Source organism: Nocardia sp. PE-7 (assembly GCF_030486425.1).
Taxonomy (GTDB): Bacteria; Actinomycetota; Actinomycetes; order Mycobacteriales; family Mycobacteriaceae; genus Nocardia; species Nocardia salmonicida_A.
Genome location: NZ_CP129614.1, coordinates 6529026 through 6644368, shown reverse-complemented (window position 1 = coordinate 6644368; position 115343 = coordinate 6529026). Strand labels below are relative to the sequence as shown.

Annotated in this window: 108 protein-coding genes and 1 tRNA gene (2 of these 109 cut by a window edge); 62 read left to right on the top strand and 47 right to left on the bottom strand. The window is 67.5% G+C overall.

Annotated features, from left to right (window positions below):
- The 4 genes from QX204_RS31125 to QX204_RS31110 form a co-directional block, all read right to left on the bottom strand.
- Positions 1 to 1761 carry the beginning of an alpha-(1->3)-arabinofuranosyltransferase gene (locus QX204_RS31125; protein WP_301908164.1) on the bottom strand. Its footprint begins 2457 nt before the window's first position, so the window shows 1761 of its 4218 coding nt (coding positions 1–1761); the start codon lies at positions 1759 to 1761; its stop codon lies beyond the left edge, outside the window.
- 52 nt (positions 1762 to 1813) lie between these two features.
- The gene (locus QX204_RS31120) at positions 1814 to 1984 is read right to left on the bottom strand and encodes a DUF2613 domain-containing protein (protein ID WP_022566695.1); all 171 of its coding nucleotides are present in this window, start codon (positions 1982 to 1984) and stop codon (positions 1814 to 1816) included.
- A 67-nt stretch (positions 1985 to 2051) separates the two neighbouring features.
- A complete protein-coding gene (locus QX204_RS31115) occupies positions 2052 to 3149 on the bottom strand; it encodes an isochorismate synthase (RefSeq protein ID WP_301904030.1) in 1098 nt (365 codons plus the stop codon).
- A gap of 57 nt (positions 3150 to 3206) precedes the next feature.
- On the bottom strand, positions 3207 to 3674 hold the full coding sequence (locus QX204_RS31110) for a universal stress protein (protein WP_301904029.1): 468 nt from the start codon (positions 3672 to 3674) through the stop codon (positions 3207 to 3209).
- A gap of 115 nt (positions 3675 to 3789) precedes the next feature.
- On the opposite strand from QX204_RS31110, the gene QX204_RS31105 reads away from it, so the two are divergent.
- The 3 genes from QX204_RS31105 to QX204_RS31095 all read left to right on the top strand — a co-directional run bounded on the left by QX204_RS31105 (position 3790) and on the right by QX204_RS31095 (position 6881).
- On the top strand, positions 3790 to 4968 hold the full coding sequence (locus QX204_RS31105) for a glycoside hydrolase family 3 N-terminal domain-containing protein (RefSeq protein ID WP_301904028.1): 1179 nt from the start codon (positions 3790 to 3792) through the stop codon (positions 4966 to 4968).
- Positions 4969 to 5054: 86 nt separating this feature from the next.
- Positions 5055 to 5654 (top strand): TetR/AcrR family transcriptional regulator, encoded by a 600-nt coding sequence (locus QX204_RS31100; RefSeq protein WP_056823668.1) that lies wholly within the window; start codon positions 5055 to 5057, stop codon positions 5652 to 5654.
- Positions 5655 to 5714: 60 nt separating this feature from the next.
- On the top strand, positions 5715 to 6881 hold the full coding sequence (locus tag QX204_RS31095; RefSeq protein WP_301904027.1) for a DUF5685 family protein: 1167 nt from the start codon (positions 5715 to 5717) through the stop codon (positions 6879 to 6881).
- Between the two features lie 60 nt (positions 6882 to 6941).
- Here QX204_RS31095 and QX204_RS31090 read toward each other — a convergent pair whose 3' ends face one another.
- The gene (locus tag QX204_RS31090) at positions 6942 to 8804 is read right to left on the bottom strand and encodes a VanW family protein (protein ID WP_301904026.1); all 1863 of its coding nucleotides are present in this window, start codon (positions 8802 to 8804) and stop codon (positions 6942 to 6944) included.
- Positions 8805 to 9111: 307 nt separating this feature from the next.
- On the opposite strand from QX204_RS31090, the gene gnd reads away from it, so the two are divergent.
- The 4 genes from gnd (at position 9112) to QX204_RS31070 (ending at position 12613) form a co-directional block, all read left to right on the top strand.
- Complete coding sequence (gene gnd, locus QX204_RS31085) at positions 9112 to 10143, top strand: phosphogluconate dehydrogenase (NAD(+)-dependent, decarboxylating) (RefSeq protein WP_301904025.1); 1032 nt, start codon at positions 9112 to 9114, stop codon at positions 10141 to 10143.
- Positions 10144 to 10461: 318 nt separating this feature from the next.
- On the top strand, positions 10462 to 11163 hold the full coding sequence (locus QX204_RS31080) for a hypothetical protein (RefSeq protein WP_301904024.1): 702 nt from the start codon (positions 10462 to 10464) through the stop codon (positions 11161 to 11163).
- Positions 11164 to 11270: 107 nt separating this feature from the next.
- Positions 11271 to 12248 carry an alpha/beta hydrolase gene (locus tag QX204_RS31075; protein ID WP_301904022.1) on the top strand — a complete coding sequence of 326 codons (978 nt, stop codon included), beginning with the start codon at positions 11271 to 11273 and terminating at the stop codon, positions 12246 to 12248.
- A 149-nt stretch (positions 12249 to 12397) separates the two neighbouring features.
- A complete protein-coding gene (locus tag QX204_RS31070) occupies positions 12398 to 12613 on the top strand; it encodes a hypothetical protein (RefSeq protein ID WP_301904021.1) in 216 nt (71 codons plus the stop codon).
- A 76-nt stretch (positions 12614 to 12689) separates the two neighbouring features.
- Here the strand turns inward: QX204_RS31070 and QX204_RS31065 are convergent, their stop codons facing one another.
- Positions 12690 to 14036, bottom strand: a complete 1347-nt coding sequence (locus tag QX204_RS31065; RefSeq protein ID WP_301904020.1) for an acetyl-CoA C-acetyltransferase — start codon at positions 14034 to 14036, stop codon at positions 12690 to 12692.
- 205 nt (positions 14037 to 14241) lie between these two features.
- Here QX204_RS31065 and QX204_RS31060 point away from each other — a divergent pair, with 205 nt between their 5' ends.
- The 6 genes from QX204_RS31060 to QX204_RS31035 all read left to right on the top strand — a co-directional run bounded on the left by QX204_RS31060 (position 14242) and on the right by QX204_RS31035 (position 20969).
- Positions 14242 to 15597 carry a 3-oxoacyl-ACP reductase gene (locus QX204_RS31060; protein ID WP_301904019.1) on the top strand — a complete coding sequence of 452 codons (1356 nt, stop codon included), beginning with the start codon at positions 14242 to 14244 and terminating at the stop codon, positions 15595 to 15597.
- On the top strand, positions 15597 to 16466 hold the full coding sequence (locus QX204_RS31055; protein ID WP_301904018.1) for a MaoC family dehydratase: 870 nt from the start codon (positions 15597 to 15599) through the stop codon (positions 16464 to 16466). Before QX204_RS31060 ends, QX204_RS31055 begins: the two co-directional genes overlap by 1 nt.
- A gap of 481 nt (positions 16467 to 16947) precedes the next feature.
- Entirely contained in the window at positions 16948 to 17475 is a 528-nt protein-coding gene (locus QX204_RS31050) for a hypothetical protein (protein WP_301904017.1), read from the top strand.
- 216 nt (positions 17476 to 17691) lie between these two features.
- Positions 17692 to 19239: a hypothetical protein gene (locus tag QX204_RS31045; RefSeq protein WP_301904016.1), complete on the top strand. Its 1548-nt coding sequence runs from the start codon at positions 17692 to 17694 to the stop codon at positions 19237 to 19239.
- Between the two features lie 453 nt (positions 19240 to 19692).
- Positions 19693 to 20100, top strand: a complete 408-nt coding sequence (locus QX204_RS31040; protein ID WP_301904015.1) for a hypothetical protein — start codon at positions 19693 to 19695, stop codon at positions 20098 to 20100.
- Between the two features lie 392 nt (positions 20101 to 20492).
- A complete protein-coding gene (locus QX204_RS31035) occupies positions 20493 to 20969 on the top strand; it encodes a hypothetical protein (RefSeq protein ID WP_301904014.1) in 477 nt (158 codons plus the stop codon).
- 41 nt (positions 20970 to 21010) lie between these two features.
- Here QX204_RS31035 and QX204_RS31030 read toward each other — a convergent pair whose 3' ends face one another.
- Entirely contained in the window at positions 21011 to 21592 is a 582-nt protein-coding gene (locus tag QX204_RS31030) for a cysteine hydrolase family protein (protein ID WP_301904013.1), read from the bottom strand.
- Positions 21593 to 21666: 74 nt separating this feature from the next.
- Between QX204_RS31030 and QX204_RS31025 the strand changes: the two genes are divergently transcribed.
- Positions 21667 to 22641 carry a GlxA family transcriptional regulator gene (locus QX204_RS31025; RefSeq protein ID WP_301904011.1) on the top strand — a complete coding sequence of 325 codons (975 nt, stop codon included), beginning with the start codon at positions 21667 to 21669 and terminating at the stop codon, positions 22639 to 22641.
- 55 nt (positions 22642 to 22696) lie between these two features.
- Here the strand turns inward: QX204_RS31025 and QX204_RS31020 are convergent, their stop codons facing one another.
- From QX204_RS31020 to QX204_RS31010, 3 genes are all read right to left on the bottom strand, one after another.
- The gene (locus tag QX204_RS31020; RefSeq protein WP_301904010.1) at positions 22697 to 22831 is read right to left on the bottom strand and encodes a hypothetical protein; all 135 of its coding nucleotides are present in this window, start codon (positions 22829 to 22831) and stop codon (positions 22697 to 22699) included.
- A 110-nt stretch (positions 22832 to 22941) separates the two neighbouring features.
- Positions 22942 to 23655 carry an MmyB family transcriptional regulator gene (locus QX204_RS31015; RefSeq protein WP_301904009.1) on the bottom strand — a complete coding sequence of 238 codons (714 nt, stop codon included), beginning with the start codon at positions 23653 to 23655 and terminating at the stop codon, positions 22942 to 22944.
- A 464-nt stretch (positions 23656 to 24119) separates the two neighbouring features.
- Positions 24120 to 25955 (bottom strand): acyl-CoA dehydrogenase, encoded by a 1836-nt coding sequence (locus QX204_RS31010; protein ID WP_301908163.1) that lies wholly within the window; start codon positions 25953 to 25955, stop codon positions 24120 to 24122.
- Between the two features lie 211 nt (positions 25956 to 26166).
- Here QX204_RS31010 and QX204_RS31005 point away from each other — a divergent pair, with 211 nt between their 5' ends.
- Positions 26167 to 26769, top strand: coding sequence for an alpha/beta hydrolase family protein (locus tag QX204_RS31005; RefSeq protein ID WP_301904008.1), 603 nt, complete (start codon positions 26167 to 26169; stop codon positions 26767 to 26769).
- A gap of 63 nt (positions 26770 to 26832) precedes the next feature.
- On the opposite strand, the gene QX204_RS31000 is transcribed toward QX204_RS31005, so the two are convergent.
- The 3 genes from QX204_RS31000 to QX204_RS30990 form a co-directional block, all read right to left on the bottom strand.
- On the bottom strand, positions 26833 to 27504 hold the full coding sequence (locus QX204_RS31000; RefSeq protein WP_301904007.1) for a class I SAM-dependent methyltransferase: 672 nt from the start codon (positions 27502 to 27504) through the stop codon (positions 26833 to 26835).
- Positions 27505 to 27532: 28 nt separating this feature from the next.
- Positions 27533 to 28639: a glycoside hydrolase family 183 protein gene (locus QX204_RS30995; protein WP_301904006.1), complete on the bottom strand. Its 1107-nt coding sequence runs from the start codon at positions 28637 to 28639 to the stop codon at positions 27533 to 27535.
- 167 nt (positions 28640 to 28806) lie between these two features.
- The gene (locus tag QX204_RS30990; RefSeq protein WP_301904005.1) at positions 28807 to 29556 is read right to left on the bottom strand and encodes a crotonase/enoyl-CoA hydratase family protein; all 750 of its coding nucleotides are present in this window, start codon (positions 29554 to 29556) and stop codon (positions 28807 to 28809) included.
- Between the two features lie 114 nt (positions 29557 to 29670).
- On the opposite strand from QX204_RS30990, the gene QX204_RS30985 reads away from it, so the two are divergent.
- From QX204_RS30985 to QX204_RS30965, 5 genes are all read left to right on the top strand, one after another.
- Entirely contained in the window at positions 29671 to 29988 is a 318-nt protein-coding gene (locus QX204_RS30985; RefSeq protein ID WP_301904004.1) for a hypothetical protein, read from the top strand.
- 93 nt (positions 29989 to 30081) lie between these two features.
- Positions 30082 to 31197, top strand: coding sequence for a dimethylsulfone monooxygenase SfnG (sfnG, locus tag QX204_RS30980; protein ID WP_301904003.1), 1116 nt, complete (start codon positions 30082 to 30084; stop codon positions 31195 to 31197).
- Positions 31197 to 32453, top strand: coding sequence for an SfnB family sulfur acquisition oxidoreductase (locus tag QX204_RS30975; protein WP_301904002.1), 1257 nt, complete (start codon positions 31197 to 31199; stop codon positions 32451 to 32453). The genes sfnG and QX204_RS30975 overlap by 1 nt, the downstream gene beginning before the upstream one ends.
- A gap of 27 nt (positions 32454 to 32480) precedes the next feature.
- On the top strand, positions 32481 to 33008 hold the full coding sequence (locus QX204_RS30970) for an NADPH-dependent FMN reductase (protein ID WP_301904001.1): 528 nt from the start codon (positions 32481 to 32483) through the stop codon (positions 33006 to 33008).
- On the top strand, positions 33001 to 33498 hold the full coding sequence (locus QX204_RS30965) for a flavin reductase family protein (protein ID WP_056823586.1): 498 nt from the start codon (positions 33001 to 33003) through the stop codon (positions 33496 to 33498). Before QX204_RS30970 ends, QX204_RS30965 begins: the two co-directional genes overlap by 8 nt.
- Positions 33499 to 33553: 55 nt before the next feature.
- On the opposite strand, the gene QX204_RS30960 is transcribed toward QX204_RS30965, so the two are convergent.
- Together QX204_RS30960 and QX204_RS30955 are read right to left on the bottom strand one after the other, a co-directional pair.
- On the bottom strand, positions 33554 to 34399 hold the full coding sequence (locus QX204_RS30960) for a CPBP family intramembrane glutamic endopeptidase (protein ID WP_301904000.1): 846 nt from the start codon (positions 34397 to 34399) through the stop codon (positions 33554 to 33556).
- A gap of 160 nt (positions 34400 to 34559) precedes the next feature.
- Positions 34560 to 34630, bottom strand: a tRNA-Gly gene (locus QX204_RS30955).
- Between the two features lie 162 nt (positions 34631 to 34792).
- Between QX204_RS30955 and dcd the strand changes: the two genes are divergently transcribed.
- The gene (gene dcd / locus QX204_RS30950; protein ID WP_056823535.1) at positions 34793 to 35392 is read left to right on the top strand and encodes a dCTP deaminase; all 600 of its coding nucleotides are present in this window, start codon (positions 34793 to 34795) and stop codon (positions 35390 to 35392) included.
- Here dcd and QX204_RS30945 read toward each other — a convergent pair.
- The gene (locus QX204_RS30945; RefSeq protein ID WP_301903999.1) at positions 35311 to 35820 is read right to left on the bottom strand and encodes a hypothetical protein; all 510 of its coding nucleotides are present in this window, start codon (positions 35818 to 35820) and stop codon (positions 35311 to 35313) included. The genes dcd and QX204_RS30945 overlap by 82 nt on opposite strands.
- Positions 35821 to 36022: 202 nt before the next feature.
- On the opposite strand from QX204_RS30945, the gene QX204_RS30940 reads away from it, so the two are divergent.
- The 3 genes from QX204_RS30940 (at position 36023) to QX204_RS30930 (ending at position 40298) form a co-directional block, all read left to right on the top strand.
- Positions 36023 to 37282 carry a helix-turn-helix domain-containing protein gene (locus QX204_RS30940; RefSeq protein ID WP_301903998.1) on the top strand — a complete coding sequence of 420 codons (1260 nt, stop codon included), beginning with the start codon at positions 36023 to 36025 and terminating at the stop codon, positions 37280 to 37282.
- A gap of 60 nt (positions 37283 to 37342) precedes the next feature.
- A complete protein-coding gene (locus tag QX204_RS30935; protein WP_301903997.1) occupies positions 37343 to 38596 on the top strand; it encodes a pyridoxal phosphate-dependent aminotransferase in 1254 nt (417 codons plus the stop codon).
- A gap of 430 nt (positions 38597 to 39026) precedes the next feature.
- Entirely contained in the window at positions 39027 to 40298 is a 1272-nt protein-coding gene (locus tag QX204_RS30930; protein ID WP_301903996.1) for a YibE/F family protein, read from the top strand.
- Between the two features lie 67 nt (positions 40299 to 40365).
- Here QX204_RS30930 and QX204_RS30925 read toward each other — a convergent pair whose 3' ends face one another.
- On the bottom strand, positions 40366 to 41724 hold the full coding sequence (locus QX204_RS30925) for a DUF7159 family protein (RefSeq protein WP_301903995.1): 1359 nt from the start codon (positions 41722 to 41724) through the stop codon (positions 40366 to 40368).
- 90 nt (positions 41725 to 41814) lie between these two features.
- Positions 41815 to 43137, bottom strand: coding sequence for a UDP-glucose dehydrogenase family protein (locus tag QX204_RS30920; protein WP_301903994.1), 1323 nt, complete (start codon positions 43135 to 43137; stop codon positions 41815 to 41817).
- Between the two features lie 252 nt (positions 43138 to 43389).
- Here QX204_RS30920 and QX204_RS30915 point away from each other — a divergent pair, with 252 nt between their 5' ends.
- Both QX204_RS30915 and QX204_RS30910 read left to right on the top strand, forming a co-directional pair.
- Positions 43390 to 43914 carry a YdcF family protein gene (locus QX204_RS30915; protein ID WP_301903993.1) on the top strand — a complete coding sequence of 175 codons (525 nt, stop codon included), beginning with the start codon at positions 43390 to 43392 and terminating at the stop codon, positions 43912 to 43914.
- Positions 43915 to 44096: 182 nt separating this feature from the next.
- Positions 44097 to 44576, top strand: a complete 480-nt coding sequence (locus QX204_RS30910; protein WP_301903992.1) for a hypothetical protein — start codon at positions 44097 to 44099, stop codon at positions 44574 to 44576.
- Between the two features lie 116 nt (positions 44577 to 44692).
- On the opposite strand, the gene QX204_RS30905 is transcribed toward QX204_RS30910, so the two are convergent.
- Positions 44693 to 47914, bottom strand: a complete 3222-nt coding sequence (locus QX204_RS30905; RefSeq protein ID WP_301903991.1) for a (Fe-S)-binding protein — start codon at positions 47912 to 47914, stop codon at positions 44693 to 44695.
- Between the two features lie 457 nt (positions 47915 to 48371).
- On the opposite strand from QX204_RS30905, the gene QX204_RS30900 reads away from it, so the two are divergent.
- Positions 48372 to 49082 (top strand): DUF8020 domain-containing protein, encoded by a 711-nt coding sequence (locus QX204_RS30900; RefSeq protein WP_301903990.1) that lies wholly within the window; start codon positions 48372 to 48374, stop codon positions 49080 to 49082.
- 465 nt (positions 49083 to 49547) lie between these two features.
- On the opposite strand, the gene QX204_RS30895 is transcribed toward QX204_RS30900, so the two are convergent.
- From QX204_RS30895 to QX204_RS30875, 5 genes are all read right to left on the bottom strand, one after another.
- Positions 49548 to 50807 (bottom strand): S1 family peptidase, encoded by a 1260-nt coding sequence (locus QX204_RS30895; RefSeq protein ID WP_301903989.1) that lies wholly within the window; start codon positions 50805 to 50807, stop codon positions 49548 to 49550.
- 154 nt (positions 50808 to 50961) lie between these two features.
- On the bottom strand, positions 50962 to 52323 hold the full coding sequence (locus QX204_RS30890) for a S1 family peptidase (protein WP_301903988.1): 1362 nt from the start codon (positions 52321 to 52323) through the stop codon (positions 50962 to 50964).
- Positions 52324 to 52441: 118 nt separating this feature from the next.
- Complete coding sequence (locus tag QX204_RS30885) at positions 52442 to 53539, bottom strand: hypothetical protein (RefSeq protein WP_301903987.1); 1098 nt, start codon at positions 53537 to 53539, stop codon at positions 52442 to 52444.
- 42 nt (positions 53540 to 53581) lie between these two features.
- Positions 53582 to 56098 (bottom strand): LuxR C-terminal-related transcriptional regulator, encoded by a 2517-nt coding sequence (locus QX204_RS30880; protein ID WP_301903986.1) that lies wholly within the window; start codon positions 56096 to 56098, stop codon positions 53582 to 53584.
- Positions 56088 to 57908 carry an Hsp70 family protein gene (locus QX204_RS30875; protein ID WP_301903985.1) on the bottom strand — a complete coding sequence of 607 codons (1821 nt, stop codon included), beginning with the start codon at positions 57906 to 57908 and terminating at the stop codon, positions 56088 to 56090. Before QX204_RS30875 ends, QX204_RS30880 begins: the two co-directional genes overlap by 11 nt.
- Positions 57909 to 58201: 293 nt before the next feature.
- On the opposite strand from QX204_RS30875, the gene QX204_RS30870 reads away from it, so the two are divergent.
- The 4 genes from QX204_RS30870 (at position 58202) to QX204_RS30855 (ending at position 64415) form a co-directional block, all read left to right on the top strand.
- Positions 58202 to 60724: an IniB N-terminal domain-containing protein gene (locus QX204_RS30870; protein WP_301903984.1), complete on the top strand. Its 2523-nt coding sequence runs from the start codon at positions 58202 to 58204 to the stop codon at positions 60722 to 60724.
- Between the two features lie 17 nt (positions 60725 to 60741).
- Entirely contained in the window at positions 60742 to 62580 is a 1839-nt protein-coding gene (locus QX204_RS30865) for a dynamin family protein (RefSeq protein WP_301903983.1), read from the top strand.
- Positions 62577 to 64139: a dynamin family protein gene (locus QX204_RS30860; protein ID WP_301903982.1), complete on the top strand. Its 1563-nt coding sequence runs from the start codon at positions 62577 to 62579 to the stop codon at positions 64137 to 64139. The genes QX204_RS30865 and QX204_RS30860 overlap by 4 nt, the downstream gene beginning before the upstream one ends.
- A 75-nt stretch (positions 64140 to 64214) precedes the next feature.
- Positions 64215 to 64415 carry a hypothetical protein gene (locus QX204_RS30855; protein ID WP_301903981.1) on the top strand — a complete coding sequence of 67 codons (201 nt, stop codon included), beginning with the start codon at positions 64215 to 64217 and terminating at the stop codon, positions 64413 to 64415.
- A gap of 118 nt (positions 64416 to 64533) precedes the next feature.
- On the opposite strand, the gene QX204_RS30850 is transcribed toward QX204_RS30855, so the two are convergent.
- On the bottom strand, positions 64534 to 64836 hold the full coding sequence (locus QX204_RS30850; RefSeq protein ID WP_301903980.1) for a hypothetical protein: 303 nt from the start codon (positions 64834 to 64836) through the stop codon (positions 64534 to 64536).
- A 20-nt stretch (positions 64837 to 64856) separates the two neighbouring features.
- Entirely contained in the window at positions 64857 to 66548 is a 1692-nt protein-coding gene (locus tag QX204_RS30845) for an MFS transporter (protein WP_301903978.1), read from the bottom strand.
- 111 nt (positions 66549 to 66659) lie between these two features.
- Between QX204_RS30845 and QX204_RS30840 the strand changes: the two genes are divergently transcribed.
- The 6 genes from QX204_RS30840 (at position 66660) to QX204_RS30815 (ending at position 73293) form a co-directional block, all read left to right on the top strand.
- Entirely contained in the window at positions 66660 to 67124 is a 465-nt protein-coding gene (locus QX204_RS30840) for a MarR family winged helix-turn-helix transcriptional regulator (RefSeq protein WP_301903977.1), read from the top strand.
- 251 nt (positions 67125 to 67375) lie between these two features.
- Complete coding sequence (gene dnaK / locus QX204_RS30835) at positions 67376 to 69241, top strand: molecular chaperone DnaK (protein ID WP_301903976.1); 1866 nt, start codon at positions 67376 to 67378, stop codon at positions 69239 to 69241.
- Positions 69238 to 69810, top strand: a complete 573-nt coding sequence (gene grpE / locus QX204_RS30830; protein ID WP_301903975.1) for a nucleotide exchange factor GrpE — start codon at positions 69238 to 69240, stop codon at positions 69808 to 69810. The genes dnaK and grpE overlap by 4 nt, the downstream gene beginning before the upstream one ends.
- Positions 69811 to 69834: 24 nt before the next feature.
- Complete coding sequence (gene dnaJ / locus QX204_RS30825; protein ID WP_056823483.1) at positions 69835 to 71031, top strand: molecular chaperone DnaJ; 1197 nt, start codon at positions 69835 to 69837, stop codon at positions 71029 to 71031.
- A gap of 128 nt (positions 71032 to 71159) precedes the next feature.
- Positions 71160 to 71507, top strand: a complete 348-nt coding sequence (locus QX204_RS30820; protein ID WP_062991685.1) for a heat shock protein transcriptional repressor HspR — start codon at positions 71160 to 71162, stop codon at positions 71505 to 71507.
- Between the two features lie 616 nt (positions 71508 to 72123).
- Positions 72124 to 73293, top strand: coding sequence for a globin domain-containing protein (locus QX204_RS30815; RefSeq protein ID WP_301903974.1), 1170 nt, complete (start codon positions 72124 to 72126; stop codon positions 73291 to 73293).
- Between the two features lie 70 nt (positions 73294 to 73363).
- Here QX204_RS30815 and QX204_RS30810 read toward each other — a convergent pair whose 3' ends face one another.
- Together QX204_RS30810 and QX204_RS30805 are read right to left on the bottom strand one after the other, a co-directional pair.
- Positions 73364 to 74122 carry an FAD-binding oxidoreductase gene (locus QX204_RS30810; RefSeq protein WP_301903973.1) on the bottom strand — a complete coding sequence of 253 codons (759 nt, stop codon included), beginning with the start codon at positions 74120 to 74122 and terminating at the stop codon, positions 73364 to 73366.
- Positions 74123 to 74151: 29 nt separating this feature from the next.
- On the bottom strand, positions 74152 to 75309 hold the full coding sequence (locus QX204_RS30805) for a globin domain-containing protein (RefSeq protein WP_056823460.1): 1158 nt from the start codon (positions 75307 to 75309) through the stop codon (positions 74152 to 74154).
- Between the two features lie 227 nt (positions 75310 to 75536).
- Here QX204_RS30805 and QX204_RS30800 point away from each other — a divergent pair, with 227 nt between their 5' ends.
- Positions 75537 to 76115 carry a DapH/DapD/GlmU-related protein gene (locus tag QX204_RS30800; protein ID WP_301903972.1) on the top strand — a complete coding sequence of 193 codons (579 nt, stop codon included), beginning with the start codon at positions 75537 to 75539 and terminating at the stop codon, positions 76113 to 76115.
- A gap of 51 nt (positions 76116 to 76166) precedes the next feature.
- Here the strand turns inward: QX204_RS30800 and QX204_RS30795 are convergent, their stop codons facing one another.
- Complete coding sequence (locus QX204_RS30795; RefSeq protein ID WP_301908162.1) at positions 76167 to 76550, bottom strand: MarR family winged helix-turn-helix transcriptional regulator; 384 nt, start codon at positions 76548 to 76550, stop codon at positions 76167 to 76169.
- A 122-nt stretch (positions 76551 to 76672) separates the two neighbouring features.
- On the opposite strand from QX204_RS30795, the gene QX204_RS30790 reads away from it, so the two are divergent.
- Positions 76673 to 77302 carry a maleylpyruvate isomerase family mycothiol-dependent enzyme gene (locus QX204_RS30790; protein ID WP_301903971.1) on the top strand — a complete coding sequence of 210 codons (630 nt, stop codon included), beginning with the start codon at positions 76673 to 76675 and terminating at the stop codon, positions 77300 to 77302.
- Positions 77303 to 77309: 7 nt separating this feature from the next.
- On the opposite strand, the gene QX204_RS30785 is transcribed toward QX204_RS30790, so the two are convergent.
- Positions 77310 to 77675, bottom strand: coding sequence for a hypothetical protein (locus QX204_RS30785; RefSeq protein ID WP_301903969.1), 366 nt, complete (start codon positions 77673 to 77675; stop codon positions 77310 to 77312).
- A gap of 86 nt (positions 77676 to 77761) precedes the next feature.
- Between QX204_RS30785 and QX204_RS30780 the strand changes: the two genes are divergently transcribed.
- From QX204_RS30780 to QX204_RS30765, 4 genes are read left to right on the top strand one after another with little or no spacing between them, the layout of a single operon-like run.
- Positions 77762 to 78289: a DUF3558 domain-containing protein gene (locus QX204_RS30780; protein ID WP_301903968.1), complete on the top strand. Its 528-nt coding sequence runs from the start codon at positions 77762 to 77764 to the stop codon at positions 78287 to 78289.
- A gap of 9 nt (positions 78290 to 78298) precedes the next feature.
- Positions 78299 to 78676 (top strand): hypothetical protein, encoded by a 378-nt coding sequence (locus tag QX204_RS30775; protein ID WP_301903967.1) that lies wholly within the window; start codon positions 78299 to 78301, stop codon positions 78674 to 78676.
- A 1-nt stretch (position 78677) separates the two neighbouring features.
- Positions 78678 to 79985 (top strand): hypothetical protein, encoded by a 1308-nt coding sequence (locus QX204_RS30770; protein ID WP_301903966.1) that lies wholly within the window; start codon positions 78678 to 78680, stop codon positions 79983 to 79985.
- A 33-nt stretch (positions 79986 to 80018) separates the two neighbouring features.
- Entirely contained in the window at positions 80019 to 80777 is a 759-nt protein-coding gene (locus QX204_RS30765; protein WP_301903965.1) for an ESX secretion-associated protein EspG, read from the top strand.
- Between the two features lie 82 nt (positions 80778 to 80859).
- Here the strand turns inward: QX204_RS30765 and QX204_RS30760 are convergent, their stop codons facing one another.
- Both QX204_RS30760 and QX204_RS30755 read right to left on the bottom strand, forming a co-directional pair.
- Entirely contained in the window at positions 80860 to 81573 is a 714-nt protein-coding gene (locus QX204_RS30760; protein WP_301903963.1) for a DUF6882 domain-containing protein, read from the bottom strand.
- A 23-nt stretch (positions 81574 to 81596) separates the two neighbouring features.
- A complete protein-coding gene (locus QX204_RS30755; RefSeq protein ID WP_301903962.1) occupies positions 81597 to 82625 on the bottom strand; it encodes an NADP-dependent oxidoreductase in 1029 nt (342 codons plus the stop codon).
- A 175-nt stretch (positions 82626 to 82800) separates the two neighbouring features.
- On the opposite strand from QX204_RS30755, the gene clpB reads away from it, so the two are divergent.
- The 8 genes from clpB to QX204_RS30715 all read left to right on the top strand — a co-directional run bounded on the left by clpB (position 82801) and on the right by QX204_RS30715 (position 91866).
- Positions 82801 to 85377, top strand: coding sequence for an ATP-dependent chaperone ClpB (clpB, locus tag QX204_RS30750; RefSeq protein WP_301903961.1), 2577 nt, complete (start codon positions 82801 to 82803; stop codon positions 85375 to 85377).
- A gap of 63 nt (positions 85378 to 85440) precedes the next feature.
- The gene (locus QX204_RS30745; protein ID WP_301903960.1) at positions 85441 to 86256 is read left to right on the top strand and encodes a DUF5666 domain-containing protein; all 816 of its coding nucleotides are present in this window, start codon (positions 85441 to 85443) and stop codon (positions 86254 to 86256) included.
- Between the two features lie 107 nt (positions 86257 to 86363).
- Positions 86364 to 87530: a TtfA family protein gene (locus QX204_RS30740; RefSeq protein WP_301903959.1), complete on the top strand. Its 1167-nt coding sequence runs from the start codon at positions 86364 to 86366 to the stop codon at positions 87528 to 87530.
- Between the two features lie 54 nt (positions 87531 to 87584).
- Positions 87585 to 88391, top strand: a complete 807-nt coding sequence (locus tag QX204_RS30735; RefSeq protein ID WP_301903958.1) for an SDR family NAD(P)-dependent oxidoreductase — start codon at positions 87585 to 87587, stop codon at positions 88389 to 88391.
- Positions 88392 to 88396: 5 nt separating this feature from the next.
- Complete coding sequence (pyrE, locus tag QX204_RS30730) at positions 88397 to 88960, top strand: orotate phosphoribosyltransferase (protein WP_301903957.1); 564 nt, start codon at positions 88397 to 88399, stop codon at positions 88958 to 88960.
- A gap of 69 nt (positions 88961 to 89029) precedes the next feature.
- Positions 89030 to 90088 (top strand): beta-ketoacyl-ACP synthase 3, encoded by a 1059-nt coding sequence (locus QX204_RS30725; RefSeq protein ID WP_056823401.1) that lies wholly within the window; start codon positions 89030 to 89032, stop codon positions 90086 to 90088.
- A 1-nt stretch (position 90089) separates the two neighbouring features.
- Positions 90090 to 90776: a lysoplasmalogenase family protein gene (locus tag QX204_RS30720; RefSeq protein WP_301903955.1), complete on the top strand. Its 687-nt coding sequence runs from the start codon at positions 90090 to 90092 to the stop codon at positions 90774 to 90776.
- A 76-nt stretch (positions 90777 to 90852) separates the two neighbouring features.
- On the top strand, positions 90853 to 91866 hold the full coding sequence (locus tag QX204_RS30715) for an alpha/beta fold hydrolase (protein WP_301903954.1): 1014 nt from the start codon (positions 90853 to 90855) through the stop codon (positions 91864 to 91866).
- Here QX204_RS30715 and QX204_RS30710 read toward each other — a convergent pair.
- Positions 91850 to 92296: a hypothetical protein gene (locus QX204_RS30710; protein WP_301908161.1), complete on the bottom strand. Its 447-nt coding sequence runs from the start codon at positions 92294 to 92296 to the stop codon at positions 91850 to 91852. The two genes, QX204_RS30715 and QX204_RS30710, sit on opposite strands and share 17 nt — an antisense overlap.
- A gap of 71 nt (positions 92297 to 92367) precedes the next feature.
- Between QX204_RS30710 and QX204_RS30705 the strand changes: the two genes are divergently transcribed.
- From QX204_RS30705 to QX204_RS30695, 3 genes are all read left to right on the top strand, one after another.
- The gene (locus QX204_RS30705) at positions 92368 to 92670 is read left to right on the top strand and encodes a DUF4190 domain-containing protein (protein ID WP_301903953.1); all 303 of its coding nucleotides are present in this window, start codon (positions 92368 to 92370) and stop codon (positions 92668 to 92670) included.
- 21 nt (positions 92671 to 92691) lie between these two features.
- Positions 92692 to 93357, top strand: a complete 666-nt coding sequence (locus QX204_RS30700; protein ID WP_301903952.1) for a TrmH family RNA methyltransferase — start codon at positions 92692 to 92694, stop codon at positions 93355 to 93357.
- A gap of 131 nt (positions 93358 to 93488) precedes the next feature.
- Positions 93489 to 94580, top strand: a complete 1092-nt coding sequence (locus QX204_RS30695; protein ID WP_301908160.1) for a glycoside hydrolase family 76 protein — start codon at positions 93489 to 93491, stop codon at positions 94578 to 94580.
- Position 94581: 1 nt separating this feature from the next.
- On the opposite strand, the gene QX204_RS30690 is transcribed toward QX204_RS30695, so the two are convergent.
- The gene (locus QX204_RS30690) at positions 94582 to 95274 is read right to left on the bottom strand and encodes a DedA family protein (protein ID WP_301903951.1); all 693 of its coding nucleotides are present in this window, start codon (positions 95272 to 95274) and stop codon (positions 94582 to 94584) included.
- A 5-nt stretch (positions 95275 to 95279) separates the two neighbouring features.
- On the bottom strand, positions 95280 to 95936 hold the full coding sequence (locus QX204_RS30685) for a DedA family protein (protein ID WP_301908159.1): 657 nt from the start codon (positions 95934 to 95936) through the stop codon (positions 95280 to 95282).
- A 212-nt stretch (positions 95937 to 96148) separates the two neighbouring features.
- Between QX204_RS30685 and fbaA the strand changes: the two genes are divergently transcribed.
- Both fbaA and QX204_RS30675 read left to right on the top strand, forming a co-directional pair.
- Positions 96149 to 97186: a class II fructose-bisphosphate aldolase gene (gene fbaA / locus QX204_RS30680; protein WP_301903950.1), complete on the top strand. Its 1038-nt coding sequence runs from the start codon at positions 96149 to 96151 to the stop codon at positions 97184 to 97186.
- 30 nt (positions 97187 to 97216) lie between these two features.
- Entirely contained in the window at positions 97217 to 98335 is a 1119-nt protein-coding gene (locus tag QX204_RS30675; protein ID WP_101465335.1) for a BTAD domain-containing putative transcriptional regulator, read from the top strand.
- 58 nt (positions 98336 to 98393) lie between these two features.
- On the opposite strand, the gene QX204_RS30670 is transcribed toward QX204_RS30675, so the two are convergent.
- Entirely contained in the window at positions 98394 to 99452 is a 1059-nt protein-coding gene (locus tag QX204_RS30670) for a fused (3R)-hydroxyacyl-ACP dehydratase subunits HadA/HadB (RefSeq protein ID WP_301903949.1), read from the bottom strand.
- 97 nt (positions 99453 to 99549) lie between these two features.
- Positions 99550 to 101346, bottom strand: a complete 1797-nt coding sequence (locus QX204_RS30665) for an Rv0361 family membrane protein (RefSeq protein ID WP_301903948.1) — start codon at positions 101344 to 101346, stop codon at positions 99550 to 99552.
- A gap of 1110 nt (positions 101347 to 102456) precedes the next feature.
- Here QX204_RS30665 and QX204_RS30660 point away from each other — a divergent pair.
- Together QX204_RS30660 and QX204_RS30655 are read left to right on the top strand one after the other, a co-directional pair.
- Positions 102457 to 102891: a DUF3151 domain-containing protein gene (locus QX204_RS30660; protein ID WP_301903947.1), complete on the top strand. Its 435-nt coding sequence runs from the start codon at positions 102457 to 102459 to the stop codon at positions 102889 to 102891.
- Positions 102892 to 102916: 25 nt separating this feature from the next.
- A complete protein-coding gene (locus QX204_RS30655) occupies positions 102917 to 104083 on the top strand; it encodes an FUSC family protein (protein WP_301903946.1) in 1167 nt (388 codons plus the stop codon).
- A 1-nt stretch (position 104084) separates the two neighbouring features.
- On the opposite strand, the gene QX204_RS30650 is transcribed toward QX204_RS30655, so the two are convergent.
- From QX204_RS30650 to QX204_RS30640, 3 genes are read right to left on the bottom strand one after another with little or no spacing between them, the layout of a single operon-like run.
- Complete coding sequence (locus QX204_RS30650) at positions 104085 to 104939, bottom strand: glycosyltransferase family 2 protein (protein ID WP_301903945.1); 855 nt, start codon at positions 104937 to 104939, stop codon at positions 104085 to 104087.
- A 40-nt stretch (positions 104940 to 104979) separates the two neighbouring features.
- Positions 104980 to 105768, bottom strand: a complete 789-nt coding sequence (locus tag QX204_RS30645) for a site-2 protease family protein (RefSeq protein ID WP_301903944.1) — start codon at positions 105766 to 105768, stop codon at positions 104980 to 104982.
- Positions 105765 to 106394: a hypothetical protein gene (locus QX204_RS30640; protein WP_301903943.1), complete on the bottom strand. Its 630-nt coding sequence runs from the start codon at positions 106392 to 106394 to the stop codon at positions 105765 to 105767. Before QX204_RS30640 ends, QX204_RS30645 begins: the two co-directional genes overlap by 4 nt.
- A 265-nt stretch (positions 106395 to 106659) precedes the next feature.
- On the opposite strand from QX204_RS30640, the gene QX204_RS30635 reads away from it, so the two are divergent.
- Together QX204_RS30635 and QX204_RS30630 are read left to right on the top strand one after the other, a co-directional pair.
- On the top strand, positions 106660 to 107949 hold the full coding sequence (locus tag QX204_RS30635) for an adenylosuccinate synthase (RefSeq protein ID WP_301903942.1): 1290 nt from the start codon (positions 106660 to 106662) through the stop codon (positions 107947 to 107949).
- 219 nt (positions 107950 to 108168) lie between these two features.
- Complete coding sequence (locus tag QX204_RS30630; RefSeq protein WP_301903941.1) at positions 108169 to 108462, top strand: hypothetical protein; 294 nt, start codon at positions 108169 to 108171, stop codon at positions 108460 to 108462.
- On the opposite strand, the gene QX204_RS30625 is transcribed toward QX204_RS30630, so the two are convergent.
- The 3 genes from QX204_RS30625 to QX204_RS30615 all read right to left on the bottom strand — a co-directional run bounded on the left by QX204_RS30625 (position 108463) and on the right by QX204_RS30615 (position 110319).
- Positions 108463 to 109281, bottom strand: coding sequence for an alpha/beta fold hydrolase (locus QX204_RS30625; RefSeq protein WP_301903940.1), 819 nt, complete (start codon positions 109279 to 109281; stop codon positions 108463 to 108465). It lies immediately after the preceding gene.
- Positions 109282 to 109454: 173 nt separating this feature from the next.
- Positions 109455 to 110018: a methylated-DNA--[protein]-cysteine S-methyltransferase gene (locus QX204_RS30620; protein WP_301903939.1), complete on the bottom strand. Its 564-nt coding sequence runs from the start codon at positions 110016 to 110018 to the stop codon at positions 109455 to 109457.
- 37 nt (positions 110019 to 110055) lie between these two features.
- Positions 110056 to 110319: a hypothetical protein gene (locus QX204_RS30615; protein WP_301903938.1), complete on the bottom strand. Its 264-nt coding sequence runs from the start codon at positions 110317 to 110319 to the stop codon at positions 110056 to 110058.
- A 62-nt stretch (positions 110320 to 110381) separates the two neighbouring features.
- Here QX204_RS30615 and QX204_RS30610 point away from each other — a divergent pair, with 62 nt between their 5' ends.
- On the top strand, positions 110382 to 111881 hold the full coding sequence (locus QX204_RS30610; RefSeq protein ID WP_301903937.1) for a MocR-like transcription factor YczR: 1500 nt from the start codon (positions 110382 to 110384) through the stop codon (positions 111879 to 111881).
- Here the strand turns inward: QX204_RS30610 and QX204_RS30605 are convergent.
- Positions 111868 to 112239, bottom strand: coding sequence for a hypothetical protein (locus tag QX204_RS30605; protein ID WP_301903936.1), 372 nt, complete (start codon positions 112237 to 112239; stop codon positions 111868 to 111870). The two genes, QX204_RS30610 and QX204_RS30605, sit on opposite strands and share 14 nt — an antisense overlap.
- 78 nt (positions 112240 to 112317) lie before the next feature.
- Complete coding sequence (locus QX204_RS30600) at positions 112318 to 113415, bottom strand: CaiB/BaiF CoA transferase family protein (protein WP_301903935.1); 1098 nt, start codon at positions 113413 to 113415, stop codon at positions 112318 to 112320.
- Positions 113416 to 113543: 128 nt separating this feature from the next.
- Here QX204_RS30600 and QX204_RS30595 point away from each other — a divergent pair, with 128 nt between their 5' ends.
- A complete protein-coding gene (locus QX204_RS30595) occupies positions 113544 to 114026 on the top strand; it encodes a DUF456 domain-containing protein (protein ID WP_301908158.1) in 483 nt (160 codons plus the stop codon).
- Between the two features lies 1 nt (position 114027).
- Here the strand turns inward: QX204_RS30595 and QX204_RS30590 are convergent, their stop codons facing one another.
- Entirely contained in the window at positions 114028 to 114876 is an 849-nt protein-coding gene (locus tag QX204_RS30590) for an amidohydrolase family protein (RefSeq protein ID WP_062991754.1), read from the bottom strand.
- 36 nt (positions 114877 to 114912) lie between these two features.
- Positions 114913 to 115343, bottom strand: the end of a protein-coding gene (locus QX204_RS30585) for an FAD-dependent oxidoreductase (RefSeq protein ID WP_301903934.1). Its footprint extends 958 nt past the window's final position; the window shows 431 of its 1389 coding nt (coding positions 959–1389); its start codon lies beyond the right edge, outside the window; the stop codon is at positions 114913 to 114915.

Below are 115343 nucleotides of genomic sequence, written 5' to 3'. Positions count from 1 at the left end.
GATCTCGACCGCCGGGTAGGCGGGCAGCAGATCGTTGTCGACCACCAGTCCCGCATCCGCCGCACGCGGTCCGATATTCGCGCCGAACGAGGCCACCTTGGTCAACCCCGGTGAGCCCTCGATCGCGCGGTGCGCCAGGATCGGCCGCGTGGAACGCGACGTCTCGGGGTCGAGGTCGTTGCGCAACACCAGGATTCCGATGCCCTGGTCGGCGAGGGTCGCGGCGAGACCGGTCGATGGCCTGCCGTCGGCGATCAGCCGCTGCACCGAATCCATCGCGCGAATCGTGCCCGGCGGATTCAGCGGAACCGAATCACGCACGGCCCAGGGGGTACTCGCCAGGGCTTGCAGCGGTTCGTCGCGGGTGAGTCCCCAGATCTGACTGCCGAACGGCGCGCCGGGCACCACCAGCGCGCGAGTGTCGGCGGCATTGTCGGCCAGCCAGTCGGCGGTATCGGTCCAGTAGGCGGGCACCCGGTCGTAGGCGCCGCGCGGGGCGAGTCGACCGGTCCACGCCAGCGAGGTCGCGAGGGTGAGCGCGGCCAGCACCAGCGCGGCGACCGCGACGAGCCGATCGCGCTCGGGATGGGCGAAAGAGCTGCGCCACACCGGCATCGGCACGGAGGCGGGCAGGGCGACGCGACCGAGCAGGTGTGCCAACCCCATGACGAGTGGCAGCCGGATCAGCGGCTCGAGTTTGTGCACATTCCGCAGCGGCGCACCGCCGGAGTCCAGGAAGATCCGCACCGATTCGGCGAACGGCCCACCGAGCGTCCCGACATATCCGGCACAGATTCCCGCCAGCCCCACACACAGGATCAGCGCGAACCTGCCCCGAAACGGCATCGACGACCGGGCGAGTCCGGCCATGCCCGCCGCCGCCAGCAGGCCGGTCGCCAGCACCGCGGCAGGCTGGGTCACCAGCACCGCACCGGCGATCCGCTCCGGCGAAACGAACGGCGTCCAACTATCGGTCCCGCGCAGCACCTCGCTCAGCGCGGCCCACTGCGTCGTCACCCCCGAGGACTCGATGAAATCGAGGAACGGCGGACTCACCTTGCCGAGCAGCAGCAGCGGCACCACCCACCACAAAGTGGCAAGGACCAGCAGCGGAATCCACGCCCGCGTAAACCGCCACCACTGCCGATTCGGCCGATAGGAAGCCCACCACAGCGCCGCGGGCAGGAACGCGGCCACGGTCGCCACGGCATTGACCGATCCCATCAGCGCCAACGCCAACGCGCTGCCCGCAGGAGAGAGCGGGCCGCCGCGTCGTCGGGCGATCGCCGTGCCGAGTGCCGCGGGCGCGAGCAGAACCCACGGTGCCAGCATCATGGGCAGGGTTTCCGAGGAGATCGAGCCGAGCGTGGTGAGCACCCGTGGCGACAACGCGAAGGCGATGCCCGCGATCACGCGTGACCCGCGCGAGCCGATGCCCAGGGTTTCGCACAGCTTGACGATGCCCCAGAACCCGGCGAGCAGGAGCAGCGCCCACCAGACGCGCTGGGTGACCCACGCGGGCAGGTGCAGCAGGTGCCCTGCGGAGAAGAACGCGCCGTGCGGGAAGAAGTAGCCGTAGGCCTGGTTCTGGACCTGGCCCATCGGGGCCTGGCTGCTCCACAGGTGCGAGGCCCGCGCGAGGAAGCCGAGCGGGTTCTGCGCGAGGTCGTATTTGGTGTCGGCGACGGTGAGGCCGGGCGCCTGCGCGAAGGTCAGTACGAAGGCGGCTACTACCGAGCCGACGAGCCAGCGCCAACCCAGTGGCGCCTTGTCCGGTTGCCCCGATCCGGGGCGCGACGCGCGGGCGTCAGCCTCAGCGGCTGCCGTATTCAGGTGCGTTGAGCAGCGAGGAGTCTTTGTCACCGCTGCGGTCGATCGAGGGCGCCGTGTTCTGCTGCACCGCCGCCGTGATGGCGAAGACGGCGATCGCGCTCAGCAAGGCGCCGCCGACCGCGCTGGCAACAGCCGGAACAGCAAACTTCATCGCGCACTCCAATACGCTCGGCGTCGGGGCCTGTCTCCGGCAAACCTAGCAGGTCTATCGGGCTCGGTCAGTCGTTGGGCAGCTCGCAACGCAGGGCGCCGAGCAGGGTGCGAAGTTTGGCGGTCGTCTCGGCCAGCTCCGCCACGGGGTCGGAGGCCGCCACGATCCCGCCGCCCGCACTGGCTCGCAGGACGCGCTGATCGGCGGATAGTTCGCCGCCGCGAATCGCCACGACCCATTCACCGTCGCCGTCGTCGTCACACCAGCCCACCGCCCCGCCGTAGAACCCGCGCCACGGTTCGTCGGAGGTGATGGCGTCGAGCGCGGCGGCGAAGGGCGTGCCGTTCACGGCGGGGGTCGGGTGCAGCAACAGCGCCAGGTCGAGTGCGGTGGTCGACGAATCGCGCAGCACGCCGTGGATGGGCGTGGCGAGATGCCAGACCTGTTCGGTGCCGAGGAGTTCGGGCGCGTCGGGGATGTGGAGCTCCGCGCAGACCGGCGCCAGTCGCTCGCGGATCCAATCGATCACGAAGGCGTGCTCATCGTGATTCTTGGCGCTGGACAACAGCGCTTCGGCCTGCTTCGCGTCATCGGCGGGGTCGGCGAGGCGCGGGAGGGTGCCCGCCAGCGGATGCAGGCTCACGCGATCGCCGCTGCGTGCCACCAGTACTTCGGGCGTCGCGCCGATCAGCGTCTCACCCGCTCGCCCCGCCGCGGACAGATCCACCGCGTACACCGCGGCATTCGGATGCCTGGTGAGCAGGTGGCCGGCCAGCACCTCCGGTTCCAGCGGCGCGTCGGCCGCCAGCACCATCGACCGCGCGGCCACCACCTTGCGCAGCTCGTTCGCGGGGTCGCCTAGTTGCTCGACCAGCTTCGTCACCCGGGCCACATGCTCTGGTGCGCTGGGTATCTCGGCCACCACCTGGACGCCGGGCAACGCGGGCAGCGCGGCGGGCCGCCACGGACCCGCGGTGTGCAGCACGCTCTCGGGCTCCCAGAGCGCGGCCGCCGCGCGCGGATCGAACGGCAGCGCACCGACGATCAACCTCGGCGCCGTCGTCCGACGCAAGGCCGCGACCGCTTGCCGGGGATCGGAATAGGTCGCGCGCACGCCCGAAGTCCGCAACACCGCGTCGGGTCGAGCGAGCAGGAATTCGTTCATGGTGTCTCGACCATAGCTTCGAGACCGTGGCATCGATCCGGGAGAGCGATCGAACTCTCACTGGTCGGGCGGCACCAGGAAGACCGGCCGGTGGCCGTGCTTGAGCACCGCCTCGGCGACGCTGCTGTGCAACAGCGCGCGCAACCCCGTGGAACCGCGCGTACCGGCGACGATGATGTCGACGTCGAGCTCATCGGCGCAGGCCACGATGGCGTTCCAGATCGTGGTCGTGCACTCGGCGGTGCGCGGTTCGGCGTCGATCCCGGCCAGTTTCGCCAGGTGCACGCCCTCGGCGTTGATCTTGCGGGCGTCGGAGTAGGCGATGTCCTCCATCTCCTCGTCGGGCACCCAGTCCGGCTGCATCACCCCGGAGATCCCGGAGATGCGCGCGGCTTGGCGGACCATCGGTTCCCATGCGGTGAGCAGAATCGCGCGTTCGGCGGTGAGGAACCGCCCGGCGTACTCGATGGCTCGTTTGGCGTGTTCGGAACCGTCGTAGGCGATGAGCATCCGATCGCATGCCATGACGACCTCCTGCGCTGGTCGGAGCGGCTTTTTCCTCAGATTACCCCCGTGTGGAGGGGATCGATCCGAACCAGCGTTGTGGGGTTCGCGTGCCAGGCGAGCTAACGTGGAGCGCATGCGGAAATCGCCTGTGGTCGTGTTCGCAGTTCTCGCCGCCGTTGCCACCGCTTGCTCGGGAGGTTCGTCGAACGAGACGACGCCCGCGGCGAGTAGCAGCGGAGTGGCCGCACCGTCCGCCGCCGGGGAGCCGAGTTCGCCCGCGTCGGCGACGCCGATCCAAAGCAATTGCGGCGCAGACTATCTCGCCAAACTCTCCCAGCGAGAGAAGCTCGCCCAGCTGCTGACCGTCGGCATCACCGGTTCGGCGGATGCCTCGAATGTGGTCAGTTCGGAGCAGGTGGGCGGCATCTTCGTCGGCAGCTGGACTGATCCGGGCCTGCTCGACCGCGCCGCGCTCGACGCGGTGAAGGCTCAGGCCAAGGTGCCGCTGATGGTGACGATCGACGAAGAGGGCGGGCGTGTCTCGCGCGCGAAGAACGTGATCGGCGCCGTGCCGTCGGCCCGCGAGATCGCGCAGACCCAGACCCCTGAGCAGTTCTACCAGCTCACTCTGACCAGGTCGAAGGCGCTGAAGGACGTCGGCATCACGGTCGATTTCGCGCCCGATGTCGATGTCAGCAGCCAGCCCGACGACAGCGTGATCGGCGACCGCTCGTTCAGCGACGATCCGAAGGTCGTCTCCGAATTCGCGGGCGCCTACATCCGCGCGTCGAACGAGGTGGGCCTCGGTTCGGTGATCAAGCACTTCCCCGGCCACGGCTCGGGCTCGGGCGACTCGCATACCGGCGCGGTGACCACCCCGCCGCTGGATCAGTTGCAGACCACCGACCTGGTGCCCTTCCGCGACCTGGTGAACTCCGGCGCGGCGGTCATGGTCGGTCACCTCGACGTCCCCGGCCTGACCGACCCCGGCGTGCCCGCCAGCATCAGCCCGGCCGCCATGACGCTGCTGCGTGAGGGCACCGGCTACGGCGCTCCGCCGTTCAACGGCCCGATCTTCACCGACGATCTCAGTGGCATGGCCGCCATCACCGCCCGCATGTCCATCGTCGACGCGGTCGAGGCCACCCTCGTCGCGGGCGCCGACAACGCACTGTGGATCAGTAGCGACGCGGTGCCGCAGGTACTCGACCGTTTGGAACAGTCGGTCTCTAGTGGCAAACTGCCCGCCGACCGGGTCGACACTTCCGTACTGCGGATGGCGCGCTACAAGGGCGTAGCGCTGGGCTGCTGATCGTGCCCGGCGACTGTGCGGCAAATGAGCGCGGGTGAACTTACCTTGAAGTAAGATAGGTGGTTCACCCTGCGGTAGGAGAGTGGATGGCAGGCGGGACCAAGCGACTTCCCCGGGCGGTTCGTGAGCAGCAGATGCTCGATGCCGCCGTAGAGGTGTTCGCGCGCAAAGGCTTCCACGACACGTCGATGGATGCCATCGCCGCCGAGGCGAAGATCTCCAAACCGATGCTCTACCTGTACTACGGCTCCAAGGACGAACTGTTCCGTGCCTGCATCCAGCGCGAGGGACTACGTTTCATCGAAGCCGTCGCGCCCGCGGGCAACCCGCAACTGACCCCCCACGAACAGGTCCGCACCGCGCTGGAGGGCTTCCTCGATTTCGTCGACCGCAATCGACAGTCCTGGCAGGTTCTCTACCGGCAGGCTATCGGTCAGCAAACTTTCGCCTCCGAAATCGACAATGCCCGTGAGCGCGTCATCGAGCTCACCGCGAAACTGCTGGAATCCAGCGCCAAGAACGCCGATCCCGGCACCAATTTCGAGGTCGTCGCGGCGGCGGTGATCGGCGCGGGCGAGGCCATCGCCGACCGGGTCGCCAGCGGGCGGATCGAAGTGGCCGAGGCGGTCGACCTGCTCGACGATCTCGCCTGGCGCGGTCTGGCCGGTCGCAAGAAGACCGACTAGCGGTTGCGCCCCGCCCCGTCGGCTGCGATCGTGCACGGTTGACGTTTCAGGAAAGACGGGGTGGCAGTGTTCGGTGTGTTGAAGCCGTGTGCGCACGGCGCGGCGAAATATGGCATCGATCCGGGGCAGTGGCAGGCACACATGTGCGGGCTGTGTCTGGGTCTGCGTGACGGGCACGGTCAGTTGGCCCGTGCGGCGACCAATACCGATGCGATCGTGCTCAGTGTGCTCACCGAGGCGCAGTCGGATGCCGGTGCGCGGACGACCGCGGGACCGTGTCCGCTGCGTGGGATGAAGCGCGCCTCGGTGGTCGCCGCGAGCGCGCCGGGCGTGCGTTTGGCGGCCACCGCGTCACTGCTGTTGGGTGCGGCCAAGATTCGCGATCACGTCGACGACGGTGATGCCTCCGCTGTCGCCCGTGGTCCGATGCGCAGGGTGTCGAATACCTGGGCGGCACGCGCCGAGCAGCAGGCGGACCTGATCGGGCTCGATGTGCGGCCGATGCTGAACGCGATCGCCACCCAGTCCGCGCTGGAGTCCCGCGCCGCGGCCCTCTCTCTCGACGAACTCACCGGGCCGACTCAACTCTGTGCCGCCACCCTCTTCGGGCATACCGCCACGCTGGCAGGTCGCCCGGAAAACGTTGCGGCTCTGCAGGAGATCGGTCGGCACGTCGGTCGTATCGCGCATCTGGCCGACGCCATCGAAGACCTCGAACGCGACCGTGCCCGCGGCCGTTTCAATCCTCTGGAGGCCACCGGCACGGATATGCCCCGCGCCTACGATCTGCTGCGCGAGAGCGAATCCCGCATCCGCCGGGCCGCGGCCGAGGCCGAACTCGATCAGCTGCCGACCGTGCGCTGGGCGCTGCTCGATCCGCTGGCGAGCCTGCTGCGCAGCCTCGGCCGTGGGCTCGGCATCGCGGTCGGGCATGCCTGTCGTACTTCGGTTACGGCTCAACAGCATTCGCCGTACGAGTTCCCGTCGCCGCCGAGTCGCCGCCCTGGCCGGCCTGGTCCCTTCAAGGCCGGCGGGCTGATCCTGGGCGTCTACTGCACCGGCATGGCCTGCTGTATCGACCACACCAGCCCGTGCACCGGCGAACAGAAGGACGCCTGGGCCAAGAACTGTGACTGCGGCAGTTGCTGCGATTGCGGTGAGTGCTGCGGTAACTGCTGCGGCGAGGACTGCTGCTGCGGCGACTGCAGTTGCGATTGCGGCTGCTGACGAAAAAGGCTCGCGCGGTGGCGAATCCGCCTACCGCGCGAGCCTCTTACCGTCGAACCCCTACTCCTCGCACTTCACGATCGGGATCGGGTCGTACTTCACGGTCCGCGTATGCCGCGACACCTGGGCACCGGACTTCGCGTCGGTGATCACCCTGGTGTCGGAGATGGTGAAGCCGGGCGCGCCCTCGGAGGCGATGCAGTCCTTGCCCTTGGGCAGGACGACCTCGGTGGGCTCGGTCGGCTTCGACTTCTCACCCGTAATCGATTCCACGTTCACGGTTTTGGTGCCCCACAACCGCACGGTGATATCGGATCCGGTGGCGATCGCCTGGATGTAGACACCGGTCGTGCCGGTATTGCGGAACGCCAGGTCGATCGCACCGTCGAACACGGTCGCCTCGCGCGCGGCCGGGTAGCGCGAGATGTAGTAGCTGTGCTCGGTGTGTCCGCCGTCTTCCATCCCGGCGAAGTAGGCCGCGTTGTAGAGCGTGGTGGCGAACTGGCTGATGCCGCCGCCGACCGCGGTGCTCGGCCTGCCCTTGTCGATGATGCCGGACTCCACATAACCCTGCGCGGCGGTGCGCGGACCGGTGAACTCGTTGAGCGAGAACGTATCTCCGGGCTTGATCACCGCTCCGTCGACCTTCGCGGCGACCGTGCGGATGTTCACTCCGGAGGGTCCGCTGAAGCCGCCGGTGGTGAACTGGCCGATCGTCTCGTTCACCCCGAGCGCGTTCGCGGCCTCGGTGGTGAGCTTGGGCTCGACGCGCTGATACACCACCGGGGTGGTGCGCGGACCCGACTGCGTGAGCAGGGCGGGCAGCTTCTCCAGCGTCTTGGGCCAATCGACCTTCTCGCCGACTACCGCGGGCACGACCGTCGGCTTACCCGTGCCGACAGTGAAGGTGGCGTCCTTGGGTTCCACCTCGGACTTCGCCAATTGCGGTGCGAGCAAAGCGATTACGGCGTCGTTGTTGATCTGGGGCGCCAGGCCGCCGTTGCCGTCGGGGACGAAACCGAGCACGTCGGCGATCTGAGCGGTGGTCAGCGACGCTTGAACATCCTTGCCGGACACAGTGATCGGTGACGCGACAGCAGGCGTCGCGATCTCGCGCAACGCCGCCTGCACCGCATCGCTGCGCACGGCCACGGGTGCGGCCACCACGGGCAGATCCAGTTGGCTGCTCGCGGCCCAGCGGTCGGTGATGGTGGTGCGCGCGGCCTCGGTGTCGAGCACCCGGCCGGGGACCGGCGCGACCGCGACGGGTCTGCCGTTCTCGAACCGCACCGTGCCTTCGACGGTCGGATTGTCGTGGACGCGGAATTCAGCGAGCTGTGCGTCGAGAGCCGCGGTGTCGACAGCGCTCGACACCGGGACCTCGCGGGTGCCGAACAGGGAGATCAGTCGGCTCACCGGGTTCAACGGCTGGCCGCCGACGGCGTCCCAGGTGCGGTCGTAGTCCACCGACAGACCGGCCGCGGCGGGCACCATGCTCGCCTGCACGTCACCGATGCGTACGGGGAGCGGTCGTTCGGCCTTGGGTCCGAGCTCGGTGTGCAGCAGCGCGTCGGCTTCGGCCTGGTCCATCCCGCCGATGTCGATACCGGCGACGACGACGCCGCGCGCCACCTCGCCCGTGCTCAACGCGAGGTCGGCCAGGTAGGCGGCGGTTCCGACGGCCAGCACGGCGCCGACCGCGATGCCGATTCGCTTGACCAGCTGCTGGTTGCCCGGCGGGGTCGGCGGCTGGTTGCCCGCCGGGCCGGGAGTGGGTGACCAGCGATCGCGGGTCACGGTGTTCAGGGGCTGGGTGAGGGCGGTGGTGTCCGGATCGAAAGTGCGATTTGATTCGAGCAGCTTGCGTAATCCGACCTCGCCCCTTCGGTCGGCCGGTTGTCCGGCGGTCGACTCGCTGGGCACGGAGGTCCTTCCGTTAGGTTGGCCCCGAATGTTTGCGGGGTCCGACCCGAGGGTAACGCGCTTCGGCGCGCTCGGCAGCTCGGCACCGGGTCGGGGGCAGCAGAAAGGCTCCGTGTAGTTGCCGGGTCGGGGGTCTGGCAACTACACGGAGCCGATCTGTTTATCGTGGCCCGGAGCGGGGCGTTACAGCCCATTCGGAAGATTTTCGGGCGCGCGGGGCGACGCCGCCACGCCCAGGTCGCGGCCGCGCGAGACAATCGAGGTGAGAAGTGTCTCGACACCACGGACCGGACAACGAGGAGAACTGATGCAGCTGGGAATGATCGGCCTCGGCCGGATGGGTGCCAACATCGTGCGTCGTATCGTGCGCGACGGGCACACCGCCGTGGGGTACGAGCGCCACCCAGGGACTCTCGCCGACCTGGAATCCGAGCTCGGTGACAAGTTCAGCGGCACGACCGACCTGGCCGAGTTCATCGGCAGGCTCGAGGTTCCCCGCGTGGTGTGGGTGATGATCCCCGCAGGGGCCACCGGTGCGGTGATCGAGAACGTCGCCGAGCTGCTCGAGCCGGGCGACATCATCATCGACGGCGGTAACAGTCGCTACCACGAGGACATCAAACGCGCGAAGGCGCTGGAGCCCAAAGGCATTCACTATCTGGACATCGGCACCTCGGGCGGCGTTTTCGGCCTACAGCGCGGCTACTGCCTGATGATCGGCGGGAACCAGGCCCAGGTCGACTACCTGGAGCCGCTGCTGAAGACGATCGCTCCGGGCTACGAGTCGGCCCCGCGCACCCCCGGCCGCACCGGTGAGCCGTCGCAGGCGGAGAAGGGCTATCTGCTGTGCGGTCCGCACGGTGCGGGCCACTTCGTGAAGATGGTGCACAACGGCATCGAGTACGGCGCGATGGGGGCCTACGCCGAGGGGCTCAACATTCTGAAGCACGCCAACGCGGGCTCGGAGTACCTGCACGGTGAGCACTCCGCCGAGGAGACGCCGATGGAGCACCCCGAGTACTACATGTACGACCTGGACATTCCGGCCATCACCGAGGTGTGGCGTCGCGGTTCGGTCGTCGCCTCCTGGCTCCTCGATCTCACCGCGTCGGCCCTGGTCGCCGACCCCGACCTGGACTCCTACGGTGGTCGAGTCTCCGACTCCGGTGAAGGCCGCTGGACCGTCGACGCCGCCATCGACACCGCGGTCCCCGTCCCGATCCTCTCCGCCGCCCTCTACCAGCGCTTCTCCTCCCGCGGCCAGGCCCTCTACGCCGACAAGATGCTCTCGGCCATGCGAAAGGCGTTCGGCGGCCACAACGAGCTGCCGCAGAAGTAGCCAGACGCGCATATTCCGAAAGGCGTTCGGCGGCCATAACGAGCTGCCGCAGAAGTAGCGCCCCCACGCGCACGCAACCGGCTTTCGTTGCCAGACGGAGGCCGGTTGTCGCGTTTCGGACGGATCCGGGTGGATCGAAATCCTTGGATGTTACCCGCCCCGCAGAGTAAAACGATGATGTTCCACAAAAATAGGAACACGTTCTTGTTTTCCAGGACAATCGTCCAGTCCGCCCTATACCTTCTGGTCAGAGGGGGAAAGCCCACCCGATGAGGATTCGTCCCCGGCCAACCATGCCGGGGGCTATGGAGGAAAACAATGTTCCGGACTTCGCGTATCGCCGCGGGCGTCGCCACCACCGCTCTGGTTGTCGCCGGTGTCGGTGTCGGCCTTGGATCCGGCGTCGCCGCCGCCGACGCCGCCTGCGCGGTGAGCAGTCACGCGCAGAAGAAGGATGCGAGCACCGTCGGCGTCACCCATGTCTACGACAAGGTCGCCAGCGCCGAGCAGATCGGCGTCGGCACCTCGGTCACCTACAAGGTGATCGTCGGGACCACCGGGATCGGCAACCCGTACGTCAACACCATCACCGACTTCCCGCCGGTCGGCTTCGGTGCGCCGACCAAGACCACCATCACCGCCTACCACGCGGTCGGTGGCCAGGTCACCGAGGACGTCACCGCCGTGCCCAACGCGGGCGGCTGGAAGGTGACGAGCACGGGCTGGTTCGTCAACTCCGGCAACCCGGTGACCCTGACCATCACCTACCCGGTGCCGAGCAGCGTCAAAGCGGGCCAGATGGTCACCAGCGGTGGCGTCGGCGTCGCGGGCACAGTGGGCGTCGGCACCGAACTGCCCGGCCTCACCGCCTGTTTCACCGCGCGCGGCGCCAACGCGGGCGAGACGGTGATCGGCAGCCTCGGCGACAACGGGCTGGGTTCCGATGATGGCCAGCTGAGCTCCACCGGCTCGCTGAGCGACATCATCTCCGACGTGCTGGGCGATCTGATCGGTAGCTGATCGCCTGGCACTTGGTCGCCGGGACGGAAACGCGCTGCCGTCCCGGCGAACCATTCTCGGTGTGGCGCGATTCGATTCGAACTCTGTGAGGACCCTTGTTCACCTGTATGCGGACCGCGCTGACCGCGCTCGCTGTCGCCGCGCTGTCGGTCGCGTCGATCGGGACCGCCGATGCGGACGGATCGAGGCTGGATCGGATCGAACGGCCAGGCCAGCGGCAACAGATGCTGCACGTGTACTCCGCGTCGATGGACCGGGTGATCCCGCTGCAGGTCATCACCCCACACGACACCAGCGCGCCACGGCCGACGCTGTATCTGCTCAACGGCGCGGGCGGCGGGGAGGACCGCGCGAACTGGTACAACCAGACCGACATCGTGCAGTTCTTCGCCGACAAGAACGTCAACGTGGTCACGCCGGCGGCAGGCGCGTTCTCGTACTACACCGACTGGCAGCGCGACGATCCCAAGCTCGGTCGCAACAAGTGGCAGACCTTCCTCACCGAGGAACTCCCGCCGATCATCGACGCCACCTTGAACACCACCGGCGTGAATGCCATCGCGGGCCTGTCGATGTCGGCCACGGCGGTGCTCAACCTGGCCATCGCCGCCCCCGACCGTTATCGCGCGGTCGGCGCCTACAGCGGCTGCGCCTCGGTGGACGACCCGGTGAGTCGGGCCTACATCGATTTCGTCCTGGCCCGTGGCGGAGCCGACCCGGCCAACATGTGGGGCCCGCCCGGCGATCCGGCCTGGCGCGCGAACGACGCCTACCTCAACGCGGAACGCCTGCGCGGCAAGGCGATCTACCTCTCCAGCGCGAACGGCCTGCCCGGCGTCGCCGAGACTCTCCCGCCCGGCGCCACGCCAGGAAAGGTCATCGGCATGACCGACCAGATCCTGCTCGGCGGCGCCATCGAGGCCGCCGCCAACCTGTGCACCCAGCGCCTCGCCGCCCGCCTCGCGGAACTGAATATTCCCGCCCACGCCGAATTCCGCCCCGCGGGCACCCACACCTGGCAGTACTGGGAACAAGACCTGCACAAATCCTGGCCACTTCTCGCCGCTGCTATCGACGCGAACTGACACTGGTGTGCAACGTGAATGGCTTGTAGCACTGGGCAATTCGAGGGTCAAGCCCCTGGAAGTTATGGATAACGGTCGTGTCGAAGCACCCGATGTGGTTATTAGCTTCGCTCAGTTTGTCCCTTGAAAGGCTTGTCATGCATCGTCGAATGATCCGAGTCCTTGTCGCCACCGCGGCTGTCGCCGGAATCGCCGCGGGCGCGCCCGCCGCCCTCGCCGCCCCCGCGCAACCGGCGGTGGTGGCCGAATCGGGTTCCGCCGGAACCGGTTCCGCCGCCATCGATATTCCACTCGGCTTCATCAAGCTCCTGCTCTGCGGACCCTGGGGGTCCTCCGAGCCGCACCCGAACCCGTCGTGCCGCTGAGGTCTGACAACGAAACGGCGGGTGGTCTCCGAAGAATCGGAGGCCACCCGCCGTCGTTGTGTGTGATCGGCGCGGACTAACGCTCGATGATCGCCACCACGCCCTGGCCGCCCGCGGCGCAGATGGAAACCAGCGCGCGGCCGGATCCCTTCTCCGCCAGCAGCTTCGCGGTGGAGGCGACGATGCGGCCGCCGGTCGCGGCGAACGGGTGGCCCGCGGCGAGCGAGGAACCGTTCACGTTGAGCTTGCTGCGGTCGATGGAGCCGAGCGCGCCGTCGAGGCCGAGGCGCTCCTTGCAGTAGGCGTCGGACTCCCACGCGGCCAGGGTGGCCAGCACCACGGAGGCGAAGGCCTCGTGGATCTCGTAGTAGTCGAAGTCCTGCAGGGTCAGGCCGTTGCGGGCCAGCAGACGCGCCACCGCGTAGGTGGGCGCCATCAACAGGCCGTCGGGGCCGTGGATGTAGTCCACCGCGGCGACCTCGGAGTCCACCAGGTGCGCGAGCACCGGCAGCTTGTGCTCGGCGGCCCACTCGTCGGTGGACAGCAGCACCGCCGACGCGCCGTCGGTGAGCGGAGTCGAGTTGCCCGCGGTCATGGTGGCGTCGCCCGCCTTGACGCCGAATACCGGCTTCAGGGTGGACAGCTTCTCCACGGTCGAGCCGGGGCGCAGGTTGTCGTCGCGGGTCAGGCCGAGGAACGGGGTGACCAGGTCGTCGAAGAAGCCACGGTCGTAGGCGGCCGCCATGTTCTTGTGCGAGAGGTAGGCCAGTTCGTCCTGCGCCTCGCGGGCCACGCCGAATTCCTTGGCGGTGATGGCGGCGTGTTCACCCATCGACAGCCCGGTGCGCGGCTCGGCGTTCTTGGGGATCTCGATGCCGAGCATCGAGGGGCGCAGCTGGCCCACCAGCTTGAGCTTGTCCTTGTTGGTCCTGGCGCGGTTGGCGGTGAGCATCCACTCGCGCATGTCCTCGCTCACGCCGATGGGCGCGTCGGAGGTGGTGTCGGCGCCGCCGCCGATGCCGGACTCGATACGGCCGAGGGCGATTGCGTCACCGACGGTCACGATCGACTGCAGACCGGTGCCGCAGGCGAGCTGCAGGTCGTGGGCCGGGGTGTAGGGCGAGAGCTTCGAGCCGAGCACGCTCTCGCGGATCAGGCTGTGCTCACCGACCTTCTTGAGCACAGCGCCGCCGACGACCATGCCGAGGCGCTCGCCCTGCAGCCCGAACCGGCTGACCAGCCCGTCGAGAGCGGCGGTGAACATGTCCTGGTTGGACGCCTTGGCGTAGGCCTTGTCCGAGCGAGCGAAGGGGATTCGGTTGCCGCCAACGATGGCGACCGGGCGCTGGGTCTTCGCGGCCTTGGCACTGCTGGTCTTGGCAGTGCTGTCCTTGGCCGTCGCCGAGCGGGCTTTGCTTGTCACTCGAGTTCTCCATGGTCTCGTCGGTTCCGGGTAACGCCGGCCGGTGGAATAGGCACCCGTGCGGTCGCGGCGTCGTATCGGTTTACATTAAACTTACTCCGGAGTAAGTTCGTTGTCGACACCGTACCCGCAAGTGTGCGCTCACACGGGGGACACTGGGCGGAGCACGGTCACACACTCGTCGAGCACAGAGAAGGTAGGAACAGTGGCAGCCAAGAGCAAGGGTGCACCGAACCTCTACGGATCTTTCATCCACTCCGCCCCCGGCGCGTTCCTCGCGAGCAAGCTGGGCCTCCCGCAGCCGGCTGAGCTGCGCCGATACAAGGCGGGCGAGCCCGCCCTGCCCGGCCCGGTGCTGCTCGGCGGCAAGGGCCGCCTGGCCGAGCCGGTCCGCGCGCTGCTGTCGGACTACACCGTCGCGGACTCGCTCGACTCGGGCACCAAGTACGGCGCGCTGGTCTTCGACGCCACCGGCATCGACTCGATCGACAAGCTCGCGCAGCTGTTCGAATTCTTCCAGCCAGCCATGCGCAACCTCGCGCCTTCGGGCCGTGTCGTGGTTCTCGGCACCACCCCCGAACTGGTCGGCTCGGTCGACGAGCAGATCGCCCAGCGCGCGCTCGAGGGCTTCACCCGTTCGGTCGCCAAGGAGCTGCTGCGCGGCGCCACCGGCCAGCTCGTCTACGTGCACCCCGAAGCGGGCGCCGCCGCGACCGGCCTCGAGTCGACCCTGCGCTTCCTGCTCTCGGGCAAGTCGGCCTTCGTCGACGGTCAGGTCATCCGCGTCGGCTCCGCCGACTCGGTCGCCCCGGCCTCGTGGGACTCCCCGCTCGCGGGCAAGGTCGCTGTCGTGACCGGTGCCGCGCGCGGTATCGGCGCCACCATCGCCGAGGTGTTCGCCCGTGACGGCGCCACCGTGATCGTCGCCGACATCCCCGCCGCGGGCGAGGCCCTGTCCGACACCGCGAACAAGATCGGCGCCACCGCGCTGGCCCTCGACGTCACCGCGCCCGACGCCGCCGAGCGTCTGGCCGACTTCGCCACCGAGCGTTTCGGCGGCATCGACATCGTCGTCCACAACGCGGGCATCACTCGTGACAAGCTGCTCGCCAACATGGACGAGGGTCGCTGGAGCTCGGTGATCAACGTCAATCTCGCTGCCCCGCACCGCATCACCTCCGGCCTCGTCGCCAAGGGCGTGCTCAAGGAAGGCGGCCGCGTGATCGACGTGTCCTCCATCGCGGGCATCGCGGGCAACCGCGGTCAGACCAACTACGGCGCGTCCAAGGCCGGCGTCATCGGCATGGTCGACGCCGAGTCCCCGCTGCTGGCGGAGAAGGGCATCACCATCAACGCGGTGGCGCCCGGCTTCATCGAGACCGCGATGACCGCCGCCATCCCCGTCGGCACCAGGGAGGCCGGTCGCCTGATGAGCTCGCTGCTGCAGGGCGGCCAGACCGTCGACGTCGCCGAGACCATCGCCTACTTCGCGAGCCCCGCGTCGAACGCGGTGAGCGGCAACGTGGTTCGCGTCTGCGGTCAGAGCCTGATCGGCGCCTGATGACCCAGACGATCACCCTCACCGAGGTTCCCAAGAACGGCGGCCTGTACGCGAAGGCGGCGCTGGGCGCCATCCCGCTGCCCGCCGCGCTGTCGGGTCGCAAGCCGACCCTGCCCGACCGTCGCGTCGTCGTCGACGGCGTGCGGGTCGACTCCGACCACTTGGCCGCCTACTGCCACGCCACCGGCCTGCGTTTCAGTGACACCCTGCCGCTGACGTACCCCTTCATCCTCGCGTTTCCGTTGATGATGGAACTGATGGTGGCGCGGGACTTCCCGTTCACGGCGGTCGGCTCGGTGCACTTCGAGAACGTCATCGAGCGCACCCGGGAGATCTCCGCCGCCGAGCCCCTGGACTTCTCCGCTTACATCGAGAACCTTCGCGAACACCCGAAAGGTCTTCTGGTAGACGCGATCACGGAGATCCGGGTAGGCCGCGAACTCGTCTGGCGTCAGGTATCGACCCTCCTGCACCAGCAGCGCACCTCCCTGTCCGGCGGTCCCAAGTCGGAACCGCCGGCCGACGAGGTGCCGCCGCCTCCGCTGCGCGTGCAGCGCGTCGATCAGAAGATCATCAACCGCTACGCCGCGGCCTCGGGCGACCGCAATCCGATCCATGTCTCCGGAATCGGCGCCAAGGCAATGGGTTTCCCGCAGACCATCGCCCACGGCATGTGGTCCGCCGCCGCGATCCTCAGCACCATCGAGGGCCGCGTTCCCGAAAAGGCCACCTACGCGGTCAAATTCGGCAAGCCGATCTTCCTTCCGTCCTCGGTGAACATCTACGCCGACCAGGTCGGATCCGGCTGGGATCTCTCCATCCTGCACCCCAAGAAGGGCTACCCCCACCTCACCGCCACCGTGCGCTGAGTCTCCAGCCGCAAGGGCCGCACACTCCAGGGGGGTGTGCGGCCCTTGTGGTATTCGGGCGCGGTGGAGAGGCCCCACTGCGGAATATGTTCGGGGCCTTGCGCTTCGGGCGATCGTCATCACGATGGGCGTCGTTACCGGTAATTGCTGTGACTTTACTCATCGCCCTGAATTGATTCGCTGCGCAGTTGCCATTCGGCAGTGAAATACCCATTCTGGTCTACCGTCCGGTGTTTTCTTCTGCGTGCTAAGAAATTGCTCGAGGCGCGGTGGGCTGCGTTCGCAGTGTTGCCCGATTGCCAATATCGAGTGCTCTTCTACCGGGCAACTATTCGGCATCTGAACACGACGATGGCCGAATTTCGAGCACTCCAGATCCTCTGAAACGCGTGTAGAACTTCTCTTGCCCAGCGATCGTTCGGTCGCGCGGTGGCTTCACCTGATCCAGATCCGTGGCGAGAAGTGTTGTGGAGGAAGCGTTATGAACAAGATCAGTCTTTCGAATCGGGGGATTCTTCGGACGGTGGCCGTAGTGGGAGCGGCACTGTCGCTTGTCGCCGGAGCCGGAGCGGCCGGCGCGGACACCGGCAGCGGCGAGACCGGCAGCGGAGTGATCGACACGGGCAGTGGGATTCTGGGGGACCTGCTCGATACCGGTAGCGGAATCCTCGGCGGTAGCTCGAGCGGCGGATCCTCCGAGACCGTGCAGCAGTGCAACCGCTCGACCAAGTCGGGTGGGGCGGGCGTCACCAACACCACGCACCAGCTCGGCGTCACCGGACCCACCTCGTTCGTCCTGACCTACGAGACCCTCAACATTCCCGACCGGATTCAGGTCTTCTACGAAGGTGGACAGGTGCTCGACACCGGCTACGTCGGCGATAATGCCAACCAGGGCACCGGATCTCGGGTCGTCTCGCTGCCCGCGGGGTCGTCATCGACGGTGAGCGTTCGGGTCACGGGCCCGAACGACACCCAGTGGGAGTACACGGTCAACTGCCCGTCGTAGCGTTCCGGCCCACCCGAAGCTGAAATCGGACGCGTGGGGCCGCATGCTCGAAAAGGTTTGCGGCCCTGTGCAACAGCTATTCAACAGGCAACCGGACCTCACCGCTACCGTGCGCTGAGTCCCCTGTCTCCGTGGTTCGGCGCGGTGTCGCCGGGGCCCTCACTAGGATCGCTTGCTATGGGTCGGTAGGCCTTGTTCGAGCTATCGCGGTGTGGTGTGACGAAAACTGATCAGCTGATTGTCGATCCGGTGATATCGGTCGGAGATGAAGTACGCGCCACGGTGCAGCCGACGGCCTCCCGTGGCATCGCTGTTTTCATCGTGGCTTGGCTCGCTTATGCGTCGGCCCTGCTCGCCAGCAGTCGTGACCTGTTCACCCGGGTGGTGTTCGAGGAGGGCGACGCGGCGACCGTGTCGATTCAGGTGCTCGCGGCGAAGGATTTCGAGCTCCTCGTCGGCAACTATTCCAGGGTGGGTTTTCATCATCCTGGTCCCGCGCTCATCTATGTGCAAGCGTTCGGTGAATGGCTCTTCTACGACGTGTTGAGTCTGGTGCCGTCACCGTGGAACGGTCAGGCGATCGCCATCCTGCTGTTCAACGCCGCGATGATGGCCGTGGTTCTGAGCATTGTCTACAGCTGGTATCCGTCGTGCACGCTCGTCGCCGGGCTCGGTGGTGCGAGTCTGCTGTTCGTGACGGTATATCGCGAACTGCTCAGCCAGCTCTGGTTTCCGTTCGTATACTTCGCACCGTTCCTGGTCTTTCTGGTCGCGGTGTCCTCGGTACTGGCCGGACGCACCAAACACCTCTGGCTCGTGGCGCTGGCCGGCGGGTTACTGATCCACGGCCACGCTGAGTTCTTGTACTTCGTGATATTGCTCGGCGGCGCGGCGCTCTACCTCGTGCGGCGCTGGGAACTGCCTGTCGCGGTGCGGGATTGGTGGCGATTCGGCGCGATCGTCGTAGTGTTCGCCTTCCCGATTCGGCTGAACACGATGGTGAACTACCCCGGCGAACTCCCGAAGTACTTCGTCTACGGCGGTGGTCACGGAATCCACATGCCGTGGGCCGCGGCGTCCTACACAGTGCAGTTCTGGGGGCCCAACCGCATACTCGGCCTCATCATCTTCGTCGCGCTGTTCGCCCTGGTCGCAGCGGTGGCGCGTGGGCAGATGTTCTTGCAACGCGGCCTGGCTGTGTGCGCGGCGACGGTGCCCTTGATGTCGATCTACGCGATGATCGGCATCGATCAGATCAACGAGGCCTATATCGGCTATTTCTCGTACGCCGTCCCACTGTTCATGTTCTTCCTCCTCCTGATCGGCCTCACCCAGCGGGTCGACCAGCTGAAATATGTCGGTGTCGGCCTGCTCGCCGTCGGGATCGCGGTCGTCGCGATGACACACTCGCTGGCCAATCGGCGCCCCGAGATGGTGGGCATCCCCGCCGCTCTCGACGCAATGGCCGACGTCGCCGGCGGCCGGCCGATCGTCCTGGAGCGCCGACCGCACGAAGCATGGGCCGAGGTGGTCCCCCTCGTGCTGAGCGGAGCGCGCGCCGGTCTTCGGGTGTGCGCCGATGATGCGAGCCACATGAGGCTGTTGGTGACCGATGGATTCGTCTGCACACCAGAAGAATTGGCTGCCGGCGCCCATTTCGCAGTCGTGCGAAAAGAGGATGCCGGTGCGCAGGCAGGGGAGGTCATCGGCGAGGTCGGCCCGCTACTCGGCAGGCCACCGAGTCGGGTGATAGTGGTCGGCTAATCAGCGGTGACCTGTCAGCAAGCACTGCCGAAGCCGATGTCGGAGTGCGCGACTCGCTGTATTCGGTTGGCCGGCAATCGGATACGAGTGGAAGTTCGTTACAGTTCTCTGGCGTGAGATCTATCATGGTCTAAGCCGAGTGTTAACTGGGTATTAAACAAGGTTCGGCACAAGCATGCTGTTTCGCCTCGGCGCTTCGTCGTAGTGCGGCTCTGTGCGGCACGCTCGATTGATCGATCGGCCAGCGGTAACGATCTTGTTCGAGTCAGCGCCTTCGGCGCCGAGACGGCACCTTCGGGCAATCGATATGAAACCCCCGAAACGGGGACTGCTGCATCCCTCATCAAGGGCAACCGCACAGCAACTGCATCGCGAATGTCTCTAATATCGCGGAATAGGGAAGCGTCCCCGGTGCATGTTAGAAATTTTCAGTCGGCAACAAAGTCGGCAATCATGTTTCGTACCAAGGGGTTTCACTTCATGAAGAAGATTCGCACGCTCAGCTTCGGCATCGTCATCGCAGCCGGGATGGCCATGTTCGGATCGGGCATCGCCGCTGCGGAGGAGACCCCGCCGGCAACCACCCCGCCGGCGGCCGGTGGCACCGAGGAGGAGGCCACCACCGGTTCGGCCGCGGGCCTTGCCGCCCTGATCAAGGCGCTGACCACCGGTTCGGCCGCTGCTGAGGACCCGGCCGACACCGACGTCGAGGCGGTCGCGGACGAAGCTACGCCGGAGACCGGCGGCGCCGAGGAGGCCACCACCGGTTCGGCCGCTAGCTTGGCCGCCATCCTGAAGGCGCTGACCAGCGGTTCGGCAGAGGCCGAGGAGACGCCGGCGGACACCACCCCGGCTTCCTGACGCATCACCCGAACGACGAATGCCCCGCCATGAGCGGTAGCGGCTATCCGCCGATCCGCGTCTGATGGCATCTCGATCGTTTCGCGACGGAACTGTCTTGCACTGGAACACAAGTGCTCGGCCCGCACCCCTGAGCAGGGCGCGGGCCGTTTGTCGTATCTGGGGGTTGGGCACTGAACATGTTGTCCAGCAGAAACATTCGAGCTGGATTTCGAGGATCTGCGTTACGATTCCTTGTTGTCCGTTCGCGTGCGGTGCGGGCTCTCATGAGGTTCGGAGGTTAAGTGGCTGCGCCTCGGGGATCAGAGTCTCTTCCGCTGCTTTGGACAGTGGCGATGGTAGCGACGACGACCTTGGTGTTCGGGACCTGCTCATGGGTTGTGTGGGCGGACGTGACAGCTTTCGAGGATCTCCAAACCCAGTTCTCGGCGGGCATAGCGGGCGCGATGCCTCTCGTGGCATGGTCGGTGTCGGCGCTGGTCGGCCACATGCGATATCCAGGGTGGTGGCGGTTGGGGCTGCTGGTGCCCTTGTTCATCGCGATTACGTTGGTATCGACCTGGTTCGATGTCCCGGGTCGGGTCGGGTGGGTCATGTCGCGAGGAGAGATGGAACGGGCGGCCGCCGATTGCCGGACTCGTATTACTTCGTCGTCGAGCTATCACAGCGAAAAGGTCGGCGCTTACCAGTTCTATGACATCGACCGGCAACCCGACGGGGGATGCCTTTTCCGCTTGGCTCGGGATTATCCGGTGGTCCGCAGTGGGTTCCTCTACCTTCCGAACGGTGAACGCCGAAACGGCGTGCATGGACACACGTATTACGTGCCGCTCGGGGGTGGCTGGTATTACCACCGGTTCGATGAGTAACCGACTGCCGCACTTGGCCGACTGTGTGAGCAACCTGTGGATCAGTCGCTGAGGTCGGCAGCGGTGGGGACGACGACGCCGTAGAGGTCGGAGATTGTGGCCAGGGCGCTGGAGTGGAGTTGGGCTGCGGGGACTTCGCCGAGGGGGCGGGTGGCGCAGGCGTTGGCGACGATGGTGGGGGTGGTGCCTCGGAGGAAGGCTCCTTCGGTGGTGAAGGTGACGCACATGTGGGTCATGAAGCCGGCGATGATGAGGTTGGTGTTGCCTGCGGCGTCGACCAATTCGGCGAGGTCGGTGTTCACGAAGGCGTTGGGGACGGTTTTGACGACGGTGGGTTCGTCGGGGGTTGGGGATAGTTGGGGATGGATTCGGCCGATGTCGGTGGTGATGTCGTAGGGGGTGTCTTTGCCGCCGTCGTTGATGACGTGGATGACGGGGGTGCCCGCTGCCCTGGCTGCGGTGAGGAGTTCGGTGGCTGCTTCGAGGGCGGGTTTCCAGTCGGTCAGCTCCATGACGCCCTGGGTGTAGGTGTTCTGGTAGTCGATCAGGACGAGGGTGGAGTTGGTCAGGGAGGCGGGGGTTTCGTCGAAGCCGTTGAGTTCGCGCAGGGTCGTGGAGGTCATGGGATCCACGGTATGGACGGCGCGTTATGTCGGCAATGTCATGTAACCTGCAGATTCGGACATGGAGGTTGTGGGTGACTGAGCGGCTCGTGGTGATCGTGTTGTTCGATCGGGTGGATCTGCTGGATGTCACGGGGCCGCCGGAGGTGTTCTCGCTGTTGCAGCGGGAAATGAATGAGCCGACGGGGTATCGGGTCGTGTTGGCTGCCGAGTCGATGGAGCCGGTGACCACCTCGGCGGGGGTGCGGATTCTGCCGGATGTGACGTTCGCCGAGGTGGGGCGGGTGGACACGGTGGTGGTGCCGGGGGCGGTGGAGACGGACAGTCATCGGCGGGTCAGCGCGGTGGTCGATCCGGGGGTGGTCGCGGCGGTGGCGCGGTTGGCCGAGGGGGCTCGGCGGGTGGCTTCGGTGTGTGTCGGTGCGCATATTCTGGCGGCCGCGGGGCTGCTCGACGGGAAGCGGGCGACCACGCATTGGTCGACGGCGCAGCAGTTGGCCGCCGAACATCCGAAGGTCATCGTCGATGCGGATCCGATCTATATTCGCGATGAAAACATTTGGACGGGTGCGGGACTCACGGCTTGCCTGGATCTCACGCTGGCCCTGGTGGCCGACGATTTCGGGGACGAATTGGCGTTGCGGGTAGCTCGCCAGTTGGTGATGTATCTGAAACGACCGAGTGGGCAGAGCCAGTTCAGTGTGTCGCTCGAGCCGGTGTCGACCACGCGGCGGATCGAGGATCTCCGGCACTACATCGCGGGCAATATCGCGAACTCCCTCACTGTGACCGACCTCGCCGAGCAGGTCCATGTCAGTGAACGCCAGCTCACACGCATCTTTCGTACCGAACTCGGGATGACGCCCGCGGCCTATATCGAGTCGGCGCGGGTGGAGGTGGCGCGGCATCGGCTCGAGACGAGCGACGAAACACTCCAACGGATCGCTGCCACTTGCGGTTTCAACACCATCGATACGCTCGCGCGTGCCTTCCGCCGCCAGCTCGATACCACCCCCAACGAGTACCGCCGACGTTTTCGTATCGGGTGACTCACTATGATGTCGGTCGGGACATTGTCGGTGATAATTTGAGCTACAAGGGGTTTCACATGGGAACGGGTATCGCCGAGGAATGGCCGACGGGGTCGGCGACGACGACGCTCTGGACGCTGACTTCGCTCTTGCAGCTGTTGGTGAGCGGCTCGGGGTCCTGAAGAAATCCACCGATAGTTCTTGCCACTGTCCGTCTCGTTCGGGTGGCCGAGTGCGACGAGTACGAGGTGCACGATCCCGCCGCCAGATGAGTCGCGAGCGACCGCATCGTCGCGGCGACAGGGGCTTCGCTGTGTGTCATCGAACGGGGATCAGGCGGTACAGCCACCATGGGCGACTGGGGAACGCGGGGTCGTAGACGCGCAGCATCATGCGTCGCTCGAGGCCGGTGCTGCGTTCGCGTAGACGCAGGTGTCGGCGCGCGATGTCCTGCGGGCGAACTTCGCTGGTCCACACCGGATCCCAGTCGGGAGAGTCGCTGCACGCCGTGGTGATGGCGGTGATGCGCTGGGCGGGGGCGAGCGGGGCGAGCATGCGGAAGGCGTGGACCAGGAGCTGGGCTTCGGTGGTCCAGTCGAGGTAGACCTTCTTCGCCACGGGGTTGAGGAACATCCACTCGAGCATGTTCACGCCGGCGCCGAGGCCGGGGAAAAGGCGCTGGTAGTCGGAGTTGGCGGCGAGCATGTCCATGGTGGGGAACCGGGCGAAGCAGGCGGGGTGGGTGAGGCTGGCCAAGTCGGCGAGGTCTTCGGCCGAGGGGGTTGTGGGTGCGGTGCCGGATTCGATGGCGGGCAGGCCGCGGACCAGGATGTGTTTGCGATACCACTGGGGCACGTCGAGGCAATCGAAAAGTCGTTGCAGCATCGGAGGATTCGGGACGAGTGCCCCGGATTCGATCTGGCTGATGAGAAGTGGCGCGAGCTGGGTGCGGATGGCGAGTTCGCCCCGCGCGAGCCCCGCGGCCAGTCGCCGTTCGCGCAGATACACACTGAGCGCAGTGCTTTCAGCCATCCCAACCCCCGAGCCTCACCCCGACCGACGGTAGATCCCAGGGTACGCCGGGTGGGTAGCCGGATGGCGAGGAACCGCGACCGCCGAGCCCGTCAGCGCACTGGTTTCAGGTGCTCACCGCGTCGAAGGAAGGCTGAGCGGGCATGTTCGCTCGGCGTTCATCTCGGCAAGGTTGTAGGTAACCATTCCGTGATAGGAATGGCCCGACCCACTTCGAAGGAGATTTTCATGGATGGCCTGATGTACTTCCTCACGACGCTCGCTGCACTCTCCAGCGGCTCCGCGTAGAGGCAGAGACAGAAAAACGGGCCGGAGCTGAATGCTCCGGCCCGTTCTGCTGATCACGCATGAACATGGGTAACTCACCGGGAACCGGCTAACTCCCCACGCACCTTCCCGCCGGCCGCGTACTCAACCAGACAATCACCTGAGTCCGGCTTGAATACGCGGAGGGGCGGAACAGCTCAGAAGGCGGCTTCGTCCAGGTCCATGATGTCGTTGTCCAGGTTGGCGAGGATCGCGCGGGTGGCGGTCAGCTCGGGCAGGACGTTGCGGGCGAAGAACTGCGCCGAGGCGACCTTGCCGGTGTAGAAGGCGACGTCGGCGCCGGTGGCACCGTTGTCCAGCGCGGTCAGCGCGACCTCGGCCTGGTTCAGCAGCATCCAGCCGATGAACAGGTCGCCGACGGCCATCAGGAAACGCACCGAACCCAGGCCGACCTTGTACAGCTCGGTCGGCTGCTCCTGGGCGCCCATCAGGTGGCCGGTCAGGGTGGCGGCCATGGTCTGCACGTCCTCGAGCGCGGTGGCGAGCAGCTTGCGCTCGCCCTTGAGACGCTCGTTGGCCGAGTCGGACTCCAGGAACTTCTGGATCTGGCCCGCCACGTGGGCCAGGGCCACACCGCGGTCACGCGCGATCTTGCGGAAGAAGAAGTCCTGCGCCTGGATGGCGGTGGTGCCCTCGTAGAGGGAGTCGATCTTCGCGTCGCGGATGTACTGCTCGATCGGGTAGTCCTGCAGGAAGCCCGAGCCACCGAAGGTCTGCAGCGAATCGGTCAGGTACTGGTAGGCGCGCTCGGAGCCGACACCCTTGACGATCGGGAGCAGCAGGTCGTTCACGCGGAACGCGACGTCCTTGTCGGCACCCGAGACGACCTCGGCGATTTCCGGGTTCTGGTGCGCGGCGGTGTAGAGGTAGATCGCGCGCAGGCCCTCGGCGTATGCCTTCTGGGTGGCCAGCGAACGACGCACGTCCGGGTGGTGGGTAATGGTCACGCGAGGCGCGGCCTTGTCGGTCATCTGGGTCAGGTCGGCACCCTGGACGCGGGTCTTGGCGTACTCCAGCGCGTTCAGGTAACCGGTCGACAGGGTCGCGATGGCCTTGGTGCCCACCATCATGCGAGCGTTCTCGATGACGTCGAACATCTGCGCGATGCCGTTGTGCACCTCGCCGACGAGCCAGCCCTTGGCCGGAACGCCGTGGCCGCCGAAGGTGACCTCACAGGTGGCCGAGGCCTTGATGCCCATCTTGTGCTCGACGTTGGTGACGAAGACGCCGTTGCGGTCGCCGTAGGTCTCGGTGTCGAAGTCGAAGTGGGTCTTGGGTACGTAGAACAGCGACAGGCCCTTGGTGCCCGGTCCGGCGCCCTCGGGGCGAGCCAGCACCAGGTGCATGATGTTCTCGAACATGTCGTCGGAGTCACCCGAGGTGATGAAGCGCTTGACACCCTCGATGTGCCAGGTGCCGTCTTCCTGCTTGATCGCCTTGGCGCGGCCCGCGCCGACGTCGGAACCGGCGTCGGGCTCGGTCAGCACCATGGTGGCGCCCCAGTTGCGGTCGGCGATCTTGGCCGCCCACTTCTTCTGCTCGTCGGTGCCGTTGTTGAAGAACACCTGCGCGAAGCCCGCGCCCGCGGCGTACATCTGGATGGGCGGGTTGGCGCCGAGCACCATCTCCGACAGGGCCCACGCCACGGCGGACGGGGCGCCGAGGCCACCGAGCTCCTCGTTCAGCGGGACCTTGGCCCACTCGCCGTCTTCGAGCGCCTTGTAGGACTTCTTGAAGGACTCGGGGATGGCGACGGTGTGGGTGTTCGGGTCGAACACGGGCGGGTTGCGGTCCGCGTCGGCGAAGGACTCGGCCAGCGGGCCTTCGGCCAGGCGGCGGACCTCGGAGAGCATTTCCTTGACGGTGTCGGTGTCCAGGTCGCCGAAGGCGCCTGCGTCGAGCACCTTGTCGATGCCGAGGACCTCGAAGAGGTTGAACTCGAGGTCGCGAACGTTTGCCTTGTAGTGGCCCATGTGAGTACTCACTCTCCATTGAGTTCTGGTGCGGTCGGTGGTGTGCCGTTCCCGCCCGTCGCCGGTTTTCCGCATGCTACTCGCGGGTAACTTATCCGCCATATTACCGGTGGGTAATGGTCTCGGCAAAGGGGTAGGCGGCAATGTGATGTGAAAAACACGCGCGGCTGCGGAATCGTTGCTCGCCGCGACCTCGGGGCTACCGTGAGATGTGCGCATCGAGACGACTGTGGGACCGGCCGAGATCGAGCTCGACGAGGTGCGTGATCCGACGTTCCTGCTGGTGATCACGCATGGATCCGGCGGTGGCGTGGATGCGAAAGATATTCTGGCCGTGCGCGACTCGGCCGTCGCAGCGGGCGGGGCGGTAGCCCGGGTGGTGCAGCCGTATCGGGTTGCCGGGCGGCGGGCGCCGGGAAACGCGGAGAAGCAGGACGAGGCCTGGCTCGAGGTCGTGGCGGCCTTGAGGGCCCGGTTCCCCGAGGTGCCGGTTGTTCAGGGGGGTCGCAGCAACGGGGCGCGGGTGGCGTGCCGGACGGCCGCGGAGGTCGGGGCGAAGGGGGTGATCGCGCTCTCGTTCCCGCTACATCCGCCGGGCAAGCCCGAGAAGAGCAGGCGCGAGGAACTGCTGGCGCCGGGAGACATCGATGTGGTGGTGATCAACGGGGGAAGTGACCCGTTCGGAGTGCCCGACGCCGCCGACGCCGCCGAAGTGCGCGTGATCCCCAAACAGGCGCACTCGTTCCGCACCGGATTCGACGTCATCGGGGCGACCGTGGCTCCCTGGTTCGCCCGCTGGAAGCTGGACGACTGATCACCAGGCCTTCGCGTACACATCGCCCGAGTGGAGAAATCCGCCAGGGCCTGATGATCTTGATCAGTCGGCGGGTTCGGGGAGGGGGCGTTCGGCGATGAGCAAGGAATCTATGGCGTCGGGGCCTTCGGTGGGGCGGAAGACCTCGTGGGCGACGGTGACGGTCAGGGCGTCGCGGGGCAGGTCGGTGCGGAGGTCTTCGGGGGAGAAGAGGATTTCGGGTTCCTGCGGGCCGCCGTAGCCGTCGGTGATGTTGCGGGTGGCGTGACCGAGGATCAGGAGCATGCCGCCGGGGGCGAGCATGTCGGACAGTTGGTGCAGCAGGGTGCGGCGCTCGTCGGCGGGGAGGTGGACGAAGACCATCAGGATCAGTTCGAAGGGGCCGGTGATGTCGGCGGCTGCGAGCTCGGTGATGTCGGCTGTCTGCCACTGCACCCGGGAGCGGACCGAGCGCGACAGGCGAGCGGCGACGGTTCTGCCCTTGTCGATCCCCACCTGGGAGAAGTCGACGGCGGTCACCTGCCAGCCATGGGTAGCGAGCCAGAGCGCGTGGCGGCCTTCGCCGCAGGCCAGGTCGAGAGCCCGTGGCAGCGAAGGCGCCACCCCTGATTCGTCGGGGAGCAGGGGGATTCTGCGGTCGAGGCCGTACACATGTTCGACGACGGTGCTGTTCGGCGGTGCGCCCCAAACCAATTCGCTGCGCGCATACCGCGCATCCCAATCCGCCGCGTCCATGAGTCGAGTGTAGGACCGGCGAACGATGTCAGAGGGTGGTGCGCATCAATACGACGTTGTATTGGGTGTGGATGGTCGTCATGAAGTACAGGTCGCGGCCGGTTTGGTACGGGAAGATCGACGGGGCGTACGCGGTGGGGAGTTCACGGGCGTCGATCAGGACTTCGGGAGCGCTCCACGGGCCCGCGGGAGACGCCGCGCGGCGCATCACGATGGAGTTGAACGGGTCGGTGGTGAGGGAGATGAACTGGCCGAGGTACTCGTTGTACATCACCGAGAGTTCGCCGACGCCGCCCATGATGGGGGCCGCCGCGTTCACGTCGTTGAGCTTCCAGTCGTGGCCGTCCCAGTACTCGTAGGCGGCGAGGTTCTCGATCTGGGCTTCGGGGACGCGGGCGATGAATGCCTCGTTGTTGCGGCCGGCGCGGGTGCCGTACTCGTAGACGAAGCCGCCGTCCTTCACGAAGCTGTTCATCTGGAAGTTGGCGTTGCCACCCTCGTCGGGACGGCGGGTGTGGCCGAGATCGGCCCAGGTCTCGCCGTTGTCGGCCGAGGCGGCGAGGCCGGAGAAGCTCGTGGTCCATTCACCGGGGGCGTCCCAGGTCTTCACCGACATCAGCGACATGTACTGCACGCCGTTGGCCGAGATGCCCGCGGTGGGGATGCGGCTGATCTCGAGGAAGGGGATCTTGGGGCTGGGGATCAGGTCGCGCGCCTGGCCGATGACATCGCGCACGACACTGTCGAACATCACCCCGTCGGCCGGGTTCTGATCGTGGCTGCGGACCAGGATGTTGGACCGCCACGCCCAGGTGCTGCCCGCGAGCAGGTTGGGGAAGCCGATGCCCGCGGTGTCGCCGAAGGCGGTGAGCATCTCGCCGCGCCCGTTGTCCCACATGATGCCAAGGTCGGTGCCGAGGACGTTGTAGTTCTGGGTGTTGTTGGGGCTGGCCATGCCCGTGACTTGGAAGACCGCCTGGGTGCGTCCGTGCAGGACGGGCAGGCCGTGGGTGCCGTTGAGGACGGGAATCGGGTTGATGGCGTTCGGGTTCGCCACGGCGGGAGGCGCGGCGCTCACGAGCAAGGCCGTGGTACCTGCGAGTGCGGACAGCAGGAGGGATCCGGTCTTGTTCACAGGTGTTCGAGCCTCCGGGTCAGGCCGAAATCCGGGAACGTCGCGGCTTTTCCGTCACGTACCACTCTTCGGCTGGTCAGCGAATCGAAGCGATGCTAACAGCCGCTAACAGTGATGTGCGGTACATACCTTGGGTAGCCGACATGAATTTGCAGGTGGATTGCTTGTCAGTCGCTACTACTCATGGCCTTGTGCAGGAGCAATGGCAGTTGGGCGAGCCGCTCGGCGGCGAAGGTCGCACGGGAACCGCGGTGCCACGAGCGGTCGATCAGGTGCTTGGCGGCGGCCACAGCGGAGCGGTCGCGGGCGGTGACGCGGTCGGCGAGGGCCTGCGCGGCCTCGAGCGGGTCGTCGGCGACGTCGGTGATCAGGCCGATTCGCAGCGCGTAGTCGGCGTCGATCGAGTCGGCTGTCATCGCCAACAGCTTGGCCTGGTCGATGCCGATGAGCTGTGACAATGCGGCCGGGCCCGTCATGTCGGGAATCAGGCCGTGGGCGACTTCCATGACCGAGAATTCGGCTGTGGGGGCGGCGATCCGGAAGTCGGCGGCCAGTGCGATCTGGAGGCCGCCGCCGAAGCAGCGTCCGTGGATCGCGGCGATCACCGGGACGTCGAGTCGGCGCCAGGCCCAACAGGCTTCCTGGAAGGTATTGGTGCCGCGCAGTGGCCGCGGGAGGAATTCTTTGACGATAGCCACCGGATTGCGAGTGGCGGCGGCGATATCGAGTCCGCTACTGAAACTCGGACCGTTTCCGGAGAGGATAACGGCGCGGGTTGTCTTGTGGTCGGCCACTTTTCGTGCCGCCTCGACAAGATCGCGAAGCATTTCCAGGGTGAGTCCGTTGTGTTTGCCGGGCCTGTTCAATTCGACATAGGCGCGGTCGTTGTCGAAGCGGACGGTGATGTGGTCTCCCATATCGCTATCTTACTCGTGAGTCAGTTCGAGTGGGTGGCCCCGCGGACGACGGTGCGGCATGATCCGAACGCATCGCGCGTCATTCGATGCGCGACGATCGAAAGGACTCACCGAATGCGGATCTGTCTGATGGCTGCGGCGCTGCTCGCGCTGCCGGTGCTGGCGGCCTGCGGCAGCGGCGACGAAGCACCGGCGGTTACTCAGGCCGAGCTGTCGAAGTCGTTGCAGGACAAGGGGTTGAGTAACCCCGCGCTGGCCGACTGCGCCGCACAGGTGTTCCTCGATTCGGGGATGTCGCAGGAGGGGCTGCGGGTGATGGTGTCGAACGCGAAGTCCGACGATCCGGCCAAGCTGCTCAGCGAGGGCGACGCGGCCAAGGTGAGCTCGGCGCAGTCGAAGATCGCCGCGGATTGCGTACGCGTGGGGAGCTGATCGGAGCCCGTATCGATCGCGTCGATTCAAACCCTCGTCGGGGTCGGCTGCCGGTGTTGCACTGGAACAGCCGACGACGAGGAGGAACTGCCCGTGACCACGGAGAGAATCGCCGACCAGGTCTCGTTCGCCTACTGGGTGCCCAACGTCAGTGGCGGGCTGGTGACCAGCGATATCGAGCAACGCACCAGCTGGGATTTCGACTACAACAAGAAGCTCGCCCAGACCGCGGAGCGCAACGGTTTCGACTACGCGCTCACCCAGGTGCGCTACACCGCGTCCTACGGCGCCGAGTTCCAGCACGAGTCGACCTCGTTCAGCCTCGCGCTGCTGGCCGCCACCGAGCGGCTCAAGGTCATCGCCGCCATCCATCCTGGACTGTGGCATCCCGCGGTGCTGGCCAAGTTCGGCGCCACGGCCGACCACCTGTCCGGGGGCCGGTTCGCGATCAATGTGGTGTCGGGCTGGTTCGCCGGTGAGTTCAAGGCGCTGGGCGAGCCGTGGCTCGAACACGACGAGCGGTACCGGCGCAGCGCCGAGTTCCTCGAGGTGATCCGCAAGATCTGGACCGAGGACGCGGTGAACTACGGCGGCGACTTCTACCGGATCCGCGACTTCACCCTGAAGCCGAAGCCGCTCAATACCCCCGAACGGCCCAATCCCGAACTGTTCCAAGGTGGTAACTCCACGGCGGCGCGGCGCAACGGTGGCCGCCACGCGGACTGGTACTTCTCCAACGGCAAGGACTTCGACGGCGTCACAGAGCAATTGGACGATCTGCGCGAGGTCGCCAGGGAAAACGATCGTGAGGTGAAGTTCGGGCTCAACGGGTTCATCATCGCCCGCGACACCGAGAAGGAAGCGCGCGACACCTTGCGCGAGATCGTCGAGAAGGCGAACAAGCCTGCGGTGCAAGGGTTCCGCGACGCGGTACAGCAGGCGGGCGCGTCCACCGGTGATCGCAAGGGCATGTGGGCCGATTCCACGTTCGAGGATCTGGTTCAGTACAACGACGGCTTCCGGACGGGGCTCATCGGCACGCCCGAGCAGATCGCCGAGCGGATCGTGGCCTACCGGGCGCTCGGCGTCGACCTGATTCTGGCCGGGTTCCTGCACTTCCAGGAAGAGGTCGAATATTTCGGCGCCAAGGTGCTGCCGCTGGTGCGTGAACTGGAGGCCGCCGCGACGCCGGTCGCGGCGGGACGCTGATGACGGTGGTGACCGCTGAGCGGATCGCCACGGCCGACCAGGCGGTGCGGATCGCGGCCGAGTTGGCCGAGGTGTTCGCCGCTGGTGCCGCCGAGCGCGATCTCTCGCGTCGGCTGCCGCACGAGGAGCTGGATCAGCTCTCGGCCAGTGGCTTGCTCGCGATCACCGTGCCCGCCGAATTCGGTGGCGCCGACCTACCGCCCAGCGTGGTCGCCGAAGTAGTGCGGATCCTGGCCGCGGCCGATCCGAATATCGCGCAGGTGCCGCACAGTCACTTCGTGTATCTGAATCTGTTGCGGCTGGCGGGAACTCGGGCGCAGCAGCGCGACTACTTCGGCAAGGTGCTCGCGGGGGCGCGGATCGCCAACGCGCAGTCCGAACGCAGTGGGACGACGGTTGCCGAGATCGCGACAGTGCTGCGGCCGGTCGATGGTGCGGCCGGGCGGTTCGTCGTCGAGGGGACGAAGTTCTATTGCACCGGGTCGCTGTTCGCCGATGTGCTCGCGGTGTTGACCAGACTCGATGATCCACAGGGCATTTCGGGGCTCGAGGCCGGGGAGTACGTGGCCTTCGTGCCCGCGCTCGAGCCCGGCGTGCGGATCGTCGACGACTGGGATGCGCTGGGGCAGCGGACAACCGGCAGCGGGACGGTCGAGTTCGACGCGGTGGAGGTCGGGCACGAGCAACTGGTCTCGCGGGCGTCCGCGGTCAACGCGCCGACCGGGTACGGCGCGTTCGCCCAGCTCCTGCACGCCGCCATCGACGCGGGTATCGCGCACGGCGCTTTGCAGGCGGCGGCGGAATTCGTCCGGACGCGTAGCAGGCCCTGGTTCGAGGCCCAGGTAGCGAACGCGTCAGACGACCCGCTCGTGGTGCAGCGGTTCGGCGAACTGGCTGTTGCCGTCGCGGCCGCCGAATCGACGCTGATCGTCGCGGGTGCGGCGGTCGACGCGGCGGTGCGGCCCGGGGTGATCGCGGACGGCGAGGATCCGGGGGCGCACCTCGAGAGCGCGGGCGCGCGGGCATCCATCGCCGTCGCGACGGCCAAGATCCTCGCCGACCGTGCTGCGAACGAGGTGTCCGCGGCGATATTCGAAGTGGGCGGCACCCGCAGCGCCGCGTCCGAGCACCGGCTCGACCATTTCTGGCGCAACGCGCGCACCCACACACTGCACGACCCGGTTCGCTGGAAATACCAGCACATCGGACGGGCCGTTCTGCACAACCGACCGCCGCCACTGCACGGCGTCATCTAGAACCACCACGCGAGACAAGGACAGCCCATGACAGTGACGGTCGTCGTCGGAAACCCGAAACCCGCTTCGCGCACCCTCGCCGCGGCGGTGCAGGTCGCGCGGGCACTTCGCCCCGATGCCGAGCCGCAGGTGATCGACCTGGTCACCCTCGGGCCCGGCCTGCTCGGCTGGGGTGACCCGGCGGTGACGGCGGCCGCGAAAACCGTCGCGACCTCCGAACTCGTCGTGTTCGCCAGTCCGACCTTCAAGGCCACCTACACCGGGCTGCTGAAGCTGTTCCTCGAACAGTTCGACGGCGGTACCGGCCTGGCCGGTGTGGTGACCGTGCCGGTGATGCTCGGCGCGGGTCCGACCCACGCGTTGGCACCCGATCTGCTGCTCAAGCCCGTGCTGGTGGAGATCGGTGGCACCGCCGCGCTGCCCGGGCTCTATCTGTCCGACCGGACTTTCGGTGAGGACGGCGTCATCGAGGAATACGCCCGGCGATGGGGACCCGTCGCCGCGGCACTGACAGACCCGGCCGTGCGGCCGGTGGAGGCAACGAATCATGCATGAGCTCTTGGAATTTCCCGCCGACGGCAACGGCTTACGCCGCGCCTTCGCCAACTTCCCCAGTGGCGTGGTGGCCGTGTGCGCCGAGATCGACGGCGTCCCACACGGTTTGGCGGTGAGCACCTTCGTGCCCGTCTCCCTCGATCCGCCGCTCGTGTCGTTCTGCGTGCAGAACTCGTCGTCGACCTGGCCCAAGCTGGCAGGCGCGGGCCACCTCGGCCTGAGTCTGCTCGGCACCGACCAGCAGGCCGCGGCCAAGGCGCTCGGCGCCCGCAACGGCGACCGTTTCCGCGAGACCGCCCTGCACCGGGGTACCGGCGAGGCGGTGTTCATCGACGGCGCGACAGCCTGGATCGAAGGGGTGCCGGAAACGCAGGTCAGCGCGGGCGATCATCTCGTGGTGATCCTGCGCGTGAATCGTGTCGCCGCACGGGAGGACATCGATCCACTGGTGTTCCACGGCAGCAAGTTCCGGACTCTGCACACGGGCTGAACCCCGTCGCGACGACGAAGGCTCCGGATCACTCGATCCGGAGCCTTCGTCGGGTTCAGGACGGGCGTTGATCGGTTACCCGGCCGCGGACGAAGAGCACCAACAGGTAACCGCTGATGATGACGATCATCGTGAACAGGCCCGCGGCTTGCAGGAAGCCGCCCGAGGAGGCGTCGGTGGCGACCTCGTCGACGCCGCCGGTGGCGAGCATCGTGGTCGGGTCGGTCAGGCCGTGCATCACCATCGCACCCAGCAGGAATCCGGTCACTCGCATCGTCAGGTACATCAGTACGCCGAACGAGAAGGTGTAGAGGATGGTGGGGCCGACTACCTTGATCGACTGTCCGCCGAGCAGGTTGGTGCTGTGCGACAGCGCGAAGGCGAGCGAGGTCAGGGCCGCTACCACCAACTCGCCGTGGCCCGCCTCACGCAGCATCTTGACCCCGAACCCGCGGTAGGTCAGTTCCTCGACGAAGCCGACCAGCAATCCGGTGACGAGCATGAGCGCGACGATGTCGGCCTGATGCCTGCCCCAGTCGATCCCGAGCACGCGCAGCACGATCGGTATCCCGACGATCACCGGCGCGATCCACATCCACTTCGAACGGTAGATCGGCTGTCGTCCGTACAACTCCCGATTCCAGCCCAGATAAGCGGAGAACGCAGCCAGGACAATGGCTCCGACGATCAGTGCCGCGGTGACCTGGACGAACACACTGCCCAGGCTGCTCAGCAGATCATCATCGACGTAGTGCCCGCCGACGCGACCGATCACGAAGCCCGCGGCGAGGTAGATCGCGAGATAGACGACGACAAAGGCGAGAAAACGCCAGAATCCGCCGCGATTCATGAACCCTCGTAGGCCGCGTTGTTCCTGCGACACAGGCACCGTATCGGTCATTTCGACTCCATGCTCTAAGGGAGAAGGCCGAGCAGGACCACGGTATGTGATGCGTCTTCCGACAGTGGGGATTTCACCAGCGAGTCAGGACGGGCCGTCACGTCGCCGGCGAACCATTGAAACAACGAAAGACCCCAGGCGACTGAGGTCTTTCGTGTTGAGCCGATGACGGGAATCGAACCCGCGCCATCTGCTTGGGAAGCAGAAGTTCTACCATTGAACTACATCGGCAGTGCGCTGTTGGGCGCGTTCGCGACTCTATCAGACCTCTCGCCGGGTGAGGCAAGTGTTGGTGCGTCTGCGCTGCCGGCCGGTGGGCCGGCGGGGTCGCTCGCTGGGCGGAGCCGCAGGGGTGGGGGTTCTACCTGGGGTGCAGCTGCCTACACTGGGCCGGTGCTGCTCTCCGATCGTGACATCAGGGCCGAGATCGCCGCGGGGCGGCTCGGCGTCGAGCCGATGCTCGAGTCGATGGTTCAGCCGTCGAGTATCGACGTGCGCCTCGACGGGCTGTTCCGGGTGTTCGACAACAGTCGCTACACCCATATCGATCCAGCGCAGCAGCAGGACGAGCTGACCAGCCTGGTGGAGCCGAAGCCGGGGGAGCCGTTCGTGCTGCATCCGGGGGAGTTCGTGCTCGGGTCGACGCTCGAGGTGTGCTCGCTGCCCGACGATCTGGCGGGGCGGCTGGAGGGTAAGTCGAGTCTGGGGCGGCTCGGGCTGCTCACGCATTCGACGGCGGGGTTCATCGATCCGGGGTTCAGTGGGCACATCACCCTGGAGCTGTCGAACGTGGCGAATCTGCCGATCACGCTGTGGCCGGGGATGAAGATCGGGCAGCTGTGCCTGATCCGGCTGTCGAGCCCGGCCGAGCACCCGTACGGCAGTGCGAAAGCCGGGTCGAAGTATCAGAATCAGCGGGGGCCGACGCCGTCGCGATCGTACCTCAACTTTCCCCTCTCGCCCGATTCCTTGAGCGCGGTCGAGACGCGCTGAGGGCCTGCCGCTACCGCGGTACGCAGCACCAGTGACAGGGCGGGCAGGGTGTCGCCGCCACCCGACGGCGGGCGCACCCAGTGGCAACCCTCGCGGCTCCAGCGACCCAGATTGGTCGGCAGCATCACGGCGCTGCCGATGCCGGGGATATCGATATCGAGCCCCGCGAGCTCGGCGGCCTCTTCCTCGGAGGGCCGGGCGTCGGGTGTGGCGAGCACGCTCCAGCGGATCTGGCGTGCCAGCACCGGACCCTCACAGCGTTGCTCGCGCAGCGCCGTGAGCACCTTCTCGGCGCGCGTGGTAGGCAGATGCACCACACAGAGCCGATCGGTGATCGGCAGCATCACAAAGCCGCCGCGCTCGCGGACGGGTAGCCGGAATTCGCGCTGGTAACACTGCACCCAGTCGTCGACAGTTCTGGCTTCCACGTTTCCAGAATCCCCCATATAGGAGGGCGTGACCACTGCCCCGCACCGCCCTTTCACTGCCTCTGACAACCGATTCCGCGAACTTGTGGTGTGTCTCACTGTCACGCTCGTACTCTGGAGGGAGTTGTTCGTCGGATGAGGTGACGCCGTGGTCGGAGAGTGGACAGGGAGAGAGGCCAGAGCTCTTCGCGATGCCAAACGAATGAGCATCCGGGAGTTCGCGGCCCATCTCGGTGTGCACGAACGACTGGTGTCGAAATGGGAAGCCGGTGGGGTGCGGGTGCGCCCACGTCCGGTGAACCAGGCGGCGCTCGATACGTCACTGGCTCGCTCCGATGACGTTGTGCGCGCGCGATTCTCGACCCTGCTGGCGCCCGCGGGTGATGCCGACCTGCTCGCGTTCGTCGATGCGGGAACTGTCAAAGGTGCTGTCCCCGAGGTGTTGTCGGAGAGGGAGTTGATCATGGCGGCTGCGCACGAGGCCAGCGAACACGCGGCCGCCGCGGAGGGCACGAATGTGGGGGCGACGACGTTGGCCCAGCTCGACGCCGATGTCCGGCGCATCGCCAACGAATACGTTCATGCCGCACCGGCGCCGATGATGGTGGAGATGCTGCGGGTGCGCAGGCGGGTGTACCGACTACTCGACGGGCAGCAGAAGCCGGTCGACACCAGCCACCTATATCTGTTGGCCGGTACGTTGTCGGGGCTGTTGGCCAACGCGAGTACCGACCTGGGCTATCTCGATGCCGCGGGCGAACAGATCAGGGCCGCTTGGGCTTACGCGGAACTGAGCGGGCACAACGGGTTACGCGCGTGGACCCGTGGCATGCACGCCCTGATCGAGAACTGGTCCGACCGGCCGCGCAACGCCGTCCAATTAGCCCGCAGTGGACAGGAATTCGCGGGTCCGGGGTTGGGGCGGGTGCGGTTGCTCAATATCGAGGCGAGGGTGTGGGCGCGGCTCGGCAGCGATGCCGAGACCGACCGGTGCCTGCGCGCGGCCGAAGTGGCGGCCGGTGACCGCCGCGACGAGCTGCACGACGAGATCGGCGGGGTGTTCGGGTTCGGTCCGCCCAAGGCCGCCTACTACGCGGGCGCCACCTGCATTCAGCTCGGCCGCGCCGAACAGGCACTGGCCGCCACCGAACGCGCCATCACCCTCTACTCGAGCGGCCCGCCGCTACAACGTTCCTACGGCGCCGAATCGCTGGCCCGCGTCGACAACGCGGCCGCCCACCTCATCAACGGCAGCATCGACGGCGCCGCCGACGCCCTGCGACCGGTCCTCGACCTTCCCGAGGACAAACGCATCGCCCAGCTGAGCGAGCGCCTCGTGGGCCTGCGCCGCCGCATCGCCGCCCCGACCTATCGCGACGCGGTGGAAGCGCGCGGACTCGACGAACGCATCGAGGAATTCTGTGTCGCGACCGCCGCGCTGGCCGGTCACCCGCGACCGTAGAGGGCTGTCACCAGGCACAAGGCGACCGTGCGACCAAATGAGGTTGCGCAGGATGGCAACATGGGACCGGTGAGTCCTCAATCGCCGCATGTGTCCCCGCGCGTTCTCGAGCAGTCGACGAAACTGCAGAACGTGGTCTACGAGATCCGTGGGCCGGTACACGCACAGGCAGCACGCCTGGAGGCCGAGGGCCACCGCATTCTCAAGCTCAACATCGGCAACCCGGCCCCCTTCGGGTTCGAGGCGCCCGATGTGATCATGCGCGACATCATCGCCGCTCTGCCGTATGCCCAGGGGTACTCCGAGTCCAAGGGCATCCTGTCGGCGCGGCGCGCGATCGTGACCCGCTACGAACTGGTGCCCGGCTTCCCCGAGCTCGATGTGGACGACGTCTACCTCGGCAACGGGGTGTCCGAGCTGATTACCGTCACCATGCAGGCCCTGCTCGACAACGGTGACGAGGTGCTGATCCCGGCGCCCGACTACCCGCTGTGGACGGCCATGACCAGCCTGGCCGGCGGTACCCCGGTGCACTACCTGTGCGACGAGGAGAACGGCTGGCAGCCCGATATCGCCGATATCGAATCGAAGATCACCGACAAGACCAAGGCGCTGTTGGTGATCAACCCGAACAATCCGACGGGTGCGGTGTACTCGGCGGAGGTGTTGCAGCAGATCGTCGACCTGGCGCGCAAGCACCGGCTGCTGCTGCTGGCCGACGAGATCTACGACAAGATCCTCTACGACGACGCCAAGCACATCTCGCTGGCCTCGCTCGCCCCCGACCTGCTGTGCCTGACCTTCAACGGCCTGTCGAAGGCGTATCGGGTGGCCGGTTACCGCTCGGGGTGGCTGGCGATCACCGGGCCCAAGGAGCACGCGGCCGGTTTCCTCGAGGGCATCGATCTGCTCGCGTCCTCGCGACTGTGCCCGAACGTGCCCGCGCAGCACGCCATCCAGGTGGCGCTCGGCGGACATCAGAGCGTCGAGGATCTGATCCTGCCCGGCGGGCGGCTGCTCGAGCAGCGCGATGTGGCGTGGGAGCGGCTCAACATGATCCCGGGTGTGTCGTGCGTGAAGCCGCGTGGCGCGCTGTACGCGTTCCCTCGGTTGGATCCGAATGTGCACGAGATCCACGACGACGGAAAGCTCGTGCTGGATCTGCTGTTGCAGGAGAAGATCCTGATGGTGCAGGGGACCGGGTTCAACTGGCCGGCGAACGACCATCTGCGGATCGTGACGCTGCCGTGGGCGCGAGATCTGGCCGTGGCGATCGAGCGATTCGGCAACTTCCTGTCCAGCTATCGTCAGTAGCGATACAGTCAGCGCTCACTTGTAAGGGCTTTGACCAGTGAGTTTTCGGGGCTCTGGCCAGGATGGGCATCCTGGTATCGCTGGAAAAACAGACTGTGAGTTCGGAATGTTGGAAGTTATGAAGATCTACTAGTGCAAAAGTCCATCTTTTGTGTACAGTAGACCTCGGCGCTTCGGCGCCCTGGCCCGGTTGTCTACCCCCCCTGGACAACCGAGAGCCTTAAGGTATGCGCGCCTACCCCCCTGGGCGCCTGCCTCCGGCGGCGGAGACACCCCCCTGCTCTCCGCCGCCGCACAAACCCGCCTCCCCGGGTCCAGGTCAGACCTGGACCCGGGGAGGTTTTTGTTGTCCCCGGTGAGCTACCCATGTTCTGACGAGATCTGGTGTTGCGAGGGTGTTATTGAAAACCGCAGCCGTTAGGCTCTGTGCGTGAGCGAGCATCATCACCATCACGACCATTCCGGGCCGATAGCCATCAGCGACACGGCGGCGAAGGTCGTTGTCGGGCTGTTGGCGATCATCGGGGTGGTGGTGTTGGTCGCGACGGTGTTTCTGTGGCCGAGCGCGCAGCACGTCGAGATCCCGTTGCCGATGCAGACCATGTCCGGCGGGGCGGTGCAGACCGAGGCCGGGACCGTTGTCATGCAGGACGTCGGGGCCTGCGGGAGCCCGTCGATCGGGAAGGTGTTCGAGGACAAGCCGGAACCGCCGCGGGTCGCCGCCTATACGTGTCAGCGCAGCATCATCGACATCAGGTCGGGGCCCGACGAGGGCAAGAAGACGCTGTTCGAGATCGCGCCGGGGCCGGGGCAGCCCGATCTGCGGGCAGGCGACAACATTCGGGTGGTACGGGCCGAGGATCCGGCCGGAATCACCATGTACGGGTTCGAGGACTACGCGCGCGGGCTGCCGTTGTTCTTGATCGTGCTCGCGTTCGTCGTGGTGATCTGTGTGGTCGCGCGGTGGCGGGGATTCCGGGCGCTGGTCGGGTTGTGCTTCGCCTTCGGTGTGGTGGTGATGTTCCTGTTGCCGGCGCTGCTCGACGGGAAGTCGGCGATTCCGGTGGCGCTGGTGTCGGGGGCGCTGATCCTCTACGTGGTGCTCTATCTCGCGCACGGGGTGAATCTGCGGACCAGTTCGGCGTTGCTCGGGACGCTCGCGTCGATGGTGGTGGCGGCGGTGCTGTCGTGGGTGGCGATCGAGGTCACCCATCTCACGGGGCTGTCCGAGGAACAGAACACCAACGTGGCCACCTACATTCAGCACGTGAGCATCACCGGGCTGCTGCTGGCGGGGTTCATCATCGGATCGCTCGGTGTGCTCAACGACGTGACCATCACGCAGGCTTCGGCGGCCTTCGAACTCGCCGCGCTCGACGAAGGCGCGACGCGACGGGAGATCTTCACCGCGGCCATGCGGGTGGGGCGCGACCACATCGCCAGCACGGTCTACACACTCGTGCTCGCCTATGCCGGTGGGGCGCTGCCGCTGCTGCTGCTGTTCAGCGTGGCGGGGCGGTCGATCACCGATGTGCTGACCGGAGACGCGGTGGCCATCGAGATCACGCGATCGGCGGTGGGCGGTATCGCGCTGGCGTTGTCGGTGCCGTTGACGACGATGATCGCGGTGATGTTGGCACGGCCGTTCGGTGCGAAGACGGCCGCTGTGGCGCCCGCGCGGGCCAGACACGCGCGGAACTGATCCTGCTCCGGACACCGGACCGGCTCGCGGAATTCGATTCGGCGAGCCGGGCGGTGTCCAGCAGGAGTTACTGACCGGCAGGCGGGAAACCGGGTAGGGCCACCGGGGGCAGAGTGGGCAGCACCACCGGGGGCAGGCCGGGGACCACGGTGAAGGTGTTGGGACCATGGGATGGCGGCGCGTCGGTGGTTTCCTCGACCCGGCGCGGATTGACCGGTGGCGCCGCGGCGGTTTCATGTTCGGTCTCGGTGGTCGCGACCGGCGCCGTCGACGGGCTGACCGCGCTGGGCCGCGGGGGAGTGGTCGCGGGGACGGCCTGCGAACCATCGCTCGACGAACCACGCTCGAGCACTTCGGGACCGTAACCGAGGCCGAGGCCGATCGCGGCGACGACCACCAGCGAACTCACCGTCAGCACCGCCACATTCAGTTCGCGGCGGGAATGCGCCCGGTTGGTGAGTGCGCTGAGCGGGCGGCGGCCACGGGTGGGCGCGGTGAGCCAGGCGGGGGTCGTGTCGTCGTGTTCGTCCATCGGAACCGGCGCCGGGGCGACGGGGGCCTGCTGGACCTGGGCGGGGCGGGCGAGTAGCGCGGCGCCTCGGGCGAGCGCGGTCTCCGGCTCGGGCGGCACGATCACCGGCACGCCGATCGTGCGCTCTAGCACGCGCGCGATCAACGGAATCCGGGCGCCACCACCGAGAACCATCACCGCCTGCACCGGATGCTGCGCGCGGATGATGACATCACGGGTCATCCGAGCCGACGACTCGATCGCCAGCATCATCAGCGCTTCGAAGTTCTCCTGCGTGAGCAGCACCAGGCCCTGCTCGCTGGGCAACGCCACCGCATTGCTGTTGGACAGCTGCTCCTTGGCGGCTCGGCACAGCGCGTCGAGGGCGGCCAGGCCCGCCGGGTCGGCCGGATGCGCGATCCGGCCCGAGGCGATCTGCTGCTCCCTGATCAGCGAATCCAGGTAGTCGCCGCTGATGTCGCTGATCCGCTCGCACTGGTACACATCGCTGGTGCGGGCGTTGATCACGCTCACCGTGAGACCGGAACTGCCCAGGTCGTAGACGGCCAGGGTGGACACATCGCGCATATCGCTGGTGGCGTGGGCGAAGTTCACGGCGGCAACGGCTTCGGGCACGAGCTGGTAGTTGGTGAGCTGGCGCCGTGCCATCGCGGCGCGCACCGCCCTGGCCTGCGGCTCGCTGCGGAAGGTGATAGTGGTGGCGGCGATCTCCGGCGCTGCGGCCAGCGTGGCGGCGATCGCGTCGGCGGCGGTCTCCTCGGCCTGCTGTTCGGGCATCGGGATCGATTGCACGTCGAACGAATACGGCGGGACGGAACCGTGTGGGCCACCGTGCTGCGGACGCGCGAGGCGCACCGTCCCGGCCCCCACCGAAATTCCCAGAACCGAACTCATCCGCTGCCCATCTCGTCCGTGCTGCACGACATGCGAGGACTGCGATAACGCGGACCGAAATCCGCTCCAGCCCCCGCTTGGCTCGTTACTCTACGGGGTGCCGAGTCCGGCGTATACCCACCCGGCCGCACGCCAGGTTGCGCTGTCCAAGCAGTTGCGACCGTCGATGATCGAACGGGACCGTACCACCGGGTCGAGGTCGGCCGGGGTCAATGCGGTGAATTCGTTCCACTCGGTAAGGACCAGCACCACATCGGCGCGATCACAGGCCTCCGCGACCGAGGTGGCGTAGTTCAAGGTGGGGAACACGCGGCGCGAATTCTCCACTGCCTTGGGGTCGTACACGGTGACCACGGCGCCGTGCAGCTGGATCATCCCCGCCACGTTCAGGGCCGGTGAATCGCGCACATCGTCGGATTCGGGCTTGAAGGCCGCGCCGAGAACCGCCACGTTCGCACCCAGCAGGGAACCGCCGCAGGCGCGGGCGGCCATGTCGACGACCTTCGTGCGGCGGCGCATATTGATGTTGTCGACCTCGCGCAGGAACGCCACGGCGTGATCGGCGCCGAGTTCGCCCGAGCGTGCCATGAAGGCGCGGATGTCCTTGGGTAAGCAGCCGCCGCCGAAACCGAGTCCGGCATTGAGGAATCGGCGGCCGATGCGGGCGTCGTAGCCGAGGGCGTCGGCCAGCATGGTGACGTCGGCGCCGGTGGCCTCACAGACCTCGGAGACGGCGTTGATGAACGAGATCTTCGTCGCCAGAAAGGCATTCGCCGAGACCTTCACCAGTTCGGCGGTGGCCAGGTCGGTGAGCAGAAAGGGGATCTCGGCGGCGATGAGGTCGGCGTAGATCTCGCGGATGTGCTCCTCTACCCACGCCGAACGTTCGCGGGCCTGGTCGAGACCGAGAACGAGGCGATCGGGGCGAAGGGTGTCCTGCACCGCGAAACCCTCGCGCAAGAACTCGGGGTTCCAGGCGACCTCGACGTCGACCTCGGCTTGCTCGCGGGCCCGAACGCCCAGGGCAGCGGCGGTTCCCACCGGCACGGTGGACTTGCCCACGATCATCGCCGGGCGTTCCAGCATCGGGGCGAGCGTATCCACCACCGCGTGCACGTATTTCAGGTCGGCGCCGTACTCGCCCTTCTTCTGGGGCGTCCCGACACCGAGAAAGTGCACGTCGGCGTGGGCCGCGGCATCTTCGTAGTCCGTGGTGAACCGCAGGCGGCCGGTAGCGAGGTTGCGTTGCAGCACTTCCTCGAGCCCCGGTTCGTAGAACGGCACCACACCATCGGCCAACTTGGCCACCTTGCCGGGATCGACGTCCACCCCGACCACGTCGTGTCCCAACTCGGCCATACACGCTGCATGCGTGGCTCCGAGGTACCCCGTTCCGAAGACTGTGCATCGCATAGTTCTGTTGGTAAGCGGCGCGCGTGGCTACGCCGCGTCAGCGAGGCAAGAGCGGGCGCAACATCTGGTGTACAGGGGGAAACGTCAGCGGGGGCGATCCGCGTGCGGGGCTCTCACCTGCGGAAATGAGAAAGTCGGTGGGTGCACGGTTCGGATCGTCGGCTCGCACTCGGTGCGAGCTGCTCGGGTGCGCGTGGTTGGCATAATCGTGCGGGATCGCACGAATACGTCATCGCGGATGGAGCATTGACTATGCGTCGGGTCCTGTTCGCCACGGGTGGATCGCTGGTCGTGGTATTGATCGCGGTGGTCGCGCTGTGGCCGGTGTATGTCCGGCCGCGTACGGACGATCCGCAGGTCGCCGATGCGATTCTGATTCTCGGTGGGGCGCACGACGGCCGCGAACAACTCGGGCTGCGGTTGGCCGCGCAGGGGTACGCGCCGCGCGTGCTGGTCTCCAACCCCTATGACCACAGCCCGATGGTGAATCGAATCTGCCACGGCGGTTACAGCTTCGAGGTGATCTGCTTCGATCCCTCGCCCCGCACGACTCTTGGTGAGGGGCGGGAGCTGGCCCGACTCGGTGCCGACTGGGACCGCGTCATCGTGGTCACCTTCACTCCGCACGTCTCCCGTGCCCGGTACATCCTCGGGAAATGCTGGGCGGGGGAGTTGCTGTTCGCCGACCCGGGACCCCAGCTGTCGCCGGTGCGCTGGGCGTGGGATTACGCCTATCAGTCGGCGGGGTTCGTCAAGGCTTGGTTCGCTGATTGCTGAGCGGGTCGATTGGGGCGGGTGACCAGATTCGAGCCCGCCGACTGGACTGATTGCTCGCTACTTGCCGGTTCCGGTCGGACGGAGGCAATCACGGATGTAGGCTCGCGCAGCGCTCCTGTCGGGGGAGTCGCGCGCGGCGGTCATTCGACCGTTCGCGCAACTGTGAGCAGGGGAAAGTCGACATGAATCACATGGTGGGAAAAGAGATTTCGTCGTTGCGCCGTGGGCGGACCGTGCTGATCGCGGTGGCGATGCTGGCGGGGGTCGCCGGTTGCGTGGTCGAGGGTGAGCCGAGTGCGGAGTCGACGACGATGCGTCCGCCGACGACCACCGTGCAAGTCGCTGCGCCTACCAGTGCGCCCGCGATCGCGCCGCCAGTAGCGACGACCACTGCGGTTGCCCCGCCCACCTCGCCAGCCGCCGCGGCTCCGGCCGCGATCATGCCCGGGGTTGTCTGTATGAACTTGCAGGAGGCACAGGACACGATCCAGGCGGCGGGCGTGTTCTTCTCACGGTCCGCGGATGCCAGCGGACAGGGGCGCGCGCAGGTGATGGACCGCAACTGGACTGTTGTCGGGCAGGAGCCCGCACCGGGTGTGGCGGTCGGCGAAGGGGAGGCCGTGCTGTCGGTGGTGAAGAACGGCGAACCGAGCCAATGCTGAGGTGAGATCGGTTCACCGGTCTACGTGACCGTCGAAGTCACCGCTGCCACCAGAGCGTGCGGAAACAGATGAGGCGCGGATTCCTGGGAATCCGCGCCTCACTGGGTTTTCAGTCGTCAGCTCTTGCGACCCGGAGACTTCGCACCGGATTTGAACCCGAGACCGCCGGGCTTGGCGGTCGGCGGCGCCACCGAGGTGCCGTTGCCGTTGCCATTGGTCGGCTCGGCCTGCGTGGCCGACTCCGCCACAGGGGCTTCCGGCTCGGCAGCAGGCGCAGGTTCAGCCGGAGCTGCAGGTTCGGCCGGGGTAGCGGGAGCCGGGGCCGCAGCGGGAGCCGCAGCAGCGCCGGGGGCCTTCGGGCCGGGCCGCTTCAGACCGGACTTCATGGCAAGCCCCTTGGCGGGAACCGACGGCTTGGATTCCGCAGGAGCAGAAACCTCAGGAGCGGCGGGAGCTTCGGCAGGAGCCGCCTCTGCCACCGGAGCCGCCTCAGCTGCCGGGGCAGCCGGTGCCGGAGCGGCTGCCTTGGCACCCGGAGCCTTCGCCTTGCCCTTCATACCGAGGCCCTTGACCGGCGCGGCCGGTGCGGAAGCGGCTTCGGCAGCAGGAGCTTCGGCGGCCGGAGCTTCCGCAGCGGGAGCGGGAGCGGCCGGAGCCTTCGCGCCGGGAGCCTTCGCACCGCCCTTCATCCCGAGACCACCACCGGGAGCCTTCGCTCCACCCTTCATGCCCAAACCCTTGACCGCGGGAGCTGCGGGGGCTTCGGCGGCAGGGGCAGCTTCAGCAGCAGGAGCCTTGGCACCGGGAGCCTTCGCACCGCCCTTCATGCCGAGACCGCCACCGGGAGCCTTCGCTCCACCCTTCATGCCCAAACCCTTGGCCGGAGCGGCTGCGGGGGCTTCGGCTGCGGGGGCAGCTTCCGCGGATGCCTTGGCACCGGGAGCCTTGGCAGCGCCCTTCATGCCGAGTCCACCACCGGGAGCCTTCGCGCCACCCTTCATCCCCAGACCGCCACCAGCGGGAGCAGCCTTCGGCGCAGCAGTAGTCGCGGACGCGACCTCAGCCACCGGCTCCGGTTCCACCTCGGGTTCGGGTGCAGCCTTGGGCTCCTGAACAACAACCAGATTCGCCGACAACTGCTCGGCATCGATACGGGTGATCGAGTCCAGCATCAGCTGCGAGACGTCGACGACCTCGACACCCTCGCCCTGGCCCTGTTCCTGACGCGCGGTCACACCATCGTTGAGCATGACCCGGCAGAACGGGCAGCCGGTCGCGATCTTGGTCGGGTTGGTCGACAGCGCTTCGTCGACGCGGTCGACGTTGATGCGCTTGCCGAGCTGTTCTTCCATCCACATCCGGGCACCACCGGCACCACAGCACATCGACCGCTCACCATGACGTGGCATTTCCACCAACGTCGAGCCCGAGGCTTCCATCAACTCACGCGGAGCGTTGTAGATCTTGTTGTGCCGGCCCAGGTAGCAGGGGTCGTGGTAGGTGATGTTCTGCGAGACCGTCGCGACCGGTACCAGCTGCTTCTGGCGCACGAGGCGGTTGAGTAGCTGGGTGTGGTGGACGACCTCGTAGGTGCCGCCGACCTGGGGGTATTCGTTGTTGAGGGTGTTGAAGCAGTGTGCGCAGGTGACGACGATCTTCTTCTTGGACTGTTCGACACCGTCGAATACCGAGTTGATGACCTCGATGTTCTGCAACGCCAGCTGCTGGAAGAGGAATTCGTTGCCCGCGCGGCGTGCGGAGTCACCGGTGCAGGTCTCTTCGGCGCCGAGGACCATGAACTTGGTGCCCGCGGTCGCCAACAACTCGGCGACGGCCTTGGTGGTTTTCTTCGCCCGGTCTTCGTAGGCGCCGGCGCAACCGACCCAGAACAGGTATTCGTAGCCGTCGAAGCTGTCGGCGTCTTTACCGAAGACCGGGATGTCGAAGTCGACTTCGTTGATCCAGTTGAGGCGGTCCTTGGAGTTCTGGCCCCACGGGTTGCCCTTGTTCTCGAGGTTCTTGAACAGGCCGGCGAGCTCGGAGGGGAACTCCGACTCGATCAGTACCTGGTAGCGGCGCATATCGATGATGTGATCGACGTGCTCGATATCGACCGGGCACTGCTCGACACACGCGCCACAGGTGGTGCACGACCACAGCACCTCGGGATCGATGATGCCGTGGACATCCTCGCCACCGACCAACGGACGCTCCGCCTCGGCACGAGCGGCCTCGGGGATCTTGGCCAGCGCGGCCTCGTCGGGCTTGCCGTCGGCGTCGACCAGGCCGACCTCGTCGCCACCGGCGTCCTTGCGGCCACCGGCCAGCAGGTACGGGGCGGCAGCGTAACCGTGGTCGCGCAGCGACATGATCAGCAGCTTCGGCGAGAGTGGCTTACCGGTGTTCCAGGCGGGGCACTGTGACTGGCAGCGGCCGCACTCGGTGCAGGTGGAGAAGTCGAGCCAGCCCTTCCAGGAGAAGTCCTCCATGCGGCCCGCGCCCAAGGTGTCGACATCGGGGTCGACGTTCTCCATGTCGAGGACCTTGCCGTTGGACACCATCGGCGCGGCCGCGCCCAGCGCGACGCTGCCGTCGGCATTGCGCTTGAAGTAGATGTTGAAGAAGGCCGAGAAGCGGTGCCAGGCCACGCCCCAGGTGATGTTGCGGCCGACCAGGTACAGGAAGGCCATGCCCGACATCAGCTTGATGAACGCGAAGACCGACACCATGGTCGGGCTCGCGGGCAGCAGCTTGGCGATCTGCATGGTGAAGAAGTCGGTGGCGGCGTGCCCGTGTCCGTACGTGGCGATCTTGCCCGCCTTGACGAAGATCATGCCGAGGCCCTCGAGCAAGACGATCGTCTCGATGACGTAGGCGGGGGCCATCTTGGAGCCGCTGAAACGCGACAGGCGCGCGGGAGTCCGCGGATGGTTGAGCTGGCGGATGATGATCAGCGTGCCGATGCCCACCACGGTGCCGATGCCGAGGATCTCGTCGACGAGGTGGTAGATCGCCCAGTTGCCGATGATCGGCCAGTGGAACGAGCCGTCGAAGGTCTGGCCGTAGGCCTCGAACCACAGGATCGCGCCGAGGATGAAGCCGGTCATGACCAGCCAGTGCGCCCAGCCGACGGTGCGGAACTTGTTCATCCGCGTATGGGCCGCGACCTCGATGAACATGTTCTTGAACCGCGGGAAGAACGGTCGCCAACGATCGGGGGCCGTCTGGCCGATGGTGACTGCCTTGCCGATGTTCCATGCGCCGCCGATAAACGACGCCCAACAGAACAGGCTGAGCACAGCTCCAATCGTGCCCAACGTGATAGTCAGGGCATTCATGTCGCGACCTTTCTTTCGAGGCAACACGAGGTTCTGAGCGAGGAGACCTCGCCCGATTGCTCGTATCGTAACCGCCACTAAGTTACCGGCCAGTAACTAACGCTGTCCACCGTAGGATCGGCTTTTGCGCTCTGACCTCGTTTACTGCGACTTGACCTGTGGTTTGCCTGTGAGCAATATCACAAATTTGTTTGCCACGGGGTTCCCGTAGCGACTGTTGAACACCGTAAACCGTCCGTGAACTGCGGTGAAGCTAAGGTCAGGCTTACTAGGTCCGCCGAAATTCCTTCTGGCCTCAGGGGATTCAGTCCATTAAGCTCCAGCTGTTCTGCATGCTGTGCCGGTCTTCACACTGCTCGGGGAGAAGTAGGGGACATCTCATAGGGATGCCCCGCTTGACGAGTCTCGCGTGTCGCTCGATCGCACGACGCACCACACCTGATGGATTGGAACCTGAATGAACTTCCGTAGGACCACTGCGGCTGCCGCGCTGGTTATCGGGGCGATGACCGTCGCCATGGGCACTGCTCATGCCGAAGAGGCGCCGCAGGACATCAAGTACTCGGTGAAGCTGGTCGACAAGACCGTCGTCGCCACCGTGAAGAACGGCACTTTCTCGATTGTGGAGAAAGACGGGGAGACCCCCGAGTCGCCGAAGACCAAGGTCGCCGAGATCAAGGACTCACGTGGCGAGCTGCAGGTCGTCGTGCCGATCGCGTTCTCGATCAACGGCACCGACATCCCGGCCAAGACCGAGGTCATCGAGGACTCGACCGTCCTGAAGATCACCCCGGAGAAGCCTGCGAACCTCGCCATCGCGCCCGACCAGAAGCTCGGCGTCAAGCCGGTCGTCGCGGCGAAGGAGATCGCCTCGGCTCAGGAGAACCAGCGCGCGATCAACGACTTCTCCACCAAGTTCTCGGTCGGCACCGCTGTCGGCGCGTTCCTCGGCACCGCTGTCGGCGCGTTGATCGGCTGCGTCGCGGGCCTCGCGGGCGGTCCGTTGGTGGTCCCGCTGTGCCTTGGTGGCGTGGTCGGCGGTGCGGCGATCGGTGGCGTTATCGGCACGATCGTCGTCGGTGGCCCGGTTGCCCTCGCCTCGGGTATCGAATTGCTGAACGTGTACCAGTCGCCGGACGGCACCACTGTGTGGGCTGACAAGAAGTAGTTGTCAGCGGGCCTCGGCCCGGGTTTACTGCGTGAGGCCTCGCTTCCTATGGGAGCGGGGCCTTTTGCTGTGATTTTGGAGCGCTGGCGCGCTCGAGTCGCGGCCCTGAGGGGCCGCCGGTTAGGCGGCGGTGCTTGCTCCTTCGTCGCCTACGCACCGCCGCCTAACCGGCGACCCGGCCGCGACCGGCCACTTCGTGGCCGCCGCTCCCTAGGGGTCGCGGGTGGGGGCTGGGAGTGCGGTCATGGCGGATTCGGGGTGTGCGGGTGTGGCGGGGTTGGGTGTGCGGGTGTGGCGGGGTTGGGAGTGCGGGTGTGGCGGATTCGGGGTGAATGGTGTGGTTGGTGAGGTCGGTGAGGGCTGTGTGGGTCTGGGGCGGACCCACTGGTGCATTGACGCCAAAAAGGCCGGTAGCGGGAGCGCTACCGGCCTTTTTGGGGCTGCTCTATGCCTACATGGTGATGATCAGTTGGTGCGGACCGCCAGGCCGGGGTTGTCCGAGAGGACGACGGTCAGGGGCTGGGCGAACAGCTGGGGGGTGTCGCCGGTGAGAGCGCCGATGATGTTCGGGATCTCGCAGATGGGGAAGTCGGCGACCGAGGAGGCGCTGGAGATGCCCAGGGCCAGGCGGCCGGTGACGATGGCGCCGCCGGAGTCGCCGGGGAGGGCGCAGATGTTGGCCGAGAAGCTCTGGGTGAGCTGACGGTCGCCGACCTGGACGGTCTGGTCGACGCCGTTGATCACGCCGCAGCTGAAGCCGGTGCGGGCACCGGACTTGCAGACGGGGGCGCCGACCACGGGGGTGGCCACGCCGTCGACGGCGATGGGGGCCTGGCCGGGAATGCGGACCAGGTTGTTCTCGAAGCGGGCGCGCGCGTTGTCGTTGACCCGGATGATCGAGTAGTCCTGCTCGCCGAGCACCGACTTCTGGAAGGTGCCGAGCTGAGCGCCCGCACGGTCGCCGTTGACCTCGTACACGGCGGCGGCGTTGCCGGTGCCCGCCGACCCGATGTCGGGGTTGCAGTGGCCCGCCGAGATGTTGATGACGTTGCCTGCGCGGTCGGTGCCGTTGAAGCCGAGCGAGCAGCGCAGCGAGCTACGGCCCACGATGGAGGCGTAGCCGTCGCCGCCTGCCAGCGCGCCGTTGCCGTCACCGGCGACGGGGGTGGCGGACAGGTCGACGCGCTCGCCTGCCACCGGCGGAGCGGTGACGATGACGCGGGAGGGGTCGATGAAGCTGGGCAGCGGAAGCCCGGCCTGCTGCACACGGACCGCGATCGAGTTGTTCACGGTGTCGACGACGACGCCACGCACCAGCGCGGAGATCTCCGGCGGTGCGGCGGCGAGCCAGTTCTCGAAGGCGGTCTTCTCGCCGCGCAGGGTGGACTCGCTCTTGGCGACGTTGCGGACCTCGAAGCCGGCCGACTGCGCGGCTTCACGGGCCTGGTCGGCGCCGGGGCCGTGCGACAGCGCGACGACGGCGTTGCCCTGGTCGCTCAGCCAGGAACCGGCGAAGACCTGCGGGAACTGACGCTGCGCGGTGGTGGAGAACGCGGCGACCTGCTGCGCGACATCGGCGCGGCGCAGGTACTCGTCGGGGGAGATCTTCAGATCGCGGGTGACCGCCTCGATGAGCTGGGCGGGCAGGTCTGCGGGCGCGGGCTGCGCGTCGGCAACCGCCATCGTGGGGCCGAACAGCAGAAACGCCGCCGAAGCGGCGATCATAGATTTCCGAGCTCTTCTCGAGCTTCGCGCGGACGGGGTACGACCCATACGTGGCAGGAGCATGGTCCGAACTATATGGGCTCGAGCGACTTATGCCTACTCGGACCGGGCAAGAGATTTCGCTCACCCGGTCCGGTCGGTGATTTGTCCCCGCTCAGCCAGCGTTGGGCTTGGTGCGCACCATGATTCCGCTGCCGAGTCCGCCGCCGGAGGTGGCCTCGATATCGGCCAGGATGGGCCGGATCGGGATGCCGAGGGAGGCGGTGCCGCCGTAGGGGGCGAGCTGGGTGTTGGCTTCGGTGCAGTTGGGCGCGCCGGAGGCGTTCGAGCCGCTGGTGATGCCGAGGGCGAGCGTGCCCGACACGATGGCGCCGCCGCTGTCGCCGCCGAGGGTGCAGGCGGTGCTGGCGAAGCCGCGGATCGTCTTGCTCACGCCCGCTTCGGTGAACAGCTGGGTCTCCACATGGTCGGCCGAGACGAAACCACAGGTGAAGGTGGAGGACTGGCCGGTCTTGCAGACCGGCGCGCCGGTGACGGGTTCGGCGGTGCCGGTGAGCGTCAGGGTGGTGCCTTCGGCGCCGCGCACCCGAGGCTGGTCCATGCCCGCGTTCACCGCGCGCTCGTTGAGCTTGATCACCGAGTAGTCCAGCGAGGCGGGCCCGCCGAGCACCGAGCGGGCGAACGAGCCGACCTCGGGGCTGTTGGGGATATCGCGCACGTTCGGCACGTAGACCGAGGCCGTGCCGCCGTTGTCGACATTCGGGTTGCAGTGGCCCGCGGAGATATTGAGCGCGTTACCCGAGGCGTCGGTGCTGTTGAACCCGAACGAGCAGACGTCGACACCGCGCAGGTCGGCGTCGTGCAGGTCCTTCTTCGAGGTGATGTAGGTGTCGCCGCCCATCGGCTTGTACTCCACCGGACCACCGCCGCCGGGCGAGAGCACCACCTTGATGGTGGCGATCAGGGTCGGCAGGTTGAGCATGTGGCCGGTGCCGGTGTTGGCGACGTTGAGCACCAGCTGGCTGTTGAGCGCGTCGATCGCGATCGAACTGATCGGCGCGGAGATGGCGGGCGGCAGGCTCGCGACCCACTGACTCAGTTGCACCAGCGCGCCTTCCAGTCCACCGGCCGAGATCGGCGCGAGGTGGGTCTGGTAGCCGGCGGCGGTGACGAGCTTGCCTGCCTCGGCATCGGTGGTGGCGACGACCGCCTTGCCGTCCGGCGTGAGCCAGGCGCCGGCGAAGGTGTCGGGGTTGGCGGCGCGGAAATCGGTCGCGTAGTCGCGCAACTGCTGGGCGCGCGCGGCGCGATCGAGATACTCGGTGGGGGTCATGCCGAGATCACGTGACAGCGCGGTCACCAATTCGCTGGGCAACGCGTCGGCTGAAAGTTGTAATGGCGCAACAGGTTCCGAGGACGCGATACCGGATCCGAGCAGGGGTGCGAGTAGAACAGTCGCGGCGAACCCGGCGGAGGCTGCCTTGACCGCGGCGCGACGCGCCACCAACTTGCGCATGAAATCCCTTCGTCGACAACCAGTGACCGAGAACACCGCCGGCGGCGATCATGTCGGTCAGCGCATCACTCTAGGGCACGCTCGCTCTGCTGGCGCGGTTACCGTCCGGCTGCTGGATTCAGCGCTGACCCGGGATGGTGAGAGGCGCGGGGAGATAGCCCGGCGGGTAGGTCCCGAAGGGCGACCGGGGACGGCTGGTGGTGGGGCTCGGCGTGGTCGTCGGCGCCGCGGTGGTCGGCTCTGGGGTGGGCGTCGGCGCCGCCTCGGTGGTGGTCGTCGGCTCCGGCTCGACGGTGGTGGTGACCGGCGGGGCCGTAGTCGGTTCGACGACCGGCGGCGGAGGCGGCGCGGGGGCCGAGGTCGGGGTCAGCGTTTCCGGGCGGGCGTCGGAGATCGCCGGGGGCTGGGTCGTTTCGGCGTCACGGATCAGCACCGAGACCGCGACGCCGCCGAGCAGCAGGCCGATGAGCGCGGCGGCGGCGATCAGCAAGGGGGTTCTGCTGCGGGCGGGCTTCGCGGCGGGCGTCGCCGCGGGCACGGCGCTCGGAGCGGGCGCGACCGGCGCCATCGCCTTCGTCGGCAGGGGCGTGACGGGCAGCGCCGCCGAGTACGCCTGCGCGGTCACTACGGGCGGCTCCAGCGCGGGCATCACATCGGTGGCGACCGTGGCGTTCTCGGTGACGATCGGGTCGGGCGGGGTCGCGCCCGCCGGGGTGGCCAGCACCGCGACCAGCGCGGCCTGGGCGGCGGCGTTGGCGTAGGTCTTGCCCGGATCGGCGCCGTGCTCGGGCTGGGGCAGTTCGTCCTCGCCGAGCAGGGCCACCGACTTCAATCCCAGATAGTCCAGCGCCTCGCGCACGCCGCGCACGACCTCGGTCGACCAGCCGGCGGGGTGGGTGGCGTAGAACTCGGCGGGACCGCTGAGGTGCTCGGTGGTGAGATCGATCAGGCAGAACATGGCCGTCGCGAGAAGGTCCTCGGCGCGATAGGCCTCGCCGCCGTCGACATCGACACCGGCCGGGTCACCGATCGCGCGCACGAATCCGGCGATCGAGTGGGCGTGCCCGGTGGGAGCGGGTCCGCCGAGGGCGGCGTCGCCGTCGTCGGACATGTGCAGGACCGAAGCACGCTCGATGACCTGAACCGTGCCGTCCTCGGTGACCACCGCGGCGATGCATTCGTCATCGGCGATACGCAGGCCGACCCCAGTGGCCATCGGCGGTACACCCCTCACTTCGGCGTAGATCGTCCGCGCGAGTCACACCAGCAGTTGGCCGTGTCCCATCGCGCGCAGCATTGACAGTAATTCCGATCGTGAGCGCGCGCCTATTCGACGACGGATTCGCGCGACGTGATGCTCGACGGTCTTCGCGGAAATGTACAGCCTCGCGCCGATCTCGCGATAGGTCAGACCGAGCAGTACCAGTTCGGCCACCTCGCGTTCACGGTCGCTCAATGCGCTGGACTCGCTGGTCAGCGGCGTGAGACCCGCGGTTACCTGCGGCAGCGGTTGCGCGGTCGGTCGTGGGGGCTCGACCGGCTGGGCCTGGGTGCGCACCGATCGCGCGAGTTTCAGCAGGGCGGTCGCGGTCGTCGAATCACCGGCCGCGAGGGCGGCCTCGCTGGCCAGCCGGGCGGCGTCCCAGGTGAGTCCGAGTTCGGCCAGCGCCGACACCGCGGCCTGCACATCGGCCGCGGCCACCTGCCCGCGCAGCACGAGCAACCAGGTGCGCCCGGCATCGGCGAGTACGGCGGCCTGCCGGTCACCCGCTTCCGCGGCGGTCTTCAAGGCATGGGCGTGGGGCAGCAGCGCGCGGGGCGACTCGTCGGCCAGCGCGGCCTGTACTCCGTACCAGTGGAAGGAATTGGTCCAGGCGGGTGCGCGGCCGAGCTTGCGGACCAGCGCCCGCGCGGCGTCGACGAGCGGTTCGATCCGGCGCACATCGCCCAGGCGGATGCCTGCCAGCCACAGTTCGCCGATCGGCAACAGGCTCAACAGGTCGGCTTCCAACTCGTCGAAGAGGGGGCAGGCCGCCTGCCACGCGTGAGCCAGGGCGGCGTGGTCGCCGCCGCGCCGGGCCAGTCCCACGGTGAGGGCGTGGGCGAGGAGCTGATCGCGTGGCGCGAGGGCACGAATGTCGATGTCGGCGAGGGTGCTTGCGGCGCGGCGTTCGTCGCCGCCGAGCAGCGCGGTCCACGCGGTGAGCACCGGAAGCTGTCGGCTTCCGCCCATGCCCGCCGCCCGGCGCAGCGCGTCACCGGCGCGGCGCGGCTCGCCGCTGCCGAGGCACAGCAGGGTGGCGATCGAGACAGCCGAGCAGGGGAGATAGCGATCGTCGCCGGTGTCGGTGTTGCCCGCTTGGATCAGCGCGGAGATCGCCGCGGCCGTGCCCGCGCCGTGCGGGTCGAGCGATTCGTCGAGCGCGCCCGCGATCAGCCGAGCCCCCGCGTCGGCCTCGGTCGGCGGCCAGTGCTGTGCGGCTGCCGACATGCGCGCGGCGGCGGCCTGGTCACCGGCCAGGTCGAGGACCATCGCCGCGGGCGCCCAGTCGGCGCCGACGCGCTCCGGTCCGAGCCAGTTGTACAGTCCGGCGGCGCGGCTCACCAGGCCCCGACGGGTGAGGACGCCCGCGCAGATGCGCACCGCGGCGACGAGCTCGGTCCCGGCGATGTTCTGTGCGGTCAGCAGCGGTTCGGCCAGGCGGAGCGCGGTGTCGGTGTCGCCCGCGTGCGCGGCGGCCTCGGCCCAGCGCACCGCGATCGTCTCGACCGCCGCGCCCGCCGCTGCCGCGGCCGCGTAGCAGCGGGGGGCATCGTCGGACTTCTCCGCCGAGCGGCAGAGGAACTCCGCGAGCCGGGCATCGACCACGCCGGACTCGGCCAGGATCAGCGCTGTGCGGTCGCGGAGCAGGCCGGCGTCCAGGCGCGCGGTGAGCAGCCTGCGCTGCACATCGACATAGCGGCGATCACCGAGCAGCGTCCGCAGCGGAGCGACGGCGGGTGAGAGGAGCAGGTCGGCATCGGTGACCAGGGCGCCCGCCCTGGCGCGGTCGATCAGCTCGTGCGCGGTGGCGGTGTCGACGCCGAGCACCTCGGTGAGTTCTGTGGCGTCCAAACCGGTTCCGGTCGCCGCGATGACCAGCGTTTCGAGCAGTTCGGGTTCGACCGCTTCCAGCAGCGATCGCGTCCAGGCGGTGACGGACTCGTTCACCGCTGTCTCGCAGGTCTCGAGCGAGGCCGAACGGGCGCCCATCAGCGCCGCGACGACACCACCGGGAATCCCCGCGGTCAGCTGATGGATGTGCGCCGCGAGCGGCTGGGACACGGCCACGCCGAGTTCCCTGGCGAACGAGGTGATGTGGGCGCTACCCAGTGCGCGCAGATCCACCGTGCGGCCGTTGCGCGCCACCGCGTCGGCCAGCGCGCGCAGCCGGGGATCGTGTGGGCGCGGCTGGGTGGTCAGCACCACGGAGCGTTGTCCGGTCTCGACGGCGGCGCAGAGCGCGCGGAGCTCGCCGTCGCTGTAGCGGTGGATATTGTCGGCGACGAGCACCGCCCGGTCGCGAACCTCGCTCTCGGCATGGTCGGTCGCGGAGTCGACGACCGGGATGCCGCGACCGCGGAGATGCGCTCGGACGGCGTTGAGCAGGAACGATTTTCCGGTGCCCGCTCGGCCGCGGATCAACAGCAGCACGGTCTGCTCGTCGGCGGTGTCGAGCGCGCGGAAAACGGTTCGGGCGTTGGGGAAGGCGTCGTGAGCGATCTCAGCCACCATTTCCTCCGAGGACCCGGCCCGGCAGTTGCGTTCCCGATTCGAGGGTCTCGCCGACGGCGCCGCCCACGTCGTCGAGTAGACCGCCGGGATCGACCTTGATGGTCGGAACCTGCGGCTTGGTCGGGGCGGGCGCGGGCGCCGGAGCGGGGGCAGGTGCTGGAGCGGGTCCCGGTCCCGGCGCGGGAGCCGGGGCAGGTGCCGGGGCCTGCCCGGCGGGCGGCGCCTGCGCCGGTTGCTGCGCCGCGGGACCTGGTTGACCCGCTGTCTCCGGTGCTGCGGTCGCTGGTGTTCCGGCGGCGGGTGCGCCACCGGCAGGCGTCGGAGTTCCCGCAGCGGGCGTGCTGCCGGGAGCGCCGGCGTCGGTCGTGCCGACCGGGATCACGCCCGACGGCGTCGCGGTGCCGGTCGCGCCCGGCGAAGCAGGGTCGGCGACACCGGAGTTCGTGGCATTCGCTGTCCCGGCCGTGCCGCCCGCGCTGGTTGACGCGGGTGCGCCGGGAACCAGGGGAGCGTTGGTCGTCGCGGCGGGTCCGGTGGGTGAGAGCTGAGTGGCGCCGCCGAGCGCGAGGGTGCCGGTGGCCAGCGCGGCCATGGTCAGGGCCGCGGCCGCGACGATCGCCGACCGCTTCGCCGTGAACATCTTGGTTCGAACCGGTTCCGAGGGCGGCAGCGCGAGCACCTCGGCGGCCGGGGGTACGGCCACCGAGGAAGCTGCCACCGCCACGGCCGGGATGGCCACGGTGGGCAGGCTGATCGCGGCGATGTCGAGGGCGATCTCGGCCGCGCCGAGCGCCGCGCACGTCGTGGGGTCGGCACAGGCGATCACCGCCAGGCCGAATTCGGTGGAGATCAGCTCGGCTACCAGCGGAATCGCGCCACCGCCGCCGGTGAGCAGCACCCGTCCGACATCGCCGAGGGTGAGGTCGGCACGGCGGACCGCGTCCTGGAGCAGGCTCATCGAGTCGAGCAGGGGCGGGCGCAGCAGATCCTCGAGTTCACCCCGGGTCAGCCGCACCTGTTCGGTGTGCACGGAGGGGCTGAGCATCCCGACCGGAATCGCCGTCGCGGTATTCCTCGACAGTTCTTCCTTCGCAATTCGGCAGCGCTCGCGCAAGGCCGACAATTCCTCTTCGACAACCGGATCGAAAGGATCGATGTCGTTTTCACCCAGAGCATTTGCCAGCACATAGCGCATCGTCAGAAGATCGAATTCGGAACCGGCGATCGCCGTGCTGTGGACCGGCGTACCGAGCAGTCCGGCCTGCTCGCCCGTGCGCAGCACCGTCACCGTCGATCCGCTCGCGCCGAGGTCGTAGACGACCAGCGCGCCGTCGTCGAGCGGCCCGTGCTCGATCTCGTATCGGCGCACCGCGGCCAGCGGTTCGGGCACCAGCGTCACCTCGGGCAGGCCCGAGCGCGCGAGTGCGGACCTGGCGGCCTCGACGGTGACCTCGGGCCACCACGCCGGGTAACACGCGACGGTGGTCGCCGCGTCGTCGAATTCGGCGGCGGCGGTGCGGAGTTCGGCTGTCAGCGCGCGGGTCGCGGCGGCGAACAAATCGGCCGCGTCGTGGGCGGAACCATCCGCTGCCAGCAGATCTACCGGATCGCCGACTCTGGACAAGTACTCATCGATCACCACTCCGCGACGGTGGTCCGTCGTGTCGGCGAAGCTCACCGAGCCGTCGGTGCCGAGCCGCAGCGCGCTGCGGTGAGTGAGAACGGTGGCACCGGCCTCGTCGCCTGTCGTGGCCGCGGCAGCCGAATTCACCGCTCCGACAGTGGTGCCGAGCGCCAGACGCTCTGTCATTGGACAACCCCGTTCGCAGGACTTCCGGTGGACCGGTAAACGCTTGGGTAGAGCGAGATCGCCGAGGGCGGGCGTCCCATCCGATCTGTCGGTTGCTAGGGGGCAGCTGTTACCTGCGATGGGGGAAGTACGGGGAAATTCCCCTAATCCGCGTGGGCCCCTAATGGGGTGCGTTCGGTGGGAACTAGGTATTCGCCCCGTTACCTGTAACGACGTGCCCGCCTAGCGTGAAAGACATTCCAACGACAAACAGATCGGGCATCACCGCCCATGATCTGGAGGAGCTGATCTCGATGACACCGAACGCGATTCTGGAGTTCATCCTCAATCTGCTGCGCGACCCCGACGCCGCGGCAAGTTACTGCGCCAACCCGTGCCATGCGCTGAGCGTGGCAGGCCTGGCGGTGACCCCGGAGGACATCTCCGCGGTTGCCCCCATGGTGGCGGAATCCGCGCTGGTCAGCGGCGGCTCCCAGTTGCAGGCGATCGTTGCGGCAGGCGCCGCGGCGAGCACGAGCGCGGTTCTCGCGTCCACCGCGACGGCAGCCGCCGCTGTCACCGCGGCCGCGGCAGCCGACGCCGAACTCGACCTCGGCCTCGACGTGGGCCTCGGCGCCGTCGCCTCGGTAGTCGCCGACGCCGCCGCCCAGGTGGGAGTCGGCCTCGACGTGGCCCTGAACGCTGTCACCGGCGCGAACGTGGACGTGAACGCCGACCTCGGCGCCGACCTGGCCGCGGGTGTGACCGCCGGCCTCAACGGAGCTTTGAACGGCGCGGTCGGCGTGGGTGGCGGTCTTGCCGCTGGCGTCGGTGGTGCCTTGAACGGTGCGGTTGGCGCGGGTGCTGACCTGGCGGCCGGTCTCGGTGGTGCTGTGAATGGTGCGGTCGGTGCGGGTGCTGACTTGGCAGCTGGTCTCGGTGGCGCCGTGAACGGTGCGGTCGGTGCGGGTGCTGACCTGGCCGCCGGTCTCGGTGGCGCCGTGAATGGTGTGGTCGGTGTGGGTGGCGGTCTTGCCGCTGGTGTCGGTGGTGCTGTGAACGGTGCGGTCGGTGCGGGTGCTGACCTGGCGGCCGGTCTCAACGGCGCACTGAACGGTGCGGTCGGAGCAGGTGGCGACTTGGCAGCTGGTCTCGGCGGTGCTGTGAATGGCGCGGTCGGAGCAGGTGGCGATCTTGCTGGTGGCGTCGGTGGTGCCCTGAATGGTGCGGTCGGCGTAGGTGGCGACCTGGCTGCCGGCCTTGGTGGCGTCGTCGGCGTCGGGGGCGATGTTGCCGCCGGCCTCGGCGGTGTCTTGAACGGTGCGGCGGGTGCGGGTGTTGGACTGGACAGTGCGCTGACCGGCGCCGTCGGGGCGGGCGCCGATCTGGAGACCGGATTGGACGCTGCGCTGGGTGGCGCGGCCGGCGCCGGTGTCGGTCTGGGCGGCGTGCTGTCCGGCGCGGCTGGTGCTGGTGCGGATATCGCGGCCGGTCTCGATGGCGCGGTAGGTGCGGGTGCCGGTCTCGGCGGCGCCCTGAACGGTGCGGTGGGTGCCGATCTCGACGGTGCGGTGAATGGGGCAGTGAGCGCGGGTGGCGATGTCGCCGCCGGTCTGGGCGGCGGTCTCGAAGCCGGGCTCAGCGGGGCGAGCACCGCTGCCGGTGGGCTCGGGGCGGGCGTCAACGGTGGGCTCGGTGCGGTGGCCAATGCGGGGGCGCAGGCCGCGGGCGGGCTCGGAGCCGCCGCGACCACCACCGCGATCACGGGTCTCGACGGTGTGGTCGGCGCGGAGCTCGGCACCGGCCTGGAAACCGGGCTCGGTGGCGCCGCATCGGCGGGCACGGGTCTGATCGGGGGCATCACAGGCGGTGCGAGTGGTGAGTCGGGTACCGGTTTCGGTCTCGACGGATCGCTCCTCGGCGGCGGCTCGGGGCAGGTCACGACCGGCTTGGAATCAGCGCTGTCCACCACGACAGGCATCGGACTGACCACCGGCCTGCAGGGCGGCCTCGATACCGCGACGACTCTCGGCACCGACTTGTCCGGCGCTGTCACCTCGGGTGCACAGGCAGGTGTGAACGGTGCCGTCGAGTCCGGTGTGGGTCTGGCCGGTTCCGCGACCGGCGGTGCGCAGGCGGGCCTGGGCGGTCTCGTCGAGTCGGGTGTGGGTCTGGGTTCGGCGACCGGTGGTGCGCAAGCGGGTCTGAACGGTGCCGCTGACATAGGGGCCGGGCTCGCGGGTTCCGCTGTCGGTGGTGCGCAGACGGGTCTGAACGGTGCCGCTGACGTAGGGGCCGGGCTCGCGGGTTCCGCTGTCGGTGGTGCGCAGACGGGTCTGAACGGTGCCGCTGACGTAGGGGCCGGGCTCGCGGGTTCCGCTGTCGGTGGTGCGCACACAGGGTTGACCGGTGCCGCGGAAACAGGCATCGGGCTGACCGGCTCCGCGACCGGCGGCGCCGAAACAGGAACCGGCCTCGAAACCGGCCTCGGCGGCTACGGCGACGCGGGCCTGTCCGGCAGCACCCAGGTCGCGGGCGGCTTCACCTCCGCCGTCGACGGCACGGCACAGGGCAGCACCGCCGCGGTCGGCGGCCTCTCCGGCCAGACCACGGCGACCTCGACAACCCAGACCGACGCTTCCGGCACGGTCGGTGCGACGACGCAGGGCGCGGTCACCACGGCGGCCGACACCTGGTCCGCGGTCGACGTATCGAGCGCGTTCGGTTCCGGCCTGCACGGTTCCGGCCTGGGCGGGACCGACACGTCGCTGTTCGGTGAATCGAGCACCGTCACCGACTCCGGTCCCGAAGTGCACACCGACGGACTGTTCCACTGAGCGAAACGGGCGATGCGATGACTGTTCTCGCACCGAACGCGGTGCCGCTGACGACGGTGTTGTCCGACACCGTCGCGGCGGCCCATGCCGCGGGCCGCGACGACCTGGTCGCACGCTTGGAGAAGGTGGCCGAGCGAGTGCGCGACCCGCGACACCGGATCGTCGTCACCGGTCAGCTCGGTCAGGGCAAGAGCCGGTTCGTGAACGCGCTGCTCGGGATGGACGTGTGCCGGGTCGGCGACGACGCGACCACCGTGCTCCCCTTGCAGCTGTCCTACGGTGAGCAGCAGCGGGCGTACCTGGTGCTCACCGCGCCGGGAACCGACGAATCGCGGGTGGAGATCCCGTTCGACGAGATCGGCGCCGTCGATACCCGCAGCCCGCTGGCACAGGGCCGACAGATCGTCCGGATCGAGGCCGAGCTGCCGATTCAGCTACTCGCCGACGGCATCGTCCTCATCGATACCCCCGGCGTCGGCGGACACGGAAGTGTCTGCGCCGCAGGTGTACTCAGCCTCGCCGCGGCGGCCGACGCGGTGCTCGTGCTCTCCGATGCCTCCACCGAGCTCACCGAGCCAGAGCTCACCTTCGTCCGGCAGATCCGCGAAATGTGTCCCACGGTCGCCGTTCTGCTCACCAAGACGGATCTGTATCCGCACTGGCGACAGGTGCTCGAAGCCGACCGTGCCCATCTCACGCGCGCGCAAGCCGAGGTCGCGTTGATCCCGGTGTCGGCGTTGCTGCGCGCGCACGCCCTGCGTCTGCAGGACGCGCAGCTCGGCCTCGAATCCGGATTCGGCGTGCTGTTCGGTTTCCTGCGCGATCGCGTCGTCGCCCGCGACCAGGCGGTCTCGCGGCAGGCAGTGGCTCGCGAATTGTCTTCGGCGGCAGAACATCTGGCGCTGGCGCTGGGCAGCGAACTGGTGGCGCTGCGCGATCCGGCAAGCGGCACAGCGGCGGTCGGTGAGCTGCAGTCGGCCCGCGCGGCCGCCGAGGACCTGCAGCGGCGCACCGCGAGCTGGCAGCAGACGCTCACCGACGGCATCACCGACCTCGTCGGCGACGTCGACCACGACCTGCGCGAGCGCCTGCGCGGTATCGCCCGCACCGGCCAGGAGTGGATCGACGACAACGATCCGGGCAGGCATTGGGGCGCTATCACCGAATGGCTGACCGGCTCCGTGGACACCGCGCTCGGCGACAACCTGGTACTGACCCATCGCCGGACAGAACTGCTCGCCGAACGGATCGCCGACCATTTCAGGGAGGTCGGCGCGGTCGAGTTGCCGCAGGTGCACGCCGGAATGGACGAAGAGAGCGGCCTGGTGAGCTCCGGTTCCCTGGCCGATCTCGAGCCGGATATCGGTTTCACGAGCAAGGTGCTCGTCGGTATGCGCGGCTCCTACGGCGGCGTGCTGATGATCGGTCTGGCCACGACCTTCGCCGGTCTGGCGATGCTGAACCCGATCTCTCTCGGCGCGGGCCTGATCGTCGGCGGCAAGGCCTACCGCGACGACAAGTCGGCCCGACTGGCGCGACGCCGCGTCGAGGCCAACGGGGAGGTTCGCCGGTTCCTCGACGACGTGGCGTTCCAGGCGGCCAAGGACACCAAAGACCGGCTGCACCGCATCCACCGCGCGCTGCGCGACCATTTCGCCGGCGTGGCCGACCGCAGCCTGCGCTCGATCGACGCGTCCCTGCGCGCAGCACAGGAAGCGGCGGCGATGGCCGCCGCGCACCGCGCCGAGCGCACCGTCGTGCTCGAACGCCAACTGCACGCCGTCGCCGAGCTGCGGCGTTACGCGGAATCGATGCAGATCGAACCGAGACGGGCCGACGGTACGGTATCTGGGTGACCCACCGTTTCGACACCGCCGCGCCCGGCGACCGGACTACACCGAGGATCCTGACCGAGGCGCACGAGTTGGTCGGCGCGGCGGCGCGGGCGTTCGCTCGCGACGAGTACGCGCGCACGCTGCTGGCCGAATGCGAATACCGATTGCGTGAGCCGCTGCGCGTCGCGTTGGCCGGTTCGATCAAGGCGGGCAAGTCGACATTGCTGAACGCGCTGGTGGGCCAGGCCGTGGCCCCGACCGATGCCACCGAGTGCACCCGCGTCGTCACCTGGTACCGCGACGGCGCGACCCCCACGGTCACCGCGCACGCCGCCGACGGCTCGCGCGCGAACGTGATCGTGCGCCGCGGAAGTGGCGCGCACGGCCTGACCTTCGACCTGAACGGTCTGCGCTGGGACGCGCGCGGTCCCCGCGAGGTGGACCATCTCGAGGTCGGCTGGCCCTCGGCCGCGTTGTCGCAGACCACGATCATCGACACCCCCGGCACGTCGTCGCTCTCGCGCGAGGTGTCATTGCGTACCGCACGGTTGCTCACTCCCACCGATACCGGGGTCGACGCGCGCGCGGGTGGCGCTCCGATCTCGGTGCCGGGGGCCGATGCCGTCGTCTATCTGCTGCGCCGTCTCGACGCCACCGATGTGAGTTTCCTCGAGCAGATCGGCGCCGGCGCCGGTGGTGCGGGCCCGCTCGGTGTGATCGGAGTGGTGTCGCGCGCCGACGAGATCGGTTCCGGCCGCATCGACGCGTTGCATTCGGCTCGTGATGTCGCCGCCAGGTTCGCCGGCGAGCTGGAACGAACCGGCCTGTGCCAGGCGGTGATTCCGGTGGCGGGCCTGCTCGCGTTCGCCGCTTCGACGCTGCGACAGCCGGAGTTCGCGGCGTTCGAGGCGCTGTCCACGGTGCCCGCGGAAGACCTCGGGATCGCCTTGCTCTCGGCAGACCGATTCGCCCGCGCCGACATCGCGCTGCCGGTGGCTCCCGAACTGCGCGCGCAGCTGGTGGATCGCTTCGGCCTGTTCGGTATTCGCATGGCCACCATGCTGATTCGCCTCGGCGTTCGCGATTCCCTCTCGCTGGCAGCGGAATTGGCAGATCGCAGCGGCATCGAGGAACTACGTTCGGTGCTCGAGGTCCAATTCGGGCAGCGCGCCGAGGAGCTGAAGGCGCATTCCGCGCTGAGCACTCTCGATCGAATCCTGATGGCCTACCCCGGAACCGAGGCCGATCGGCTACTGCCCCGAGTGCGTGCCCGGCTCGCCGACGTCCACGGTTTCACCGAGCTCCGACTGCTCGGGCGCCTGCGCACCGATGAATTGCCGCTGCCCCCAGCGGTACTCGCCGATCTGCACCGCATTCTCGGCGGCGAGGGCGTGGCGGCACACCTGCGCCTCGGCTTACCCGCCGAGGCCAACTCGAATTCCCTGCGCGCCAAGGCTTTCGACGCCGTCCGCACCTGGCGGGCGCGAGCGGGCCACCCGCTCGCCGATCAATCGACCGCTACCGCCTGCCGCGCGGCGGCCCGCAGCGCCGAGGGAATCCTGGCCGAACTTCCCCGGTGAACCGGAGCGGATCACCGCGCCGCTCAGATGAAGTAGGCAGTCCCCGAGGAACTTCCGGTCCCGTACCCCAAGCTCTTGGCGAACTCCCGTACCGCGATCAACGCATTCCCCACCGGCCCCGGATCGCTGCACGACCCCCCGACCGAGGAGAACGTGCACCCGTCGTCGGCGATGGCGATCCCGCTGTCGGCCACGGCGCTTCCCCCGGCCGCGACCATCCCGCCTCCGGCCAAGGCGGCGACCACAGCCACTCCGCCGAACGCCCGCTTCCACTGAACCTTGCCCATCGATGCACGCATACCCCGAAACTAGTGCCCGGCCCAACTGTTTCGCAGCCCTATCGTTGCCCCGAATATTCAGGGCAACGAGCTCGTCGAGCGTGCGGCAGGGCTGCTTACTCACCCAGCTTCGGCACCACCTCCTCGGCGAGGTATCGCTCGATCCCACGCCCGGCCCGCTCCGCCTGGACGACGGTGGCGCCCTGCTCCTCGGCCGCGGCCGTCAAGATTTTGCGGGAGTCGGGTTCGACGCCACCCCCGATCACCAGCAGGCGAACCCGCTCACGCCCGAGGATCGCGAGCGCCTCCTCGTCGGTGGTCGACCCGAGGACGCGAAATCCGAGCTCGCCCACATAGCCGAGTGCGGCATCGACAACTTCGCGCCCGCGTCCGACGGCGAGCAGATCAACTGTGTACATGTGCGTCCATCCTTGCTGTTTCATACAGTGACGATTTCCGGCTCGTCATCATCGAGCACGCGTTGTTCCAGCTTGGCCTCCTTCGGCAGGGCCAAGAATCCGAGGCACACCAACAGCAGCATCCCGGCGCCGTAGGACAGCGTGTACCGGAACGTCTCAGCGAAGTTCACCGCGTTCGCCTCGGCGCCCGCCTCGGCGAGTACCCGCGAAATCACTGAATCACCAACAGGATTCGACTGACAGCTGGCGGGGGTCACGGCCGGATCGTCCTCCGCCGATCGATCGTGCACGCACGCCGCGAACCCAACCAGGATCTGATCCTGGACCTGTACCGGCACTCCCGCCAGCGCCAGCTCCGCCCGGATCTCGGGCGTCACCGCGGCCACCCCTAGATCGGAATCCCGGTCCAGCACGGTGAAGAACAGCACGCCGACCAATGCCACACCCAGCGCGGTTCCCAACTGCTGCCCCGTGTTCAGCAGTCCGGAGGCCGACCCGGCCTCGCGCTGCGGTACCTGTCCGAGCAGCAGATCCAGCGTCGGCGCCACCACCATCCCGAACCCGGCGCCGGTGAGTACCAACGGCAATGCCATCTGCCACGAAGTGAACTCGCTGCCGTACCGCACCCCCATCGCGCCGTACAGCGCGAACCCCGCCGCGTTCACCAGTGCCCCGATCATCAATACCCGCCGCCCGTACCGAGCGGCCAGCACGCCGACCGAAAGCCCCGCTCCCACACCGGCTCCCACGGCGAACAGCGCCGCAGTGAGCCCGGCCCGCATCGGCGACCACCCGAGCCCGCCCTGCATGAACAACGTCCACACCAGGAAGAACCCGCCCATGGCGATCCAGAACAGCAACCAGGTGCCCACCCCGACCGCGAACGGCCGAGACCGGAAGAGCCCGAGGTCGACCAACGGCGAACGCCCCGTCCGAGCCAGCCCACGCTCGTAGAACAGGAACCCGACGAACATCGCGACAGCCGCGCCGATCATGACGAAAATCCAGGCGGGCCAATCGAGTCGACGTCCCTCGGTCAACGGGTAGACCAGCAGCAATACGGCCGAAACCGCCAGTACCATCCCGACCGGATCCAGTCGAGGCGGCGTGGCCGACTTCGAATCACTCATCACGAACCAGGCCGCGATGAAGCCCGCGATGCCGACCGGGATGTTCACCAAGAAGATCGGCCGCCAGGCCAGCCCGAACAGGTCGGCCTGCACCAGGAGGCCGCCGAGCGCGAGACCGACCGCGGAGGCCGACCCGCCGACGCCGCTGTAGACGGCGATCGCCTTGGCCCGCTCCTCCTTCGGGAACGTCGTCTGGATGATGGCCAGAATCTGCGGCACCATCAGCGCCCCCATCGCGCCTTGCGCGAAGCGGGAGCCGATGAGCACGGTCGGATCGGTGGCCAGCCCGCAGGCCGCCGAGGCGATCGTGAAACCGGCCATGCCGGTGAGGAATACGCGCTTGCGACCGTATATGTCGCCGAGTCGCCCACCGGTGATCAACACCGCGGCGAAGGCGAGAACGTAGGCCGCGATGATCCATTCGAGCTGTGAGTACTCGGCGTTCAGGTCGTTGCGGATGCTCGGCACGGCCACGTTCACGATGGTCACGTCGAGTAGATCCATGAAGCCGGCCGCCAGGACCACCGCGAAGGCGATCCAGCGCCGGGGATCGGCGTCGGGGGGAGTGGGGGAGGTAGTCACGATGGTCTCTCTTCGAGTAGGGAGTGGAGACCTCTCAAACTATGCACCTCAAGTGATTATCAATCAACAGGGCAATCATGAATGGTGCGTTAATCGGCGTATCCTGGGGGTGTGACCGACCCGACGCAGTTGTCGACCCACGCCGGATTCCTCCTCGGCCAACTGGGCTTCCACACCGCCTACCGCTTCAGTGATCTGCTGGCGCCGCTCGGCATCAAGCCGCGCCACTTCGGCATGCTGAAGCTCCTGAACGCCCATGACGGCCGCACTCAGCAGGAGCTCGGCGAGGCGCTGGATATCCACCGCAATGTGATGGTCGGCCTGGTGGACGACCTGGAGAAACGCAACCTCGTGGAGCGTCGACGCCACCCGAACGACCGCCGTGCCCACGCCCTTCATCTCCTGCCCGCCGCCCATGCCCTCCTGGCCGAGGCCGAGCAGCGGGTGGCCGAGTTGGACGCCGAACTCCTGGCCCCGTTGGCTCCCGAGGATCGTGCGGTCTTCCTCGATCTCCTGCGTCGCACCGCCGAAGGCAACGGCCTTCGTCCCGGCATCCACCCCGGCCTCACTCGATAACGCTGTGTCCGGACCGTCACGATCCAGCATCGAGGGCTGCAGTTGAGCGCACTCGTGGCAAGAATGGCCGGGGGTCGGGAAGTTTTTTTCGGGTGGCGGGAATGAATCGCCGCAGCTACTGGTTGTGCCGATCAACAACCTGAGCGAACCTGACTCAACTTCGGGTTGACTCACGGTGGATCTCGAAGGCAGGATTGAGCCCACTACGCTCAGCGTTGCAATAACCGAACGTCAAACAGGAGGAAACCACTATGGCTCGTGCGGTCGGAATCGACCTCGGGACCACGAACTCCGTCGTCGCCGTGCTCGAAGGCGGCGAGCCGGTCGTCGTCGCGAACTCGGAAGGCTCGCGCACCACCCCCTCGATCGTCGCCTTCGCGAAGAACGGCGAGGTTCTCGTCGGTCAGCCCGCGAAGAACCAGGCGGTCACCAACGTCGACCGCACCATCCGCTCGGTCAAGCGCCACATCGGCACCGACTGGAACGTCGAGATCGACGACAAGAAGTACACGCCGCAGGAGATCTCCGCGCGCACGCTGATGAAGCTGAAGCGCGACGCCGAGGCCTACCTGGGCGAGGAGATCACCGACGCCGTGATCACCGTCCCGGCCTACTTCGAAGACGCCCAGCGTCAGGCCACCAAGGAAGCCGGCCAGATCGCCGGTCTCAACGTGCTGCGCATCGTCAACGAGCCCACCGCGGCCGCGCTCGCGTACGGCCTGGACAAGGGCGACAAAGAGCAGACCATCCTGGTCTTCGACCTCGGCGGCGGCACCTTCGACGTCTCGCTGCTGGAAATCGGCGAGGGCGTCGTCGAGGTCCGCGCGACCTCCGGTGACAACCACCTCGGTGGCGACGACTGGGACGAGCGCGTCGTCTCCTGGCTGGTCGACAAGTTCAAGGCGTCCTCGGGCATCGACCTGACCAAGGACAAGATGGCCATGCAGCGTCTGCGTGAGGCTGCCGAGAAGGCCAAGATCGAACTGTCCTCGGGTCAGAGCACCTCGATCAACCTGCCCTACATCACCGTCGACGCGGACAAGAACCCGCTGTTCCTCGACGAGCAGCTCACCCGCTCGGAGTTCCAGAAGATCACCTCTGATCTGCTGGATCGCACCCGCGCGCCGTTCCAGTCCGTGATCAAGGACTCGGGCCTGAACGTGGCCGATATCGACCACGTCGTGCTCGTCGGTGGCTCCACCCGTATGCCCGCCGTGTCCGACCTGGTCAAGGAACTGACCGGCGGCCGTGAGCCCAACAAGGGCGTGAACCCGGACGAGGTCGTCGCCGTCGGCGCCGCCCTGCAGGCCGGCGTGCTCAAGGGCGAGGTCAAGGACGTTCTGCTGCTCGATGTCACCCCGCTGTCGCTGGGTATCGAGACCAAGGGCGGCGTGATGACCAAGCTCATCGAGCGCAACACCACCATCCCCACCAAGCGCTCGGAAACCTTCACCACCGCTGACGACAACCAGCCTTCGGTGCAGATCCAGGTGTTCCAGGGTGAGCGCGAGATCGCCTCGCACAACAAGCTGCTCGGCTCCTTCGAGCTCACCGGCCTGCCCCCGGCCCCGCGCGGCGTGCCGCAGATCGAGGTCACCTTCGACATCGATGCCAACGGCATCGTGCACGTCACCGCGAAGGACAAGGGCACCGGCAAGGAAAACAAGATCAAGATCCAGGACGGCTCCGGTCTGTCCAAGGAAGAGATCGACCGCATGGTCGCCGACGCCGAGGCGCACGCCGCCGACGACAAGGCGCGCCGTGAAGAGGCCGAGACCCGCAACCAGGCCGAGTCGCTGGTGCACCAGACCGAGAAGTTCATCAACGAGCAGAAGCTGAGCGAGGGTGGCGCACAGGTCTCCGCCGATCAGCTGGCGAAGGTGGAGACCGCGGTCGCCGAGGCCAAGCAGGCACTCGAGGGCACCGACATCTCCGCGGTGAAGTCCGCCGTGGAGAAGCTGGCCACCGAGTCGCAGGCCCTCGGCCAGGCGATCTACGAGGCCACCGCCGCCGCCGACGCGCAGTCCGGCAACGGCGCGGGCACGAGCCAGGCCGATGACGATCAGGTCGTCGACGCGGAGGTCGTGGACGAGCCGGTCGACACGGACAAGAAGTGACCGAGGCGAACTCCTCCGAGCAGGAGTTGGTCGACGACATCCTGGAAGACACCGCGGACGAGAACGCGGAGGCCGCCACGGCGGACTCCGCCCTCGACGCCGACGTTGTCGAGCCGGAGAACGACGAGCTGGCCGAGCGCACCGCCGACCTGCAGCGGTTGACCGCGGAATACGCGAACTACCGCCGCCGGGTCGAGCGCGACCGTCAGGCCAACATCGATGCCGCCAAGGCGTCGGTGGTCACCGAATTGCTGGCGGTGCTGGACGATCTGGATCGGGCGAGGGCGCACGGCGACCTCGACTCCGGCCCACTGAAGTCCGTCGCCGACAAGCTCGAGACCGCGCTCACCAAGCAGGGTCTCGTCGAATTCGGTGCCACCGGTGACCCGTTCGACCCCACGCTGCACGAGGCAGTGCAGCACGAGGGTTCGGGCGCCGACCCGGTGATCGGCATCGTCATGCGCAAGGGCTATCGGTTCGGCGACCGGGTGCTTCGGCACGCGCTGGTCGGGGTAACCGATGCCGAGGCCGCGGGGGCATCGGATCCGGATGCCGGCGACAGTCAATAAGAACGCGAAAGGAGGAGATGCCCGGTGAGCCAACGGGAGTGGATCGAAAAGGACTTCTACAAGGAGCTGGGTGTCTCCTCCGGCGCCTCGCAGGACGAGATCAAGAAGGCCTACCGCAAGCTCGCCCGCGACCTGCACCCGGATTCCAACCCGGGTGACACCAAGGCCGAGGAGCGGTTCAAGACCGTCAGCGAAGCCAACGCGGTGCTGTCGGATCCGGCCAAGCGCAAGGAGTACGACGAGACGCGCCGCATGTTCGCGGGCGGTGGCGGCGGTGGCCGGGCCTACGGCGGCGGCGGGTTCAACCCCGGTGCGGGCGGCGGCTTCTCGCAGGACTTCAACATCGGCGACATCTTCGGTCAGGCCGGTGGCACCGGCGCCGCGGGCGACGGCGGGCTCGGCGATCTGCTGGGCGGGCTGTTCAACCGGGGTGGCGGCGGCGGCCGGGCGGCGGCTCGTCCGCGTCGCGGTTCCGATGTGGAGACCGAGACGACGCTGGGTTTCCGTGAGGCGGCCCAGGGCGTCACCGTTCCGCTGCGGATGACCAGTCCCTCGCCGTGCACCACCTGTCACGGCAGCGGGGCCAAGCCGGGCACCAGCCCGCGCGTGTGCCCGCACTGCAACGGTGCGGGCGTGGTCAGCCGTAATCAGGGCGCGTTCGGTTTCAGCGAGCCTTGTGACGACTGCCGCGGCACCGGGTCGATCATCGACGACCCGTGCACCGACTGCTCGGGCACCGGTATCCAGAACCGCACCCGCACCATCACCGTCCGGATTCCTCCGGGTGTGAGCGACGGTCAGAAGATCCGGCTGGCCGGTCAGGGCGAGGCGGGTCTGCGCGGTGCGCCTTCCGGTGATCTGTATGTCACCGTGCACGTCAGCCAGGACAAGGTCTTCGGCCGCCAGGGCGACGACCTCACCCTGGTGCTCCCGGTGAGCTACAGCGAATTGGTACTGGGGACAACAGTTTCGGTACCGACGCTCGACGGCAGGGTCGGCGTGAAGGTGCCCCCGGGCACCGCCGACGGGCGTATCCTGCGAGTTCGTGGTCGTGGCGTGCCCAAGCGTGGTGCGGCGGGCGGCGCCGGTGACCTGCTGGTCACGGTGAAGGTCGCGGTACCGCAATCGCTCGACTCCGACGCCACCGATGCGCTCAAGCGGTATCAGGAGGCGGAGAAGGCCAGTGGCTTCGAACCGCGTGCAGGATGGGCGGGTGCTTGATGTCCCCGCACATCGAGTTCAGCGCCCGGAGGAGGTAGCGCAGCGTGACCACGGAGGGCGTAGGGAGAGGCGCGGATAGCCCGGATCCGAAGTCTGTTTCGGGTGCGACCTCGCGTGCCGAGTTCTTCATGATCTCGGTGGCGGCTCAATTGGCAGGGATGCACGCGCAGACGTTGCGTACCTACGACCGGTTGGGTTTGGTCACCCCGCAACGGACATCGGGTGGCGGACGCCGGTATTCGGCCCGCGATGTCGAGGTGCTGCGCGAAGTGCAGCGCCTGTCGCAGGACGAAGGCGTCAACCTCGCCGGCATCAAGCGCATCATCGAGCTCACCAATCAGGTGGAGGCGTTGCAGCAGCGCGTCGAGGAGATGAGCGCGGAGATGGAGCGGTTGCGGGCGGGCTACCGGCCCGATCTGTCGCCGCCGGCGCGCAGTACCGCGCTCGTGGTGTGGCAGCCACGGCATCGTCGCTGAGCCGTCTTCTCTTCGACGAGCCCCCGGTTCGCTCCTCCGCTGTAGCGGACGCGAGCCGGGGGTTCGTCAGTCTCCGGTCAACCCCCGGCGACCGGCTGGTGACTCTCCAGCAACTCACTTATTCGCGATCCTGCTGATCGAAAGTAGCGTTGCGGCGCGCTGAGGTGGGGATTTATCACCATGGACGTCCAAAAGTTTGCTGACGGGATGCTGAATTCAGCTCGATCGGAAGGCAATTCGCCGACCCCGACCAGTCACTCCGGTGTGCCTACCCCGCGTGTCATGGCTCGGCGCGTCGGCTTACGGCAGGCCGTCGTCGTAGCGGGAGGGTCGCCCTACCAGGCGCTTTGATATCCAATTGTGTGGAATGCCGGGTACTTTGAGAAATCGTGAGCAAGTGTTCACCCTCAATTAACGGGCCACGGGTATGTTTTCATGGGAAACTGCTGGGAACCGCCTGGTATTTCAGGAATTACATGCGTGATGTTTAAGAGTACGATTCCTAAGCTGGCAAACCTCGCCTAGACTTCTCGCATCGGCTGCTGACGAGTGTCCTCCCAGCCCGTCACTCGCCGGCGCGGCTAGCGTTCGATGGCGAAACGAGGTTGTGACACATATGGATTCGCGGACTGTCGCTTTGATCCGTACTACGTTCAAGGCGGTTGCTGCGGAAGAAGGTGGACCCGAGAAGCTGTCGAGGTCGTTCTACTCGATCCTCTTCACGGACTACCCCGGTGTCCGAGACTACTTCCCGGCCGCCATGGATTCCCAGCGCGACCGACTGGTCACGGCGATCTCCTACGCCCTCGACCGCCTAGAGGAGCCCGACAAGCTGCTGCCGTTCCTGGCCCAGCTCGGGCGCGACCACCGTAAGTACGGCGTGCAACCGGCTCACTATGTGGCCGTGGCCAACTCGCTGAAGTCGGCCATGCGGTTGTTCGCCGGCGCGGAGATGTGGACCGATGAGGTCGCCACCGCGTGGGACGAGGGCCTTGCCACCATCAGCGGCGCCATGATCAGCGCGGCCGACAAGGAGATGACACCGGCTACCTGGACGGGCACCGTCGTCGAACATCGCGAGGTGCTGCGTAATCTCTCGATCGTTCGGGTCCAGCTCGACGTGCCGATGCAGTACGCCGCCGGTCAATATCTCAGCGTGCAGATCCCCTCGCGGCCGCGGATGTGGCGCTATCTCTCGCCCGCGAACCCGGCCAATCCCAACGGCGAGATCGAGTTCCACATTCGCGGAGTGCTCGGCGGCTGGGTCAGCCCCGCCATGGTCGCGCACACCGCCGTCGGCGATCAGTGGGCGCTCGGCTCCCCCCTCGGCGGCCTCGGCGTGCCACGCAACACCAAACGCAAGATGCTGATGGTCGGCTGCGGCACCGGCATCGCCCCCCTGCGCGCGCAGATCATGTCGATGGCGCAGCGCCGGGTGAACCCGAAGGTCCACCTGTTCGTCGGCGGCCACCACCCCTGCGACCTCTACGACCTCCAGGTCCTGAGCCAACTCGCCATCGCCAACAAATGGCTCACCGTCACCCCCGTCACCGAGAGTGACGAAAACCCGTGGTGGTACTTCGATTCCGGCGAGCCCCAGCCCGAACTCCCCGGCCTCGAGCCCCGCATGACCGGCCAGATCGGCAAGGTGGTGGCCAGCTACGGCCCCTGGGCAGACCGCGACGTCCAGATCGTCGGCTCCCCATCGATGGTCCAAACCACCAAGTTCCGCCTCATGGCAGCAGGAACGCAAGCTCAAGCGATCCGCCACGACCCCTTGTTCTGACTCGTCATTCCAGCGGGCACCCAAGCCCAAGCGATCCGCCACGATCCCTTGTTCTGACTCGCGAGGCCGGTCAGGCGCCTTCGGAGATGATGTTCGCCGGGGGAGTGCCTGCTTCGATCAGACGGTCGACGGTGGTGCGCACCATCGCGGGTGAGCCGCAGACCAGGACTTGGTTCTTGGTGAAGGGTCCGTGGGCGGCGGCGACGTCGGCGAGGGTGCCGTGCAGCATTTCCTGCGGACCGAAGCCCACGTCCGAGCGGGTCTGCTCGTGCCATTCATCGTGCACCACGGGATCATCCGGGGTTTCGACAACAGGAATGACCGAAAGCCAGGGCAATTCGCCCGCCAGCAGGAACAGCATGTCGTTGGCATAGAGGTCGCGCGGCGAGCGGCCACCGAAGAACAGGTAGGTGCGCGGCGGGGTGTCACGGCGAGCCAGGTCCAGGATCTGGGAGCGCATCGGCGCCAGCCCGGTACCGCCGGCGATCATCACCACCTCGACAGCATCGGGATCGACGGCGAAAACCCCATGGGGAGCATTGATTCGCCACTGATCACCGGGTTTGGTGTCGGCGACGATAGAACTCGAACACCACCCACCGGGCACCGTCCGCACATGGAACTCGAGCTTGCCGTCCAGCGAGGGCGGCAGCGCGGGGGAGAACCGCCGTCGTACCCCGGGATGCTGCGGCACCTCGACCTCCACCGAACCGCCCGGCTCGAACGGCACGAAATCGCCGATCAACCGGATCACGGCGAGGTCGTGGCGCAGACGGTGGTGGCCGACGACGGTAGCCGTCCATGCGGGGTCAGGAAAAGCGTTGCTCATCAGCCTCTTTCGCGAAGTCGCCGGCGGGTTCAGACAGGATCGGCAGCGATGATCTCACTCGGTGTACCGGCCCGCTGGAGCGCGTAACGAGTGTTGGCGATCATCGTCGGCGATCCCGCGATCTGGATCTGACGGTCCGACCACGCGCCGAAGCTGGTCACCACCGCTCCCAGATTACCCACCAGCCGGCGCGGCATGCCCATCGGCGTCTGGCCCGAATCCTGGGGATACCACCAGGGATTGGTGTGTTCCTCGCACACCGGCACCACGGTCAACCACGGATTGGACTGCGAGAGCTGCCACATGTTGTCCACGTCGTAGAGGTCGCCGGGATAGCGCCCGCCGATGAAGAAGTGCACGCGCGGATTGATCCCCCGCTGACTCATCTCGATCAGCTGCGCTCGCAACGGCGCGATCCCCGTGCCGGAGCCGATCATCAGCACATCGCGCCCCGACTCCCGGTCCACGTGCAACCCGCCGAGCGGCCCGGCGATCTTCCACCGGTCCCCGACCTTGGTGTCGTTGACGATCGCCGGACTCACCCAGCCGCCGCTGATCCGCCGCACATGGAATTCGATCTCGCCATACGGGTTCGCGGGGATGGCGGGGGAGAAGTATCGCCACATATTCGGCCGCTGCGGCACCGCGACCGGCACGAACTGTCCGGCCTTGAACGGAATGGGCCCATCGGCCTGTAACCGCACGATCGCCAGATCGTCGAGCACCCGTCGGTGCCCCACCACGGTCGCGTCCCAGTACGGCTGCGACGTGTCCTCGTTGGCGCCGATCGCCATCGACGCCGAGATCAACAGCGTGATGTCACGCCAGCCCTCGTCGAGCTCTCTGGTCCAGCGGTTGCCGTGGAAGGTGCGCAGCGCCGCGAGCAGCGCGCGTCCGGCCAGGTCGTAGTGGTCGGCCTCGACCCCGTACTTGCGATGGTCGCGGGCGAGTTGCTCGAGGAAGCGCTGGGCGCGTTCGAAGTCCTCGAGATGGTCGAGGACGAACTGCACCGCCGTCGTGATCCGCTTGGCCTGCATGTCCATGGCAGGCGGAAACAGCTCACGCAACCTCGGGTCCTGCGCGAACAGGTGACCATAGAAAGCGCTGATCAGCCGCTCGGAACCACCGGGTGTCTCGGCCACCCCGCGGAAATCGGCGCGGACCAGCGCAAGCGAACGCGCATCCACGTCGTCAAGCTCCGTTTCTCTGCAATTGCCACAATGTGGCTCACCCGTCGGTGACGCCCTCCCCAGTATCCCCCGAAACCGTCGTCTCGGTGCAGGGATGCTCGTCACGCCCGTTCCCAGCCGCACGGATCGTAAACCCCAGGTCTCTGATCAGCACGATCTCGCCATCATCGATACCCGTCAGTGATCTTGCGGGTGGTGAGCCAAGAGTGCGTGAGAATCGGGGGATGGCGAGCGACAACTTCATGGAGATTCACGATCCCGAACTTCTGGCCAGGGGCGAACGGGTTCTGGGGGCCGAGTTCAAGGCGATGCACGAGCGGGTTCTGCAGGTCACCGCGTTGACGTCTCGGCTCAACGCAATGCCCTTCGACGACGAGACCGGGAAGGCGGCGCTGCTCGAGGCGATCCTCGGCCGTCCGCTGCCCTCGGGTCTCACGATCTATCCGCCCTTCTATACCGATCACGGCCTGAACCTGGACCTGGCCGAGCGCGTGTTCATCAACCAGGGCTGCACCTTCCTCGACTACGCCGGAATCCGGCTGGGCCGGGGCGTGATGGTCGGTCCGAAGGCCACCTTCATCACCATGGGCCATCCCGTCGATCCGGAGGAACGGCGTCGATTCCTCACCGGCGCGCCCATCGACGTGGCGGACAACGTGTGGATCGGCGCGGGCGCGATGATCCTGCCCGGCGTCAGCATCGGCCGCGACGCGGTGATCGCCGCGGGCGCGGTCGTCGCCGACGACGTTCCGGCGAGCAGCTTGGTAACCGGTTCCAAGGGGACTGTCCATCGAAGCTGGTAGCGCCGAATCTTGCCCGCGCCCCAGCGGGATTCTCCGATTCGTCGGTCGGGTTCACGCGTAGGGGTCGGTGACTTCACGGAGGGCTGTGAGTGTCTTCCGTAGGTCGGCAGCCGCTCGTTTGCCCAGGTGGGAGACCCATTCGGTCTGAACCTCCTCGGCGGTGCGGTTGGCGAGGTCGGCGGCAGCCCGGCCGGTGGGGGTGAGCCTGAGAAGGCGGGCGCGGCCGTCGGAGGGGTCGGGGACCCGCTCGAGGTAGCCGGCGCGGACCAGCTGGTCGGCGAGGGCGCTCGCGGTCTGTTTGGTGACTTGGGCCTGTGCGGCGAGGTCGGTGAGGCGGGTGCCGGTGGGGCCGATGCGGGCGACCAGGCGGGCCTTGGCAGGGGTGAGTTCGGCGTGACCGGCCGCGCCGAGGGCGGCGAACACCCGCCTCTCCATCTCCCGGTACGGGACGAACAGGAGCACGCCCAGGTTCAGCTCGTCCACGCTCTCCTCCTTGTTTCGGTCAGCTTATCTGACTATATTGGTCAGATACACTGACTATTAGTCGGAGGTCGACGATGGATCGCGAGCAGCAGTGGCGGGTCATCGAACAGCAGCGCCGCGCCGTCGCCGACCTACTCGACGACCTCACCCCGCCCGAATGGGATTCGCCGTCACTGTGCGCGGGTTGGCGGGTGCGCGATGTGGCCGCGCATCTGGCGATGGCGCCGCAGCCGCCCGGCCCGGCCGCGATGATCCGGATGGGAATCCGCGCGGGCGGCCGCTTCCACCGAATGAATCACGATGTCGCGGTCCGCTATTCGGATCGCCCCGACCTGGCCGACGAGATCCGCGCGCACGCGGCATCGCGCCGATTGCCCGCCGTGACCAACTACCGCAACATCTTCTTCGACGTGATCGTCCACGCCCAGGACATCGCTCGCCCACTCGGGCGCACCATCGAGGTGACCCCACGCGCGGCCGCCGTTGCCGCACAACGGGTCTGGACGATGGGCTGGCCCTTCTGGGCGAAACATCACCTGCGCGGCCTGCACCTCGCCGCCGACGACATCGAATGGTCAACGGGCGCGGGCACTCCGGTACACGGACCCATCCTCGACCTCCTACTGGCAATGACCGGCAGATCCGTCGCCGTGGCGAACCTGCGCGGCCCAGGCGTGGAAGCCCTGTCGCGCACCTTGCGTTGAGGCCGGGTCAGCCGGTAACCGTCTGCACCGCCGCCTGCCGCGCCCCCTCGTCGACCTCCCCGATCTCGAAACCCTTGCCCACGATGTGCTGGACCAACGCCGCCTCCGGCGGCAGCCCGTACTTGCGGAGGTAGTAGGGGACAGCGCCCGGCCAGACGAACGCGCCGTCGGTGTGGAAGTTCAACGGCACGTCGCGCCGGGTGGGGTCGAACTCGTCGGTGTCGCGGCCGCGGGCGCTCAGAATCACCGGCGCATGCTCGAGGTAAGCGAGCACCCGATCCTGGATATCGGAGTCCACCGCCGACCGGTTCACCACCGGTTTGCCCTCGGGATCACGCCCGTCGAAGGGCGCCGAAAGTCGAAGTTCGCTCATGCTCAGACAACCTACGCGGCCCCGACTCTGGTCGGCTGACCGTGCTAATGTCCCTGGTCAAGGCAGTACTCGGCCGAAGGGGTGGGATGAAACGCGCAGGTACGGCAATGGTGATTGCCGGTTTGGCGGTTGTCGGGTTGGCTGGGTGTGGCTCGGGGGAGTCGACGTCGAAGGGGGCGACGACGACGGCCAAGCCGGTGTTGTGGAATCCGTGCACGGAGATTTCCGATGCTGCGTTGACGGAGGCGGGGGTGGATCCGGGGACGGAGGAGAAGGGTGTCGCGGGGGTTCCGCAGTCGGGGTGGGAGATCTGTGGATGGGAAGGTTCCAACTATGCCCTGACCGTCTACACGACAGATAAGCCTGTCAGCTATTTCGAGCAGAAGCCGGGGAACATCAACTTCACCGACATCGCCATCGCGAATCGCCAGGGGCGCCAGTTCCGGGTACAGGGTGACACCCGAAACCTATGGTGCGATGTTGTCTTCCCGTCCGAGCAGGGGGTCGTTCAGCTCGCGGTTGGTAATTCGGCAATCGCCGACGGGCCGTTGGAGGACCCATGCGTCTACCTCCAGCGTGCAGGCGCCGTGCTAGTACCGACGTTCCCGAAGTAGGGCTTGGGCATGGCGGACAATACCCCCTACAGCCAGTTGGTCGCACAGACGAGGGCCGGCGAGGTCTACCTGAACGACGAAGCTGCTGCGTTCCATATGTTCAAGGCTTGCGATACACGACTAGCCGACCTCCAGAAGCTCATCGGCGTCACGCAGCGCGTGCAGAACGTCACCGGTTTCGGTGATTTCGATATCGCCAGGCAGCTCGAGGCGAAATTCCGCGCTCAAGCTGTTGGCGAGCCGAACTCGATCTACGAAGTCATTCTTCAGGACATAGAGGCGGTGAAGCAGTTGCGCGAGGTCTTCTCCATCTCCTTCAAACGCATCGCAGGCAAAGACATCGAGAACGCCAACGCCCTCGACTACATCACCGAGCAGGTGAGCTGATATGGCCGGCATGCAGAGCATCAGCGGCATCGACCTATTCGGCAACCTCCGTGACTTCGTCATGTCCCCGTTCTCCGGCGACGACGGCGAACTCGACAGTTCAGAGATCGCCGACATCCAGAACCAATACAACGCTCAGCGAGACGGCAACCGACGGAAAGCGGGCGACCTCGGTTTCGACGGCGATTACCGCCCCACCGTCGTGGCTAAAAACGATGCCTTTCCTGGGACCGTCGCGGAACTACGCGACAAGGTCGACAAGATAGATCTCGATGCCGTAAATGGCCTGATCGGCGCATGGAACGAAATCTCCACCCGCAACAGCACGTCCCTCGACGAGTTCCGCAAGCAGATAGCCCGAGGCATGTCCCCCGACGTCTGGGCGGGTTCCGCTGCGAGCGCGGCCGCGCAAACCGTTGCGGCATACGACACTACGGGAAAGAGGGTCACCGCCGCCGCCGCGCTCACCAGCGCCAAACTGGACGAACTCCGAACCGGCCTCGAGCCGACAAAACGCCTCGTCCCCCACGCGCCCGAGCACCGCAGCGGTCTCGACAACGTCGGGGCCCTGCTCACGGGCCGCGGCTGGCGCAATGACGATGTCGCGCAAGAGAACGCGCGAGTCGAAGCCGTCCGCATCCTCCAAACCGTCTACGCCCCGGTGATTTACGAGACCGACAACAAGGTCCCGGTGATCCCCATCCCGAAAACCGTCGAAAACGGCGGCGGCGAACCCGAAACAAAGTTCAGTACAACACAATCCACCACTCAGGGTTCGACGACGCAGCCCACCACGCAACCCGCGACGACGCAGCCCACCACACCGGCGTCGACCACCCCCACCACTGACCCGGACGACACCGACGACTCGACAGTCGATTCGACCACCCCCGAATCGACCACTCCCCAGTCGACGGAGCCGGGTTCGACCACCCCCGCCTCCACCACCCCGAGCTCCACCGTCCCCGGCTCGGGCTCGCCTTCCGGATCACCCAGTGGCGCAGGCTCTCCCGGCGGCGGATCCCCTGGCTCGGGCACACCGGGCGCGGGCACTCCCGGCGGAGCGGTAGCAGGAAGTCCGACGGCTGCCGGCACCACAGGGGGCCGTGGCACCGGCGCGGGTTCGGGCACAGCGGGCCGTTCCGGCATGCCCGGCATGATGAGCCCGGGTGCGGGCAAAGGCGGCGGCACGGACGACGAATCGACCAAGGGAATCCCCGACTACCTCATCACGCAGGAGAACGGTGACGAACTCACCGGTCTGGACACCCTGCCCAAGATGGTCCCGCCCGTCATCGGCGCCGACTAGTCGCCAATCCTGATGGAACAGAGTAGATCTCCCGTGCGTACCTGGCTTTTTACCGCGTTAGATTTCCGCACCCTGTGGGAAGCCGCGGGCCGCGATGTCCTCCCGTACCCCCTGCATCACCGCCACACCGACGTCGAAACCCACGCCGAGGTCCTGCGCCTGCGCAGCAAGGCCGCCGAGAACCTGATGGCCGAATTCGACAGCGATCTCGACCGCGCCATGGCCGCCCTGCTCGCCCCACACGCCCGCGTCGAGGTGGCGGGGGCGTCCAAGGGCGTCAAAACGATCCGAGCCCACGGCGGCACCCGCGACACCTACGCCTCCCTCGCCGTCCAGGCACCCGGCGACGACACCAACCCCGGCGACATCACCCTGCACCTGTTCGACCCAGAGGCCCTGGCCGCAGCCGTCCTCTCCACCCTCCCCAAGGTTGCCCCCGGCAAAGGCCGCGAAATCCGCGTCACCGCGGCAGAACTCGCGGCCCCCCGTCCCGACGTCCGCGACCGCTGGAACCCCACCCCCCGAGAACAACTCGAATCCTTCCTGGCGAAACCCACCACCACCCTCACCCACATCGGCGTTTACGCCCACGCCAGCGTCGACAACCGCCACACCGAAGGCCGTGACGACTTCCAACTCCACGACATCCCCGGCGACGGCCGCTACGTCTTCTACGGCGAAACCACCTTCATAGCCAAACCCACCACCCCCACCCGAATAAAAACCACCCTCGCCACCATCCTCACCACCACAGCCACCAAGGCCCGCACCGGCACCTACCGCCCCCGCTGACGGGTAAGTCGTGAACGACCCCATGTCTCGCCCGCTTGTGGCAAGTGACCCGAGCTCGAGGCCATTACGCTGTGCGAGAGGGTTATCCGCTGCCCATCTGCAAGTCCATGCTCGTCATCCTGGCCGATTCGTCGAAGCCGATCTCCCCGGTGAGGCCGGGGCCGGTGACCGTGGCACGGGAGTGGTCGCCGGACCACTGGATGCCGAGTCCTCGATGATGGGCGTAGGCGTGGAGAGCGCGGCGTCGGTCGGTGAGAGGGAACTCGGTGAGCCCCTCCTGGATAACCCGGGCGATGCGGGGCGCGAAGGGTGCGGGAAGGGCGAACGAGGGGTGTTCGATCAGAAACGCGGCCCTGGTCCCGCCGCCGACCGGCCCGTTGTAGGCCGTCCACACCCCGGAGATCGCCTTGGCCGCGTCCATGAATACGTTCACCACCCCCTCGGGTCGATCGGGCGAGCCGGGAAGAGCGGTGAACGGCACTTCGGCGTCAGCCAGTTCGCTGATGCCATAACGGATTCCCAAGTCGCGCACGGACTGTGCGAGCCCGGTGACGAGATCGGAGTAGCCGGCCGGATTGCTCCACGCCCACAACCAGGACCGTGGTCCCGGAGCCGCCGACCCGAGCAGATGCATCCGCTCGCATTCGATCGGCTGGTCTCCGGTCAAAGTGAACCGGCCGGCCACCAAGTCGACACTCCATCCACGATCACCGGCGATATCGGCGAGTTGTAGTTGGTGCTCGAAGGAATACAGTGCGGCGTCGTCGAGCAGGTTCGCCAAAGTCACGTCAGACACCTGACGACCCTATCGGCCGCGAATCAGATGGCGAGGACGGTCTTTCCGCGTGCGCTGCCCTGGCCGAGCACGGCGGGAGCGGCTTCCAGCGGCACCGTTATCTGTACCGGAACGACCACGTCGCCGGCGGCGACCCGGGACAGCAGACGGCTCAATTCCGTTGAGCGGCCTTTGGATTCGAAGTTTCCCCCGGTGATGCCGCGGTCGCGCAGTACCGCGTCGTCGGCCGCCCAAGTCGTCGAGTAGGCGTGTCCGCCGCGGCGGACGAGGGTGGCATGGGAGGCGAAATCGCCTGCTGAGCTGATCAAGTCGAACAGGACGTCGATGCCCTCGGGGTGGGTGAAGCGGACGGCGTCGGTGACGTTCGAGTCCTGGCGGGTGGCCGGGTCCGGGTCGACGAAATTCGGGTCGGCGGGGCGGGCCTGGGTGTAGTCGACGGTTTCGGCGGCGCCGAGGCGCGCCACCTGGTCGGCGGCATCGCCTCGGGCGGTCGCGATGACATGGGCGCCCGCGATATTGGCCAGCTGAACGAGGAACGACCCCACACCGCCCGTCGCGCCGACGATCAGCACTGTTTGGCCGGGTTGGATATGCGCGGCGTCGACCAGATCCTGGGCTGTCACGCCGGCGACCGGCAGCGCCGCCGCGGCCACCGTGGTGACGCCGTCGGGGATCGGGACGAGGGTCGCGTCCTCGGGGACGGTGGCGTACTGCGCCCAGCTGCCGTGTCCCGCGGGCGCGGTCAGGAATTTGCCGACCACTTTGTCGCCGACCTTGAACTTGGTGACGCCGGTGCCGATCGCCGAGACGGTGCCCGCGCCGTCGACGCCGAGGATCATCGGGAAGTCGGTGGGCATCTTGCCCTTCAGGATGCCGTCGGCCATCTTCAGGTCGAACGGGTTGACCCCGGCCGCGTCGAGCGCCACTTGAACCTCACCGGGCCCCGCGGCGGGGACCGGGACATCGGCGAGCTCGGGTGTGGCGCCGAACTTCTGGACCACGATCGCGCGCATGGGGGTGAACTCCTCGCATCGGGGGGGTGAGTCGGGCATCGCAATCCTAGGCGGATAGCCGTCCGACATGCGGTGATTGGTCGTCTTCGGTGGTGTCGCGGCGTAGCGTGAAGCGCGGATCCGAAGTCCGCCGAAAGTTTTTAGAGTTGAGCGGAACAGACTCAACTTTGTGAGCGTTGAACTAGTCGATATCGGACACACACAAGGGAGATTCGTGGACTCGTTCAATCCCACCACCAAGACACAGGCGGCCTTCACCGCCGCCCTTCAGGCCGCCGCGGCGGCGGGCAATCCGGAGATCCGTCCGGCACACTTGCTGGTGGCGTTGCTGGATCAAACCGATGGCATCGCCGCACCGTTGCTCAAGGCCATCGGAGTCGATCCGGCGACAGTCGAACGTGAGGCGGGCGCCCTCGTCGACCGTCTGCCGCGTGCCACCGGCGCCACCACCAAACCACAGCTGGGCCGCGAGGTGCTGGCCGCGATGACCGCCGCCCAGCAACTCGCCACCGAGCTCGGCGACGAGTTCGTCTCCACCGAGAACCTGCTGGTCGGGTTGGCGGAAGGCGCGTCGGACGTCGCTCAGCTGCTGCGTAAGCACGGCGCCACCCCGGAGGCCCTGCGCGACGCGTTCACCGCTGTGCGCGGCGGCGCCGGCCGGGTCACCAGTGCCGATCCGGAAGCCAGCTACCAGGCGCTGGAGAAGTACTCCACAGACCTCACCGAGCTGGCCCGCGCGGGCAAACTCGACCCGGTGATCGGGCGCGACACCGAGATTCGGCGCGTGGTGCAGGTCCTGAGCAGGCGCACCAAGAACAACCCCGTGCTCATCGGCGAACCCGGCGTCGGCAAGACCGCCATCGTCGAGGGTCTGGCGCGGCGCATCATCGAGGGCGATGTGCCGGAGTCGTTGCGCAACAAGAAGGTTGTCTCCCTCGACCTCGGTGCGATGGTGGCGGGCGCGAAGTATCGCGGTGAGTTCGAGGAGCGGCTCAAGGCCGTGCTCGACGACATCAAGAACAGCGCCGGCGAGATCATCACCTTCATCGACGAGCTGCACACCATCGTCGGCGCGGGCGGCACCGGCGACTCGGCGATGGACGCGGGCAACATGATCAAGCCGCTGCTGGCCCGTGGCGAGCTGCGCCTGGTCGGCGCGACCACCCTCGACGAGTACCGCAAGTACATCGAGAAGGACGCGGCACTCGAACGGCGATTCCAGCAGGTGCTGGTCGGCGAGCCGTCGGTGGCCGACACCATCGGCATCCTGCGCGGCATCAAGGAACGCTACGAGGTGCACCACGGCGTGCGGATCACCGATTCGGCGCTGGTGGCGGCCGCGACGCTGTCGGACCGCTACATCACCTCGCGATTCCTGCCCGACAAGGCGATCGACCTGATCGACGAGTCGGCGTCGCGCCTGCGGATGGAAATCGACTCGCGGCCCGTCGAGATCGACCAGATCGAGCGCGCGGTGCGGCGCCTCGAGATCGAAGAGGTGGCGCTCGAGAAGGAGACCGACGCGGCATCGAAACAGCGGCTGGAGAAGCTGCGCCAGGAATTGGCCGACGATCGCGAGAAGCTCAGCCAGCTCACCACCCGCTGGCAGAACGAGAAGAACGCCCTCGACTCGGCGCGCGGGCTCAAGGAGCAGTTGGAGGCGCTGCGCGGGGAGTCGGAGCGGGCGGAGCGCGACGGTGATCTCGGCAAGGTCGCCGAGCTGCGGTACAAGCGCATTCCCGACCTGGAGAAGGAGCTCGCCGACGCCGAAAAAGCCAGTGCCGGAGCGTCCGACGGTGAGGTGATGCTCAACGAGGAGGTGACTCCCGACGACATCGCCGATGTTGTCTCGGCGTGGACCGGGGTGCCGGTCGGCCGGATGCTCGAAGGCGAGACCGCCAAGCTGCTGCGGATGGAAACCGAGGTAGCGGGGCGCGTCGTGGGGCAGGAAGAGGCGGTGCAGGCGGTCTCCGACGCGGTGCGCAGGGCGCGTGCGGGCGTCGCCGATCCGAACCGGCCGACGGGCTCGTTCCTGTTCGTCGGTCCGACCGGCGTCGGCAAGACCGAGCTGGCGAAATCGCTGGCGGACTTCCTGTTCGCCGACGAACGCGCCATGGTGCGTATCGACATGAGCGAGTACAGCGAGAAGCACTCGGTGGCCCGCCTCGTCGGCGCACCGCCCGGATACGTCGGCTACGACCAGGGCGGCCAGCTCACCGAAGCCGTGCGTAGGCGGCCGTACTCGGTGGTGCTGTTCGACGAGATCGAGAAGGCGCACCCGGACGTCTTCGACATTTTGTTGCAAGTTCTCGACGAAGGCAGGCTCACCGACAGCCAGGGTCGCACGGTCGACTTCCGCAACACGATCCTCATCCTCACCTCCAATCTCGGCGCCGGTGGCGACCGCGATCAGGTGATGGAGGCGGTGCGCCGCGCGTTCAAGCCGGAGTTCATCAACCGGCTCGACGATGTGGTGATGTTCCACGCGCTCGACGCGAAGCAACTGGAATCGATCGTCGACATCAACCTGCGTCAGCTGCAGAAACGGCTCTCGCAGCGCAGGTTGACCCTCGATGTCACCGAGGAGGCCAAGCAGTGGCTCGCCGTGCGGGGCTACGACCCGGCCTACGGCGCGCGACCGCTGCGCAGGCTGATCCAGCAGGCCATCGGCGACAGCCTGGCCAAGGAACTCCTCTCCGGTTCGGTCGCCGACGGTGACACCGTGAAGGTGAGTGTGGACAACGCCACCGACAAGCTCGTCGTCGAACGCGAAGTTGTGCACAGCTCGTGATTTGTCCACAGCCCGGTGCGTAGGGACCTCCCAAACGCGCCGGGCTGTCCTACCCTGGAGCCCATGACGAACCCGAACGATCCGTGGGGGCAACGCCCGGAGGATTCGCCGACCGAACGGCTGGGTTCGCCGGGCTCCGACTCGACCACGCCGTACAAGGGCAATTCGTTCGACGAGTGGGGGCAACCGTCGAACCCGACGCAGGCGTTGCCGCCGCACGACGCCCAATGGGGTCCCTACGAAAGTGGTTACCCCGCGGCCCAACCCCCGCCGCAGCAGGCGCCGCCCGGCTACGACCAGGGCTACCAGGCGCCGCCGCCCGGGTACGACCAGGGCTATCCAGCCGGGCCGCCGCCGGGTTATCCACCGCGTCCGCAGGACGGTGGCCAGGACGAACCGCCCAAACGCCACACCGGTTTGTGGATCGCCCTCGGTTTGGGCGTGCTGGCGTTGATCGCGGTCGGTGGGGTGCTGGCCGGGCTCGTACTGAGCGGCAACGGCTCGAACGACAACACCGCTGCGGCGCCGACGTCCACGCAACCGTTCGCCCCGCCGACGTTGCGACAGACCACGCCGGGCGCGCCGCCGAGCACGAGCGGACTCCCCGGTTTGCCGGGCCTCGGCGGCGGCGAAGATCTCGGCGCCACCATGGGCAGCATCACCGCCAATACCGGCACCGAGATCACCATGAGCACCCTCGGCGGATCCGACGTTCGGGTGCTGATCGACGATGCCACCCAGGTGATCTCGCTGACCAGCACGAAGGCGAGCGAGCTTCCCGTCGGCGACATGGTTATGGTGCAGGGCGACAAGAACCCAGATGGGTCGATCCACGCCAAGATCATCATCAGTACGGCGTTGCCGGGCGGCCCCCGATGAGCGACCCGCGCGTCGAATCCCCGGTGCTACCGGGCAATCACGGCGACGGCTGGATAGGCTAGGCGACGATGACGGCTATGTGGTTCGGGTTAGCAGCGATCGCACTCGTGGGTGCGGTAGTTCTGCTGTATTTCGATCGGGTCCAGCGGCAGCGCACCGGACACGCGAGACAGGTGTGGGCGAAGTCCCAGGGCTACACCTACGTGTCGGTGGAGCCCGCCCTCGCCTCGACGTGGCGTCGTGGCGCGCTCACCAAGCTCGGCTACCTCTCGGCGGTCGATGTGGTCTCCGGTATTCGCAAGGGCGAGAAGTTCGTGCTCTTCGACCTGGAGGACGCGGCGACCCTGGTGGCCGTGCGCCGCCAGATCGGCTCCGAGATCGACGTCGACATGCGGCTCAAGACCGCCGCGCCGCCGAAGGACCACGATCTGGAACTGCTCGGCGCCATCGGCGACCGGGTCGTGTTCGCCACCGATCCGGAGATCGCGCGGCACGCGGTAGATCAGCGGATGGTCGGCTTCATCGAGTCGCTGTCCGACACCGTGCAGATGCTGTGGAGTGAGGGCAACTGGACCCTCGGCATGCTGCCCGTCGGCAGCGGATCCAAGGACTGGGAGACCGCGATCGACGTGGTGCTCCGGCTGTCCGGCCTGCTGCACGTGCTGCCGCCGGTGGCCGAACCCAACGAATACAACCGCCCGCGCTCCAGTGCGAATCTGGCGCCGGGTTTCCGGCCCGAGTACGACGAAGACGACGACGAGCGCGAATTCGCTTCCGATCGTGACGAGTTCGCCGACGCCGAAGAGCGTGGCCGCGCCCGCTTCCCCGGCCCCGACGAACTCGAGGCCGACGACGAGCCCTACGCCACCCGTGGCGCGGCGGCCCGCCTGCCCGAGACCGACAAGCCCTACGACAGTCGTGGTGCCGCGGTCGGCTCGGACGACGACGAGCGCCAACCCGCGCGCGGTGCTGCCGCTCGCCCGGACGACGACTCCTACGGCGGCGGCCGACCGCGCGACGATCGCGCCCCGATCGGCGGCCGCGCCCCGGCGCTGCCCGCCGATTACGACCCCGATCTCGACGACCCCGAATTCGAAGACCAGCCCGCACCCGGACGCCGTCCGCTCGGTGAACCGCCCAAGCGCCCGTCGCTTGCCGTGGTTCCCGAGCCGCGTCCCCGCACCGAGCCACCGCTCGACGACGCGGAACCGGGCAGGCCGGGCGGGCCGTTCCACCCGGGTTTCCGCCCGTATCAGGGCCCCGTACCGAAGTGATCCACCTGCCGCGGTAGTCGTCGCGGCACCCTCCTCGACCGGAATCGATCTGCGATGACCGATAGTCCTCTGCGCCTGCCCGGCGTACACCGCCCCGTCGCGATGATCACCGGACCGACGTCCGGCATCGGGCAGGGGTTCGCCCACCGCCTCGCGGCCCTCGGCTACGACCTGGTTCTCGTCGCCAGGAACGAGGAACGACTACGGGAACTCGCCGACGAGCTGGCCCGCCGTTTCGCCACCTCGTCGGAGGTCCTCGTCGCCGACCTGGCCGATGACGACGACCGCGCCCGCGTCGCCGCCCGCGCCGCGAGCGGCATCGACTTCCTCGTCAACAACGCGGGTTTCGCGCATTCGGGTGAGTTCTGGACGCTCGAGCCCGCGCAGCTGCAAGCTCAGCTCGACGTCAACGTCACCTCGGTCCTGCAACTCACCAGGGCGGCCCTGCCGCCGATGGTCGCGGCGGGCGCGGGTTCGATCGTGAATGTGGCGAGTGTGGCCGGGTTGATCCCGGGACGGGGGTCGACCTACTCGGCCTCCAAGGCCTACGTCGTATCCTTCACGGAGGGTTTGGCGGGTGGATTGGCGGGCACCGGTGTTCGCATCCAAGCGCTGTGCCCCGGATTCGTGCACACCGAGTTCCACGAGCGCGCCGGCATCGAGATGAGTTCACTGCCCAAGCGACTGTGGCTCGACGTCGATCAGGTCGTCGACGGGTGCTTGCAAGATCTGGACTCCGGCCGGGTGATCAGCGTGCCCGGCGTGCAATACAAGGTGCTCACCGCGGTCGCGGGCTTGGTCCCGCGCACCCTGGTGACCCGGATGAATCGCGGACTCTTCAACGCACGCGGAAGGACATGACTTAGATGATCGACCAAGCACGTCAGGCGCTCACGAAGGCCGATCGCGACCAGCTGGCCACCCTCGTGCGCGAGCTCGCGGTCGTGCACGGCAAGGTGACGCTGTCCTCGGGCAAGGAGGCCGACTACTACGTCGACCTGCGCCGCGCGACCCTGCACCACCAGGCCGCCCCGCTGATCGGATCCCTGCTGCGCGAACTCGTCGCCGACTGGGACTTCGACGCTGTCGGCGGGCTCACCATGGGCGCCGATCCGGTCGGGATGGCCGTGATGCACGCGCCGGGCCGTCCGATCGACGCCTTCGTGGTCCGCAAGGCGGCCAAGGCGCACGGCATGCAGCGCCAGATCGAGGGCCCCAATGTCGTCGGCAAGCGGGTGCTCGTCGTCGAGGACACCACCACCACCGGCAATTCGCCGCTCACCGCGGTGCGCGCGCTGCGTGACGCGGGCGCGATCGTGGTCGGCGTTGCCACCGTCGTCGACCGGGAAACCGGCGCTGACCAGGTGATCGCTGAGGAGGGGTTGGAATATCGATCCATCCTCGGCCTCGACGATCTTGCCCTGGGATAGCCTGAACAACGCCGAACCCGGACGACGACGTGGTCTGTCCGGACAGTCTGAAGGACGTGTGAGTCACCTGTGGTGAGCATTGCAGTAAACAAAGGTCGCGACAACGTTGCGATGCTCGGGATCGGTGCCTACCGTCCGCAGCGCATCGTCACCAACGCCGAAGTGTGCGAGACCCTCGACTCGACGCCCGACTGGATCTTCGAGCGCACCGGTATCCACAACCGGCGCTGGATCAGTGGCGACGAGACGATCCGGTCGATCTCCGTGGCTGCGGGTGAGCGCGCGCTGAACAACACCCCGATCGATCGAAGCAAGATCGGCGCGGTCATCCTGTGCACCTCGAGCTGGCTCAAGCTCACCCCGCACGGAGCCCCCTCGGTGGCCTTCGACCTCGGGCTCAACGGTGTCGCCGCCTTCGATTTAACGTCCGGCTGCGGTGGCTTCTGTTACGGGCTCGGTGTCGCCGCCGACCTGATCCGTGCCGGTTCGTTCGACTACGTGCTGGTGATCGGCGCCGAGACGATGACCGTCGGCCTCGACCCCACCGACCGCGGCACCGCGATGATCTTCGGTGACGGCGCGGGCGCTGTGGTCGTCGGCCCGGCCGAGGACAACGGCATCTCCCCGACGGTCTGGGGCAGCGACGGCGAGAACGCCGAAGCGATCGCCCAGGACGTCGATTTCCTGGCGTACATGAACAAGGCCCAGGCCCTGCAGGGCACCGATCCGGCGGTCGAGGCCGTCGGCCGGATGTCGCTGCACATGGAGGGCCCGAAGGTCTTCCGCTGGGCCGCGGTCACCCTGCCGCGCGCGCTCTCGGCGGCGCTCGAGTCCTCCGGCGTGGCCAAGGAAGACATCGAGGTGTTCGTCCCGCACCAGGCCAACGCCCGGATCAACGAGCTGATGAAGAAGAACCTCGGCCTGGCCGAGGGCGTCCCGATCGCCAACGACATCGAGAACACCGGCAACACCTCCGCCGCCTCGGTGCCACTGGCGATCGAGGAGATGCTGGTCACCGGCAAGGCGAAGGGTGGTCAGCTCGCGCTGCTGCTCGGCTTCGGCGCGGGTCTGAGTTACGCGGGCCAGGTCGTCACCCTGCCGCCCGCCCCGAAGGAACCGAGCTTCTGACATGCGAAGGCTGCGCGTCGCGTACCTGGCGGCGGCGGCGGTCACCGTATTCGGTGCCGTCACCGGCCGCGACCGCCTGCAATGGGTCGCCAAGCCACTGTTGATGCCGTTGCTCGCCGCCGACACGGTGACCAGCGGCGTCGAGCTGGATCCGGCCGAACGCCGGTTGCTGCTCGGCTCGTTGGCCGCGGCCACCGTCGGTGACGTGTTGCTCCTCGATCCCGACGACGACCGCCGCCTCATCGCGGGGGCGTCGTCGTTCGCGGTCATGCAAACCGGCTACTCCCTGCTGTGGTGGAAACGGGGCGCCCGCCCGCGCCCCGAGATCGCCCTGCCCAGGGTGGTGGCCTGGGTCGGCGCTGCGGGCCTGTTGCGCGCCAAAGCCCCGAACCTCGTCGTCCCGCTCACCGCTTACGGCGCGACGTTGGGCACCGCCGCGACGCTCGCTTCGGATCCGGCTCTCGCTCCGGATGCGAAGAACATCGCGGGCCTGAATATTCCGAACGCCGACCCGCGCAGCGGCTACGGTCTCGGCGCCCTGCTGTTCACGATTTCGGACGGCCTGATCGTCGTGCGCCGCCTGTTCGCCCGCGACGATCGCACCCGCCGGATCACCGAGGGCGTCATTCTGGCCACCTACACCGCCGCGCAATACCTGCTCACGAAGCCGCCGCTCCAGCACCGCTGATTCGCGGGGCGGCGCCGTCACATGGCGCTTACCTCGGTGTCGTCGCGATGCAACACCTCGCGCGCACGCTTCCTAGATGAGCGGGGAAGCGCAGTTCATCGAGGTGCACGGGTATCGCCGGGCGTTCAGGATGGCCGGAACCGGCCCACCGCTGCTGCTCATCCACGGCATCACCGACAGCTCCCTGACCTGGGCGCCGGTTTTCGACGCGTTAGCCGAGCACTACACCGTGATCGCGCCCGACCTGCTCGGCCACGGTGATTCGGATAAACCGCGTGGCGACTATGCCGTGGCGGCCTATGCCAACGGCATGCGCGATCTGCTCAGCATCCTCGGGATCGAGCGGATCACTGTCGTCGGGCACTCCCTCGGCGGCGGAGTGGCCATGCAGTTCGCCTACCAGTTCCCCGAGAAGGTGGAGCGGATCGCGCTGGTGTGCCCGGCGGGGATGGGTGCGGGCGTGCATCCCGCGTTCCGGCTCGCGACGCTGGCAGGCGCGGGCCCGGCCCTGAAGGCGATCACCAGTTGGCCGGTCCGCACCGCCGTGCGCGCCGCGATCCCCGTGGTGACGGCGGCGGGTGGCCTCGGCCTCGGCCCCGACGCCGAATACGTGCTCAGCCTCTACGGCCACCTCTCCGACGCCGGCGCCCGCAATGCCTTCCTGCGCACCATTCGCGCCGCCGCCGACCGTCGCGGCCAGACCATCACCATGCTCGATCGCGGCTACCTCGCCGCCCACCTCCCGACGCTGGTCGTCGGCGGCACCCGCGACACCGTCATCCCGTCGGGTCACGCCGATCGCGCCCACCGAGCCTTCCCCGGCAGTCGCATCGAAATCTTCGTCGGCGCGGGCCATTTCCCCCACCACTTCGATCCGACCCGGTTCGTCGGACTGATCCGCTCCTTCATCGAAGAGACCGAGCCCGCGGTCTTCGACCCCCTCCGCTGGCAGCGCACTCTCCGTCGCGGCCGCCCGATCGTCGGCCTCCCGTCACCCACGCCGTCGAACGCACCCGTGCCGTCGGTCGAGCCCGCGCCCGCGGACACACCCGCTCCCACGGACACACCCGCGCTCACAGCACCAGGATGATCCGATCGCGGTCGAGCGGGTCCACCCGAATCGGAACTGTCTCTCCCACCACCATTCTCGCCTTGTGCACCGGCATCACATCCACCACGATCGTCCCGTGGTAGCTCGCGGCCCCTGGCACCGTGAGCTCCACATCGAGCTCGGTCAGTTCACTCGCGTGATCGGTCCGACTCAACGGATGCACCCCATCGATCCGCGCCCACCCCTCCAGCCCGTGCCTGCGTAGCTGTCGATCCGCCCGCGTCGGCATCGACGCCAACGCCATCGCGATCCCGCACGCCGAGCCGAACAACCCGACCATGATCATCACCTGATACGGCAGCGTCCCCGGTGGCGCGTGGGGAGCCAACCACGCCAGCCACACCGCGAGCGCGATCAGATACCCCGCCACGACGCCGATCAGCGCCCGCGATACCCGCTCATGATCCATCTCGCTCACCACCCGAAGTCGGTGTTCTTCCAGGGTAAGCGCCCTGTGGCCGCCGCGATTACCCTTGGTCCATGAGCTATCCGCCCCAGGGCTATTACCCGCGCCCGCCGGAGCACCCCGAGTCGACGACGGTCCTCATCCTCGGGATCCTCGGATTGGCCCTGTGCGGGCTGTGTGCCCCGTTCGCCTGGGTGAAGGGGCGCAAGGTCGTCGCCGAGATCGATGCCTCCGGCGGGCAGATCGGTGGCCGCTCGCAGGCCAACGCCGGCTACATCATGGGCATCGTCGGCAGCTGCGTCCTCGGTGTGTCGATCCTCGTCGTGGCCGCTTCGGTGCTGCTGCTGGTAATGACGGCCGATTCTTCGACCTACTGAGCGCCCACCTAGCATTGCCGGGTGAATGAACCAGAGGTCGCGGGCCCGACCGAGTGGGGCGAGCACCCGCACGGCCTCGGTCCGTGGGAGCAGGAATACGACACTCCCGCCCCTGCCGATGCCCGCTATGACCCCGTCCTGCTGGCCGAAGGCGACCGTCGCAATGTCGTCGACGCCTACCGCTACTGGACCCGTGAGGCGATCGTCGCCGACATCGATGCCCGTCGGTTCCCCTTCCATGTGGCCATCGAGAACTTCGGCCACGACGCCAATATCGGCACCGTCGTGCGCACCGCCAATGCCTTCGCCGCCGCGGCCGTCCACATCGTCGGTCGGCGGCGCTGGAACCGCCGCGGCGCCATGGTCACCGACCGCTATCAGCACCTCGTCCACCACAGCGACCTCGCCGAGCTGCGTGAATTCGCCGCGCGCGAGAGTTTGACGGTGGTTGCCGTCGACAATGTGCCCGGGGCGGTCCCGCTGGAAACAGCGGATCTGCCGCGCAACTGCCTGCTCCTGTTCGGCCAGGAGGGTCCCGGCGTCAGCGATGACGCGAAAGACGCTGCGGCCCTGACTGTTTCGATCGCCCAGTTCGGTTCCACCCGCAGTATCAACGCCGGTGTGGCCGCGGGCATCGCCATGCACGCCTGGATCCGTCAACACGCCGACCTGTCTGCGGCCTGGTAACGGAATGGGCACGGAATGTCGGTACCACCTGGCACCATGGACCCATGACCTCGCGCAGCGGCCGGCGCCCCCAGCCCTCTGATCGCGCCGGATCCGTGCCCACCCCGGCGCTGTGGTCCGAGCGTGCCGATATGGCCGAGTCCGCGATCATCTCGCGGCATCTACGGCTGCTGTGGGGTTGTCCCGGAACGGAATTGGGTGTCGTCGGCTGGCCGGCGACCCGCCGCGATCGAGCCTTCGCGGGCTGGCACTACTGGTGGCAGGCCCATCTTCTCGATGTGGCGGTCGACGCCGCCAATCGCGTGCCGACCCCCGCCCGGCGCAGGCGCATCGGCGCGATCGCCCGCGCCATCCGGCTACGCAACATCACCGGCTGGACCAATCGCTACTACGACGACATGGCCTGGCTGGCCATCGCACTGGAACGTGCCGAGCGCACCCAGGAACTCACCTCGGCCCGCAGCGGGCTGATCGCCCTCGAACAGAAGCTCTACGGCGCCTGGGAACCCGAGGTCGGCGGCGGCATTCCGTGGCGGATCAAGTCGGACTTCTTCAATGCCCCCGCCAACGGCCCGGCGGGCATCGCCCTCTTACGCCTCGGTCGCGTGGAGCGCGCTCGCGAGATGGCCGACTGGATCGACGCCACCCTCCGCGACGCCGAATCCGGCCTGATCCTCGACGGCATCCACCTACCCTCCGGTGAGATCGAACGTCCGGTGTTCAGCTACTGCCAGGGTGTCGTCCTCGGCCTGGAAGCCGAGCTGGCCGTGCACACCGACGACGACGAACGACATATCGAGCGGGTCAGCTCGCTGCTGGCCGCGGTGGAAGAGCACATGACCACCCGCCTGGTGATCAACGGCGGCGGCGGCGGTGACGGCGGCCTGTTCAACGGCGTGCTGGCGCGCTACCTCGCGGTGGTCGCCCTGATGTTGCCGGGCGAGGGCAAGCAGGCCGACACCGATCGGCGCACCGCCGCGGCCATCGTCAAAGCCTCGGCCACCGCCGCCTGGGCCAATCGGCTCGAGGTCGAGGGCGAGCCGCTGTTCGGGTACGACTGGAGCAAACCGGCCCGGCTACCCGGCGGCACCGCGGGCGCGGGCAAGTTCACCGCGGGCGGTTCGGTGACGGCCTCGGCGGTGCCGGAACGCGACATGTCCGTGCAGCTGGCCGGCTGGATGCTGATGGAAGCGGCCTACCAGGTCAGCGCGGCCGGGCTCTAGCTCAGCGCTCGGTATCGCCCGCGATGCTCGGCTCGAGATCGTAGTCGTCGACCGGTCGCGCCATCTCCTGGCGATAGTGCCGGATACCGACGAGAGTGCCCACGATCAGACCAACGATCAGCGTGCCGATCACGACGGGCATCAGCCACGGCACCTGCTCGAGGAACTCGCCCGCGTAATACCCGATCAACAACAGCACCGGCGCCCAGATGATCGCGCCGAGCGTGCTGGCGACGGTGTAGCGGCGGTGATCCATCCCGGCCGCGCCCGCCACCATCGGGCACAGCGTGCGCACCCACGGAATCCAGCGGGCTACCAGCACCGCGAGGAAGCCGTGCCGTTCGAGCAGACCGGTGACCTTGGCCAGATTCTTGGTGTTGATGTAGCGGCCGTTCTTCCGCGCCACCAGGCGATGCCCGGTGCGCGCTCCGACGACATAGCCCACTTGATTACCCGCGATCGCCGCGAGCATGGTGCCCACCGACAGCGCCCAGACCTGCGCTTCGCCATTGGCATGCGAGGCGAGCACGATGCCCGCGGTGATGAGCATCGAATCACCGGGCAGGAACAGCCCGATGATGAACGCACATTCGAGAAAGACGAAAACGAGCACCACCGTGCAGACCACAGCGGGGCCTGCCGAGATCAGCGGATCGAAGCTGCCCAGAGCGAGGGTCGACGGTACTGCGGTCACAGGGATCAGTGCGTCTCGTTCGTCGAAGCAGCCAGCTCGCCGCTCTGTGCCGACGCGGCCGGTGCGTTGCGGCGCTCGAGCACCTTCTTACCGACCGTGATGATCGCGGGCAGGATCGAGACGAACACGATCAGCAGGAAGATTCCCTCGATGTGGTCGCGGATGAACGGCACATTGCCGAGGAAGTAGCCGAGGACCGTGACGCCGCCACCCCACAGCACCGCGCCGACGATGTCGAACGCCACGTACTTGCGGTAGCTCATCTGCGACACACCGGCCAGCACCGGCATGAACGTGCGCACGATCGGCACGAACCTGGCCAGGATGATGGTCTTGGGGCCGTGCTTCTCGAAGAACTCGTGCGTCTCGGTGACGTAGTGCTTCTTGAAGAAGCGGCTGTCTTCCTTGTTGAAGATGGCCGGACCGATCTTTCGGCCGATCCAATACGCACACTGGTCGCCGAGGAAGGCTGTGAGAATCACCAACGGGACGAGGACCCAGATCGAGAGGGTCGAGCCCGGTTGCGCGGCGAGCATGCCGCCGGTGAACAGCAGCGAGTCACCTGGCAGCAACGGGAACAGCAGACCCGTCTCGATGAAGACAATCGCCAGGATGGCGGGCAGCACCGCATTCGCGAGCCAGGTCTCCTGGAGTAGATACATCGGGTCCAGCAACTGGGTCAACGCAAGGTTGGTCGTCACTGCATCGGATACCGCCAGCAAAGTCACGGCCCCCACAGTACCGGTCCGATCTGTGACATGAGTGCCCTGCGGTTGAACCTCGGCCCACCGGGTGATCTCGCGTTCGCCTTCCTAATTTAGGGTGTGGCCTGACAGAATTGGTTTTTGCTCCCCACAAGACGGAGGTCACTGCTGTGCCTATCGCGACCCCGGAGGTCTACGCCGAGATGCTCGGCCGGGCCAAGGCGCACTCGTTCGCATTCCCGGCTATCAACTGCACCTCGTCGGAGACGATCAACGCCGCCATCAAGGGCTTCGCCGACGCGGGCAGTGACGGCATCATCCAGTTCTCCACCGGTGGCGCCGAATTCGCTTCGGGCCTCGGCGTGAAGGACATGGTCACCGGCGCGGTGGCGCTGGCCGAGTACGCGCACGTCATCGCCGCGAAGTACGACGTGACGATCGCGCTGCACACCGATCACTGCCCCAAGGACAAGCTGGACACCTACGTGCGTCCGCTCATCGCGATCTCCCAGGAGCGCGTGAACAACGGTCTGAACCCGCTGTTCCAGTCGCACATGTGGGACGGCTCGGCCATCCCGATCGACGAGAACCTCGAGATCGCCAAGGAACTGCTGAAGGCCTGTCAGTCGGCCAAGATCATTCTCGAGGTCGAGATCGGTGTCGTCGGCGGCGAGGAAGACGGCGTCGAGGCCGAGATCAACGACAAGCTCTACACCTCGCCCGAGGACTTCCAGAAGACCATCGAGGCGCTCGGTGCGGGCGAGAACGGGCAGTACCTGCTGGCCGCTACTTTCGGCAACGTGCACGGTGTGTACAAGCCGGGCAACGTGGTGCTCAAGCCCGAGGTGCTGGCCGAGGGTCAGCGTGTGGCCGCCGAGAAGCTGGGCCTCGAGTCCGGTGCGCAGCCGTTCGACTTCGTCTTCCACGGTGGTTCGGGCTCGCTGAAGTCCGAGATCGAGGACTCGCTGCGCTACGGCGTGGTGAAGATGAACGTCGACACCGACACCCAGTACGCCTTCACCCGCCCGGTCGCCGGTCACATGTTCGCCAACTACGACGGTGTGCTGAAGATCGACGGCGAGGTCGGCAACAAGAAGGTCTACGACCCGCGCAGCTACCTGAAGAAGGCCGAGTCCTCGATGGCCGAGCGCGTCACCGAGGCCTGCAACGACCTGAAGTCGGCCGGACGCTCCGTCAGCGGTTCCTGATTTTCGCACCAACAAACGGGGCCCGAGCTCATGAGTCTTGATGTCCGTGTGCTCGGGCCCGTTCGACTGCTCGTCGGCGGCGAGCCGGTAGCGGTCGGCGGGCCCAAGCCGCGCGCTCTCCTTGCCGCGCTCACCGTCAATCGGCGACGCGCGGTGTCTTCTGCTGTGCTCGCCGAGATGGTCTGGAACGAGGATCCGCCGGATTCCTACGCAGCCAGTCTGCAGGTGTTCGTGTCGAACATTCGCAAGGCGCTGCGCAATGCGGGGATCGATTCGGCACAGGTGTTGCGGACCGAGGGCGCGGGGTATCGGCTCGAAATCCCCGATACCGCCTGTGATCTCGGCCGGTTCGAGAGCGCGCGGGAAGCCGGTTCGCGGTGTTTGGACGTGGGCGACCACCCCGGCGCCGCCAATCTTTTCGGTGCGGCACTGCGGGAATGGACCGGGCGGGCGCTGGCCGATCTGGCCGGATTGCAGTTCGCCGACGGATTCGCCACCGCGATGAACGAGGAGCGGCTACTCGCCGTCTCCGCCCGCGTCGACGCTGAGATCGCCTGCGGGCGGGCTTCTTCGGTGATCGGCGAGCTGGTGTCGATGACCAACGAACACCCGCTGCGCGAGCCGCTGTGGGGCCAGCTGATCACCGCGCTGTATCTGTCCGGGCGGCAGGCCGATGCGCTGGAGGCCTGCCGACGGGTGCGCAGCGTGCTGGCCGAGGAACTGGGCATCGATCCCGGGGCCGCGTTGATCGAGCTGGAGCGGCAGGTGTTGCGGCAGGAGCCGCTGAACGTGTTGGCGTCCAGGCGATCTGATCAGGTGGCCGCGGCGATGACCGAGACTGTCACCGAGGTGCCGCAGTCTATTCGCAACGGCAATCTGCGATTCGCCGATGGACGGACGCTGCCGATTCCCCACGGGGGGATCAGGATCGGCCGGATGACGGATAACGAACTCGTTCTCGATGATCCGAAGGCGAGCCGGTATCACGCGCACATCATGCCCAGCCGAGCCGGGCTGTTGATCAAGGATCTGCACTCGGCCAACGGGGTCTATGTCAACGAGGTGCCGATCGACAACGGGGCGCTGCTGGCCGACGGGGATGTAATCCGTATCGGTGGAACCGTTCTGGTGTTCATCGCGGTGAAGTAGACCCGGGTTCCCGAGTCCGCCACGGCAATGGGTCGTGGCGGACCCGGGCGGGTAGGTGCTAAGTCAGGCGGATTTCGGCGGCTGCTCGGCCGAAGAGCTTGCGGCCCTCGGAGATTCCGCTCAGCAGGACCGTCGCCGCGCGGCGGTCGGGGTCCACCGACTTGATCTTTCCGGAGAACTCGATGACGCCCGCCTCGGCGGGGGGAACCGGGACGAATCCCGAGAAGCGGACGCTCAGCTTCTCGATGGCGGTGGGGTCGCCGAGCCAATCGGTCAGGTACTGCGCGGCCAGGCCCATGGTGAGCAGGCCGTGGGCGACCACGGTGGGTAGGCCCGCCAGTTCGGCGGCGCGGTCGCTGAAGTGGATCGGGTTGGGGTCGCCGGAGACGCCCGCGTAGTTGGCCAGGTCGCCGCGGGTCAGGCGGGCGGTGGCGGGGGGAAGTTCGGTTCCCTTTGCCAGAGTGTCGAATTCGGGGGTGGTGTTGACCGCTACGGGTTCGCGCTGGGGGAGCGCGGGGGCGGGGCCGGTGAGGCGGATCAGGGGGTCACCGATACCGTCGCCGCCGACGGTATCGGGGTGCGGGTGCATGCTGATGTTCTCGACGGCCTCGACGATATTGGGGTCCACCTCGACACCGCGGCGGGCCACGATCATGGTGGTGCCCTGTACGGCGACCTGGCCGTGCTGGTTGCGCAGCGTGAAGCCGACGTTGATGAAGTCGTTGTCGCTGAACTGGCGGATCGACTCGATCTCGAGCTCGGTGCTGATCCGGTCGCCGGCCAGCATCGGCTGGAACAGCTCGAACACCTGGTCGGTCTGCAGCACCTGCGACAGGTCGTACTCGCTGAGCACGCTGTCGAGCAGGGCGCGGGTGGCCGTCATGCCGATCACCGAGGCGAAGGTCGGCGGGGCGATCACGCCGTCGTAGCCGAGCTTGCGCGCGTCGACTTCCTGCTGATGGGCCGGGTGCAGATTCTGCACCGCCCTGGCGAATTCTCGGATCTTCTCGCGGCCGACTTCGTAGTGATCGCGGAACCCGAAGCGCTGACCGACCGGTGTCGCATCCGGGACCACAGCATCGATGTCCGGCTGCTCCACTGTCTGTTCCCTGCTCATGATCCAGAAAACTTACTTGTTTACTGGTCTGGATCACCAGTTATGTGTGACCCGTCATAGCAGGCAGAAGCGCCCACTAGGACGGGTCGACGCACGATCAGGGGGTACCCGCGGGGTCGCACACCTTCCAGCTACCGTCGGTGCGCTGCAGGTCGAACGTCCGCGCGGTCCGCTTCGACGGATCCGCCGAGGTGTACACGGTGGCCTGAGCCAGCGCGGTATCGCCGGTGATCCGCACCGCGTCCACACTGTCGACGACCGGGATGGAACCGCGCTCGGTCGAGACCTCGTGCACGCCCTTGAACTGTTCGGCGGTGATGCCCTGGTAGAACGTGTGCAGCTCGCCGCAGGTGCTCGCCCGCAGGTCCTCCAGGTCGCCGCTGCGAAGGGCGTCGGTGTAGTCGCCGATCACGGCCTTCACCTGACCTTCGGGCGAATCGTCCGTACCGCCCATCAACGCCACGACTGTCGCGATCAAGGCGACGACCAGCACCGCGGCACCACCGGCGGCCAGCAGCCATTTCTTCGACTGCTTCGCGCCGGGTTCCGCCGGGGCCTCGCCCTGCGCCCCGATGCGCTGGGGCGGCGCGACCTGCCGCTGCCCCTCCGCCAACTGCTGCGCGGGTCTGGTGGGCTGAATGTCGGCGGGCGAAGGTGCCGATCCACCCGTCCGCTGTGGCGCGCCCGGACCGCGAGGCGGTGAAGGCTGAGTCTCTTCGACCCCCAGCTGCTCCGCACCGCGCGAACCCTGCGGACCGGGGCCCGTCGGACCCTGCTGGCCGAGTCCGGGTTGTCCCGCGCCGACCGGGGCCTGCTGCCCCGGTCCATTGGGCCTGGGGCCGACCGGTCCTTGCTGCGGCCCGCGCGGCGGTCCCTGCTGACCACCCGGGCCCACCGGCCCGTGTTGCCCCGGACCGGCGGGGGACTGACCCGGACCGGCGGGTCCGAGCTGGCCGGGCGCAGGCTGTCCGGCCTGCCGTGGTCCGGCCGGACCACGCGGCGTATTCGGCGGGGGAGTCATCGCGGGTCGTCCGCCGGCGGGCGGCACCACCCGATCGGTCCCACCCGGACCGGCGGTCTTCGGCCGCTGTACCGGCATGGCGGTGGTCGGCGAATCCGCAGACGCCACCTTCATCGACACGGTCCGGTCCTCGGAGGAGGCGTTGCCCGTCGGCTTGCTCGTGCTGAACTTTTCCGTCGCCTCGACGTCGACCGGCTTGTCGTCCCGCGAGTCCGCTGTTTCAGACCCGGACGAATCGGCCTCGGGTTCTCCGGTCGAAGCGACGGCCGGGTCGTTCTCGGGCTCTGCCGCCGGGGCCGCACCGGGAGCGGCCTCGGACTCCTTCGAATCAGCCTCGACCGCAGCCTTATCGGTGGCACTCGGGGTTGTATCGCCGTCCTGCGCGCGTGCGCCGTCGGCCGTCGGGTTCGAAGCTTCCGACGCCTCGTCGGAGCCGCTGCCCCCTGCCGCTACCGCGGCACCTACGGCCGCACCGCCCGCCGCCGCGGCAACCGAGCCGAGTTCGGACTCGTCGCTCGGAGCGGTCGCGTTGTCGTCCGTTTCCTCCGGTGGGTCGATGGTGAGATCGGCCCGGCTCATCGCGGCCGTCGGTACATCCGCTTGAGCCGACTTCGCTTGGTCGCCACCTATTTTCACCGTGCGGTCATCCGCCGAACCGCGTCCGGCGGCCGGACTCCGCCCGGGAATCGACATCGCGGTCGTCGGTGCGTCCGGGCCCGCGAGATCAGCGTCCCGCTCGGCAGGAGGCGCGGAGCTCGGAGCGTCCGGCTTACCGCCCTGGTTCTTACCGGGCAAACCCTTCGACAGCCCCGCCAGCGGCGATCCTGCTCCGGCCGAATCCTGCTCCGGCCCTTGCTCACCCGGCTGCCCCACAGGCGCGTTTCCTTGCCGACCGGCCGGCGCCGGTCCGCCCGGCCCGCTCACTCGCGGAGCGCCGCCAGGTCCGGCAGGGCGCGGTCCCGCGTTGCCCGGCCCGCCTGGCTGCCGAGCGCCGGGCGCACCGGCAGGTCCGCCTCCTACTCGGGGTCCCCCGGCCGGCGACCCCGGTCCACCGCTCGGCCCGCGGCCACCGCCTTGCGACGGCCCGCGTCCCGCTTGGGGTCCGTTCACCGGGCCACCGGTCGGAGCGCCGGGCCGTGGTCCGCCCTGACCCGGATGCTGTTGTGCACCAGGCGCGTTGCCCGGTCGACCCGAAAATTGCTGTGCGCCGGGCACATTGCCCGGCTGTCCCGCGCCGGGACCGCTACCCGGTCGCGACCCGCCCGGCGTGAACCCCGGCCGACCCCAGGACTGCTGTGCCCCCGGACCCGAAGGCTGTTGTCCGCCCGGCGTATTCCCCGGCCGCGCGGAGCCCTGCCCCACACCGGGTGCGGTACCGCCCGGGCGTCCACCGGCAGGATTGCCCTGCGGAGCCCGAAGTCCGCCCTGCGCAGATCCACCCGCATTGCCCTGCGTGCCTGCTCGGGGTCCCTCCGCGCCGGGACCACCCGAGCGCCCCGGGCCACCGGGCTGATCGCCCTGTCCCGCGGCAGGCTGCGTCCCACCGGAACGAACGTCCTGCACGCGCGCGGCATCATCGGGCTGACGCGGCAGATCCTCTCGCCGAATCACCACCGTCTGGTCCGCGTTCACCGGCGGCCTCGTCGCGCGGTCCGGCTCGGTGACCGACTCCGGTGCGCCTGGAGGAGACGCGGACGAATCGTCACGCCGGCCGGGCGCGCCGGGACCGGCAGACTTTGCTGCCGGGTTGTTCTCGTCGGTCGGGTCGGACACCTCTGTACCCCTCGCTCAGGCTCGAACGTTGCACTCTGCGCTCAGCCTAATAGGCACGGACGCGAAGCGGTCCCAAGTCTCGCGCGCACGGCCGAAGCGAAGGCGGAGCTGCACCCGGCGAGTGGGTCCGCATCGCGGCGTTGCGGCGCGTGGGGGAGCGCTGCGGCGGGCCGGTCGGCGCCCGTCGGACCCTCGGTGCACAATGAACCCATGACCTCCTTCGGTGACCTGCTCGGACCGCAGCCGGTCCTCCTTCCCGAACTGACCGACGCCGAAGACGCTATTGCCGCGGGCACCGACCCCGTCGAGGTCGCCGCGCAATACCCGGCCGCATCGATCGCATGGGCCCAGCTGGCAGAGGCCGCGCTGAAGCGCGCCGGTGGCGAGGTGAACCACGACACCGTCGCCGCGTACGCCTTCGCCCGCACCGGCTACCACCGCGGCCTCGACCTGCTGCGTCGCAACGGCTGGAAGGGTTTCGGCCCCGTCCCGTGGAGCCACGAAGCCAACCAGGGCTTCCTGCGCAGCGTCGGCGCGCTGGCGAGCGCCGCGAAGACGATCGGCGAGACCGAGGAGTACGCGCGCTGCCTCGACCTGCTCGAGGACTGCGATCCGCGCGCGGCGAGCGAACTCGGCCTGGACTGAGTCAGTGGTCGGGTCCGAGTCGTAGGTGAGCGAACACAGGCCGTTCGTCGCCGTCGCCACTCCGGTGGTCGCGGCCGCCAAGGTCAGCACCGTCGGCCGGTACCGGGCGTCGATCGAGCGCCTGCGGCTCTCGGCGGTCCCGATCATCCAGTGCGCGCTCGGCGCCGCACTGGCCTGGTTCATCGCCCACAACCTCGTCGGCCACGTCGAACCGTTCTTCGCGCCGACCGCCGCGGTGGTCTCCATCGGCGTCTCGTTCGGCGCGCGAGTGCGCCGGTCGGTGGAGCTGGTGGTGGGTGTCGCGGTGGGCATCGGCATCGGTGACCTGTTCATCGCCCAGGTAGGCACCGGTGTCTGGCAGGTGGCCCTGGTGGTCGGCGGCGCCATGTCGGTCTCGGTTTTTCTCGGCAGCGGCGCGCTCATGACGATTCAGGCGGCTGGTTCGGCCGTGCTGGTCTCGACCTTGAATCAGGCGCCCGGCGCGGGCCCCAACCGCATGATCGACGCCTTGATCGGCGGACTCGTCGGCGTGCTGATGGTCGCGCTGATCCCGCTGCATCCCGTGCGCCGCGCCCGCGAACATGCCGCCGACGTGCTGTCGGTGATGAGTAAATCGATGATCACCTGCGCCGAGGGTCTGCTCGAACAGAACTCGACGAAGGTGTCCGACTCGCTGTCGGCGGTGCGCGACACCCAGCCCAAGATCGACGCTCTCCGCGACGCGCTCGCGGGCGGCCGCGAGATCAGCCGCATCTCGCCGCTGTACTGGAATTCCCGAAAACGCTTGGAGCGCATCCACAACGCGGCCGACCCGCTCGACAACGCCGTCCGCAATACCCGGGTACTGCTGCGCCGTTCGCTCACCCTCGTCCGCGACGACGAGGTCCTCGATCCGCGCTTGATCGACCTCCTCGACCAGTTGGGTCACGCCACCGATGTGGTCCGCAAGATGATGCTGGCCGACCCGGGCGAACAACCCGATCAGGCCGAAGCCCTCAAGTCGGTGCGCAGCGTCGCCAAGGGCGCCCGTCCCGAACTCGTTGTCGGGGCGGGATTGTCGGCACACGTGGTGTTCGCGCAGCTGCGTTCGATCGTGGTGGATCTGATGGTGGTGTGTGGGATGCAGCGCATCTCGGCGATCGCCCTGCTCCCACCCACCGTGCCCAATCCGTATGTGACGCCCGAGGAGTGACTCAGTCGCCGACGGGGGAAACGCGCGCGCGTCCCGACCGCAGCGAGAAACGCTTGCGATCGAAATCCCACGCCCGGTAGATCGGCCACTGCGAGGTGTGCATGATCCAGGCGCCGGTGATCACCGCGCGATGGAACGGCACGACGGCGTAGCCCTGGTTGGCGATGGTCTGTAGGCCGCGCAGCTGGTATTTCCACCACACGCTCGGCGGGGTCTTGCGACGGCGTGCGGAGATCTCGGCCCGCAGCGTCGGCAGCTGGTCGATGCGCAGCTTCGCCTTCGACAGGCACAGCGCCAGATCGAGGTCTTCGTGCAGATCACGGCGGGTGGTGGTGGCCGAACGCACCTGGTCCCACGCCGAGCGCCGGACCGCCATATTGGCGCCGTGCACATTGCCGACGGGCTGGGTCTTGATCAGCCCGAGGCGCTCCTGGCCGCCGATCGCGGCGGCGAGGAAGATGCCGATCGGGGAGTCGTGATAGGTGCTGATGCCGGTCACCGCCTGGGTGTCCGGGTGGGAGTCGAGGTGGGAGCGCACGGTGGCGCCCCACTCGGGGGAGACGAGGGTGTCGGCGTCGATGCGGCCGAGAATGTCGCCGCGAGCCTTGTCGAAACCGGTGTTGCGCGCGAACGCGACGCCGGGCTGCGGCTCGGAGATCAGTTCGATCTGGGGATGTCGGGCGGCTAGTTCGGCGACGATCTCGCGGGTGTTGTCGGTGCTGCCGTTGTCGACGACCACGATCTCATCGATCGCATCCTGGCTGACGAGGCGCTCGAGGCATGCGGCGATAACCGCTGCTTCGTCGAGTGTCGGGATGACGACGGACAGGACAGCGGACGATTCGGTGGAGCTCATACGCAATTTCCGTTCCAGGGTCGATTCTGACCCGAGGCTATCAACGCCAGAATCGGGTCAACTGGCCGCCGTAGGCAGCCCACACCTCAGGTACCCCCGAGAGTTCGAACAATGCGTACACAGCGTTGAAGAACACCTGGTTGAGCGGTGTGAAGAAGATGACCGCGAACAGGATCAACATCCCGTACGGCTTGAACTGATCGAGCGAACGCCGTGTCTGGTAGCTCAGCGACGGCTCGATGATCCCGTAGCCGTCCAGCCCCGGCACCGGCAGAACGTTCAGCAGAAACGCGGTGATCTGCAAGAACGCCAGAAAACTGAGCCCGCACCAGAACGCGGCATGCTCGGCGACCGATCCGAAAGCCCGGATCACGATCAGCAGCACCACCGCGCACAGCGCGTTGGACGCGGGCCCGACCGCGCTCACCAGGCGCTGCACACTCGTCTTGAACCGTGTCGTGTCGACATACACCGCGCCACCGGGCAAACCGATCCCGCCGAGTGCGATGAACACCAGCGGCAGGCCGATCGACAGCACCGGGTGGCTGTACTTCAGCGGATTCAGCGTGAGATATCCGCGCACCTCCACCTCGTGATCGCCCGCACGCCAAGCCACGTACGCGTGGGAGAACTCGTGCAGGCACAAACTGATGATCCAGCCGAACACCACGAGCAGGAACACGCCGACCTTGGCGCGCACCGAGTCGATGTCGGCGTCCCAGGCGAGTGCCCCGCCGCCCACGGTGATCAGCACGATCAGCAGGAAAACCGGGCTCGGCCGGACCGCGCTGTGCCCGGACCGCCGTTCCGAGGGGAAGGAGTAAGTCATCGCACCAGTAGCCAGGGTTGTTCGAATCGGTAGAAAGTCGAGCGGGGAACCGTGCGTTCGGCGGTGATCCCGTCGCGGGTGACCACGGCGCGCGGGGTGCCGAGCTGGGCGGCGCGACCGGAGACCCAGGTGCGCTTGCGCAGACCTTTACGCACTCGCGCGCGGACGCCGGGCATCGTCATCGTCGGCGAGATCAGCATCGTGGTGACCTTGCCGGTGAACAGCAGCGTGTCGTCGACATAGGCTTCGCCTTCGAGCTTCTCGCCGTCGACGCCGGTGATGCTCGCGCGCCCGACCAGCACGGTGCCGGTGTCGTCGCGGATCAGCGGCGTTTCGATCGCCCGGCCCTCCACCGCTCGCTTCGCGGCGCCGTTACCGGTTCCGGTCTGATAGACCCGCGAGGCGTAGGTCGTCTCGACGGGCACGAAACCGACCTCGACGTGCAACCGTTCGGTGCGCATCAAATGGGTGAGCACGGCGGCGAGCGAGGCATCGGCGCCGAGCACGATCAGGCGCGGGAGGCTGTCGGCGGCCAGCACCGGCAACAGCTCATCGATCACCGCGACATCGGGCACCCGCCCGGTCTGGGTATTGGGTAACGAGGAGAGCGCGATCGGGACCGGCATTTCACCGCATCGGAGAACGTGGGTACTCAAACTGCGGTACACCCTCCTCGGTCACGCAAACTCACTGCCGACTGGTAACCGTAACCGATCAGGGCAGGTGCGGTAGGGCGGGGTCGGCGCGCTCCGCGGGGCAGGTCGGCGGGACCTGATCAGGCGTCGGCTAGACTGTGCCTCCGGCCACCGCCTCAGTGTTGGACGCGCCAGCGTCTACGGCAGGTAGCTGCAGTGCCGCGTGTGCTGCCGTCGATCTGTAGGAGACTCCGAAATGCCGGCAATCGTCCTCATCGGTGCCCAATGGGGCGACGAGGGTAAGGGCAAAGCTACAGACCTGCTCGGTGAGCGGTTGCAGTGGGTGGTCCGATACCAGGGTGGCAACAATGCCGGTCACACGGTGGTTCTCCCCAACGGCGACAAGTTCGCGCTGCATCTGATTCCGTCCGGCATCCTCACCCCCGGTGTCAAGAACGTCATCGGCAACGGTGTCGTCGTCGACCCCGGCGTGCTGCTCGACGAACTCGCCGGTCTGGAAGAGCGCGGAGTCGATACCTCCGGCCTGCTGCTCTCCGCTGACGCGCACCTGATCATGCCGTACCACGTGGCCATCGATAAGGTCACCGAACGCTTCCTCGGCAACCGCAAGATCGGCACCACCGGTCGCGGTATCGGCCCCTGCTACCAGGACAAAGTCGCCCGCGTCGGCGTCCGCGTGGCAGACGTGCTCGACGAGAAGATCCTCACCCAGAAGGTCGAGGCCGCCCTGGAGTTCAAGAACCAGGTGCTGGTCAAGATCTACAACCGCCGCGCGCTCGATCCGCAGCAGGTGGTGGACGAGGTGCTCGAGCAGGCCGAATCGTTCAAGCACCGCATCTCCGACACCCGGCTCGAGCTGAACCTGGCGCTCGAGCGCGGCGACACCGTGCTGCTGGAAGGCTCGCAGGGCACGCTGCTCGATGTCGACCACGGCACCTATCCGTTCGTCACCTCGTCCAACCCGACCGCGGGTGGGGCCGCGGTGGGTTCGGGCATCGGTCCGAACAAGATCGACACGGTGCTCGGCATCCTGAAGTGCTACACCACCCGCGTCGGCTCCGGCCCGTTCCCGACCGAGCTGTTCGACAACTTCGGTGAGTTCCTGGCCAAGAACGGCGGCGAGGTCGGCGTCACCACCGGTCGTGCGCGGCGCTGTGGTTGGTTCGACGCGGTGATCAGCCGCTACGCGACCCGCGTCAACGGCGTCACCGATTACTTCCTCACCAAGCTGGACGTGCTGTCCGGCCTGGACACGGTGCCGATCTGTGTGGCTTACGAGGTCGACGGCAAGCGGGTCGAGCAGATGCCCACCACGCAGACCGGATTCCATCACGCCAAGCCGATCTACGAGGAACTGCCGGGTTGGTGGGAGGACATCTCCCACGCCCGCACCTTCGAGGAGCTGCCCGCCAACGCTCAGGCGTATGTGCTGCGGCTCGAAGAGCTGTCGGGTGCGCGGATCTCGTGCATCGGAGTGGGTCCGGGCCGCGACCAGACGATCGTTCGCCACGACGTGCTCGCGTGATGTGAGACTGCGGAACTAGCCAGAGGTCCGGTGCCGGTTTACGGCACCGGACCTCTTTTGTGGACGGAGTGCCGGACCCTGTTCAGGGCAATGCGCGCGAACCACATACCGCCGACTGACGCTCGGGGGCGGCGTGCTCGGCAGCGGTTGGCGCCACTCTCTGACAGTCGAACGGTTCGCCGGGGTAGCGTCGAGAAGGGCTTCGTATGGAGGTGGACGATGGCGATGCGTGGTGTTCTCGCCGCTGCGGCGTTGCTCGCGCTGGCGGTCCTGCCGGGATGCGCCGCGCCGGACGCTCCCGTCCCCTCGCCCACCACCGCCACGGTGACTTCGGTGTTGCCGCCCGCGCAGACGCTGGCCCCATCGCAGCAGCGCAACGAGCGCATTCGCGGAATGCTCTACAGCGCCGGTTGCACGAGTAACAGCTGCGTTCAAGCCTACTTCGCCTGTATGGACGGCTACCTCACCGGTGAGCCGTGCCAGTTCTTCCGCGATCACCCACCGCCGCCCTGATCACCTTGTGCGGGTGAGGAATTCGCCGACGGCGGGCGCGAGGATCGAGACCTTCGGGTTGTGACTCACCCCGGGGAGCTCGGCGAACTCCGCCTTCGGCAGCGTCGCGGCCGCGGCCTTCGAGCCCTTGATGAGCAGTGGTGCGGTGCGCTCGCCCGCGAGGACGAGCACCGGTACCTCGACACCGCGCCAATCGGCCGGATCCAGCTGCTTGCCCTGCATGTACGGCTTCATCACCGCCCAGTCGTGGGCTGTCGAATTCGAGGTTGCCGCAAGCGTTTTCCAGAACGGTGTCACCCGCATCGCCGCCACCATGAGCAACGGCATCCCCATCGCCTTGGTCATGTAGTACCGCACGGTCTTCCCGCGCTCACCCGCGGCGATCATCGGATGGAGCTTGACTTCCAGATCCTTCGGCGGCACATGGCCTTTCGTGTCGACCACGAACGGGGGCTCGAAAGCCACCACTTCGGTGACGCCCGGTACCGACTGCGCGGCCAGCAGTGCGAGCGCGGCGCCGGAGGACCAGCCGAACAGCGCCGCCTTCCCGCCCTCGGCCTCGACCAGCGCCGCGATATCGGCGACCTCGTTGGCCGCGTCGTACACGCCGGGGGAATCCGTGCTGTCGCCACGCCCGCGCCGGTCGTAGTTCAGCACCGTCAGCCCGTAGTCGTCGGCCAGGGCCTGCGCGAGTTCGACCATCGTCGGGAACTCGCGGTAGCTGAACGCACCACCGATCAGGATCACGGTTCCGGCCGTCCCCTCACCGATCCGGTCGTAGGCAATCGTGGTGCCGTCGGCCGACGTCACTGTATGCATGGGGAAATCCTCTCGATAACGGGCCGCCGCGCTCGACGGTACGCGATCGCCTCGACCGCAGGTCCGCGCGGGTTTCGCGGACCCGGCAGTTGACCGCCGGCCGGACGAGTTCGATCTTGTTCGTTGAGACGGTGGCCGCCGAGCGAATTCATCGGTGGCGACCTGGATGCCGATCAGAACAACATCGGCTCGCCGAAACCCGGCGTCCGTTCGATCTCCAGCAGTCGCGCTTTGGTGCCGATCCCGCCCGGCGCCGAGAACCCGTGCAACGCGTGATCGGCCGCGAGCACCCGATGGCACGGAATGATGAGCGGCACCGGATTGCGTCCCAATGCCTGCCCGACTGCCTGTGCGGAGCCGGGAGCGCCGAGGCGACTCGCGATATCGCCGTAGCTGAGCGTGTGACCCGGGTCGATGTCGCGCGTCACCGCGTACACCGCGCGATGGAATTCCGGCACACCTCGCAGATCCACCTCGATCCAGCGCAGCGAATCGAGCGCTCCGTCGAGGTGGGCGCGGATACCCGCGATCGCCTCGACGATCACCGGCCCCGGCGCGCTCTCCGGCACCACGGACCCGTCGAACGGCCGGGTGATCCGCGCGAGGGTCTCCTCCTCACTGGCCTCCGGCAGCTGGAACCGGACGACGGAATCACCGTGCCAGGCGATCGCGCACAGCCCGATAGCGGTGTCGAACAGTGCCGAGACCACCGTCTCGGTCTGCGTCGAGTCACTCATGAACACAGTGTGCGCCGATCCACCGACAAAGACACGCTCACGCGGCGAGCGACCCCGGCTGCGTGTCCGTCGAGGAATGGTTAAGGCCAGTTTCAGGCAACTGGACTGCCTTGTCGTCGACCTCGTGCGCCCGCATCGCGTCGAGATCCCGGTAGAGACGTTGCTCGTCGTAGGTGCCGAAAGCCCGGTCATGCGGGAGATATTGGAAAGGCCAGAACGGCAGCTCGCCCTTCTTGGGCGAGAAGTGGTAGACCGCCAACCCGAAGGCAACGGCAACGGCGAGGGCGAGGAAAGTGGTCATATCAGTAAGAATCCACCGACTGGCCTTGCTTAGAAATATCCACTTAGGGAATACTGGACTTTATGGCGACAAGAGTGATCGGTGCGGCAGGTTTGGCTCGCGACCTCGGCCGGTGGCGTGACCCGGAAACCGATGGCGATGCCGAACGTCGCCCGCACCGGCCCGCCTACCTGGCTCTGGCCGAGGCCATCCGGCTGCTGATCCACGACGGTCGCGCCCCGCTCGGCGTCGCGCTGCCCAGCGAGCGTGATCTGGCGGGCACCCTCGGCGTCAGCCGCACCACCATCACCTCCACGTATTCGCTGCTGCGTGAACACGGCTACCTGATCAGCCGCCAGGGTTCGCGCAGCACGGTCGCGCTACCGCCCGCGATCCAGCATGACGGCGCCAAGCCGAGCCGCGGCATCATGGCCCTGATGGCGCAGCCGGAACTGCCGACCATCGACATGACCTATGCCGCGATGCCGGCTTCCCCGGAATTGCACGATGCGTATTCCATCGCGCTGCAAGGAATTCCGTCTTACCTCGGTACCCACGGCATGGACCCGGTCGGCATCCTCGCGCTGCGCGAAGCGCTGGCCCGCCGCTACACCGCCCGTGGCCTGCCGACGGAACCGGAACAGATTCTGGTGACTCTCGGTGCGCAACACGGACTTCGGCTGCTCCTCAACGTGCTCGCCTCGCCGGGCGCGCGAGTGCTGATCGAGCACCCGTCCTACCCGAACGCCATCGAAGCCATCCGCGATGTCGGCGCCCGCCCCATCCCGATCCCGCTTCGGCCCGAATTCCCGGACGCCGGTTGGGATCTCGAAGGCCTGCGCAGCACCGCGAGGCAGACCGCGGCCACCCTCGCCTATTTGGTTCCCGACTTCAACAACCCCACCGGTCTGCTGCTGAACGCCGAAGGGCGCGCCGAACTGGCCGCCATCGCTCGTGACACCAGGATGACCGTCGTCGTCGACGAGTCGATGGGCGAACTGAACCTGTCGGACGCAACGATGCCCCCGCCGGTCGCCGCGTTCGCGAAAGGCTCCGAGATCGTCACGATCGGTTCGGCGTCGAAGTCGTTCTGGGGCGGCCTGCGCGTCGGCTGGATCCGCACCAATCAGCCCCTGATCGCCAAGCTGCTCGGCATCCGCTCCACCGTCGACCTCGGCACCCCGGTGATGGACCAGCTCGCCACCGTCCACCTGCTCGAGAACGCCGAGCCGATCCTCGAGCGCCGCCGCGAACAGCTGCGCGCTCAGCGCACCGCCCTGCTCGACGCCGTCGCCGAAGACCTCCCCGGCTGGCACATCGCGGTCGGCGCGGGCGGCATGTCGGTGTGGGCCCAGCTGCCGAGCCCGGTCTCCACCGCGCTGGCCGCCACCGCCCCCAACCACGGTGTACTACTCGCCGCCGGACCACGTTTCGGCGTCCAGGGCGCCTTCGAACGTTTCGTCCGCCTGCCCTACACCCACCCCGCGCCCGACCTGCGGATCGCCGTCAAATCCATCGCCGCCGCCTACGACGCCCTCACCCCGCGCGCCGCCGACCCACTCCAACCGCTCACCTGCTACTGAACGCGCACGGGTCGTGCCCGGTGGACGCGGGCTCGGGGCGGACGGTCTCGTACCCCGCCCCGAACATGAACAGCACCGCGAGGACCGCACCCACCGCGGTCAACGGCACCGCGACGGCGCTGCGTTCGGACGGATAGCGGAACAACAGCACCAGCAGACACAGCAGCGAGATCGCGGCGGCCAGCAGCAGCCCCGTCGCGAGCCCGTTCAGCACGGTCACCATCACCGGCACCGGTGCCTCGGTGTGGCAATGGGTTTCGGCGCTCTGCGCTCTACGGGTGTCGAACAATCCCTCCGCCAGGATGAAACACAGCACCGCGGAGCCGAAGGTGGTGACCGCGATGAGGGCGGCGAGCACCTTCGGTGGCGTTCGAGCGGTTCGGATCCTCGGCCTGTCGTCGATAGTGGAAAACTTTACCGACGACAGGCCGACAAATCAGTCAGCCCAGACCGTTTCGATCGGTGTCGCGACGTTCGGCGGGGGAGTGGGCGTGCCGCCCGGGGTGCGCGAGAACCGCGGCGCGGGCGCGTGCTGCACCACACCGTCGATCTCGATCAGGCCGGTACGGGCCACGATGTGCGGATTCTCGGTGGCCTCGGTGAACGTCAGCACGGGCGTGGTGCAGGCGTCGGTGCCGTCGAAGATCGCGGCCCACTCGTCGCGGGTCTTGGTCAGGAACTTGTCGGTGAACAGCTTGCGCAGCTGCTCCTGACCGTTCGGGTCGATCTGCACCGGCAGACCTTCGGGGTCGATCTCCAACCCCGCCAGCAACTCGGCGTAGAACTGCGGCTCGATCGCGCCGACGGCCATGTACTTGCCGTCGGAGGTCTCGTAGGTGTCGTAGAAGGCCATGCCGGTATCGAGCAGGTTGGTGCCGCGCTCGTCGGACCACAGGCCGACCCCGCGCATGCCCCAGATCATGTGCGAAAGCGAAAGCGCCCCATCGATCATCGCGGCGTCGATCACCTGGCCCTTGCCGGAACTCTGCCGTTCCACCAGCGCGGCGAGCACGCCGAACACCAGGAACATCGAGCCGCCGCCGAAGTCGCCGACCATGTTCAGCGGCGGTACCGGCCGCTCGCCCTTGCGCCCGATGGCATTGAGCACGCCGGTGAGCGAGATGTAGTTGATGTCGTGACCCGCGCGATCGGCGAGTGGGCCGTGCTGGCCCCAGCCGGTCATCCGGCCGTACACCAGGCGCGGATTGCGGGCCAGTACATCGTCGGGCCCGAGGCCCATGCGCTCGGTGACGCCGGGACGGAAGCCCTCGAGCAGCACGTCGGCCTTCTCGACCAGGTCGAGGATCTTGGCGACGTCGGCGGGGTCCTTCAGATTCGCCTCGACGATCGTTCGCCCACGCCACTGCGGGCGCTCCATGAAGCCGGGCAGCTGATTCGGGCGCTGCACGCGCACCACGTCGGCGCCGAGGTCGGCCAGTAGTAGCGCGGCGTGCGGGCCAGGCCCGATGCCTGCCAACTCGATGACCTTGATGCCCGCAAGGGGCCCCTGCTTGGCGGTGGACTCCGTGCTCACGCGGTGACCTCAGTTCGTTGTCGAACGGTATTGACACATTGACAATAGCGCTGGGGTGGCGGCTCGGGTAGAGCATGGGCGAGAATTCGCACGAGCGCGACTCGGCGCGGCAACGGGAGGACCCGGTAGTGGGCGTGTGGGGTGAGGTCCTTGTCGGCCTCGTCATTCTGGTCGGCATCGTCGGCGTGATCGTTCCGATTCTGCCGGGGGTGATCCTCATCTTCGCGGCGATCGCGGTGTGGGCGTTCATGACCGGCGGCGCGACGGCCTGGACGGTGCTCGCGGTCGCGACCGTCGCGCTGGTGCTCTCCGGCGTCGTGAAGTACACCTGGCCGGGAAAGCGGATGCGCGAAGCCGGGGTGTCGAACCGTGCGCTGCTGGTCGGTGGGGTGCTCGGCATCGTCGGCTTCTTCGTGATCCCGATCGTCGGCCTGTTCATCGGCTTCGTGCTCGGCGTCTACCTGGCCGAGCTGTACCGCTTGAAGACCAACGACCTGGCGTGGCCCGCGACGATGCACGCGCTCAAGGGCGTCGGCCTGTCGATGCTGGTCGAGCTGTTCGGCGCGCTGATCGCCGCCGGCGTATGGCTCACCGGCGCGATGGTGAGCTGACCTATTCGATCACCGGCAGCGGGCGGGTGTGCTCGTCCGCGCCGGGCAGTTGGTTGCGCGGGATCGGGATGGTCGGGTTCTCGGCGCGCGGGAGCGGCACCGGCTCGCGGCGCACCGCGGGCAGCCGGTAGAACTCGCGGGCGTTGTCCTCGAGTACCGCGTGCATATCCGCGCCCACCACCTGGCAGATCAGGTCCACATCGCGCTCCTCGAACGGCCTGCCGGCGCGCGTGCCGGGCAGATCGCTGCCGAACATCAACGCACCCGGGTTGACCGTGTGGATGCGGCGCAGGGTCTCGGCCACATCCATCTCGACCCGCCCGAATCCGGTCGCCTTCACCCTCGCGCCGCGGTCGACCAGGTCGAGCAGGTACGGCAGACCCTCCTCGGACATGCCGAGATGGTCGATCGAGAGCGCGGGCAGCTTCGAGATCACCGGTTGCAGCGAGGCCAACATCTGACCGTCGATGTAGAGCTCGACGTGCCAACCCGCCAGTTCGTGCGCGCGCAACGCCTGCAACGTCATCTCGGTGATGTCGGCGGCGGCGCGCTTGAGATTGAACCGCAGGGCTCGCACGCCGGCTCGGTCCAGCTCGAGGATCTCGTCGTCGGTGGCATCGAGATCGAGTCGGGTCACGCCGACCCAGTCGGGACCGAGCGCGGACAGTGCTGCCTTCAGGTACGTCTGATCAGCGCCTTGGAAAGACGCGCTGACGACAGCACCGCCGCGAACCTCGAAGTGCGCCATACGCTTTCGATAATCATCGATCACGTAGGGCTCGGGGAGATAGCCTTCGTTCTCGATCAGCGGAAACCGCGGATCGATGATGTGGACGTGGGCATCGAACACTTGTACAGAATGCCCTATCTCGGGAACGGCGGCAGCTCAGGCCTTGTTGGGCTCGGACGCGCGGAGCATGTCCTCGCGCTCGACGACCTTCACGCGCTCACGGCCTTCGGGTTCGCCGAGGGCGCGCTCGTGGGCGTCGAGGCGGTACCAGCCCGCCCAGGTGGTGAACGGAATGCCCTTGCCCTCGAGGAACTCGGTGACGGCGTCGAGCTCGGGCTTCGGCGCGGGGGCGAAGCCCTTGGCGTCGTCGAGCAGGCAGGCGATGGTCTCGTTGGCGTCGCCCTTGGTGTGGCCGATGAGGCCGACCGGGCCGCGCTTGATCCAGCCGGTCACGTAGGTGGCGGGCATGAAGCGGGCGTCGCCTTCGGCGGTGTCGTCGGAGATCACGCGACCGGCCTCGTTGGGCACCGTGCCCGCCTGATCGTCGAACGGCAGCTGGGTGACGTTCTGCGAGAGGTAGCCGACGG

Coding starts and splice junctions, on each gene's coding strand:
- QX204_RS30775 (WP_301903967.1), top strand. CDS start 78,299: ATGGCGGACAATACCCCCTACAGCCAGTTGGTCGCACAGACGAGGGCC.
- QX204_RS30960 (WP_301904000.1), bottom strand. CDS start 34,399: ATGACCGATACGGTGCCTGTGTCGCAGGAACAACGCGGCCTACGAGGG.
- QX204_RS31015 (WP_301904009.1), bottom strand. CDS start 23,655: ATGGCTGAAAGCACTGCGCTCAGTGTGTATCTGCGCGAACGGCGACTG.
- QX204_RS31100 (WP_056823668.1), top strand. CDS start 5,055: ATGGCAGGCGGGACCAAGCGACTTCCCCGGGCGGTTCGTGAGCAGCAG.
- QX204_RS30865 (WP_301903983.1), top strand. CDS start 60,742: ATGACTGTTCTCGCACCGAACGCGGTGCCGCTGACGACGGTGTTGTCC.
- QX204_RS31010 (WP_301908163.1), bottom strand. CDS start 25,955: ATGGGCCACTACAAGGCAAACGTTCGCGACCTCGAGTTCAACCTCTTC.
- QX204_RS30880 (WP_301903986.1), bottom strand. CDS start 56,098: ATGGTGGCTGAGATCGCTCACGACGCCTTCCCCAACGCCCGAACCGTT.
- QX204_RS31000 (WP_301904007.1), bottom strand. CDS start 27,504: ATGGACGCGGCGGATTGGGATGCGCGGTATGCGCGCAGCGAATTGGTT.
- QX204_RS30900 (WP_301903990.1), top strand. CDS start 48,372: ATGAACTTCCGTAGGACCACTGCGGCTGCCGCGCTGGTTATCGGGGCG.
- QX204_RS31110 (WP_301904029.1), bottom strand. CDS start 3,674: ATGGCATGCGATCGGATGCTCATCGCCTACGACGGTTCCGAACACGCC.
- QX204_RS30885 (WP_301903987.1), bottom strand. CDS start 53,539: ATGGCCACTGGGGTCGGCCTGCGTATCGCCGATGACGAATGCATCGCC.
- QX204_RS30645 (WP_301903944.1), bottom strand. CDS start 105,768: ATGACTTACTCCTTCCCCTCGGAACGGCGGTCCGGGCACAGCGCGGTC.
- QX204_RS30920 (WP_301903994.1), bottom strand. CDS start 43,137: ATGCGATGCACAGTCTTCGGAACGGGGTACCTCGGAGCCACGCATGCA.
- QX204_RS30985 (WP_301904004.1), top strand. CDS start 29,671: ATGCGGATCTGTCTGATGGCTGCGGCGCTGCTCGCGCTGCCGGTGCTG.
- QX204_RS30780 (WP_301903968.1), top strand. CDS start 77,762: ATGAAACGCGCAGGTACGGCAATGGTGATTGCCGGTTTGGCGGTTGTC.
- QX204_RS30875 (WP_301903985.1), bottom strand. CDS start 57,908: ATGACAGAGCGTCTGGCGCTCGGCACCACTGTCGGAGCGGTGAATTCG.
- QX204_RS31055 (WP_301904018.1), top strand. CDS start 15,597: ATGACCCAGACGATCACCCTCACCGAGGTTCCCAAGAACGGCGGCCTG.
- QX204_RS31050 (WP_301904017.1), top strand. CDS start 16,948: ATGAACAAGATCAGTCTTTCGAATCGGGGGATTCTTCGGACGGTGGCC.
- QX204_RS30755 (WP_301903962.1), bottom strand. CDS start 82,625: ATGCCCGACTCACCCCCCCGATGCGAGGAGTTCACCCCCATGCGCGCG.
- QX204_RS30610 (WP_301903937.1), top strand. CDS start 110,382: ATGGCGACAAGAGTGATCGGTGCGGCAGGTTTGGCTCGCGACCTCGGC.
- QX204_RS30640 (WP_301903943.1), bottom strand. CDS start 106,394: ATGCCGGTCCCGATCGCGCTCTCCTCGTTACCCAATACCCAGACCGGG.
- QX204_RS30990 (WP_301904005.1), bottom strand. CDS start 29,556: ATGGGAGACCACATCACCGTCCGCTTCGACAACGACCGCGCCTATGTC.
- QX204_RS30890 (WP_301903988.1), bottom strand. CDS start 52,323: ATGCGCAAGTTGGTGGCGCGTCGCGCCGCGGTCAAGGCAGCCTCCGCC.
- QX204_RS30895 (WP_301903989.1), bottom strand. CDS start 50,807: ATGATCGCCGCTTCGGCGGCGTTTCTGCTGTTCGGCCCCACGATGGCG.
- QX204_RS30630 (WP_301903941.1), top strand. CDS start 108,169: ATGGCGATGCGTGGTGTTCTCGCCGCTGCGGCGTTGCTCGCGCTGGCG.
- QX204_RS30815 (WP_301903974.1), top strand. CDS start 72,124: ATGGATTCGCGGACTGTCGCTTTGATCCGTACTACGTTCAAGGCGGTT.
- QX204_RS31070 (WP_301904021.1), top strand. CDS start 12,398: ATGATCCGAGTCCTTGTCGCCACCGCGGCTGTCGCCGGAATCGCCGCG.
- QX204_RS30925 (WP_301903995.1), bottom strand. CDS start 41,724: ATGAGTTCGGTTCTGGGAATTTCGGTGGGGGCCGGGACGGTGCGCCTC.
- QX204_RS30850 (WP_301903980.1), bottom strand. CDS start 64,836: ATGTACACAGTTGATCTGCTCGCCGTCGGACGCGGGCGCGAAGTTGTC.
- QX204_RS30735 (WP_301903958.1), top strand. CDS start 87,585: ATGACCGATAGTCCTCTGCGCCTGCCCGGCGTACACCGCCCCGTCGCG.
- QX204_RS30620 (WP_301903939.1), bottom strand. CDS start 110,018: ATGAGTGACTCGACGCAGACCGAGACGGTGGTCTCGGCACTGTTCGAC.
- QX204_RS30970 (WP_301904001.1), top strand. CDS start 32,481: ATGACAGTGACGGTCGTCGTCGGAAACCCGAAACCCGCTTCGCGCACC.
- QX204_RS30660 (WP_301903947.1), top strand. CDS start 102,457: ATGACCTCCTTCGGTGACCTGCTCGGACCGCAGCCGGTCCTCCTTCCC.
- QX204_RS30615 (WP_301903938.1), bottom strand. CDS start 110,319: ATGACCACTTTCCTCGCCCTCGCCGTTGCCGTTGCCTTCGGGTTGGCG.
- QX204_RS30965 (WP_056823586.1), top strand. CDS start 33,001: ATGCATGAGCTCTTGGAATTTCCCGCCGACGGCAACGGCTTACGCCGC.
- QX204_RS30695 (WP_301908160.1), top strand. CDS start 93,489: ATGGCCGAGTCCGCGATCATCTCGCGGCATCTACGGCTGCTGTGGGGT.
- QX204_RS30720 (WP_301903955.1), top strand. CDS start 90,090: ATGCGAAGGCTGCGCGTCGCGTACCTGGCGGCGGCGGCGGTCACCGTA.
- QX204_RS31040 (WP_301904015.1), top strand. CDS start 19,693: ATGTTTCGTACCAAGGGGTTTCACTTCATGAAGAAGATTCGCACGCTC.
- QX204_RS30625 (WP_301903940.1), bottom strand. CDS start 109,281: ATGCATACAGTGACGTCGGCCGACGGCACCACGATTGCCTACGACCGG.
- QX204_RS30810 (WP_301903973.1), bottom strand. CDS start 74,122: ATGAGCAACGCTTTTCCTGACCCCGCATGGACGGCTACCGTCGTCGGC.
- QX204_RS31030 (WP_301904013.1), bottom strand. CDS start 21,592: ATGACCTCCACGACCCTGCGCGAACTCAACGGCTTCGACGAAACCCCC.
- QX204_RS30820 (WP_062991685.1), top strand. CDS start 71,160: ATGATCTCGGTGGCGGCTCAATTGGCAGGGATGCACGCGCAGACGTTG.
- dnaK (WP_301903976.1), top strand. CDS start 67,376: ATGGCTCGTGCGGTCGGAATCGACCTCGGGACCACGAACTCCGTCGTC.
- QX204_RS30975 (WP_301904002.1), top strand. CDS start 31,197: ATGACGGTGGTGACCGCTGAGCGGATCGCCACGGCCGACCAGGCGGTG.
- pyrE (WP_301903957.1), top strand. CDS start 88,397: ATGATCGACCAAGCACGTCAGGCGCTCACGAAGGCCGATCGCGACCAG.
- QX204_RS31115 (WP_301904030.1), bottom strand. CDS start 3,149: ATGAACGAATTCCTGCTCGCTCGACCCGACGCGGTGTTGCGGACTTCG.
- QX204_RS30705 (WP_301903953.1), top strand. CDS start 92,368: ATGAGCTATCCGCCCCAGGGCTATTACCCGCGCCCGCCGGAGCACCCC.
- QX204_RS30935 (WP_301903997.1), top strand. CDS start 37,343: ATGGGACCGGTGAGTCCTCAATCGCCGCATGTGTCCCCGCGCGTTCTC.
- QX204_RS30915 (WP_301903993.1), top strand. CDS start 43,390: ATGCGTCGGGTCCTGTTCGCCACGGGTGGATCGCTGGTCGTGGTATTG.
- QX204_RS30685 (WP_301908159.1), bottom strand. CDS start 95,936: ATGTATCTACTCCAGGAGACCTGGCTCGCGAATGCGGTGCTGCCCGCC.
- gnd (WP_301904025.1), top strand. CDS start 9,112: ATGCAGCTGGGAATGATCGGCCTCGGCCGGATGGGTGCCAACATCGTG.
- QX204_RS31075 (WP_301904022.1), top strand. CDS start 11,271: ATGCGGACCGCGCTGACCGCGCTCGCTGTCGCCGCGCTGTCGGTCGCG.
- QX204_RS30800 (WP_301903972.1), top strand. CDS start 75,537: ATGGCGAGCGACAACTTCATGGAGATTCACGATCCCGAACTTCTGGCC.
- QX204_RS31105 (WP_301904028.1), top strand. CDS start 3,790: ATGCGGAAATCGCCTGTGGTCGTGTTCGCAGTTCTCGCCGCCGTTGCC.
- QX204_RS30745 (WP_301903960.1), top strand. CDS start 85,441: ATGACGAACCCGAACGATCCGTGGGGGCAACGCCCGGAGGATTCGCCG.
- QX204_RS31080 (WP_301904024.1), top strand. CDS start 10,462: ATGTTCCGGACTTCGCGTATCGCCGCGGGCGTCGCCACCACCGCTCTG.
- QX204_RS30650 (WP_301903945.1), bottom strand. CDS start 104,939: ATGAGCTCCACCGAATCGTCCGCTGTCCTGTCCGTCGTCATCCCGACA.
- QX204_RS30715 (WP_301903954.1), top strand. CDS start 90,853: ATGAGCGGGGAAGCGCAGTTCATCGAGGTGCACGGGTATCGCCGGGCG.
- QX204_RS30635 (WP_301903942.1), top strand. CDS start 106,660: ATGCCGGCAATCGTCCTCATCGGTGCCCAATGGGGCGACGAGGGTAAG.
- QX204_RS30675 (WP_101465335.1), top strand. CDS start 97,217: ATGAGTCTTGATGTCCGTGTGCTCGGGCCCGTTCGACTGCTCGTCGGC.
- QX204_RS30670 (WP_301903949.1), bottom strand. CDS start 99,452: ATGAGCAGGGAACAGACAGTGGAGCAGCCGGACATCGATGCTGTGGTC.
- QX204_RS30790 (WP_301903971.1), top strand. CDS start 76,673: ATGGATCGCGAGCAGCAGTGGCGGGTCATCGAACAGCAGCGCCGCGCC.
- QX204_RS30710 (WP_301908161.1), bottom strand. CDS start 92,296: ATGGATCATGAGCGGGTATCGCGGGCGCTGATCGGCGTCGTGGCGGGG.
- QX204_RS30795 (WP_301908162.1), bottom strand. CDS start 76,550: ATGGAGAGGCGGGTGTTCGCCGCCCTCGGCGCGGCCGGTCACGCCGAA.
- QX204_RS30870 (WP_301903984.1), top strand. CDS start 58,202: ATGACACCGAACGCGATTCTGGAGTTCATCCTCAATCTGCTGCGCGAC.
- QX204_RS30785 (WP_301903969.1), bottom strand. CDS start 77,675: ATGAGCGAACTTCGACTTTCGGCGCCCTTCGACGGGCGTGATCCCGAG.
- QX204_RS30905 (WP_301903991.1), bottom strand. CDS start 47,914: ATGAATGCCCTGACTATCACGTTGGGCACGATTGGAGCTGTGCTCAGC.
- QX204_RS30940 (WP_301903998.1), top strand. CDS start 36,023: ATGAGCATCCGGGAGTTCGCGGCCCATCTCGGTGTGCACGAACGACTG.
- QX204_RS30770 (WP_301903966.1), top strand. CDS start 78,678: ATGGCCGGCATGCAGAGCATCAGCGGCATCGACCTATTCGGCAACCTC.
- QX204_RS30910 (WP_301903992.1), top strand. CDS start 44,097: ATGAATCACATGGTGGGAAAAGAGATTTCGTCGTTGCGCCGTGGGCGG.
- QX204_RS31120 (WP_022566695.1), bottom strand. CDS start 1,984: ATGAAGTTTGCTGTTCCGGCTGTTGCCAGCGCGGTCGGCGGCGCCTTG.